Raw genomic sequence first — 110,418 nt, forward strand, 5'->3', positions numbered from 1 at the left:
GGTGGTGGGATCAGGTCGAGACATCGTCACTCCGTGTCGGAACGCCTCGACAGGTGGAAGGCGGGGTCAGCGTGGTCACGGTCTGCCAGCCATTGCTGATCGATTTTAGGGCCGCTTCGCGCCCCATCGTGGCACGGGGCCGCTCTACACCCGCCGCAGTGGTACAGGCAATCGCAGTCCCATGTGGGCGGCCCCGTGCCGCGATGGGGCGCGAAGCGGCCCATGGAGTCCGTCGACACGCCAGCGCCCACCATGAGCCCGACGGTGCGCCTCAGAAATTCGCCGGTGTGTTGGCGCTGATGATCTCGGCTTCATCAGGCCCGATGTTCTTGAAGCTGTGGGGCAAGGTGGTCGGGATGTAGTAACCATCGCCCGACCCCAGCACGCTGACCTGGCCATCGACCCACAGCTCCACCGTGCCGCGTGTGACCAGCCCGCATTCCTCACCCTGGGTGTGCACGATCGGTTCGCCCGAATCGGCCCCGGGCGCATACAGCTCGCGCAGCAGGCGCATCTGCCGGTTCTCGACGCTGGCGCCGACCAGCAGCATGCGCAGCCCGTTGCGGCCCAGGTCCGGCTGTTCGCCTGCCCTGAACACGTAGCGCTCTTCGCGCGCGGGCTCGTCGAAGCTGAAGAACTCGGCCAATGACATGGGGATGCCTTCGAGCAGTTTCTTCAGCGAGCTGACCGACGGGCTGACCCGATTCTGCTCGATCTGCGAGATCGTCGAGTTGGTCAGGCCACTGCGACGCGCCAACTCGCGTTGCGACAGGTTGCTGCGTTCGCGTACCAGCTTGAGTCGTGTCCCCGTGTCCATAGCCGCCTTAGATGAGAGGTGTCGAAAATGATGGGCGGAGCATTAAAGCACACTCCGCCGCACGACGCGCTGTGCGCAGGCCAGGCACGTTACGTGCGAAGCCTAGGCCAGCTCCAGCCAGATCGGGGCATGATCCGACGGTTTGTCCATGCCACGCAGTTCAAGGTCCACGCCAGCGGCCTTGAGTCGTGGCAACAGGCCGCTGGAGGTCAGGATCAGGTCGATGCGCAGGCCGCGCTTGGGCGTGTCCTCGAAGCCGCGGCTGCGGTAGTCGAACCAGCTGAAGCAGTCGTTCACCTCGGGGTGCAGGTGACGGAAGCTGTCGGTCAGCCCCCAGTCCTTGAGCCGTTGCATCCAGTCGCGCTCTTCCGGCAGGAAGCTGCACTTGCCAGTCCTGAGCCAGCGGCGGGCGTTGTCCGGACCGATGCCGATGTCGCAATCTTCTGGCGAGATGTTCACATCGCCCATCACCACCAGCGGCTGGTGAGGGGCGAACTGGCCTTCCAGCAGTTGCTGCAGGTCGTGGTAGAAGCGCTGCTTGGCCGGAAACTTGGTCGGGTGGTCACGGCTTTCGCCCTGGGGAAAGTAGCCGTTCATGACCGTGATCGGCAGGCCATCGGCGTCTGCGAAGGTGCCCCAGATGAAGCGTCGCTGGGCGTCCTCCTCATCGGTGGCGAACCCTTTGTGCAGGCTCAGGGGGGCCTGGCGCGAGAGCAGGGCGACGCCGTAATGACCTTTCTGTCCATGGAAATGCACGTGATAGCCCAGGGCTTCGATGTCGGCGAGGGGGAACTGCTCGTCGCTGACCTTGGTTTCTTGCAGGCCGATGACGTCGGGCTGGTGTTTCTCGATCAGCGCGGCCAGCTGGTGCGGGCGCGCGCGCAGGCCATTGATGTTGAACGAGATGATCTTCATGGGCAGCGCCATCCTGGGAAAAAGGTGCCGATCCTAACGGACATTGGCGTGGCTCACCAGCGTGGCACCGGGTCACGGGTGCTCTCGGGGTCGACAGGGCAAGGTCACGCCGCGGTCGAGCCAGCGGTGAACGATTGGCCCTGCGCGCGCCTCCAAGGCTCTCACGATGCCGCTGCCAGGAGGCCAGCCCGCCATGCCCGAAACCACTGCCCCACCCGCGCGCCTCTGCCTGCTCGACCGAGGCTACCGCCGTGAAACCCGTGCCTTGCTGTTCGAGGCCTACCGCCGCGAACCGGTCGTCGGCCATCTGCTCGATGCCGACCGGCCCGGTTTCGAGCGCCGTCTGCGCACGGTGATCCGTGCCTGGGTGCGTCAGCACTACTACCTGCAACTGCCTGCACTAGGGCTGATGGTCGGCGATGACCTGATTGGCGTCGCCTTGATTACACCACCCCTGCGTCGCCTGGGCGTCACCGACAGCTGGATCTGGCGCTTGTGGATGTGGTCAGGGGTGGGGCTGCGGCGCACCCGGCGTTACCTGGACTATCAGTGGGCCATCAACGGTTGCCTGGCCAGCCCTCAGGTGCACCTGCTGCCGTGGCTGGGCATCGACCCGCGCTTTCAAGGCCGGCACTACGGCGAGCAATTGCTGCAGGCGGTCCATGCCTGGTGTGCCGAAGATACCGATTCGCACGGTGTCGTGCTGGCGACCGGCAATGCCCATTACCTCGACTTCTGCCTGCAGCAGGGGTACGAGGAAGTCGGCGAAGTCGCCCTGGGTCCGGTGCGCGAGCGGGTCTTTCACCACCCGTTGCCTTTATCGGCCGAGGTGCCCCAGGCCTGACCTGGCAGGCATGTCAGGCTTTCCCTCGCACTCAGCTCTGGTAGCATGCCCCGCATGACGCATACAGGAAGAATCATCTGGGGCTTGGCGCTGCTGGCCTCCAGTCTGGCCGCAAGCGCTCAGAGCGAGTTGCGTGTCCAGGTCAAACCCGCCAACAAGGCGCTCAGGTCCAACGTCGAAGGCTACATCGGTAGCCTGGGCGATCGGGACGAAGAGGCCTTGACGCGCTTCAGCCGTGGTGCCGAGGAACAGGCGCGCAAGGCGGCCCAGGCCTTGGGCTATTACCAGGCGCAGATCGACAGCGAAGTGGTCCCTGCGGCCGGTCCGGACACGCCGGCGCGGCTGGTGATCAGGATCGTGCCAGGCGAGCCGGTGCGGCTGCGCCACGTCACGATCAAGGTCGAAGGCCCGGCCAGCACGCTCGACCGCTTTCGCGTGCCGGACAGTCCGGGGCTGCGCTCGGGTGCGGTGCTCAACCACGGCAACTACGAGAACGCCAAGCACCAGCTGGAGAACCAGGCCTCGCGCTATGGGTTCTTCAGCGGTCGCTTCACCGAGCAGCGGCTGGCGGTCGACCCGCGCGCCGGCATCGCCGACATCGACCTGGTCTACCAGAGCGGCCCCCGCTATCGCCTGGGCGCGGTGAGCTTCGGCGGCGACACGCCCCTGGACCAGGATCTGCTGCAACGCATGGTCTCGTTCACGCCGGGTACCCCCTATGACTCCCAACTGATCGCCGAGCTGAACAACGACTTGCAGTCCAGTGGCTACTTCGAGGGGGTTCGGGTCGATGCCTCACCAGCGGCGGCCGTCAACGACGAAGTGCCCGTGCAGGTCCAGCTGGAAACCCGCAAGCCGCGTACCTTGGGCCTGGGCCTGGGGTATTCGACGGACGTGGGACCACGGGGCAGGGCCAACTGGACGCGCCACTGGGTCAACCCGCAGGGCCACAGCTATGGTTGGGAGGCCGAACTGTCCGCGCCCCGGCAGAACGTCGGGTTGTGGTACGACATGCCGCTCGATCCGCCGCTGACCGACAAGCTGCGCTTTGCCGGTGGCTACCAGAACGAAGAGATCGCCGGCACCGATACGCTCAGCAAGCTGCTCACGGTCGGCCCTGAATGGCACAGCAAGCTGCCCAGCGGCTGGAACCGCGTCATCTCGCTCAAGTACCAGCGTGAAGAGTACCGCCTGGGCGACGATTCCGGGCTGAGCAACCTGCTGATGCCGGGGGTGACCTACGCCTTCCTGCGCAGCGACAACAAGATCGACCCGCACAACGGCTACCGCCTGCAGTTCGACGTCCGGGCCGCCAAGGAAGGGCTGGTGTCGGACACCGACCTGCTCTACGGCAACGTGCTGCTCAAGGGCCTGACCACCGTGGGCGAACGGCACCGCCTGCTGGGGCGACTGGCCTTCGGCGGCAACTTCACCAATGACTACACCCACAGCGTGCCGCCCTCGCTGCGCTTCTTCGCCGGTGGCGACCAGAGCGTGCGTGGCTACGACTACCAGACCCTGTCGCCCGAAAACAGCGATGGCGACCGCATCGGCGGACGCTACATGATCGCGGCCAGCGCCGAGTACCAGTACGAAGTCGCCGACAAATGGCGGATCGCGACCTTCATCGACCAGGGCAACGCCTTCAACAGCCTCGACCTGCCCAGCCTCAAGACCGGCGTCGGCGTCGGCGTGCGCTGGGTGTCGCCAGTCGGGCCGCTGCGCCTGGACCTGGCCCATGCGCTGGACGACGACGGCGGGATCCGTTTGCACTTTTCCATGGGGCCTGAACTGTGAGGCGTTTCCTCAAACCGGTGTTGTTGAGCGTGCTGGCCCTGCTGGTGCTGATCCTTCTGGCCCTTGGCCTGATACTGGGCACCGCGGCCGGCAGTCGCTGGGCGCTGGGCCTGATGCCGGGCCTGACGGTGGACGACTTTCAAGGCCGTCTGGGCGGGCGCTGGCAGGCCCGGCACGTGCAGTGGGCCCAGGGCGAGACGCGTATCGATTTGCAGGCGCCGCTGCTCGAATGGTCGCCTGCCTGCCTGCTGCGGGCCACGCTGTGCATCGACGAACTGCGGGCCGAGCGCATCGACATGGCCTTCGCGCCGAGCCAGGCCGATCCGGACAGCGGCCCGTTGCAGTTGCCCGACCTCGACCTGCCTCTGGATATCGAAGTGGGCGCGCTGAGCGTCGGCCAGTTGCGACTCGACGGCAGTGAGCTGCTGGGGGATCTGCAACTGGCGGCGCATTGGGAGCCGGCCGGGTTGCGCATCGACACGCTCAAGCTGCAGCGCGACGACCTGCTCGTCGACCTGAAAGGCCTGGTCAAGCCTGTGGGCGACTGGCCACTGCAGGTGGCAGGGCAGGTCCGGTTGCCCGCGGTCGATGGCCGCGATTGGCAGTTGCAGGTCGACGTGAACGGGCCCTTGAAGCAGACCCTCAATGTGGCTGCCGACAGCAGCGGCTACTTCGACGGTCGGCTCGAAGGGCAGGTTCAGGCATTGGCCGAACACTTGCCGGCCTCGTTGCATCTCAAGTCCGAGGCCTTCAAGCCCAGCGCGGCCTTGCCCGATACTCTGGCCCTTAATCAGCTGAGCCTCAATGCCGAGGGCGACCTGCTCAAGGGCTTCGCGTTGACGGGGGCGGCCTCCCTGCCTGCCGAGCACGGGGTGATCCCGTTGCTGCTCAGGGGACGTGTGGATGCCCAGGGCGCGCACTTGTCCGGGCTCGATCTGGTGGCCGGTGACCAGCAGCACTTGAAACTCCAGGCCAATGCCGACTGGTCCTCCGGGATGAGCGCCGAGGCCCGTATCGACTGGCTGGATTTCCCCTGGCTGCGGCTCTACCCGATGGAGCAGGCACCTGCCGTCAGCGTGCATCGCTTCAATGGGCAGGTGACGTACCGCGATGGCGCCTACGAAGGTGAGTTCACCAGCGACTTGAAGGGCCCGGCCGGCGATTTCAGCCTGGCCAGTCCGTTCAAGGGGGATCTCACCCAGGTCAGTCTCCCGGCACTGGCGCTGGTGGCCGGGCAGGGGCGTGCCGCCGGCAAGGTGGCCTTGCGGTTCGCCGACACCTTGGCCTGGGACGTCGACCTGCAGGTCTCCAAGCTCGACCCAGCCTACTGGGTCGCCGAACTGCCTGGCACCTTGGGCGGCCCTCTGCGTAGCCAAGGCCAGAAGCAGGGCGACCGACTCGACCTGACCGCCCAGCTCGACCTCAAGGGCCGTTTGCGGGGTCAGCCGGCGGTGCTCAAGGTGCAGGCCGGCGGCGCTGGCGAACGCTGGACCCTGGCCGACCTGGCGATCCAGCTGGGCGACAACCGCATCCAGGGCAGCGGCAGCCTCGAGCAGCGCCTGGCCGGGCGTATCGACATCGACCTGCCACGGCTGGGCCAGCTGTGGCCGCGGCTGCAAGGTCAGGTCAAGGGCCAGCTCGATGTGGCCGGCACGCTCCAAGCCCCTGAAGGGCGCCTGGAACTGCGCGGCCTGCAACTGGCCCAGGAACAGAACCGCCTGCAGCGGCTCGACCTGCAGGCGCGGCTGGACGGCAAGCAGCGGGCGACCGTGGACCTCAAGGCCACGGGCATCCAGGCGGGCGAGACGGCGTTGGGCAACCTGCAGGTGACCGGCCGTGGCGACAGCGTGCAGCAGGCCGTGCAAGTGGGATTGGAGGGCCCGCAGCTCAAGCTGGCGCTCGGCGCCGATGGCAAGCTCGACCAGGGCAACTGGCGAGGTCGGTTGGGCAGCGGACGTGTCCAGGCGGGCGGTCAGGATTGGCAACTGCAATCACCGGCACGGGTGCAGTACCTGGCCAACGGGCAGATCGACGTCGGCGCCCATTGCTGGCGCTCGGGGTCGGCCAGCCTGTGCGGCGACGAGCAGCGCCTGGCGCCCGAGCCACGCCTGCGCATGCACCTCAAGCAGTTCCCGCTGGACAGTCTGGCGCAGTGGATGCCGAACGATTTCCGCTGGCAGGGCCTGTTGAACGCCGACCTTAACATCGACCTGCCAGCCAGCGGCCCCAAGGGCACGGTCCAGGTGGACGCCAGCGGCGGTACCTTGCGTGTGCGCGAGCAGCAGCGCGGACAGTGGGTCGACTTCCCGTATCGCACCTTGCGTCTGTCCAGCACCCTGGCGCCACGTCGCGTCGACACGCGCCTGACGTTCCAAGGCAACCGCCTGGGCGAGCTCACCCTCGACACCCGGATCGATCCGCTGGGCAAGGACAAGCCGCTGTCCGGCAGCTTCGACCTGGCAGGGGTCGACTTGTCCATCGCAAGGCCCTTCCTGCCGATGGTCGAGCAACTGGCCGGGCAGCTCAACGGCGCCGGTCAACTGAGCGGTACGCTGCTGGCGCCTCAGGTCAATGGCAACGTCGCCCTGACCGGCGGACAGGTCGCAGGTGGCGAGCTGCCGATCAGCGTCGAAGGCCTGACCCTGCGGGCAGCCATCGCCGGCGAACAGGTCCAGATCAACGGTGACTGGCGCAGCGGCAGCGCCGGGCGTGGCCAGCTGACCGGCAACCTGACCTGGGGCCAGGCCCTGGCGATGGACCTGCGGTTGACCGGCCAGCAATTGCCGGTCACCGTCGACCCCTATGCAACCCTCGACGTGGCGCCCGACCTGAACATCCGCCTGGTCGACGACAAGCTGGCGGTCACCGGCAAGGTGCAGGTGCCCAAGGGGCAGATCACCATCCGTCAGTTGCCGCCATCGACGGTCAAGGTGTCCGACGACACGGTGATCGTCGGGCAGCAGACCGAGGAGGGCAAGCCGCCGATGGCCATCGCCATGGACGTGGACGTGGAGGTGGGGCGCGACACGCTGGCCTTCAGCGGCTTCGGCCTGACCGCCAACCTGCTGGGGCACGTGCATATCGGTGACAACCTCGATACCCGTGGCGAACTGCGCCTGGCCGACGGACGCTACCGCGCCTATGGCCAGCGGTTGACCATTCGGCGTGCCCGCCTGCTGTTCGCCGGTCCGCTCGACCAGCCATACCTGGACATCGAGGCCATTCGCCAGGTGGACGACGTGACGGCGGGCATTCGCTTGACCGGCAACGCCGAGCAGCCGACCACCGAAGTCTTCTCGGAGCCGGCCATGAGCCAGGAGCAGGCGCTGTCGTACCTGGTGCTGGGTCGCCCGCTGGGCAATACCGGCGAGGACAACAACATGCTCGCCCAGGCCGCCCTGGGGCTGGGGCTGGCGGGCAGCGCCGGCATCACCAGCAAGCTGGCGACCGGACTGGGCATCGAGGATTTCCAGCTCGACACCGAAGGCAGTGGCGATGCGACCAGCGTGGTCGCCAGCGGCAACCTGACGGACAAGCTCAGCCTGCGCTACGGTGTCGGCGTCTTCGAACCGGCCAACACCATCGCCTTGCGTTACAAGTTGAGCCAGAAGGTGTATGTGGAGGCGGCCAGTGGGGTGGCCAGTTCGTTGGACATCTTCTACAAGCGGGATTTTTGAGCGGTAAGCTGCGAGCTTGGAGCTAAAGCAAAAGCGGGATCAAGACTGAGCTCGATCCCGCTTTTGCTTGCAGCTTATAGCTCTCCACACCCCACCCACCTCAAGTCGCAGGACGATGACCGTTGTCGAGGCGGCGGATGTTGCCGATCTGCCGCAGGCTCAGGCCGTAGCGATCGGCCAGCAGGCTGCGCGACAGGCCGTCGGCGCTTGCGCGCTGGATCTGCAGATTGCGCACCTGGCGCTCGAAATGGTCGGCCTTGGGGATTTCCAAGGCCATGCCGGCATAGCGCTTGATCAGGGCATCCAGGGCCTCAGGCGGCAGGATGTCGATCAGCTTCGTGCGCTCGCGGTATTTGGGAATGTACTTCGGGCGTCCGCCATAGGCGCAGGTCAGGCGGTAGGCATTTTCGATCCCGATGCACTCGATCAGCGACTGCAGCGACAGGGGCAATTGTTCGACGTCGATCAGTTTAAGGTCATGCAGTTCCATGGGCAGGCTTCCTTTGACAGGTTGAGGCCAGGGCGTGATCAGGTCGCTACACGCCTTGAGCGTGCCGATTCCCAATGCGGGCGGCGTGATGATTCTCGGTGAGCGGTCGATGAGTCGCTAGGCGCTATCTGGCCCCAGGTTTGTAGTTAGGGCAGTCTAGGTGTGCAGGCAGTGAGAGCTTCCGACGTAGGAAGTTGACCTACTAAAATCGTGCAGCGGATGGTTTTCCTGGAGGGGTCGCAGTACCTGCTAGGGAAGCTTGGCCTACCCTCGGGGACGACGTCGAGGAGCTCGAAATGCCTGCGAAAACGGCCTGGGTTAGGGGCGAGCCATCGTCATGCACCAGGTCGATAGGCTATGCTGCCGCGCAAAACGGCCAGCCGGCTTCAACGCAATGGGATTTCTTCAATGACACACGTGCAGCGCCTGAAATATTCGCTTCTGATCATCCTGGTGGTACTGGGCATCATGCTGGGGCTCTCGCACCTGCAAAAACAGGGCGCGATCAGCGAGCAGACCTTCCAGTACCTGGCCATCGCCGTGGCAGTGGTGGTCGTGGTGATCAACGGGATCCTGCGGCGCAAGGTCAAGCCTTGACCTCAGCCGACCCAGGACGGGTCGGCCGTGACGTCAGCGCGAGGGCCGCTCGAGCAGGGCGCTGGCCTGGACATGCAAGGCATAGCACTTGTCCTCGCCCAGGTGAATCACGCCTTCGCTGCACAAGCGCTTGAGCACCTCGCGCACGCTCAGGAAGGACAAGGGGAGGCCCAGCTGTTCGAGCTGCGCATGCACCCCGCGCACGCCAATGCGTCGTCCCTCGCGCTCGGCGCGATGCAAGGCATCGATCACCTTCAGCCGGATCAGGCTGGTGCGCAGCCCATAGACGCGCAACAGTTCGCGAATCCGTTCGTTGCACACGCGGTCCTGGGCATCGTGGGTCGCTCCAATGGCAGGCTTCACGGGGGATGGCCGCACGGGCGGCGACGGCTGCGGGGTGTGCATGCGAATACTCCTTTTCATGGGCGGTCCCGAAACATCATGGCCTTAAGAAGTAAGACGAACGAGCCGCGCGAATCTGCAATGCTCGATCGAATGGAGGTCAACGAACGTCCCCTCGAGGTCTGCCAACGACGGATGCGTTAAACAATGCCTTGGCTGATTCGTCAGGTCGGGATGACCTCGCAATCCCAGGAGAGCCTCGTGATCAGCCATTCCCGCCCCGTGCCCCGTTTCGCTTTCATCGCTGCCTTGACCTTTGCCTCGTTCACCGCCCAGGCCCGGGACGGGGCCGACGAGGTGTCGGCACAGATCCGCCGGACCGGGTTCGGCACGCCGCACATCCTGGCCCGGGACGAGCGTGGCCTGGGCTACGGCATCGGCTATGCCTACGGCCAGGACAACCTGTGCCTGCTGGCCAACGAGGTGCTGACCGTGAATGGGGAGCGCTCCCGCTACCTGGGCGCCGACGGCCAGACGCTCGAGCAACGCAGCAACCTCGACAGCGATCTGTTCTTCACTTGGCTCAACACGCCCGAGGCGGTGAAGGCCTTCTGGAACGCCCAGCCGGCATCGGTTCGTGCCTTGCTCGACGGCTATGCCCGGGGCTACAACCGGGCCCTGGCCGAGCGCCGGGTCCAGGGGCTGCCGGAGGCGTGCGGCGCGGGCGACTGGGTTCGTGCGATCACGCCGGACGATGTGGTCAAGCTCACTCGACGCGTGCTGACCGAAGGCGGCCTGGGCCAGTTCGCCGAGGCGCTGGTGGGCGCCTCGCCGCCGACGCCCGCTGCCCAAAGGGCGGGTACCGACTTCAGTCATCTGGCGCTGCGTCAGGCGCGGTTCGCCCTGGAGCGCGGCAGCAATGCCGTGGCGGTAGGGGGGCAGCGTTCCGCCAATGGCAAGGGGCTGCTGCTGGCCAACCCTCACTTTCCCTGGATGGGCGGGCTGCGCTTCTATCAGATGCAGCTGACCATTCCCGGCCAACTGAACGTGATGGGGGCAGCCTTGCCAGGCTTTCCGCTGATCAATATCGGGTTCAACGACCACGTGGCCTGGACCCACACCGTCGACACGGCTCGTCATTTCACGCTCTATCGCCTGGACCTGGACCCCAAGGACCCGACGCGCTACCTCTGGGAGGGCCAGTCACTGCCGCTGGCGCAGCAGCGTGTGGTGGTGAGCGTCAAGGGCGAGGACGGACACGTGCGCCAGGTCGAGCGGCAGGTCTACGCTTCTCGTCAGGGGCCGATCGTGCAATGGCCGGGTCGCCTGGACTGGGATGCCGGGCATGCCTACGCGCTGCGTGACGCCAACCTGGACAATACCCGCGTGATACAGCAATGGTATGCGATCAACCATGCCGACAGCCTGGCCAGTCTGAAAACGTCGGCCGAGGCGATCCAGGGCATGCCCTGGGTCAACACGTTGGCCGTCGACGGCGGTGGCCAGGCGCTGTACATGACCCAGTCGGTCATCCCCTATGTGGACCGTGCGCTGCTCGAGCAGTGCGAAGACCCCCGTGGCAAGGCCATGGCCTTGATCGTACTCGACGGTTCGCGCAGCGCCTGCCAGTGGAAGACCGACCCTCAGGCCGCCCAGCCGGGCATCTTTCCGGCGCGTCTGTTGCCAAGCCTGGAGCGGAGTGACTTCGTGCAGAACTCCAACGAATCGGCCTGGATGACCAATCCTGCGCAGCCGCTCACGGGCTTTTCGCCGCTCGTCAGCCGCGATGGCGAGCCCCTGGGGCTGCGCGGTCGCTATGCGCTGCATCGCCTGCAGGGGGCCGAGAAGCTCACCGCCCAGCGTTTGCGTGAGCTGGTGACCGACAACGACGTCTACCTGGCCGACCTGGTTCTGCCGGACGTGCTGCGCTGGTGTGGGCAGGCCGATGCCGACGTGAAGGGCGTGTGCGCACGTCTGCAGGCCTGGGATGGCAAGGCCGGGCTCGACAGCGGGGTAGGGCTGCTGCATTTGCAGGCCCTGGCCGAGGCGATGGCTGCCCAGCCTGCCAGCTGGCGCGTGCCTTTCGACCCTGCCGACCCCGTGAACACGCCACGGGGGCTGGCGATCGAACAGGCCGATACACGCGCCGCGCTGCATGAGGCTGCCCTGGCTTCGCAGGCCAACCTGGCACAACTGGGCATCGACGAGCAGGCTACCTGGGGCCAGGTTCAACGCTCGGCGCTGGGCACGTCCATCCCGGGTGGGCCGCAGGAACTGGGCATCTACAACGCCATGCAGAGCGTGCCGCATGGCCCCGGCAAGCGCCTGGTGGTCAGCGGCTCGAGCTACCTGCAGGCGGTCAGCTTCACCGACCAGGGGCCGAAGGCACAAGGCGTGCTGGCGTTCTCGCTGTCCAGCGAAGCGGCCTCACCCCATGCCGACGATCAGACCCAGGCGTTCGCCCAGGGGCAGTGGCATGACCTGCCGTTCACCGAAGCACAGATTGCCGCCGACCCGCAGCTTCAGCGTCAGTCGATCAGCGAGCACGATGGGCGTGAGGAGTCTGGCGGCATGCGCTGACGTGGGAGACCGGCCCTGTTCTGATGGGGCGGTTGACCTGGCGTACGGATCGGCCTATACAGGCCGGCCCGATCCAGAGCGCTGCCCCATGCACGAAGACGACGAAGACCTGCACGAGCCCGAACACGATCACTTGCTCGACCATGATTTTCTCGATGACCCGGACAGCGAGGACGCTACCGATGCGCTCGACGACCTCGGCGAGCCAGATGCGCACGAAGAAGCGGACGATCTACTGGACCTCGACGACGAAGAACGGGAGCATCCGGCCTGGTTCGACGACTGTGATGACTGAGGTGCCTTTTTTGGTCCGATTTCAGACGTTTCAAAAATTTTCACGTTGTCACGGAACGTTTTGATGGCACTATGCTTCTGATGGACTACGTTCAAACAACACCATTCAGAGCCACCGTGAAATGAAAAAAACTATCGTCGCCGCACTGCTGTCCCTTTCGGCCTTTTCGGTTTCGGCCGCTGAGATTTCGGGTGCTGTAGGTGCCACCAGCCAGGGCGGTCTGACCGCTCGTGTCGGAATGGGCTTCGGTTGGGACAAATCCTGGTTCCAGACCGACACCGGCCGTCTGACCGGCTACTGGGATGCGGGCTACACCTACTGGGAGGCGGGCGATGCCTCAGGCGGCGCGCACTCGCTGTCGTTCGCGCCAGTGTTCGTCTACGAGTTCGGTAGCGGTCACGTCAAGCCGTTCGTCGAAGCCGGTATCGGGGTGGCGGTGTTCTCCGGCACGTCGGCTGGCGATCAGGAGTTAGGCTCGGCCTTCAACTTCGAGGACCGCATCGGCGCGGGCCTGAAGATTGGCGAGACTCAGCGTGTCGGTCTGCGTGCCATTCACTACTCCAACGCTGGCATCAAGCAGCCCAACGACGGTATCGAGTCGTTCTCGCTGTTCTACAGCCACGCGATCTGAGTCGCGTCGCTCAGGGCTGGGGGCACCCAGGCTTCCAGCCCGTTTGTCTGTTCTGGCGCTCGCCAGCAGACCCAAGGCCTTGGGCCTGTCCCGATCAGGTCGGCACAGGCCGTTGATGGATCGAAACAACCTCCTTCTCTCGTCCCCGCGTGGGTGATGGCTTTCAGGGCCCGGATGGGCGTTGGTATGAGATCGTCAATATCGCCAGTGACACGGTGCTGGCAATTTCGCCTGTGTACCAGGGCAGCACCGTTGCGCGCGGACAGTATGCAGTGGTGCCGGTGCAAGGGTATGTGAAGGCGTCAGCTGATCGCTTGCGTCCGGTGATCGACCAGTTCGGCAGGACGCTGGTGCTGTTTGGCGGTGCGACGAACGCAGAGAGTTTGCGTTCGAGTGTCGATGCAGCAAAGAGCGGGGCGAACAGGGACATCACTTCACTTGGTGGTCTGACAACGGCATTGTCGATTGCTCAGGGGGGTACGGGTGCCAAAACTCCGGCCGCTGCCTGTCAGGCGCTTGGTGCGCTGCAATCAGGGAAGAGGAATGGCTCTCTCGGCACTGAGCTGGCCAGCGGTGCGCCTCCGAATATTGCCAGTATCGCCAGCTCAGGCAACGAGCGCAGGACAGCGCTTCTGATCAGCAATGATGGAAACAGGGGCGCTTCGGCGGTCATTTCTTTAGTGCGTGAGAACCAGTTTGGCTTGTGCCTAGGTTTGGATACCGACAACCAATTGAAGGTGGGTGGATGGTCGATGGGCGCTCTTGCTTACCGCATCTACCACAAGGGCAATACCACTCGTGCCGCGGACGGCGATCTGATCATGACACGAGCTGCAATCAACATTCTTGGTGATGGAACGATCATCGACATCAAATCGCTGGGCCGGGCGGATCTGAGGGTGACGCATCCGGCAGTTGGACAGTATGTCGTGCACGGTACCCAGGGCATGGCACCACCGCCTGAAGGGTGGGGGTATGTCCTGAACCTGGTGGACCGCGATGCCTGTGTGGAGATCGGGTTCGAGCAGGACGAGCTCAGGGTAAACGTCATGGTCGACGGAGAGCCTGCCGATCTGCAGCACAGCATCACGTTGCATGTCGCCGTGGAGGCGCTGCCTTTCGAGCAGATGCCCGATTCTCGCCTTGCCGTTATCGATCCGCTCGCTGCTGCTCAGGAAACTTTGGCAGATCTCCGGGCAGCTGACGATTACGCCATTACGCCCCTGCAGGATGCGCTCGAGATTGGCGAAGCCACCGAGCAGGAGAATGCAGTATTGATGGCGTGGAAGCGCTATCGAGTGCTGCTGAGTCGTGTCCCGAGCCAGCCTGGGTTTCCCGAGGCTATAGAATGGCCGGCGTTGCCTGCGTGATTGGCTGGGCAAGGGCTGAACGTCATAGACCGGCTCCCTGCATGTATCAACCGTATTTCTCGCAGTATCGACGAACCTCGATCCAAGATAAATATTGCAGCGCTGAGTGCTGCTGCATCCCAGGCCCGCCCAGTGCGGGCTTTTTCATGCCTGGAGAAACACCCATGACTACGCCTCGCGGCATCCGGAACCGAAATCCGGGCAATATTGATTTCAACCCACTCAACGACTGGGTCGGCCAGCTCGGCCTGGAGGAGGGGGTGGCCAACCCGCGCTTCGCCCGCTTCGACTCACCCGAGAACGGCATCCGCGCCCTGGGCAAGCTGCTGATCAACTACCGGGGCAAGGACGGCATGCCCGGTGTCGGCGGCAGGGGCATCGACACTGTGCTCGAGACCATCAACCGCTGGGCGCCGAGCACCGAGAACGATACCCAGGCCTATGCGCGCGGTGGCCACCCGGATCGGCGTGCACCCCACGGCGCCGATCGACATCAAGAACCCGGCCACGCTGCGCGGGATGGTGGTTGGCATCATCGTTCATGAGAACGGCGGCAATCCGTACTCGGCGGCAGTGATCGATGAAGGCGTGCGGCGGGCGCTGGCATGACCTGGCCGCATCGGCGCAGCGCGACAGCGGCGACCGGCGGGCCGAGGCCCTGGGCCAGCGCGATGCCCGCGAGGAAGAACAACGACGCGCCCAGGCGCAGGAGGAGGCGAGAACCCATGCACACGAACAACACCAGGTGGCTGACGCTGGCGCTGCTGGCGCCGATGCTGCTGGCCAGCGGCTGCAGCACGACGCCGCCCAGCTCGCCGCCACCGTCAGTTGCGCCGGCGCGGATCCCGCCGCTGTCGTCCGAGGCCAGGCAGCCACCCGCGCCGCCATGGTGCTCTCCGACCTGCTCGCACGGGCTGATGCTCGAGCGGGAGAGCTGGCGAAAGCGTATGACCAGGCCCGAATAGCAGGGCTGCAATGCGCTCAGGAATACGACGGGCTGCGCGATGGTGTGCTGGGGCCGTCCGCCAGCCGGTGATTGCCCTGCATCAGCGCCAGCCAGTACGATACTGGTTTTCCATACAGTGCCCGCCATGAAACTGCTCCTGAAGCTGCCGTATCCACAGGCCTGGATTGCCGAGCTGGGCGACCGCCTCGAGCTGATCAGCGATCCAGGCGCGCGCCGCCGTGCTTCGGGATCTGGCTTACAGCTGCTACAGGAACCACCAGGTGACCTACGAGTAGATGACCGACATGCTCGAGCTGATCGACGCGGCTCGGTGGTGGCGTTCAATGAGCAGGAAGATGCCTAGGTGTCAGGTGTCTTCCAAGAATGCGAGGCTGGTAAAGCGCAGTGCTTGAAGTTTAGGTGATATGTCGGCAGAACGTCGTAGCCGGGGCTAGCCTAGGCCAATGAGTCTCGAAGTTCCGATCCCTGTGCCATGTCAGGCGCAAAGATAGCCAACCCACCCTGGGCTGTTGCCGACCTGCATAAAACTGATATCTAAAGGTGAAGAGTAGGGCGCTGCTGGCTGAACGTCATTAACTAATAGTTAAGAAAAACAGCTTGTTAGCGCACTTGGCGTTTGTCAATTTCCTCCCGCCCGTTTGGCAGAAATTTAGTGCGCTAGAATTTTATCATTTCAGATTTTAGAGCCTTTCGTCGGGCTGTTATCATGCGAGCTGAGCAAAGTGGATGTTCCTGCCTTCCTACAGAAACACAGAATGTCCTGTGTGAGCTTGAAGAGAGGTACAGATCATGGCTAACAATCAAGATCAAACCAACAATCAAGGCGGTAATGCGCAGAACAATCCGGGCAACTTTGCCAATGACCGAGAAAAAGCGTCCATGGCAGGCCAGAAAGGTGGTCAGGCTTCGGGTGGCAATTTCGCCAACGATTCACAACGCGCCTCCGAGGCCGGACACAAAGGCGGACAAATGTCCGGTGGCAATTTCAAGAATGACCCTGAGCGTGCGTCCGAAGCCGGGCACAAGGGAGGACAGGCATCTGGAGGCAACTTCAAGAACGATCCTGAGCGTGCCTCGGAGGCTGGCCACAAAGGCGGGCAGGCCTCGGGCGGAAACTTCGCCAACGACCGTGAGAAAGCGTCCGAAGCTGGCCGTGTAGGCGGCCAGCATAGTCATGGCGGGGGTCGCAAAGCCGGCGACAATAGCTAAAGCTAAACGCTAGCGATGAAAGGCCAATGTGGGTTTCCCTGCATTGGCCTTAATGAAGGAAAGAGCTATCAATTCTGAAAATCGTCCTATCCTTTGTCCTGCTTGAGCTGCTCGGTAGAGCGACAGCCTTTTCCGAGTTCACGATACTCCTGCCGAAGCTCATGAAGCTCCTTACTTCCGAGGCCTTCTAGATCCAGCATTGAGTTCTTCGCCAACTCCGTTGTTCTGATCAGCTCATCGAGCTTGATATGCAAAATGTCATTGTCTCGGTTCTGGGTGTTCTGGATAAGAAAAACCATCAGGAATGTGATGATTGTCGTCGAGGTATTGATGACGAGCTGCCAGGTCTCGTTGTAGTGAAACCAAGGCCCTGTACTAGCCCAACTGATGATCAAGGCCAGCGCGAGAAGGAACGTCCTAGGGCTGCCAGCCCGGTCTGAAAGCCACTTGCAAAATTTTGAAAAACCCATTGCTGTAGCTCCTTGGTATCCAGCTATTCATAAGACCGCATGAAGCGTGCGAAATTCTTTTCGTTCTGTTTGGATAAATGCTTGCGCATCGTAGTAACAGCGGAGACGAAAAAATGATCTTGGTGCTTCTGAGTATGTGCTTCACCCCGACCGGCCAACGTATGACCGGGTCCAGTTAGCGGGCCTAGCATGTAAAGACGAGTGCTCGTTAGAGGGGCGGCTGGACCCCAGTATGGATTTTCGTCAAAATAGCGTTCTAAATCTATCATTGAATGGAATCATCGAGGTAGAAAATGCAGAGGTCCCTTTCTGACGTAGAGCAAGAGCGCGATGTAGATGAATGGGAAAAGCTAGACGCATTGCTGGGGAAAGCAATGGAAGCCCTGACGCTGTACCGCCATGCATTGGATCTTTCCGCCCCGGCAGACACACTCGACTTACTGCGTGAGAATGTTGATCACTACGTCGAAAAAGTTGAAGCCATGAGACGCAAACTGGGTGAGCAGGATTGGTAGTTGATCAACCGAGCTCGGATTGTCTCGGCAAGCCCAGACTTGAGCGGCAATGCTGGTTGTGGCGCAGACGCCCAAGGCCCAGCCCCCCAACTATCGCCAAAGGCCTGGCAGCCCCCTTCTGCTCGCATGGGCTAATGAGCGAACGGGAGAGCAGTGCGAGCGCGAGTACGACGGGCTTGACGGTGTGACAGCTCGCTTGAAGCAGTAACTTTGCTAGTCTAGGTTCTATCTGCGAAGCCTGGGGCCTGTGGTTCTCTCATCATGAAAAAGACGTTCAATGATCTGGTGCTGACTGGTGAAAGCCTGATCTGCTGTGCGCTCACCGCTACCCGAGAGGTCAGAGCAGCCGAAGCCCTGAAGAAGTCGCCCGCCTGCAGCTGTTGGCAGACTCAGCCTATGAGGCAGCGGCCGGTTACCAATGCCATGCGGCCGGGTTGAGTGAAACGACAATCCACTGACGGAGCAGGATCATGGGGGATAATCAGGTTATGCCAGATCACCCGCTGTATCTCCAGGCCAGGAACGCCCATCGGGACTACCTAGAGACGAAGGAGCGCGGAGAGAACCAGCGGCCACGGTCGAAAGGCTGCGCCTGATCTATGAGGCGCAGATGAAGGCCGCGACCCACTACCATATGCACGGCGGTACGGAAACACTACGTGTACAATGACTCGCCATCATGCTCATGGATGAAGCCTCATCCAGGCGCAGCGCCAACGAAATAGTACACCGGTTAGTACATTGCCTAAGCCTAAACGAAGAAAAGCCCAGTAAACACTGGGTTTTTCTGCCTTGATCTGGTGCCCCGAGCCGGACTCGAACCGGCACACCTTGCGGCGGCGCATTTTAAGTGCGATGTGTCTACCAATTTCACCATCGGGGCACGATGTGAAGCGGCCAATTAGACACCGAAAGGCCGCGCAAATCAATAGCTTAAGCCGAGCCGGTGGTCTGCCCGCCGTCTGTCTGGGGCTCGGGGGCCATGGCATCGGCGATGCCGCGCAGTTCGCTCACCGAGGCCTGCAGGTCATGAATCTGCCGATGCACCAATGCGACATCGGCCTGCTGCGAGCTGCGACTCAGGTAGGCAGCATGGCCCTGCAATGCCTTGGAGATGGCGTCGAGCTCGCCAGCGGTGCGTCTGAGGTCTTCCTGCAGGCTTTGCATACGGTGGGGTGCGGACATGGACGCTCCTGGTTGGCACGTGGACACTACGTCGAATGTGGCGACTATAGGGCACTCCTGGCAGGGTCGCCATGCTTGTCTGTGTGCCGACGCCCTGCGGGACCGATACGGTCGGTCAATGCTCGCACCCGGCGCACGGCTGATGTACTCTGCCTGTCGAATTCTCATGCGGTAGGAAGCTTCCATGGTGTCTGGCGACCGCCTCGATTCTGGTCACGATCAGACCAATGCCTATGAGCAGCTCGTCCAGGCGGTGATCGACTATGCCATCTACCGGCTCGACCCCAGCGGCCGCGTGGTGTCCTGGAACAAGGGCGCGCAACGTATCAAGGGGTACGCGGCCGACGAAGTGGTCGGCCAGCATTTCTCGCTGTTCTTCACCGAGCAGGACTGCGCCCAGGGTCGCCCCGACACGCTGTTGCAGCGCGCCTTGCGCGAAGGCGTGTCGCAGGACGAAGGCTGGCGGGTGCGCAAGGACGGCACACGTTTCTGGGCACTCGTCGCGCTGGACGTGATACGTGACGAGCACGGTGCGATTGTCGGCCTGGCCAAGGTGACGCGCGACATCACCGATCGCCAGGAGGCCGCCGCGCAACTCGACGCCATGCGCGCGCAACTGTTCCAGGCGCAGAAGCTCGAAGCGCTCGGACAGCTCACCGGCGGCCTGGCCCACGACTTCAACAACCTGCTGACGATCATCCTCGGTTCGGCACGCTTGGCCTTGACCCATCAGGATCCGGCGCGTATCGGCATGTTGCTCGAGCACATCGTCGCAGCGGGCGAACGAGGCACCCAGCTGACCCAGCAATTGCTGAGCTTCGCCCGCCATCGGCAGCTGGAGGTGACGGCGATCGCACCGGCGGCCGTGATCGAGTCCACCCATGGGTTGATCGGTCAGGCGCTGCCCGAGGGCATCACGTTGGCGCAGGCGGTGCAGCCGGGGTTGCCGTTGATCGAAGTGGATGTCGGGCAGTTGCAGATGGCGTTGCTGAACCTGGTGTTCAACGCCCGGGATGCCATCGATGGCCAAGGCACGATCAGCCTGCGTGCCGACCGGGTCGCGCTGCACGGCGAGCCGGACGGTCTGCAGGGCGACTATGTCAAATTCGATGTCTGCGACACCGGCCACGGGATTGAACCTGCAGTGATGACGCGGGTCTTTGAACCGTTCTTCACCACGAAGGCGTTCGGTAAAGGCACCGGGCTTGGCTTGAGTCAAGTATATGGATTCAGCAAACAGAGTCAGGGCACCGTCCATGTGCGAAGCACGTTGGGCGAGGGCACCTGCATGAGTCTTTTTCTACCGGTCTGGACCGGTCAGTTCGATGCGACAGGACACAGGTCACGCACATGATTGAAACACTCAAGCGCCTCACCACAGGCATCGCAGGACTGGACGCGTTGCTCAAGGGCGGTCTGCTGACGGGCGGTGCCTACATCGTTCAAGGCAATCCCGGGTCTGGCAAGACGATCATGGCGAACCAGATGGCCTGTCATCATGTACGCCAGGGTGGGCGTGTCCTGGTCGGGACCTTGTTGGCCGAGTCCCACGATCGCCTGTTCCAGTACTTGTCCGGTCTGTCGTTCTTCGACCCGGCTCTGGTGGGGCGAGAAATCCAGTATCTGAGCGCCTTCGGCACGCTGGAGCAGGAAGGCCTGCCAGCCGTGGTCAAGCTGCTGCGGCGGGAAATCGGTCGCCAGCAGGCGAGCCTGCTGATCATCGACGGCCTGCTCAACGCGCGTTCGCGTGCCGACAGCAGCCTGGACACCAAGAAATTCATCTCCGAACTGCAGGGGCATGCGGCCTTCGCCGGCTGCACGGTGTTGTTGCTCACCAGCTCGCGTCTGGAAGAGGGCAGCCCCGAGCACACCATGGTCGACGGTGTGATCGAACTGAGCGAAATGCCCCTGGGCAGCCGCGCGGTCCGTCAGGTGCAGTTGCGCAAGACCCGTGGCAGCAGTGCACTGTCGGGTGTGCACGAATGCGAAATCACCCAGGACGGCCTGCAGGTCTATCCCCGGCTGGAAGCGCGCTACAGCCGTCCCACGCACTTGGACGAGGCAACCTTGCAACGGATCTCGAGCGGCACCGAGGCCCTGGATCGCATGATCGGTGGGGGGCTGCCGGAAGGGGGCGTGACCCTGGTCCTGGGGCCGTCGGGCATCGGCAAGACGTCGCTCGGCCTGAGTTTCCTGGCGGCCGCCACGCCCAGCGCGCCGGGCTTGCATTTCGGGTTCTACGAAACGCCACCGCGGCTCTTGCTCAAGGCCGCTGCGCTGGGGTTCGACTTCGCCACGTTGGCTGAAGAGGGCGCCCTGCACTGGTGCTGGCAACCCACCACCGAAGGGTTGCTCGATCAGGTCGGCGAACGCTTGTTGCACCATGTGGATACCCATGGCATCAAGCGTGTGCTGCTCGATGGCCTGGGCGCCTTCGGCCGTCTGGCCAATGATCCGACACGCCTGAACGAGTTCTACCGTGCGCTGACCAGCGAGTTGCGCGCGCGCAACGTCAGCAGCATGGCCACCTGGGAAATGCGCGATCTGCTCGGGACGTCGTTCACTGCACCGGCCCCTGATCTGTCAGGCATCATCGACAATCTGGTGCTGATGCGCTTCGTGGAGCAGGATGCCAGGCTCAAGCGCGTGCTTTCGGTGGTGAAGGTGCGCGACAGCGATTTCGATCCTGCCTTCTATGAAGTACTGATGCAGGCCAAAGGGCTCGACCTGCGCAGGTTCTTCGGCGGTGGTACCGCGATCGATGCGGGCTTGCCGGTGCACAGTGCGAACCTCTGACCCCATGACCGGCCTGGGCATGCCTACCATCCTGGTGGTCGATGACGAGTACCTGATCGCCGACATCCTCGGGTTCGCACTCGAGGACGAAGGCTTTCAGGTGCATACGGCAAGCAATGGGCGCGCCGCGCTGGAAGTGCTCGCTGTCCAGCCGATCGATTTGGTGATCACCGACTACATGATGCCCGTGCTCAACGGTCAGGAATTGGTGGCCGCCATTCGTGCCGAGCCCGCCTTGTCGACGCTCCCAGTCATTCTCATGAGCGGTGCCCAAGCCAGTCAGGCACAGATCGGCCCCACGGCGTTCTGCGCGGTGTTCGAAAAACCCTTCGACGTCTGGCGGATGATCGCCACGGTGCGGGAGCTGCTAGAGGGAAGACGGTGAAAATCATGCGCTGCCCGGCGGGACGGACAGGCAAGCGCATCAAAAGGTAATGAAGCAGGTCGACTCAGCGCGGTTCGTCCGCTCGCTCTGGCGCTGGGCTGCCAGCCTGGATACGTTTGAAGATCTCTTCGCGGTGCACCTGGACATCTTTGGGCGCGTCGATGCCAATTCTCACTTGCATCCCTTTGACACCTAGAATGGTGACCTTGATGTCGTCATTGATGACGATGCTTTCGCCAACCTTGCGGGTGAGTATCAGCATGTACTTCTCCTTGGTAATGAACTGCGCCGTACAGAGGGTCCTGTCACGGTCGGGAGCGGGGCCCCATGGCCTTGTCCCTCTTCCTAATCATTAAAGACGTTCGCGACGCGGAGTAATTCCCTTCGAGGTGAAATCTCCTGCCGGTCTTCGTTGCAGGAATCGGCGATTTCCGTGCTGGAAACCGCTTGGCGAGGTGCTCTGGTGCCAAGGATAGGGGGCTTCGCCGCAGATGGGAAATTTCTCTGAATCATGGTCGAGATAGACGGACTCAATCGACGACCACATCCAGGGTTTCCAGAAACTTGAGCAACACTACTTCCTCCGGTTCCAGGCCTTTGCGAGCACGGCTGTGACGCAGCTCGGCCAACTTGCCCAGGCTGAAATGTTCGAGCACGGCCGGGTGGATGTAGCACTTGCGGCATACGGCGGGCGTGTTACCCAGCTTTTGGGCGACGTGTTTGACGATGGTCGCGACATGCTGCTTGGCATGGGTGGGGGGTTCCCAGGGCAATGGTCTGAGCAGGTCCAGCGCCAGTACACTGCCGGCCCAGGTCCGATAGTCCTTGGCGGTGAAGTCGGCACCGGTCAATTGTTGCAGGAACTGGTTGATGTCGCTCGAACCGACGCTGTGACGCTCGCCGTGTTCGTCCAGGTACTGGAACAAGGACTGGCCCGGCAGCTCCAGGCAGCGCTTGAGCACGGCCGCCAGGCGTCGGTCGCGCAAGGTGACGTCGTGGTCGACGCCGCTCTTGCCACGGAAGTGGAAGCGGATGGTATGCCCCTTGACGTCCACGTGGCGGTTGCGCAGGGTCGTCAGCCCGTAGGACTTGTTGTCGCGCACGTAGCGGTGGTTGCCGATGCGGATCAGCGTGCTGTCGAGCAGGCTGACCACCAGTGCCATGACCTTCTCGCGATCGAGACCGGGCCGCGCGAGGTGCTGGTCGATCTGCTGGCGCAGTTTCGGCAGGGCCTGGGCGAAGGCCAGCATGCGGCCATACTTGTGTCCGTCGCGCAGGCTGCGCCACTCCACATGGTAGCGGTATTGCTTGCGTCCGCGGGCGTCGCGACCGGTCGCCTGCAGATGGCCCTGCGGGTCCCTGCAGATCCACACCTCGGTATAGGCTGGCGGGATGGCCAAGGCCGCGATGCGTGCGAGCACCTCGGCATCGCGCACACGCTGACCATCGGTGTCGAGGTAGATGAAGCGATCACGCCAGCGCTTGCGGCTGTAGCCGGGGTGCGTGTCGTCGACGTAATGCAGGGAAGGAGGCAGCAGACACTCGGGCATGGCAGGGTCCGTTTCGAAGGGGTCATTCGATGGACAGCAGTGGCCGGTCAGCGTGCCGCGTTTTCAGCCGAGCAGTGCCACCGACTTGATCTGCGCCCACAAGGTCTGGCCCACGTGCACGCCCAGGTGATCGGCCGAGTAGCGGGTGATGCGCGCCAGCAAGGGTTGCCCGGCGGCCCCCAGTGCCACCAGCAGGTGCGCCGGATTCTCCGCCGCCTGGCAGGCGCGCACGGTCACCGGCAGGCGGTTGAGGATGCTCGAGGCTGGGTCGTCGGCCAGGCTCAGGCTCACATCGCGCGCCTGCACCTGCACACGCAGTCGGCTGCCAGGGGGGCGCGGGCCGTGGGCGATCCGCAGGCAGGTGTCATGGCCGGGCAGGCGCATGTCCAGCAGCTGGTAATGGGCGTCATGGCCCATGACCTCGACCTCGAGGGTCACGCCAGCGTCCTCGGCCTGCACCAGCGCCAGGTCCAGGCGCGCCAGGGTCTCGGCGATCGGCCCGCTGGCCAGCGCCCGACCCTGCTCGAGCACTATCAGATGATCGGCTAACCGTGCCACCTCGTCCTGGGCATGGCTGACGTACACCACCGGGATGTCCAGTTCGTCGTGCAAGCGCTCCAGGTACGGCAGGATCTCGCGCTTGCGCGGCCCGTCCAGCGCGGCCAGCGGTTCATCCATCAGCAGCAGGCTGGGGCTGGTCAACAGCGCGCGGGCGATCCCCACGCGCTGCGCCTCACCGCCCGACAAGGTGGCGGGGCGGCGGTCGAGCAGGTGCGCGATGCCCAGCAAGGCGCAGGCCTGCTCCAGCTCCACCTTGCGCTGCGCCTGAGCGATGCGTCGCCAGCCGAACATGAGGTTGGCGCGCACGTCCAGGTGCGCGAACAGGCTGGCTTCCTGGAAGACGTAGCCGATCGAGCGTCGATGAGGCGCCAGGAAGTGCCCTCGGGCGCTGTCCTGCCAGACCTCGCCATTGACCTCGATGAAGGCCTCGTCGGCTTGCTCCAGGCCCGCCAGGCAGCGCAGGATCGTCGTCTTCCCCGAGCCGGATTGACCGAACAGCGCACTGACGCCGCGGCCCGGCAGGCTCAGCTCGACGTCCAGCGCGAAATCCTTGCGTGTCAGATGCAGAGTGACCTGTAGCGTCCCGTGCATGTCAGCTCCAACTGCCGTGACGGCGTCGACCGGCGTACAGCACCAGCAACACCAGGAAGGAAAACGCCAGCATGACGCCAGCCAGCCAGTGGGCCTGGGCATATGCCATCGACTCCACATGGTCGAAGATCTGCACCGACACCACCCGCGTTGCATCGGGGATGTTGCCACCGATCATCAGCACCACGCCGAACTCACCCACCGTGTGGGCGAACCCCAGGATGCCCGCGGTGACGAAACCGGGACGTGCCAAGGGCAGAACCACATGCACGAACCGATCCCAGGGCCCCGCGCGCAACGTGGCCGCCACTTCCAGCGGGCGTTGGCCGATAGCACTGAACGCGTTCTGCAAGGGCTGGACCACGAATGGCAGCGAGTACACCACCGAGCCGATCACCAGCCCCGTGAAACTGAACACTACGGTACCCAGGCCCAAGGCCTGGGTCGCCTGGCCGATCCAGCCATGCGGGCCCAAGGCTATCAGCAGGTAGAAACCGATCACCGTGGGCGGCAGCACCAGCGGCAGGGCCACGAGGGCGCCGACGGGGCCGCGCCACCAGGAGCGGGTACGCGCCAGCCACCAGGCGATCGGCGTGCCGATCACCAGCAGGATCAGCGTGGTCAGGCTGGCGAGCTTGGCCGTCAGCCAGATCGCACCCAGGTCACTGGCGTCGAGCGGCATCAGATGTCATAGCCGTAGGACTTGATCACTTGGGCGGCCTTCGGGCCTTTGAGGTAGTCCATGAACGCGCGGGCCGCCGGGTTGTCCTGGCCTTTCCTGAGGATGACTGCATCCTGGCGAATCGGCGTATGCAAGGCAGCAGGCACGATCCAGGCGGAGCCGCTCTGCAGCGTGCCATCCTTGTAGATCTGCGACAGCGCGACGAAGCCCAGTTCGGCGTTGCCGGTCGAGACGAATTGGTAGGCCTGGGTGATGTTCTGGCCTTCGACCCGCTTGTCGAGCGTGGCCTGGGTCAAGCCGAGCGTGTCCAGCACTTGCGTGGCGGCCAGGCCGTAGGGGGCGGTCTTGGGATTGGCGATGGCCAGGTGCTTGAAATCGCCGCGCTTGAGGACTGCGCCCTGGTCGTCGACATAGCCGGGCGTGGGCGACCAGAGCGCCAGGGTGCCGATGGCGTAGGTGAAGCGCGAGCCTGGCACGGTGGCATTTTCCTGCTCGAGCTTGGCGGGCGTGGTGTCATCGGCGGCCAAGAACACATCGAATGGAGCGCCATTGTTGATCTGCGCGTAGAACTGACCGGTGGCGCCATATGCGGCGACCAGGGTGTGGCCGGTGTCGTGTTCGAACGCCTGGGCGAGGGCCTTGACCGGCGCCGTGAAATTGGCCGCAACGGCGACGTTCACTTCGTCGGCTGAGGCCGTCTGGGCACAGGCGAGGGCCAGCAGCAGAGGAGCCGCAAGATGGGAGAGCAGAGGGCGCATGAAGGAGGGTCCTGGATTTTCGTTATAGACAGGACTATATAGCGATACAGGCGCCCACGGGAAGAGGGTGCCTTTGACGGTGAAGGGAAGTGATGGGAGCAGAGAAGCGAGGTTCAGGCGTCACGGCTTTGCAAGGCCACGGAGTGGGTCCGGCTGGTGCCTCGATTGCTCACCAGCTGAACAGTGACATGTGCAGCAGTCGGTCACTTTTTCTTGGGGACGATTTCCATGATCACGCCATTGGTAATCTGTACCAGGACGTAATGATCATCGATATTCACCCAATGGCTGACCTCGTCTTCCGGTGCCTTCAGTCCTTTGGCTTTCCAGTCCTTGATGGCCGCTTCATCGCGCTTGTACTGATCGGGGGCCTTGTCGCCCACCTCCAGCTCACGATTGCGGGTCTGGTCGCTCTGGATGGTTTCATCCGACTTGCCAGCATCGGCGGCCTGGGCGGCCATAGGCAGACACGCGAAGGTGCCAGTCAGCAACAGTGCGGACAACAGATGGCGAGTATTCATGCGATTTTCCTTTCTGACATGGCATGTACCCTATCCGACAGCGGCAGGACGGGAACAATTCACTCGATGTGCAGGTGGGTGCTAGAGTCGGCTCTTTTTCAAGGAGTGCGACAGATGCGACTGATCCTGACGATGGGCGCGGCGATGCTGCTGGCAGGGTGTGCGTCCTCGGTGATGCAGGACGCACGCCTGCGTGCGCCGGATGCGCGAATGGAGTCGGCCAAGACGCCGGTGCAGGTCGCCCAGTGCATTCAATACAGCTGGCAGGACGAGCGTATCTTTGGGGTGGATGCCAGTGGTTACCTGGAGGCGCGTGAAGGGGGGGTGTACACCGTGCATGTGCGTGATGCGGAGGTGTTCGTGGATGTGCAACCGCATGCGGGGGGCAGCCAGGTCGATTTCTATGCCCAGCATCAGGGCGGCGCTGCACTACAGCGTCGTGCAACGGCCGCCACGTGCCTGTGAGGCACGCGCTCGCGATCGGGCCCGGGCAGGCAGGGGCAACGAATCCGCCGCCCACCATGGGCGCAGGCGTCAGTGATTGCTCAGCAGCCGCCGTTGCGCCGCCGCGCAGCCGTTGATCTCCACCGCCTTGAGCAACAGGTCCTGGCGTTGCGAGGTATCCAGGTCCCCCAGCAAGCGATAGACCTCGGCCTGATAATCCCGTTGTCGACCCCACTGCATGGCCAGCCCCTGGGGGCGGTCGCGGCTGCACTCCAGGCGCACCGCAGGCTGCGGATAATAAGCTGCATACAGTGTGGCCATGCCCGCAATCGCCTGCAGGGCATCGCGATAGCTGGCGCTGGCATTGAAGGGCGGGCACCAGGTGGCGATGGCCGGGGCGGGCGGTGCGAAGCCCTGCTTCAGGCTGGCCTCGAGCAACGGGCAGGCGGCATCGGAAATCTCGTCGGCTGGCAGATAGTTCATGTAGTACAGCGCCAGCCGGTACTGCGCCACGGGGTGGCCGAGGCTCACGGACTTCTTCAGCAACGCCACTGCGGTCGGCAGTGTCCGTGCCATGGCCTGGCCTTGGCGGCTCAACTCGGGATCGTTGTCCGCCGTCTGCAAGGGGCTGGCGTCTTCCTGCACGTCCGCCTGCTCCAGCAAGGGCAATGCCTGCCGGTAGAGCAGGTCGGCATGTGCGTCGATGTGCACCTCGACAGCCGACGCGGCGATCGGCATGAGGGTGGCCAGCAGGGCGGAAACGGCCCGTGCCCTCGTCATGGGCACGTCCGCAGGACAGGGGGCATGTCGGCAGGACGCCGGGGCGAACGGGCGATATCGGTATTCATGCGGGTGTCGTGGCGCCTCGGCCTATCTGGGCTACAGGGGGCTATTCTAGCCACGCTCGGCTGTTCGCCGAAAGCCATGGCGCTCGCCATTCGACCTGACTGGACAGGCGGAGGCGTTCGGCACCGACTGGGCGTGGCGTGCAAATGCCCATCCGACCGCTTTAGCGCCGGCCCCGTCGACAGCGGTGTCCACTCATCGGCCCGCCGGTCAAGACGCCTGCCCCCACCCTGCGTGCAGGTTGTGCAGCAGCCCGAGCAAGGCGATCAGCAGCAAGGCGCTGCCCGATATCAGGCTCACGCAGCGGACATGCCGTACCGACGCCAAGCGGCGAGCAAGCGCGATGTACAGGCCCAGCACCGATAGGTCGATCAGCACCCACAACCCCGTCAGCACGGCCAGGCTGGTTCCGAAGGCATCGGTCACCTGGAGAAACTGGGCGAAGAAGGCCACGAAGAACAGGATGTCCTTGGGGTTGCAGAGGCCGACCAGAAAGCCTTGCTGCAGCCCACTGGATCGAGCCGGCGCCTGCCTGTCCAGCGACGCCGCTGGGGCATCGGGCGCAGGCGCAGGGGCCAGGCCGCCGCGTACGGTCTCGATACCCAGGTAGCCCACGTACAGGCAGCCTGCCAGGCTCAACCCCATGAGCCAGGCCGGATCGAGCGCTGCTCCCGCGACGATGGCCCAGGCGGCCACGGCGATCAGGATCAACGAGGCCGCATTGCTGCCCAGGGCAGTCATCCATGCCTGTCTCGCGCCATGACGGGTGGCCGCTGCGAGTACCAGCGCGACGACTGGCCCAGGCGTGGCGATCAGTAGCAGGACAGTCGAGGCATAGGTGACGAGCAGGGCAGTGTTCAAGGAAGGACGCTCCAGAAGGGTCAGGGGCGCGTCACGAGGACGCGTCGAGGGCAAGTCACGGAGAGAGGCGACATGGTCCAGCATTCTCGAGCGCTGCAAGCCGGTTGTAAAAGACCTGGAACTGGGCCTGACGATAAGTGCAGCTAATGATAGAGTCGCGCCATGTCAGAACGTATTCCTGCCCTGCAAGCCCTGCGCGCCTTCGAAGTGGCGGCTCGCCATGGCTCGTTCACCCGTGCCGCCGAACAGCTGTGCATCAGCCAGGGTGCGGTCAGCCAGCACGTCAAGACCGTGGAAGCCCTGTTCGACTGTGCCTTGTTCGAGCGGCGCGGGCCGAAACTGGCGCTCACTGAGCATGGCCGCTCGTTGGCCATGCAACTGGGTGCCGGCTTCGCCCTGATCGAGGAAGCCTGCGCGGTGCTCAAGCGCGAGCGACATGGTATCCGGCTCAAGGCGCCGTCCACCTTGAGCGTGCGTTGGCTGTTACAGGCCTTGAATGCCTTTCAGGCACAAGCCGACGGAGACGATGTGCACTTGTCGAGCGTGTGGATGGACATCGACCAGGTGGACTTCCAGAGCGAGCCGTACGACGGTGCCATTCTGCTGGGCAGTGCCCAGGGCCGCGAGGGCGCCGACAGCACCTTGCTGTTCGACGAGTGGCTGGTCCCGGTGTGCAGCCCGCAGTATCCGATCGATGCCCACCTGGGGCTGGCGACTCTGAACCGGTGTCAACTGCTGCACCCCTCGCTGGACCGACGTGACTGGCGACGCTGGCTGGCCGCCGTAGGCGGCACGGGTGTGCAGATCACGCGGGGTCAGGTCTTCGACACGCTCGACCAGGGCATCAGCGCTGCCGTGCAGGGGTTGGGCGTCTCGGTGGTGGACCTGACGCTGGCCAGTGACGAGCTGGCCTGTGGCCGTCTGGTCATGCCGTTTCGGCAGGCCGTGGCCACCGGCGATGGTTACCGCTTTCACTGGCCGCGCAACAGCCCCAAGCGCGCGGCGCTCCAGCGGTTGTGCGATTTCCTGCAGCAATGTCCGCCGGCACGGTTCACCGACGGGGTCGTCTGGTGCGACGGCCAGGGCGCGCAGCGTTAACGCAGCTCGCCAACCAGCTGCCCGAGGGTCTCGAGCACGGCGCCGGCTAGGGTCTTCGAGCGCTCGCCCGACCAGCCGGTCAGTGCGTTGGGGGCATCGTCATGGTCCTTGAACGGCATTTCCAAGGTCAGCGACAGGCAGTCATAGGTCTGCCCCACGGCATTGCAGGCCAAGGTCATGTTGGCCTGCCCGGGCTCATCGCGCAGGTAGCCGTGCGTGGTCTGAAAGTCCTTGGTGACCGCGCAGAGCGTCTCGCGAAAGCGTGTCTCCAGATGGGCGATACGCGGCGTATAGCCCGGATTGCCCTCGCAGGCGGCCACGAAGACGTGTGGAATCTCTTCGTCACCGTGCACGTCGATGAACGCATCCACGCCGTGCTGCTGCATCTGCGCCTTGGCGAAGAACACTTCGGGGCTGTCTTCGAGGCTGGCCTGCTGCCAGGCGCGATTGAGGTCCACCCCCTTGAGGTTGGTGCGCAGGTGGCCGTGCCAGGCGCCATCGGGGTTCATGTTGGGAATCAAGTACAGGTCGGCCGCGTCGAGCAGGCGTTGGATGTCAGGGGTCGGGGTGACCAGGGCCTCGATCAGGCCTTCCATGAACCATTCGGCCATGTGCTCACCGGGATGCTGCTGGGCGATCAGCCAGAGCTTGCGCTTGTGCGCGGCGCCGTTACCCACGCGCAGCAGAGGAATGTCCCGGCCTTCGACGCTGCGCCCGCTCGCCAGCAGCGTGATGTCAGGACGGGCCAAGGCCTGGTCGATCAGTTGATGGTGACGCGCGCGCGGGTATGGCTCGAAGTAGGCGAACCAGGCGGTGCTGTCTTGCGCGCCGAGCGTGAAGGACAACGCCTGCCCATCGAAATCGCTGGGGACACGGAACCATGTCTGCTGATCGTGCGAAGCGACGGCGCGGTAGCCCTGCCAGGCGGTCGGGTACGACGAGTGCCCGGCGTTTTCCAGCACGAAGCGGTAGACCTGACCAGGCACCAGCCCTTCGACCTTGAAATGAAACCACTGAAAGTGCGCGCTGACCGTATCGGGACGGATCTTCAGGCGAATGTCAGCGGGATCGTGGGCGTCGATCACCTCGATGTTGCCAGCGTCGAAGTCGCAGTCGATGTGCAGCGGAAGCAGCGTCACGGTCATGGCCAGGCTCCTGTGGCGTTTCTTGTGCCGCTACTGTACTACCGCTGCCGCTCAGGCCCAATAACCGAGCGCCAGCGTTGCGGCCAGGCTCAGGGCAAGGGCCAGCAGGCCGCCGCTGAGCGAGAAGGCCGCGCGACCGTGCCGGTACCAGCCCTCCGGGCCGAGCGGCCGAGTGCAGGCGATCAGGCTGCGCCAGTGCAATTCAGTGGCGCGAAAGGCGCGCAGGTGGTCGGGATGGGCGTCCAGCCAGCGGCGAAAGTCGATGCGCTCGCAAGCGGTCACCTGCGGGCTTTGCAGCCGCACGTACCACTGGCCAGCGCAGCGTGTGGCGGGATCGCGTACCGGGTTCGTGCCGCGCAGGGCCTGATGCATCAGGTGCTCGACGTCCTGCACCGACAGGCCGAGCCGCTCGCCGATCTGGCGAAAATCCAGGCCATCCAGGCCGTTGAGCAACCAGACCTGCTGCACCCGCCGTGGCAATTGCCTGAAGGTGTGAACGCATGCCGCTTCCTCGAGCGAGGCGCAGGCGTCAAGTTCATGGCGAAGGGGCAGTAGAAGACGGGTCATGGACAGCTCCTTGCTGAAAAGGACATGCGACAACGTCCAGATCCGGGCACCGAAAAGACGATCGATTCTCAAGTGCTGAGGTAGGAAACGTTGCAACATCCGTTCACGAAATGATCGAGGCTTGCTATCATCGCCCGCAACACGGTCACCTGCCTTCATTAGCCTGAAGAGCCAAAAAAAAGACCCAGCGAAAAGCCGGGTCAAGAACCGTGATTAGCCTGATGAGGAGATAATCTGAGCGTCCGACCTGAGGGCGTTCAGGTTACCCAGCAGATCTCGCGATCTGCTAGGTGCAATAATAATCGTTATCATTTGCCCGTCAAATGTTTTTTTGCCGCCCGGTTAAAATCATGTCTGACGCTGGACGCCGAGCACCGTGTTCGCTCGTCTACTCCCGCACCTGCGCATGGGCCTGGACATGATCCAGCAAGGCACGCGCCATGTTCATCATGTGCATCAACGCGAACAGCAATTCTCGGGAAGAACCCTGCTGAGCGCTGGCGGATTCTCCGGCTGTGGTCGCAGCGCAACGCAGCAAGTTCATGGCCTGTTCCTGTGCCTGTTCACACGTGATGTCGGGATGTAGCGTCCAGAGGGGGGCGTCGAGGTCGATCTTGGCAGTGGGTGGGTTAAGATAGAAATCCAGCGCCCGGCGGGCGGCCTCACTGTCCAAATCCTTTTCCAGATATGTTGATGGTTTCATCCTGTTACCTTTGATTGCCTGGCAGGAAAATACGAGCCCCACATACTAATACCCTTCGTATTCGTAGTGACGGTAAAAATAATACATTATGTGTATTGAGCGTCGATGGGCAGTCCGTATCGTGCCTGCCATGGAAAAATGGATCGCCTTGGTCAAGGCCAAGATGCGTGAGCTCGACATCACGCAAGAAAAACTCGCCGAGCGTGTGGGTGTCACCCAGGGCGCGGTAGGGCACTGGCTGCGCCGCGAGCGGCAGCCCAAGCTGGACATGATGAATGCGGTGCTCGATGCGTTGGGCATGCCGCATTTGCAGGTTCGCCTGCACATCGTCCCTCAGGGTGAGCAGGTCGCCGAGCAGGTGACGTCCTATGCAGCCTCCACCGACGAGACCTTGGGCGCGCTGGCCGATTCGATGGGCTTTCATTATCCGGTGTTCGCCTGGCTCGAACTGCAGGGCGAGCGGCCGGCCGACAGTCTCGTTCACCAGCTGTCCGACTACAACGCCCGCGGCAAGGCGTTCTGGCTGCGGGTCGAGAGCGATGCGATGAACGCCCCGAGTGGACTCAGCGTACCGGAAGGCATGCTGATTCTGGTCGATCCAGGCGTGCCGGCTGCCCCAGGTCGCCTGATCGTTGCCCGCCAACCTGGCATCGGTGCGGTGTTCCGGCAATGGGTCGAGGAAGGCGAAGCCCGTTACCTGCGCCCGCTCAACCCCATGTACCCCACGGTAGCCTGCGACCCGGCACTGGAGATTCTCGGCGTGGTCATGCGCGCCCACGCCCGCTTCTGAAAACGTCGCGGCCCGCCTCAGCCCGGTGACGACGCGCCTGGAGCGTCTGCCGGCGTGTGCGGCTCCAGCGCCACCAGCACCGCGCCTTCGCTGACCATGTCGCCTTCGCGGCACGCCAGGACGGTCACCGTACCGGCGAAGGGCGCACGCATGCTGTGCTCCATTTTCATCGCCTCCACGACTACCAGGGACGCGCCGGCCTCGACGGCCTCGCCGACCTGCGTCATCACCCGCACGATGCTGCCATTCATGGGCGCGACCAGGCTGCCCTGATGCACCTGTCGAGGCGCCTGCGCAGTGTCGGCCCGATGACGCCGGACCGTGCGGTATTCCCCTTGCCAGTGCACGTAAAGTGTCTCCCCCTGGCGGAAGACCGCATGCCGCGTGCCGACGCCCTCGTGTTCGACCCTCAGGCTGCCCTCGGCGTAAGACATGCCAGGCGAACGGCGGGGGTCAAGGGTGACGGTCTGGGTCTGCTCCTCGCAGGTGAGCGTCAGGCAGGCGACGCTCGGTAGGCCCAGTCGCACCCCATCCAGGCGCGCCCAGGGGCTCCAAGGGTCGCGTTCGTCGATGCGCGCAGGACAGGTTTCCAGCCAGGCCCGTGCGGCGACGGCCCAGAACCTCGCACACAGCGGGGGCGCCTCACGCAGCAGTGTTGCGTGAAAGCGCGGGATGAAGCCCGTGTCCAGTTCGCCTGCCGCGAACGCCGGATGTGCCAGGATGCGCTGGAGGAAACGCGCATTGGTCCGCACGCCGGCGATCACCAGCTCGTCGAGCATCGCCAGCAGGCGCAGCCGGGCCTGTTCGCGGTCCTCGCCCCAGGCGATGAGCTTGCCGAGCATGGGGTCGTAGTAGGGCGACACCGTGTCGCCTTCCTCGACGCCACTGTCGATCCGACGCCCGATACCAGGCGCTGGCTCGCGGTAGAGCACCAGGGTGCCCGTGGCGGGCAGGAAGTCATGGGCGGGGTCTTCGGCATACAGCCGGACTTCGATGGCATGTCCGTTCAGGGGGACGTGGGACTGCTCGAGCGGCAGCGTTTCGCCGCGCGCCACGCGGATCTGCCACGCCACCAGGTCCAGGCCAGTGATCGCCTCGGTCACGGGATGCTCCACTTGCAGGCGGGTGTTCATCTCCATGAAGTAGAACGCACCTCGGTCGTCGAGCAGGAACTCGACCGTGCCCGCGCCGACATAGCCGATCGCTTGCGCTGCGCGTACTGCAGCCTCGCCCATGGCCCGGCGCAGGCGGGCGTCCAGGCCTGGGGCCGGTGCTTCCTCGACGACTTTCTGATGGCGCCGTTGAATCGAGCAGTCGCGCTCGTTCAGGTACAGGCAGTGCCCGTGCTGATCGGCGAACACCTGGATCTCCACATGGCGCGGGTCGAGCACGTAGCGTTCGAGCAGCACGCGCGCATCGCCGAACGACGCCTGTGCCTCGCGCTGTGCCGATGCCAGCGCCTCGGCCAGGTCCGCTTCGCGCTCGACCACTTTCATGCCCTTGCCACCTCCACCGGCGCTGGCCTTGAGCAGCACCGGGTAGCCGATCTCGTGCGCGGCCTGGCGGAACCGCTCCAGGCCCTGATCGTCACCGTGATACCCCGGCACCAGCGGCACGCCCGCCGTGTGCATCAAGGCCTTGGCCGCCGACTTGCTGCCCATCGCCTCGATGGCGCTCGACGGCGGGCCGATCCAGATCAGCCCGGCCTGCTCGACCGCCCGGGCGAAGGCAGCGTTCTCCGACAGGAACCCGTAGCCGGGGTGGATCGCCTCGGCGCCACTGGTACGCGCGGCCTGTAGCAGACGATCGATGTCCAGGTAGTTCTCGGTGGCCTTGGTGCCTCCCAGGTCGACGCACTGGTCGGCCTCACGGGCATGACGCGCCGTGCGATCAATGGCGCTGTGCACGGCGATGGTGGTCAGGCCCATGACCTTGGCGGTACGCAGGATACGGCAGGCGATCTCGCCACGGTTGGCGATCAGCAGGCGAGTCAGGGCAGGGCGGGTCATGGGCGCGCCTCCAGAGTGGTCTGCCAGTCGGGACGACGTTTTTCCAGGAAGGCGCGCAGCCCTTCCTGACCCTGCGGGCTGACTCGCACGCGGGCGATGGCGTTCTCGCAGTGCCGGCGCAAGGCCGGTGTCAGGTCGGCTGACTCCACCTCGCGCAGCAGGTCCTTGCAGACGCGCATGGCCTGGGGGCTGTTGAGCAGCAGGGTGTCGATCCACGTGTCCAGACGCTGCTCCAGCGCCGCTCGCGGGCAGGTGTCGGCGAACAGACCCAGCGCCCGCGCCTCGTGTGCGTCGAAGCGCTCGGCGGTCAAGGCATAGCGACGGGTTGCCCGCTCGCCGATGGCCTTGACCACGAACGGGCTGATGACCGCCGGGACCAGGCCGATGCGCACCTCCGACAGGCACAACTGCGCATCCTCGGTGCCCAGGGCCATGTCGCAGGCGCTGATCAACCCCAGCGCACCCCCGAATGCCGCGCCATGCACCACGGCCAGGGTCGGCAGCTTGAGGCGGGCCAGGCCGTACATCAGTTCGGCCAGCTCGCGGGCATCGTCCAGGTTGGTGTTGAAGTCCAGGTCCGCCGACGCCTGCATCCAGGCCAGGTCGGCGCCGGCGCTGAAATGCTTGCCGCGCCCGCGCAGGATCAGAAAGCGCAGGGCCGGGTCCTCGCCGACCTGGGCGATGGCCATGATCAGCTCGCGAATCATCTGGGCGTTGAAGGCGTTGTGCTTGTCTTCGCGGCTCAGCCACACGGTGGCGAAGCCACGCGGGTCTCTGACCAGTTCCACGGTATCGAAGTCGTTCATGGGTCACATCCGGAAGATGCCGAAGCGGCTGGCTTCGATCGGGGCGTTGAGGGCGGCCGACAGGGCCAGGCCAAGCACGTCGCGGGTCTGCGCCGGGTCGATGACGCCGTCGTCCCAGAGGCGCGCGCTGGAGTACCAGGCGTGGGCCTGGCGCGCGTACTGGTCGACGATCGGCTGGCGGATGCGCGCTTCGTCGTCGGCATCCAGCGGCTGGCCCTGACGCGCCTGTTGCTCGCGCTTGACCTGCACCAGCACCCCGGCGGCCTGCTCGGCGCCCATGACGCCGATGCGCGCGTTCGGCCACATCCACAGGAAGCGAGGATCATAGGCGCGACCGCACATGCCGTAGTTGCCGGCGCCGAAGCTACCACCGATGATCACCGTGAACTTCGGCACCTGTGCGCAGGACACGGCGGCGACCAGCTTGGCGCCATGCTTGGCGATGCCGCCGTGCTCGTACTTCTGGCCGACCATGAAGCCGGTGATGTTCTGCAGGAACACCAGCGGGATCCCGCGCTGGCAGGCCAGTTCGATGAAGTGCGCGCCTTTCTGCGCCGCCTCGGCGAACAGCACACCGTTGTTGGCCAGGATCGCCACCGGATAGCCGTGCAGATGAGCGAAGCCGCACACCAGGGTGGTGCCGAACAGCGCCTTGAACTCATCGAACACCGAGCCATCGACCAGCCGTGCGATCACGTCGCGCACCTCGAACGGTTGCTTGGCCTCCGCGGGCACGATGCCATACAGCTCCTCGGCGGGATACAGCGGCGCGACCGGCGCCTGGCGCTGCACCTGGCCGAGTTTGCGCCAGTTGAGGTTGGCCACGCTGCGCCGGGCCAGCGCCAGGGCATGGGCGTCGTCTTCGGCATAGTGATCGGCCACGCCGCTGATCCGGCAGTGCACGTCGGCACCGCCCAGGTCTTCGGCGCTCACCACCTCGCCGGTGGCGGCCTTCACCAGGGGCGGCCCGGCCAGGAAAATGGTCGCCTGCTGGCGCACCATGATCGCTTCGTCGGCCATGGCCGGCACGTAGGCGCCGCCGGCGGTGCACGAGCCCATCACCACGGCGATCTGGGGAATGCCCAGCGCGCTCATGGTGGCCTGGTTGAAGAAGATCCGCCCGAAATGTTCGCGGTCGGGGAACACCTCGTCCTGACGCGGCAGGTTGGCACCGCCGGAGTCCACCAGATAGAGGCACGGTAGCCGATTCTGCTGGGCGATGGCCTGCGCACGCAGGTGCTTCTTCACCGTCAAGGGGTAGTAGGTGCCGCCTTTGACCGTAGCGTCGTTGGCCACGATCATGCATTCCACGCCTTCGATACGGCCGATGCCGGCGATCACGCCCGCAGCGGGCACGTCGTCGTCGTACACCTCGTAGGCAGCCAACTGGCCAATCTCGAGAAACGGCGAGCCGGGGTCCAGCAGGCGGTCGATGCGCTCGCGCGGCAGCAACTTGCCGCGGGCGGTGTGTCGTTCCTGGGCCTTGGGCCCGCCGCCCTGTGCCACCTGGGCGAGCAGGCCCTGCAAGGCCTGGAGCTGTTCGAGCATGGCCGCGCGGTTGCCGGCGAATTCGGCCGAGCGCGGATCGATCTGGGTGTGCAAGGTCGCCATGTGCGCTGCTCCTTGTGCTCAGCGGGTTTCGTTGAACAGTTCACGGCCGATCAGCATCCGGCGGATTTCGCTGGTGCCTGCGCCGATCTCGTACAGCTTGGCGTCGCGCAGCAGGCGGCCCGCCGGAAATTCGTTGATGTAGCCGTTGCCGCCGAGGATCTGGATCGCCTCCAGGGCCATCTGCGTAGCGCGCTCGGCGGTGTACAGGATCACCCCGGCGGCGTCCTTGCGGGTGGTCTCGCCGCGGTCGCAGGCCTGGGCGACGGCGTACAGGTAGGCGCGGCTGGCATTGAGCTGGGTATACAGGTCGGCAATCTTGGCCTGGATCAGCTGGAATTCGCCGATGCTCTGGCCGAACTGCTTGCGGTCGTGGATGTAAGGTACCACCAGGTCCAGGCAGCTCTGCATGATGCCGGTAGGCCCGCCGGCCAGCACCACGCGTTCGTAGTCCAGGCCGCTCATCAGCACGCGCACGCCGCCGTCGAGCTGGCCGAGGATATTCTCTTCCGGCACTTCCACGCCGTCGAAGAACAGCTCGCAGGTGTTGGAGCCGCGCATGCCCAGCTTGTCGAATTTGTTGCCGCGGCTGAAGCCCTTCCAGTCACGTTCGACGATGAACGCCGTGATGCCGTGGGCGCCCTTGTCCAGGTCGGTCTTGGCGTAGATCACGTAGGTGTGAGCGTCGGGGCCATTGGTGATCCAGGTCTTGCTGCCGTTGAGCACGTAGCGGTCGCCGCGCTTTTCGGCGCGCAGCTTCATCGACACCACGTCGGAGCCTGCATTGGGCTCGCTCATGGCCAGGGCGCCGATGTGCTCGCCGCTGAGCAAACCAGGCAAGTATTTCTGTTTTTGCGCGGGTGTGCCGTTGCGGTTGATCTGATTGACGCAGAGGTTGGAGTGGGCGCCGTAGGACAGCGCCACCGAGGCCGAGCCACGGCTGATTTCCTCCATGGCGATCACGTGGGCCAGGTAACCCAGGCCTGCGCCGCCATGCGCCTCGGACACGGTGATGCCGAGCAGGCCCATGTCGCCGAACTTGCGCCACAGGTCGACAGGGAACAGGTTGTCGCGATCGATCTGCGCGGCACGCGGCGCCACTTCGGCGGCAACGAAGGTGCGCACCTGATCGCGCAGCATGTCGAGGGTTTCGCCCAGGGCGAAATTCAGAGAAGGGTAATGCATGCGAGGGCACCTTGTTGTTCTTGGATGGGAGGACGACACCCTGGCTCACGTACCTGACGCTCAATGCCCTGTGGGAGCGGGCTTGCCCGCGAAAGCGTCAGCAGGCCCATCACCCTGGCCTGGACGATCGTCATCGCGGGCAAGCCCGCTCCCACACGGTCCGTATTCCATGCCAGGGCGTGAAGTGTCGCTCATTGCCTTTACGTAAACGTAAGCCTGCAAGCGGGTGCTGTCAATCGATCCATGTCCTTTACGTAAACGTCATTGTGGTCCAGAGTTACCGTCGCTGGCTTCAACCGTGCCCAGAACAACCACAACAAGGGACGCCCATGAATCAACCCAGCCACACCCGCGGTCACCAGGACGTGCCGCTGCTGACCACGACCATCGGTCAGGCCTTCGATGCCACCGTCGCCCGGCATGCCGATGACGAAGCGCTGGTCGTACGCCACCAAGGCCTGCGCTACACCTGGCGACAGCTGGCCGAGCAGGTCGACCTGCAGGCCCGTGCCCTGATGGCACTGGGGGTCGATCTAGGAGACCGGGTCGGCATCTGGTCGCCCAACTGCGCCGAGTGGTGCATCCTGCAGATCGCCAGCGCCAAGGTCGGTGCGATCCTGGTCACCGTCAACCCGGCCTACCGGGTTGCCGAACTGGAGTACGTGCTGCGCCAGTCCGGGTGCCGCTGGCTGGTGTGCGCAGGCACCTTCAAGACGTCGGATTACCACGCCATGGTGCAGGCGCTGGTGCCACACATGGCCCGTATGACGTCGGGCGAGTGGGCCAGCGAACGGCTGCCCGACCTGCGCGGGGCGATCAGTCTGGTGGACGAGCCGCCAAGCGGCTTCCTGCCCTGGCGGGCCCTGGCCGAGCAGGCAGCGCAGACCTCGGTCGAAGCCTATGAGGCGCGTCAACGGCAGCTTCGGTGCGAACAGCCGGTGAACATCCAGTACACCTCCGGCACCACCGGTGCGCCCAAGGGCGCCACCCTGAGTCACCACAACATCCTCAACAACGGACGCATGGTCGGCCGCAGCCTGGGCCTGACCGCACGTGACCGCCTGATGATCCCCGTGCCGCTGTACCACTGCTTCGGCATGGTCATGGCCAACCTCGCCTGCCTCACCCATGGCAGCACGATGATCTATCCCAACGACGCCTTCGATGCCGAGCTGACCTTGCGCACCGTGGCCGAGGAGCGTGCCAGCGTGCTCTATGGCGTGCCCACCATGTTCATCGCACTGCTCGACCACCCCGTGCGGACGCAGCTGGACCTGTCGAGCCTGCGCAGCGGCATCATGGCCGGCGCCACCTGCCCGATCGAGGTCATGCGCCGGGTCATCGACCAATTGCACATGGCCGAGGTGCAGATCGCCTACGGCATGACCGAGACCAGCCCGGTCTCGTTGCAGACCGGCCCGAACGATGCGCTGGCGCTGCGCGTGGCTACCGTCGGGCGCACGCAGCCGCACCTGGAGACCAAGCTGGTGGATGCCGGCGGCGTGACCGTCGCTCGGGGCGAGATCGGCGAGCTGTGTACCCGTGGCTACAGCGTGATGCTCGGCTATTGGCGTGACCCCGAGGCCACCCGTCAGGCTATCGATGCGGCAGGCTGGATGCACACTGGGGACCTGGCCGTGATGGACGAGGCGGGGTACGTGCGTATCGTCGGACGCAACAAGGACATGATCATTCGCGGTGGCGAGAACATCTATCCGCGCGAGCTGGAAGAATTCTTCCACACGCACCCGGCGGTGGCCGAGGCGCAGGTGGTCGGTATCCCGTGCAGCCGGTACGGGGAGGCACTCGTCGCCTGGATCAGGCTGCGACCTGGCCAGGCCGTCACGGCCACGCAATTGCAGGCTTGGTGCAGGGCGCATGTCGCACACTTCAAGGTGCCCCAGCACATTCGCTTCGTGGAGGCGTTTCCGATGACGGTCACGGGAAAAGTGCAGAAGTTTCGGATGCGGGAGATCAGTGCTGCGGAATATGGAGTTGTGAAAGGGTAAGCGAACGGCTGTTGCAGAACGTCGGGATGACGTTGGAACTGGAGGTCCTGTAGGCACAGGGCCATCAAACAGTCATTTCTCGGCGGCGCTGGTGCGCCTGCGATGCATGTGACAAGCAGCCTCGTTTGTTCATGGCTAGCCCTCAGGGCGTCTGACTTCAGCCTAGCGCGTTTAGCGCGTTAGTCGGTTCTTTTTCTCTTTTGGACTTACCTTTCTTCTTACGGCCTTTATGGAATTGCCTACGAAACGTCCTGCGAAATCTTCAGACACGAGCTGACATCGCCCCTTCTCGTTCCTGGTTAGTCTTGCTTTGACTTTGTTGAGCAGGGCCGAATCATGGACAGGTGCACCTCCAGCCTTCGGGCATGCCTACAGGCGATTGGTCATTTTCACCGCTGCTTTGTAACCATTGCTGACAGTGCTGACCTGCGATGGGATACCGTCCTCGACGAAGCCAAGCAGTACAGCCTGACAGGTCATTACCAACCCTGCACGCCTGCGCAGTTGGCGCGTCAACCTCTGCCTGCCATCGCTTCAGGTGCAAACGGGTCAGCTTTCATCGTGGCCGCCGTGCGACAGGACACGGTACTCGTACATGACCCGCTCAGCGGCCAATCGGAAACCCTCTCCTTGCAGAATCTGGCGCAGCGGTGGACCGGGCAACTGCTGGTCTTGCAGCCTGCGCGTGCGGCCCTCGGCAACCTGGCCCGGTTCGATTTCAGCTGGTTCATCCCCGCGCTCGTGGAGCACCGCAGGTGGTTGTGGCAGGTGCTGGTCGCCGCGTTTGCCTTGCAGCTCTTTGCGCTGATGTCGCCGCTGTTCTTCCAGGCAGTCATGGACAAGGTCCTGTTGCACCGCAACCTGCACACGCTGGACGTGCTGGTCATCGCCTGCCTGACCGTCGCGCTGCTCGAAAGCGCGCTCAACGCCATCCGCACCTACACCCTCGAGCACACGGCAGCGCGTATCGACGCCAAGCTGGGTAGTCAGCTGTACCGTCACCTCCTGGCTCTGCCGCTGTCTTACTTTCAGGCGCGGCAGTGCGGGCATCTGGTCGCCCGTCTGGGGGAAGTCGAGACGCTGCGGCAGTTTCTCAGCGCACATACCCTCAGCGCACTGATCGACACGCTGTTCTTCGCGGTCTTCGCCGCTGCCCTGTTCCTGTTGAGTCCGGTGCTGGCCTGGGTCGTGCTGGGTTCGCTTCCCCTGTACCTGGCGCTGGCGCTGGGGCTCACGCCTCATCTACGCCGACGGCTGGAGGCGCAAGCGGTTCACGGTGCCGCCCAGCACGCCTTCCTGCTGGAAACCCTGCGTGGCATGGACACGGTGAAAACGCTGGCTGCCGAGCCGCAGTTCAAGCGGCGCTGGGCCATGCTGCAGGCCAGCACGGTATTCGCCGGGCTTCGGGCCGGCAACACGTCCGTCTTGATGCAGGAGGCCGTTGGCCTGATCGGCAAGCTGACGACCGCCACCGTGCTGGGCCTGGGGGCGTGGCTGGTGATCCAGTCCGGCCTGACCCTGGGACAACTGGTCGCCTTCAATCTGCTCGCCACGCGCATCGCCCAACCCGTGCAGCGGCTCGCGCACCTGTGGGTGCATCTGCAGCAAGCCGGAATCGCCATGCATCGGTTGGCCGATGTGCTCGATGCGCCTCGGGAAGACACCGATCCCGCCTGCCAGCCGATGCCCGACATCCTCGGGCGAATCGAGTTTCGCAACGTCAGTTTTCGTTATGCGCCCGGTCAGCCTCTCGTTCTGGACCGATTCAACCTCGTCATCCAGCCAGGTGAGGTGGTGGGCATCCGCGGGCCCTCGGGGTGCGGCAAGAGCACCCTGGCGCTTCTGCTGCAAAAGCTCCACGTCCCAGAGCAGGGCCAGGTACTGATCGATGGCATCGACCTGGCGACCGTGCAACCGCTTTCCCTGAGGCAGCAGGTGGGTGTCGTCACGCAGGACGCGGTACTGCTCCACGGCACGGTGCGAGAGAACATCGCCCTCACCGATCCCGGTGCCCCGTTCGACGACATCGTGGCAGCCGCACGCCTGGCGGGTGCCCACGACTTCATCCTCAAGCTGCCCCAAGGGTACGACACCGTGCTGTGCGAGGGCGGGAGCTCGTTGTCCGGCGGCCAGCGCCAACGGGTTGCCCTGGCCCGCACGCTGTTCGCCAATCCCAAGGTGCTGATCATGGATGAGGCCACCAGCGCATTGGACGCCGAGGCGGAGCGGCACATTCTCGAACACATGCCCGAGATCTGCCGGGGAAGAACCGTGCTGATCATCGCTCATCGCGCGCAAGCCTTGAAAAAAGCCGGGCGAATCGTCGAGTTCACCGAGCGGTGAGTGCGCTGTGCGGACGCTCATGGAATGCAGCGTCTCGTCCTTGAGCATCAAGATTGACTTTCAGGAGTGGCAATTCAATGAAAAAGAAATGGGCTGTTGTGTTTCTCGTGGTGGTGTGTGGTGTGTCGGGTCTGATCTATGAGCACCACGATCAAGGGTCGCCATCGGCGCCCCTGGAGACAGCGTCGACGATGACCGCCGACGAGCCGGTCGAGGGCCAAAGCCTACTGTGCGTGATGATGAACACCCTGCTGTTTTCGTCTCCCAGGCCGCTGTTCGAATCTGAGAATGAAGCGATCACTACGACGTGGGAGGTGCTATCGGCCCGCAAGCGCGCCCTCGTTGCAGCGTTTCGCAATGACGTGGCTCGAGCGTGCGTCCCTGACTTTCGCCTGATCGGGTTCTATTCACGCGGTAAAACGTGCGAGGTCACCGGCATGTTGCCCGTTCTGAGGCCGATCACGAACACTGGGCCTCCGCAAAACCCTAGTTATTTATTGCCTATCTCGAAAGAGAAGATCCTTCACGACCAGGCGCTGGCGCTTGACTATATCGATGTGCGTGAGGGCCAAGAGCGCTTGTATATGAACATGGCGTTGCCTGCCGGTTATGTCGTGGGGGCCTGCCGACAGGACATGGCTTCTCCGCAGTGCATTTTTGATATGTACAGCCGGCAGGGGAATAAATTCATGCAAGTAAATTTTGCAGCGCGCGACCTGGCGAACTGGAAGCGTCATTTTGAGGCCGTGGAGCGACAGGTAACGTGCGTTGACATTAAAGAAAATTAAACGTCATCAGCCCTGCTGGTAACTGACGGTCACTTACGTCTGCGGAGGCATGCGTCATGGGTAAGTGTACGCTGACGAGAGTTATTGTAATCGGGTTGTTTTTAAGTTGGGTGGGCTTGCAATTCACTCCAGTAGCAGTCAGGTCGATCGAAGCGTTACGTGGGAATGACGCAAGCGCCCAGCCAGAGGAGCAATACACATGCGGGGTGTTCGGTGAGTGGATATACCGCTTTCCTTATTCAGTGTTTGGGGGGCTTGCTCAATATGTCGGCGATGATCCGTGGGGAGAGGGATTGTCCAGTCGTGACCACACATGCACGGATAGGCTTGTGAGCAGATTGTTTCGCTGGTGTTGGCCTGAGTTCAAGTTGGCCGAATATCACACGGCTAACGCTGAAAAGTGTTTTGGTGTCGGTATGATGTTGGCGCCTGGGAAAGAAGAATATCTAGAAAACATTTTGGTGATCAAGAATTATTATCGGTTCGGAACTGGAAAAGAGGATGATTACGAAAAGCTCTTGGGTCTGAATTATTTTTATTCAAAGCCGATCGATTTGGAGCGGGTATTTTGGGTGCGAGATGTTGGTGGATTCTCTCTCGTAGTAGGGGTGTGCAATATTGAAAGTAGAGTGCCATATTGCACGTTCTATGCTTATAGCAAAATGTTGGGAAGCCGGATAGAAATTAGATTTCCGATGAGATACTTGGATTACTGGAAAAGTTTTCTGCTCTCGAATGAGGAGAGCTTGAAAGTTTATAAATATAAAAAGGTTGAGGGGTGAGAAGTATGAGTATCACAAGGCAAGACTTTGAGGCGGCTAAAGCATTGCTTGATGCTCAAGGGCCGGCAGATTTTTATAAGTTCCTTGAGTCCAAGGGGTCTCGATATGCGACTTTAGCGAAAGGCGTTGTCAGTTATGAGGGCGTGGCGGGCAGGGCTGCAGTAACCTTTATGATGGAGCGCTATGCTGAGCGGCATGCAGAAGAAATGCCGCCTGTAATCCTCGAACGAGTGAAGCGATCAATGGCAAAGGCCACGCTTGATCTTTTTGAGAAAAGCATTGGTCAGGATCAATTTGAAATTGATGCAGATCAGGCTATTAACTTTCATAACCAAGTATTCTTAGGAGCGGGGCTTGATATAAGCTACTGGACGCTTGATACTGCTTTTAAAGTAACACCCATTGCTGAACGGGAAACTCTCTGGCGTAGTGCTCTTCAGCTCGCTGGTGATTTTACTGGAGAAATGCTGCTGTCTGGCTACATACTCAGCAAATTGGCCGCCCACGGTCCATCCAGCCCAGATGCTGACGTCTCTGGCTGGATTCGCCGAGTCACCAGTCCCCGCATGATCCAAGCACTGTCTGGTCCCATTCTGGACCAAGCGACCACATTGGCCCAAGACTCGGTCCAAGAACTGCTCAATACCGCCACGTACGTCGTTCCCGATCCAGAACTGGCCCTTTTCATCAAAAACAACCCACTCCCCAAAAACCGCACCCAAGGAGAAACCGAGGCCGCAGACTCGGTGCGCAACGGCTATGCCGTCTCCGAAGCCACTCACCAGATCCGCTTCGAGCGCGGCGCCCTCGACAAGACCGATTTCATGTCCACGCAAATCGCCAGTCTGGCCACAGGCGGCGTTCGCCCTGGAGAAATCCAACTGGACCCCAACGCCAAACCCAACGAATACCTGCAACAGGCCTACATCGACAAAGGCACTGCCTGCACACCGTCCGAGCGCCTTCAGAACAGCCTGCTCTTCAACAACCTGGGCGCCAACACCACCCACAACGTCTACGTGGATCCGCTGCTGCTCGATTTGACCGGGCAGGGTGTGACGATGACGTCCATCGTGGACGGCACGGTCTTCGACATCGACAACAGCGGCACCGTGAAACGCACGGGCTGGGTCGGTGTGGGCACGGGCCTGCTGGCGTTGGACGACGGCAGTGGCGCCATTCGGCATGGCGGGCAGTTGATCTCCGAGTATTTTGGCGGCAAGACAGGGGAGGCGGGCCAGCCTGGCGAGGCGAGGTTCCCGGATGCGTTCGCCGCGCTCGCGTCTCTCGACAGCGATGCCGACGGGCGCATCACCGCGTCCGATGCGCAGTGGCCGCAATTGCGTGTGTGGACCGACGATAATCGCAACGGCAGCAGCGAAGCCGACGAACTCAAGACGCTCGATGCCTGGTCGATCTCGGAGATTGCGCTCGCGGCCACGCCCCAGAACACCACCCATGCCAGCGGCAATACCCTGCGTGCTACCGGCACGTTCGTCATCGATGGTCAGCAGCGCGAAGCCCAGGCCGTCAATTTCTTGAGCGATGCCGTCAGTCACCGCGTGCAGGCCGACGCTCAAGGGCAGCGTATCGAAAGCCGCGCGGGCGAGGTCACCCGGACCAGTTACACGATCCACGATGACAAGGGCGTCACTTTGGACGCCCAGGCCCTGGGCGTGCAGACCGTGCAAGGTGGGTGGGGCGACGACACGCTCAAAGCGGCCCCGGAGGGAAGCTGGCTGGTCGGCGGAGGCGGCCGCAATCGCTACGAGGGCGGTGTCGGGGATGATGTCTTCCTGATCAGCACCAGCGACGATACGTCCCAGATCAGCGGCGGCGGTGGGCGTGACGCTGTCATCGTCGTGGGCGGCCGGGGCCTGTCGCTCAACCTGGCCAAGGCGGGCGTGTTGATGGCGCAAGGCGGGCGTGGGCACGATGTGTTCATCGCCGGGGCCAATCACGGCGTGTTCATGAAGGGCGGCGCGGCGGGCAGCACCCTCATCGGTGGGGGCGGCGAGGATGTGCTGGTCGGCGGGCAGGGCCGCAACATCATCGTCGGTGGCACGGGCAAGTCGGTCATTTATGCCGGGCCCGGCAATGACCTCATCTTCGCCTCGGCCCAGGGCAGCATCATCTACGCCGGGGCCGGGCAAGCGCTGATCAAGGGCCGTGACGGTGACGACGTCATCGAGGCAGGCAAGGGCGATGCCGTGATCGATGGTGGAGGTGGCGTCAACCTGGTGAGCCTGCATGGCGCGCATGGCGACTACGTCATCACGCCGACCGACACGGGCTACCGCCTGCAGGACACCGTTGCCGGACGCGATGGCACCCTGACCCTCACGCGTATCCAGAAACTCAATTTCGCCGACATTTCCGCGGTCAACCTGGGCGGCCCCCATGCCATGCCGGTGACCGACAGCGTGCGTACCGACGCCAGCGGCGCAGTACTGACCCGACGAGACGGTGCGCGGGTGATCGCGGCGACAACCTTGCTGGGTAACGATCAACCGATGGGGAGCCAAGGCCCCCTGCGCCTCAGTGACGTCAGTGAAGCGATGGGCGGTACGGCCGTGCTCGATGAGCACGGCAACGTGGTCTTCACGCCAGACCCGCATGGCCAAGGCGCCATGGGGTTCAAATACGCGTTGCTCGATGCCGCGGGCAACCCGGCCATGAACGTGGTGAGCCTGAAGACCGGCGAAGCGGCGCCGATGCGGGGTGAGGTGCACCTGCTGACCGACGAGGTACCCAGCGATCCGCTGGCCGCTCGACAGTGGTACCTGGCGGACGTGGGCGTGTATCCGGTCTGGCAGCAGTACAGCGGCAAAGGGGTTCGGGTAGGCATCTTCGAGCCCGGCGGGGCGTTTTCGGTCGGGCCGGAAACCTTCGATATCCAGCACCCGGACCTGGCGCCGAACGTCGACTCGGGCTGGCTGGCCTCTCAGCGCAAGGAGGGGCTGTTGCCATCGCAGTTCTCGAACCACGCCACCCAGGTGGCCGGTGTGATCGCAGCGGCACGGGACGAGCTGGGCGCGGTCGGTGTCGCGCCTGAGGCCTCGTTGGCTGGGCATTACCTGGCCAACCAAGGCAACGACCTGCAGGGGCTGTCCAACACAGGCCACTACGATGTGGCCAACAACAGCTGGGGGTTCACCCACGATTTTGCACTGACGAACCTGACGGGTGGTCGTGTCACCACGGAAACCGCGCTGCTGCTCAACATCCAGTACGCTGCTCGCAATGGCCGCGGTGGTCTGGGTACCGTCATGGTTAATGCAGGTGGAAACGCACGGGCTGCCGGGGGAAGTGCGCAAGGTTCGCTGACCAGCAATCACCGCTACGGTATCCAGGTCGGAGCGATCAATGCCAAGGGCGACCTTTCCACGCTTCAGATCGAGGCGGCGCCGTTTTCCAATCCGGGCACCAGCTTGCTGGTATCGGCTCCAGGCAGCAACGTATTGGCCACCAGCCGCAAGCTGGACACTGCGCGTGGGGCCGTGTTCGGCAGCGATTATTCGGCGACCCAAGGCACCAGCTTCGCGACGCCCATCGTCTCTGGCGTGGCGGCCTTGATGCTCGAAGCCAATCCGTCGCTGGGCTATCGCGACGTGCAGCACATCCTGGCGCTATCGGCAGCCTATGTAGCGGATGCCGCTACCACATGGACATACAACACTGCGCGTCACTGGAATGGCGGCGGCTTGCGCAAAAGTGATGACTATGGGTTCGGCAAAGTGGATGCACGCGCCGCGGTGCGGCTGGCAGAAAGCTGGACCGCCACCCGTACCCTGGTCAACGAAACCGAGGTCGGCGCTGCGGCCACGTCGGTGGAGTTGGTCATCGCCGCAGGCCAGACTGCGCGAGCTGAACATACGCTGCCGGCAGGCGTGCGGATCGAGCATGTCGAAGTCGATGTGAATACCGAAGTCGGTCAATTGGGCGATCTGCAACTGCGCCTGATCTCACCGACCGGTACGCAAAGCCTGCTGCTCGACCGGGCTGGCAAAAAACGTTTCGGCGAAGGTGCAGGCGAGACCGATCGAGGCAGTGAGCGCAGCGGGGCCTTCAGCTACAGCTTCATGTCGACCCACCACTGGGGTGAGTACAGTCAGGGCTCGTGGACACTGGAGGCCAGCAGTGCCGAGGGCGGCAAGCCCATCACGCTGCACAGCTGGGGATTGCGCGTCTATGGCGAGGCGGCCTCGGCCGACGACCAGTATGTATACACCGATGCCTTCGCGAGCATCGCTCAAGAGCCGACACGTGCGGTGTTGGACGATGCCGTCAACGGCAGTGCGGGAGGCTTCAACACCCTCAATGCGGCGGCCATTTCCACCGATGTCAGGATCGATCTTCAAAGCGGTAGCGCTACGCTGGCAGGCCAGCCCTTGTCCATCGTTTCGCCTGGGGCATTCGGCCATCTGGTCAGCGGCGATGGCAATGATCACCTGATCGCGTCGGGGCAAGGCACCGTGCTCGAAGGAGGGCGAGGTGCGAATACGCTGACCGGCAGTGTAGGCCGAGATCTCTACGTGGTGCGTCAGCGTGCCGGTGGCCAGGACACCGTCCAGGGCTTCGAGGCAGCCAAGGGCGAGGTGATTGCCGTGACGGGCATGGGTATCGGCAGCTTCGCCGAGCTGACCCTGGCACAGGAAGGCACCACGACGCGCATTCAGTTGCCTGGCAACCAACGCATCGACCTGCTCGATACGCAGGCAGGCATGCTGTCGGCGGAACATTTTCGTTTCGACCGTCGCTTTACCCTGCCCGAAGGCTACTTCGACGGGGCTGCCACGACACCGCCGCAACCGACCGATTCACGGCCTGGCGAGGTCATCCTCAAAGGCGGTGCGAAAGGCGTGAGCATGGAGTTCGGTGCCGACGGGCGTACTCAGGCCCGCCTCAACGGGGTGGTCTATGAGCGCAACGGTGAAGGCCCAGCCATTTTCGTAGCGGCCAGACAGGAAGGGCAAACCGACCTGCACAATGCCATCCGCGGTTTCAATCCGACCATGGACAAACTCGATCTCGCACCCTTGGGCGTGACGCAATGGTCGCAGCTCAAGGTCGAAAAACAAGAGCGGATTGTCATCAATGGTCTGGCCTTGGCCAATGGCACTCGAATCACGACCGTGCCCAACGCAGAAGGAACCATCATTGATCTGATGTACATCGATGGCCTGGACCCGAACCTGCTTGGCCCGGAGCATTTCCTGTACGCACCGGCAGGGCGTGGGCTTTATCTACCTGATCCTCAGCCGGCAGCGGCGCAGCCCTTGCTCGGTGCACACACCCTGGCAGTGCCTGAGTTGGCCGAGATGGGTGCGACAACGTCCTCATCCGCGGTCGCGTCGCTGACGCATGCCATGGCGGGTTTCGCGCCGGATGGCGCAGGCAGCCTGTTGGCGCCGTATGTCCCTCGACACACGGGGCATGAGCCGCTGCTGGCGCACGCGGCCTGACACCTCTTCTACCCTTCAGCGCCGTCCCCACGAGGGCGGCGCGCTTCTCGGTCGTTTTCGATGGATATGTACACGTTTGCTCAGCGTCCAGCGGATCCTGCGCTCTGGGCATTGGCTCAGCTGGCTCGCCATTATCGCGTCGCGTGCTGTACGCAGGCGCTGGCCCATGAGTATGGGGAGAACGGTCAACCGTTGACCCTCGATCAGCTTCAGCATGCCGCACGTCGATTGGGATTCGATACTCAGGTACGGCACGACTGTCGTCACCCTCACCGATTGCCGCTACCGGCCATCGGCTATGAGCGTGATCAGCGCCCCTATGTGGTCTGGCGACAGGTGCAGGGGAAGCTGTGGATCCAGTACCTGGGCGATGACCAACCTTTCGCGGTCAGTCGCCTCGGCTTTTCCAGCAGAAGCAACGGCACCCTGTTGCTCTTGCGTCCCGTCACCTCGTCGCTCGTTACTTGTACTACGGGTTTCCGGTGGTGTTGGCCCATTGTGCGCAAGTACACAGGGACACTGACACGCGTATTGCTGGCGGGTGTGTGCCTGCTGGCCTTTTCGCTCATCACGCCTATGTTCTTTCAAGTGGTGATGGACCACGTGCTGGTGCACCGCAGCCTCTCTACCCTGGTCGTCATGATCTCGGGGTTGGTCGCGGTCATGCTGTTCGAGACGGTGTTCAGCGCGGTGCGGCATGTCGTGTTCGCCCACCCTTTGGCTCGGCTGGATGCTGAACTCAAGGCGGCATTGTTCGGGCACTTGCTGTCGGTGTCGCCGCATTTTTTCAGCGAGCGTCCTCTGGGTGAAATTGCCGCACGAATGCGCGAGCTCGACACGGTTCGCGACTTTCTCACGCACCACAGTCTGGCCGTGGTGTTGGACGGGTTGTTTTCCCTCGTTTTCCTGAGCGTCATGCTGATGTACAGCCCGGTCCTGACTGCAGTGGTCGCAGGTTCCTTGGTGATCTACGCGCTACTGGCACTGTGCTGGGGGCCAATCGTGCATCGTCACGCCGAGCGCGCACAGGTGCGTGCTGCAGCCAACGAAGCCTTTCTCGTGGAGTCGCTCAATGCGATACGCACGCTCAAAGGCATGGGAGCCGAGCGCTGGACTGCCGAGCAGTGGGATACACGGTTGACCGAGGCGACGCTGGCCCAGCGGCGTCTCGGTTTATCGGCGGCGTTTGCCCAGGAGTCGATCGGCCTGACGGGCAAGCTGGCTGCGGCTGTCATACTCGGGTTGGGCGCGCAAGCTGTCATGGCGGGCGATCTCAGTATCGGCAGCTTCATCGCATTCAACCTGTTTGCCAGTCGTGTGGCCCAACCCGCGCTACGCCTGGGCCAAGTGTGGGCCTGTTACCAGCAGGCACGGGTTGCCTTGCAGCGCTTGGGAATGATCCTTCAACAGCCAGTCCAGGGACGGCTTGCTGCGATGGCCTTGCCGCGCGTGTCTGGCCGGGTGGCAGTCGATTCCGTGTGCTTTCGCTATGCCGCTGATGGCCCGTTGATACTGGATCATGTCAGTTTCGAGGTCGAGCCTGGACAATGTATCGGCATCACCGGCACGTCTGGCTCGGTCAAAAGCACGCTGATCAAGCTACTGCTGGGCTTCGCGTCACCCAGCAAGGGCACGCTACGGCTGGATGGACATGACCTGGCCATGGCCGACACGGCCAGCCTGCGTCGGCACATGGGTGTCGTCATGCAGCAACCCTTTCTGTTCAAAGGCACCGTTCATGACAACATTGCGCTGGCGCGGCCAGGGGCGAGCCGGCATGACGTCATCGAGGCTGCTCGCTTGGCCGGCGCCCATACGTTCATCGAGCGCTTACCCGGTGGCTATGAGGCGCCGGTAGCCGAGTCAGGCAGCAATCTCTCCGGTGGACAGCGCCAGCGTATCGCGATCGCCCGTGCCTTGGTGGCTCAGCCCTCCATCCTGCTGTTCGATGAGGCTACCAGCGCATTGGATGAGGAGGCCCAGGCCGACTTCATGGCAGCTTTGCCCCATATTCGTCGTGGCCGAACGCTCATCATGATCGCCCATCGATTAGAGACTCTTCACACGTGTGACCGCATTTTGGTGTTCGACGAAGGTCGGCTGATCGAGCAGGGCAGTCCAGCCGAACTGGCTACCTTGCCCGACGGGCACTACGCTCGGCTCCTGCGACTTCAGCAGGAGGACAGGACATGAGTCGCGTGAGAACGATGGCTCGACGCTATGTAACGGCTGTATGCACAGCTTGGCGTCAGCGTCATGAGACGCCTCGACCCTGTCCAGACGCAGAATGGCAATTCTTTGCGCCGGTGCTTGCACTTCAACAGCGTCCGCCCCACGTGTTTCCACGTCTGCTGCAAGGCCTCATCGTCGGCATCCTGTCCTTGGCGCTCGTGTGGTCCGTCATTGGCAAGATCGATGTGGTGGCGACGGCGCAGGGCAAGGTCGTGCCGAGTGGGCGCAGCAAAGTGATACAGCCCCGGGAAAGCGCCGTGATCAGGGCCATTCACGTTCAAGACGGTCAGTTGGTCATGGCAGGCGAGGTATTGGTCGAACTCGAGGCGCGTGCAACCGCGGCCGATCTGGCACGGCTGGCGGCCGATCTGTTATCGGCGCGTATCGACATTGCCCGGGCCATGGCCATGATCGCCACTATAGAAAGCGACCGGCCGCCTGAGTTGCAGGCTGATCAGCTTGGCGCAGCTGACTTGACGAAGCGTCAGGCGGTCCAACGCTGGCTCGAAGGCCAATATCTTGAGCTGCGCAGCCAACTGGACCAAGCCGCTGCCGAAATCAATCGCGCCGAACACGAGTTAGGTTCCATCGATGTATCGATCCAGGCATTGCAGCACGCACTGCCCATCGCTCAGGAACTGGTGGACGACTATGCCCGGCTTCTGGCGGATCAAGCGGTGGCGAAGCACCACTACCTGCAGCGCAAGCAGGAACACCTGCAACAGCAGCGAGAGCTGGATCAGTTGCAGGCCAGACGGCGCGAAGTGAAAGCCTCGCTCGATGTCGCCACGCACCGGCGCGCGAGCATCCTGGCGCAACAGCGACGCAACATGCTCGACCTGCAGCATGAAGCCGAGTCCAGGGTGGCCACGCTCGAGCAGGAAATGGACAAGGCGCGGCTGCGGCATGGGCAGCGTACGCTCAGGGCACCTGTCGATGGCACTGTGCAGCAACTGGCTGTGCACACGGTAGGCGGCGTAGTCACCGAGGCACAGCCACTCATGGTGATCGTGCCCAAGGAACAACCCGTCGAGGTAGAGGCTTTTCTCGCGAACAAGGATGTCGGTTTCGTACGCCCGGGCCAGCCGGCTCACGTGAAGGTAGAAACGTTCAGCTACACCCGGTACGGCTTGGCGCAAGGCATAGTCAGCAGCGTCTCCCACGATGCCATCGAGGACACTCAACGGGGGCTGGTCTATGCCGTGCGTATTCGTCTGGACAGTCCTTGGCTCGACTATTCAGAGGCAACGCCGTTGTTACTGACGCCAGGCATGGCCGTCACCGCTGAAATCACCACCCGTCAACGTCGCCTGATCAGCTATTTCCTCACGCCACTGGAAGTCATGACACGTGAAAGCCTCCATGAGCGCTAGTACCATCAATCAGGAACGGTGCGAGGTTAAGCTCACGCCATGCCGTGAGCTCGATCATCGATAGGCATGCTCGATACGGACGCAGTGCCAGGGCGTCGGACGCGCTCAGGCTTTCACCGGCGGCTCTTCACTGGGCGGATCACCCACCGTCGGCGGCGTAGTCGGCTGGGTCGGCAACTCGTCCGGATCATCCCGTGGCACGGACGGCGGCAGGGACGGGTCGTCGATGTTCGGATCGGGCGTTTCCGGTGGGGTGGGAATGTTCATGATCGCGCCTCGCAAACGGTTGAACGAAGGGTGCATCTGCTCAGACACGCGCCGATGGTCAAACACTCCGTTTTTTATTGAACCCCACTCTTGGGCGCTGCTCTGAACCCTTACCGTCCAAGCTAAACGGAGCAAGGTTCGATGTCACGTAATGAGCCCTTTGAGAGCGTGCCCATGGCGAATGATCACCCGGACCAGGCCGTCAGCCTGTCCCAGGCGCTGCTGGCCCCGCGGATCGTGATCGAGAACGTGCAGCCGTCCCTCGACGGCGGCACCTTCGCCACCAAGGCCGTACGCGGCCAGCCGGTCGACGTATCGGCCAAGGTTTACTGCGACGGACACGATCAGTTGGCCGTGATGCTCAACTGGCGTCAGGCCAACAGCCGGGTCTGGCACTGCGTGCCCATGCAGTCGGCCGGCAATGACCTGTGGCTGGCGCAGTTCACGCCCAGCGAGTTGGGGCCGCACCTCTACAGCATCGAAACGTGGATCGACCCCTATGCCACGTTCTGCTACGACCTGGGCAAGAAGTTCAATGCCGGCGTCGAGGTCAAGCTGGAGCTCGAAGAAGGCCGCCTGCTGCTGGGCAAGGGCATCGAACGCACCGAAGGGGCGCTGCGCGAGCAGCTGGACGCCCTGCAGCAGGGGCTGGCCCGTCAATCGATCGACGATCAGGTCGCGACGCTGCTGGCGCCGGACACCGCGCGCCTCATGCACCAGGCCGAGCACCGCACCTACCTGACCCGCAGCATCGAGTTCGCCGTCGACGTGGACCGCGAGGCGGCGCTGTTCGCCAGCTGGTACGAGCTGTTCCCGCGCTCGATCACCGACGACAAGGCGCGCCATGGCACCTTCAACGACGTGCATTCGCGCCTGCCGATGATCCGTGACATGGGCTTCGATGTGCTGTATTTCCCGCCCATCCATCCCATCGGGCGCCAGCATCGCAAAGGTCCGAACAATTCGCTGCATGCAGGCCCGGACGATCCGGGCAGCCCGTACGCCATCGGTAGCGCCGACGGTGGTCATGATGCGATCCACCCGCAACTGGGCACGCGTGAGGACTTCCGCCGCCTGGTCGCCGCTGCGGCCGAGCACGGCCTGGAGATCGCCCTGGACTTCGCCATCCAGTGTTCCCAGGACCACCCCTGGCTGACTGAGCATCCCGGTTGGTTCAGCTGGCGCCCGGACGGCACCATTCGCTACGCCGAGAACCCGCCGAAGAAGTACCAGGACATCGTCAACGTCGATTTCTACGCGGCCGATGCCATCCCATCACTGTGGCTGGCCCTGCGCGATGTGGTGATCGGCTGGGTCGAGGAGGGAGTCAAGACCTTCCGCGTCGACAACCCGCACACCAAGCCGCTGCCATTCTGGCAATGGCTGATCGCCAATGTGCGCAGTCAGTACCCTGACGTGCTGTTCCTCGCCGAAGCCTTCACCAAGCCGGCGATGATGGCGCGCCTGGGCAAGGTCGGTTACGCCCAGAGCTACACCTACTTCACCTGGCGCAACACCAAGAAGGAACTGACCACCTACTTCGAAGAACTCAACGAGGCGCCGTGGCGCGACTGCTACCGTCCCAACTTCTTCGTCAACACGCCGGACATCAACCCGTTCTTCCTGCAGCACTCGGGGCGCGCGGGCTTCCTGATCCGGGCCGCACTGGCGACCATGGGATCGGGCCTGTGGGGCATGTATTCCGGGTTCGAGCTGTGCGAGGGCGCGGCACTGCCGGGCAAGGAAGAGTACCTGGATTCGGAGAAGTACGAGATCCGTCCCCGTGACTACACCCAGCCAGGCAACATCATCGCCGAGATCGCCCAGCTCAACCGGATTCGTCGTCAGAACCGCGCCCTGCAAACGCACCTGGGCGTGGCGTTCTTCAACTGCTGGAACGACAACATCCTGTACTTCGCCAAACGCACGCCGGCGCGGGACAACTTCATCCTGATCGCCATCAGCCTGGACCCGCACAACGTTCAGGAGGCGCATTTCGAGCTTCCCCTGTGGGAGCTAGGGCTGGATGACGATGCCCAGACCCATGGCGAGGACCTGATGAATGGCCACCGCTGGACCTGGTATGGCAAGACGCAGTGGATGCGGATCGACCCGGCCTACCAGCCGTTCGGGATCTGGCGGATCGAAAAGGTGTCGTAAGCGCTGACGCGTCCGGCTCATCGTTCTAGGTGAGGTCGGATCTTGCGTCGTTTGCTTCGCGGGCAAGCCCGCTCCCACGGGGCGGGTGAAGCGTTCGAGAGAAGGGGCCGCCAGGGTGGCCCGCCTGGAATTGAAAGGAGTCGCACATGGCCAAGCGTTCTCGCCCGGCAGCCTTCATCGATGACCCGTTGTGGTACAAGGACGCGGTGATCTACCAGCTTCATGTGAAGTCGTTCTTCGATGCCAACAACGATGGCGTCGGCGATTTCGCAGGTCTGATCAGCAAGCTCGACTACATCGCCAAGCTGGGTGTGAACACCTTGTGGTTGTTGCCGTTCTATCCTTCGCCCCGGCGCGATGACGGCTATGACATCTCCGAATACAAGGCCGTGCACCCCGACTACGGCACCCTGGCCGACGCCAAGCGCTTCATCGCCGAGGCGCACAAGCGGGGCTTGCGGGTGATCACCGAGCTGGTAATCAACCATACGTCCGACCAGCACCCCTGGTTCCAGCGGGCGCGGCATGCCAAGCCCGGTAGCAAGGCCCGTGACTTCTATGTCTGGTCGGACACTGACCAGAAGTACGACGGCACCCGGATCATCTTCCTCGATACCGAGCATTCCAACTGGACCTGGGACCCGGTCGCGAAGCAGTACTTCTGGCACCGTTTCTACGCCCACCAGCCGGACCTCAACTTCGACAACCCCCAGGTGCTCAAGGCCGTCCTGGGGGTGATGCGCTTCTGGCTTGACCTGGGCGTCGATGGGCTGCGCCTGGATGCCATCCCCTACCTGATCGAACGGGACGGCACCAACAATGAGAACCTGCCCGAGACCCATGCGGTGCTCAAGGCGATCCGTGCCGAAATCGATGCCAATTACCCTGACCGCATGCTGCTGGCCGAGGCCAACCAATGGCCGGAAGACACGCGTCCGTACTTCGGTGAAGGCGACGGTGACGAATGCCACATGGCGTTCCACTTCCCGTTGATGCCGCGCATGTACATGGCCCTGGCCATGGAGGACCGCTTCCCGATCACCGACATCCTGCGTCAGACGCCGGCGATTCCAGCCAACTGCCAGTGGTCGATCTTCCTGCGCAACCACGACGAGTTGACGCTGGAGATGGTGACCGACCGTGAGCGGGACTACCTGTGGAATCATTACGCCGAAGACCGTCGCGCCCGCATTAATCTGGGCATCCGTCGACGTCTGGCGCCGCTGCTGCAACGTGACCGCCGGCGCATCGAGCTGCTGACCAGCCTGCTGCTGTCCATGCCCGGCACGCCGACGCTGTACTACGGCGACGAGCTTGGCATGGGCGACAACATCTACCTGGGCGACCGGGATGGCGTGCGCACGCCCATGCAGTGGTCGTCCGACCGCAATGGTGGGTTCTCGCGTGCCGAGCCGCAGCGCCTGGTACTGCCGCCGGTCATGGATCCGTTGTATGGCTACCAGACCATCAACGTCGAAGCCCAGGCCCACGATGCGCACTCGCTGCTCAACTGGAACCGTCGGTTGCTGGCGGTCCGCGCGCAGCAGAAGGCCTTTGGCCGTGGCACGCTGACCCTGCTGTCGCCCAGCAATCGACGCATCCTGGCTTATCTGCGCGAGTACACCGATGCGCAGGGCAACAGCGAGACCATTCTCTGCGTCGCCAACGTCTCACGCGCAGCGCAAGCCGCCGAGCTGGACCTGTCGGCCTATGCCGAGCGGGTGCCGGTGGAGATGCTCGGCGGCAGCGCATTCCCACCGATCGGCCAACTGCCGTTCCTGCTGACCTTGGCGCCTTACGGGTTCTACTGGTTCCTGTTGGCGTCCCGCGAACGCATGCCGCATTGGCATGTCGAACCTGCCGAGGGGTTACCCGAATTGACCACATTGGTATTGAAAGCCCGCATGGAAGAATTGCTCGACAGCCCCTCCCGAGACGCCCTGCAGGACAGCATCCTGCCCCAGTACCTGCCCAAGCGCCGCTGGTTCGCCGGCAAGGAAGGACCGCTCGACCAGGTTCGCCTGCGTTATGGCGTGCGCCTGGACACCGCCACCACGCCCGTGCTGCTCAGCGAGCTCGAAGTCACCAGCAAGGGCACCGTCAGCCATTATCAGCTGCCATTCGGCCTGCTGGCCGAGGACCAGGTGCAAGCCGCACTGCCGCAGCAGCTGGCATTGTCACGGGTCCGCCGCAAAGGCCAGGTCGGTCTGATCACCGATGCCTTCGTGCTCGAGCCATTCGTGCGCGCTGTCTTGCAGGCCTGCCAGCACCACACGCGTCTGCCCAGCAGTGCGGGCGAATTGCGCTTCGAGTCCACCGAGCAGCTGGCAAGCCTTGGGCTGAACGCCGACAGTTCGGTGCGCTACCTGGGCGCCGAGCAATCCAACAGTTCGGTGGTGGTCGGCGACAAGCTGGTGCTCAAGCTCATTCGCCGTGTCAACGGCGGCATCCATCCCGAACTGGAAATGAGCGCCTACCTGACCACGGCGGGCTTCGCCAACATCTCGCCACTGCTGGCCTGGGTCGAGCGGGTGGACGATCAGCAGCCGCACCTGTTGATGATCGCCCAGGGTTACCTGAGCAATCAGGGCGATGCCTGGGCATGGACCCAGGACACCCTGGAGCGGGCGATCCGCGACGAGCTCGAGCCTGGCGTCACTGACCAGGAAGGCCGCGCCAATGCGCTGGCCGAGCTGAAGGACTTCGCGGCGCTGTTCGGTCAAAGGCTGGGCGAGATGCATGCGCACCTAGCGGCGTCTACCGATGACGAAGCCTTCGCGCCGCGCGTCAGCGACCAGCAGGACAGCGAGCAGTGGGGCTGCCAGATCGCAGCCGAACTCGAACATGCGCTCGACCTGCTTGCCCAGCACCGCGGGGCACTGGACAGTGACGCGCAGGCCTTGGTCGATGACCTGCAACAGCAGCGCCAAGGGCTGCTGCAGAACGTCCAGGCCCTGGCCGACCAGGCGCAGGGTGGCCTGCTGATCCGGGTGCATGGCGACTTGCACCTGGGGCAGGTGCTGGTACGCCAGGGCGATGCCTACCTTATCGATTTCGAGGGCGAGCCGTCCCGGCCACTGAACGAGCGCCGGGCCAAGCTCAGCCCGTTCAAAGATGTCGGCGGTGTTCTGCGCTCGTTCGACTATGCTGCTGCCATGTTGCTGCGCGGCAGCTCTGGCGTGGACCTTTCCGAGGCGGCCCAGCAAGCGCGGCAACGGGTCGCCCGGCAGTACCTGCACCATTCACGGCATGCGTTTCTCGAGGCCTACAGCCAAGCCACCGCCGCGCTGCCCCATGCCTGGACACAGGGCAGTGGCGAGCGCGCGGCGCTGGACCTGTTCACCTTGGAGAAGGCGGCCTACGAAATCACTTACGAAGCCGAAAACCGGCCAAGCTGGCTGGCTGTGCCCTTGCACGGCTTGCATGGACTGATCAGTACCTGGGGAGAGTCATAAATGAATGCAAGCACGCGTGACAACGGCGGCCTCGAGCGACGGGACCTCGACGCCCTGGCTCGCGCCGAGCACGCCGACCCGTTCGCGGTATTGGGGCCACACGGCGATGGCGCAGGCGGCACCTGGGTGCGCGCCTATCTGCCCAACGCACTCAGGGCACAGGTCATCGCACGCGAGGACGGTCGCGTCCTGGCAGACATGCACCAGGCTTCGCTGCCGGGCCTGTTCTTCGCCCACCTGGCGCACGCGATGGCGTATCAATTGCGCATCGTCTGGGCCAGTGGCGAGCAGGTGACCGAAGACCCTTACAGCTTCGGTCCGCAGCTGGGCGAAATGGACATGCACCTGTTCGCCGAGGGTAACCATCGCGACCTGGCCAGCCGCTTCGGTGCGCAGCCCATCCAGGTCGACGGCGTGGACGGCGTCTGCTTCTCGGTCTGGGCGCCCAATGCCCGGCGTGTGTCGGTGGTCGGCGACTTCAACAGCTGGGACGGTCGCCGCCACCCTATGCGCATTCGTCACGAGGCCGGCGTCTGGGAGCTGTTCATCCCACGGCTGGGTGTGGGCGAAGCCTACAAGTTCGAAGTGCTCGGCAAGGACGGTGTCCTGCCGCTGAAGGCCGACCCCTTGGCGCGTGCCACCGAGTTGCCACCCAGTACGTCGTCCAAGGTCGCCGGACCGCTGGGCCACGCGTGGCAGGACCAAGCGTGGATGGAGCAGCGTGCTCAGCGGCACGGGCTCGATCAGCCGCTGTCGATCTACGAGCTGCATGCCGGCTCCTGGCGCTGCAAGCTGGACGAGGCGGGCGAGGTGGCCGGCTTCTACAACTGGCGTGAACTGGCGGACAGCCTGGTGCCTTACGTCAAGGAGCTGGGCTTCACCCACATCGAACTGTTGCCGATCATGGAGCACCCCTTCGGCGGCTCCTGGGGCTACCAGCCGCTGTCGATGTTCGCCCCGACCTCGCGTTACGGCTCGCCCGAAGACTTCGCAGCCTTCATCGACGCCTGCCACCAGGCCGAGATCGGCGTACTGCTCGACTGGGTGCCAGCGCATTTCCCCACCGATGAGCACGGGCTGGCCCGCTTCGATGGCACCGCTCTGTACGAGTACCAGAACCCGTTCGAAGGGTATCACCAGGACTGGAACACGCTCATCTACAACCTGGGGCGCAATGAGGTCCGTGGGTTCATGGTGGCCTCGGCGCTGCACTGGCTCAAGCACTTCCACATCGACGGTCTGCGGGTCGATGCCGTGGCCTCGATGCTATACCGCGACTACTCGCGCAAGCATGGCGAATGGATACCGAACCGTTACGGTGGTCGCGAGAACCTCGAGGCGATCGACTTCCTGCGTCACCTCAACGGGATCGCCGCCTACGAGGCGCCAGGCGCGCTGATCATTGCCGAAGAGTCCACCGCTTGGCCGGGTGTCAGCGCCCCGACCCAGGAGGGCGGCCTGGGCTTCTCGTACAAGTGGAACATGGGCTGGATGCACGATTCGCTGCATTACATCCAGAACGATTCGATCTACCGCCCTTACCACCACAACGAACTGAGTTTCAGCCTGCACTATGCATTCTCCGAACACTTCGTGTTGCCGATTTCCCACGATGAGGTGGTGCACGGCAAGCACTCGTTGATCGACAAGATGCCGGGGGATCGCTGGCAGAAGTTCGCCAACCTGCGGGCCTATCTCGCCTACATGTGGACCCATCCTGGCAAGAAGCTGCTGTTCATGGGGTGCGAGTTCGGGCAGTGGCGCGAATGGAACCACGATAACCAGCTGGACTGGTACCTGCTGCAGCAGTCCGACCATCAGGGGGTGAAAAGCCTGGTGAGCGACCTGAACCGTCTGTATCGCGAGTTGCCAGCGCTGCACGAGCAGGACGGCAGACCTCAAGGCTTCCAGTGGCTGGTGGGGGACGATGCGCGCAACAGCGTATTCGCCTGGCTGCGCTGGAGCCGCGAAGGCGAGCCGGTGCTGGTGGTGGCCAACTTCACGCCGGTGCCGCGCGAGGGGTATCGCATCGGAGTGCCGTTTGGCGAGCAGTGGCAGGAAGTGCTCAACAGCGACGCCGAAGGGTATGCCGGCTCCAATATCGGTAACTTCGGTACGGTAGGCAGCGAGCCTGTGCCTGCCCATGGCCAGCCGTTGTCGCTGACTTTGCAGCTACCACCCTTGGGCGTGCTGATCATGAAGCCTGCCTGACGCAGGCAGGGAAGGGGGCCTGATGAAGGCTGGCCTTCCAGGCGTTCGGTACAGCGGCTGGGTCACTCGCCCAGCCGTTGCTCCCGCGACGGGGGATAACCGAAGTACGCCGCATAGCACTTGCTGAAGTGCGATACCGACACGAACCCGCAGGCCACCGCCACCTCCATTACCGACAGGTCCGAATACTGCAGCAGCCTGCGGCTCTTGGTGATGCGCAGCTCCATGTAGTAGCGCCGTGGCGAAGTGCCCAGTTGCGCCTGGAACAAGCGGTCGATCTGCCGCCGCGAGCGCCCGCTGTAGGCCGCCAGCTGGTCGAGGCTGAGCGTCTCTTCGAGGTTGTTTTCCATCAGCTCGACAATGGTGCGCAGGTGCAGGCTCATGGACTTTTTCGCCCCTGGCCCGACCTGGCGATACCGCGCACCGGAAAACGACAGAATTTCTTCCACGCCCTCGGCCAGTCCATCGCCGTGCAGACGGCGCACCAGGCTGAGCATCATTTCCATGGCGCCATTGGGGCTGGCGGCGGTCAACCGGTCGCGGTCCAGCGTGAAGCTGGCCGGGGTGATGCGTGTCTGCGGGCTGCGCTCGGCGAGGCTGGCCCGCTGCTCGGGGTGCACGCTGCAACCGTAGTCGGCCAGTACACCGGCCCGGCCGAGGAACCAGGCCCCGTTCCACAGCCCGCCCAGGTGCAGGCCATGGGCGTCACAGTCCACCAGCAGACGGTCCAGCTCGGGGTACTTCAAGGGAGTGCGCAGACCGCCGCAGACGATCAGCAAATCCAGGTCCCGCAGGGCGCGCGGCTCCAGCTCGGCAGCGATCAGTTCCAGGCCCAGGTCGCTCAAGACACGCTCGCCGTCCAATGACAGCGGCGAGAAGCGAAAGCTGTCGGTGCGCAACAGGTTGGCCGTGACCAGGACGTCCATGGCCACCGTGAAGCTGGCCATGGAAAAATGTTCCAGCAGGACGAAGCCCACGCCATAGGACGGCGTGACATCGGCAGCGGTCGGCTTGAGCCTGACCATGTTGGTGGTGCTGGCTTTCTTGCTGAACTGGCGAATGGTGGGCACTGCGGGCTCCCGGGTCAGGCTGGCGCCGATGAGTGTGCTCGCCGGTCTTGGGAAAGACAACCGGGCGCTGCGTCAGGCACGTGTCTGGGGGCGACCGTGGCAGACGTCATGTCGCACGCGCCGACAGCGCGGTTCGGTTATCCTGTTGGCCTTCGTGACGTGCTGGAGTCTCTTTCTTGAAACGGTTGCCACTGCTGTTGATGTGCCTGTTGCCGGGCCTGGCCCATGCCCTGGAGCCCGGAGACCGTCTGGCCCCCTGGACGCTGCTCGATCAGCACGAGCAGCCCTACAGCCTGACGCCGGAGACGCGCCTGCTGCTGGTGGCCCGCGACATGGAAGGCGCCAAGCTGGTCAAGGCGGCGTTGGCCGGGCAGCCGGCGGGTTATCTGGAGGCCCGAAGCGCTGTCTTCGTGGCCGACATCGAACGGATGCCCGCCGTGATCAGTACGCTGTTCGCCATCCCTGCCATGCGGGACTACACCTACCGGGTCATGCTCGATCGCCAGGGCCGGGTGGTCGAGCGCTACGAAGTGCCTGATGCCAGCGTGCGACTCATGCGCCTGGAGCACGGCACGCTGGTGGCGCAAGACACCTACGTCGAGGCGCAAGCCTTGAAGCGGGCGCTGGACGCCAGCCCGGCATCTCCCTGAGCCGGGACGGGTCGAAGCCTGCATCTCAGCGCCTGGTTAGCAATAAAATGTTACTGATTCAAGGGCTGCGACAACAGGCCGCACGCCGTATTTCAAGGGCTTGAGACCAATGGCCCGTCGTCAGGTGGAAGCGCACCCCAGGCCATGCCAGAATGCGCCCGTCGTCGCCCGGCCCTGCCCGAGGGCCGGCACCTTCCCTGTAAAGGATGGTTCCATGAATGATCTGTTGACCCGGCGCACGCTCGTCGCCGGGATGGGCGTACTGGGCCTTGGCCTGCTCGCCGGGTGCAGCCCGGCCCGTGGCTTGGAGTTCAAGTACGGCAAGAACATGAGCAACGAAATCCTCGGTCGCTCGTTCCGCCTGAAGGACACCGAGGGCAACGTACGCACCCTGTCCAGCTTCTATGGCTCGATGCCGATGATCTTCTTCGGCTTCACCCAGTGCCCGGCGGTCTGCCCGACCACTCTGGCGCGCGCGGTGCAGATCAAGAAGCTGATGGGCCGTGACGCCGGTTTCCTCCAGGTGGTGTTCATCACCCTGGACCCGGAACGCGACACGCCCGAGGTGCTCGACGCCTATGTCAAGGCGTTCGACCCGTCCTTCACCGCATTGACCGGCACTCCGGAAGAAATCGCCGATGTGGCCCGGGAGTTCAAGGTGTTCTACGAGAAGAAGCCCGAAGGGGATTCCTACACCATCTCCCATTCGTCCACCAGCTATGTCTACGACTCTCGTGGCACCCTGCGCCTGAGCCTGTCGCATTCGCTCAACGCCAAGGAATGCGCCGAAGACCTGCTTACCCTGATGGAGATCTGCTAATGTCTGTTTCCCGTTCCGTTCTTGCGCGTGGCCTGGCCCTCATGGCCTTGGCCGGTCTGGCCTTGCCCGCCCTGGCCGACACTACGGTGAGCGATGCCTGGGTGCGCGCTACTGTGCCGCACCAGTCGTCCACTGGGGCGTTCATGACGCTGACCGCCAGCACCGACAGCACACTGGTGAGCGTCGCTTCGCCGGTGGCCAAAGACGTGCAGGTACACGAGATGACCATGAAGGGCGATGTCATGGGCATGCGCAAGGTCGACGCCTTGCCCCTGCCTGCCGGTAAGGCGGTAAGCCTGGACCCCAATGGCTATCACGTCATGCTGATGGGGCTGAATACCCAGGTGAAAGAGGGCACCGAAGTGCCGTTGACCTTGACGGTCGAGGATGACAAGGGCGAGCGCCAGGTCATCGAGATCAAAGCACCGGTGCGCCCGTTGACTGCGTCTGCCGACCACGGTCACGCCATGCATTGATGCAGCGATGGCGCCGGACCCAGGTCGGGCGCCATCGTCTGTCGGCAGGCCTCGTCGAGCGCAAGGCCCGGCGTAGGAGAGTGTCTAGCGCAGGGGCACGATCAGCTCGGGAACAGCTCGCCCAGCTTCATCGACAGCATCATGTCGCCTTCGACGCGCAGCTTGCCGCCCATGAAGGCCTGCATGCCATCGAGCTCGCCGCTGACGATCTCCTTGAGGGTCTGGCTGTCCATGACCAAGGTGCAGTTGGCATCCGGGTTCTCGCCTTCCTGCAGCTCGCAGGTGCCGTCCTTGACGATCAGGGCGTAATGCTTGTCTTCATCGGTGACATTGAAGCCGAACACCAGGTCCAGCCCTTGGGCGGCGGCTGGATTGAACTTCTCTTGCATCTTTTTCACGGCATCAGCTACGGAGGTCATGGCGGTTTCCTTGTCGTGGAGGTACGGATGTGCGTACGGCAAACGTTCGCCCTCAGAGGGGCTGAAACGCTCCGAGGGTAGGGTGCGGCTCGAACGCTGTCAACGGAAAAACATACGGGCGTTTGAAAAGGTCGTTTGAACCTGATGCAGGCCGCGCAGGCCGCTGGCGAGGCGTCAGGCGCAACGGTATGCTGGCAAGCCTGACGCGCCGTGAGGGCGTGGGTTCAATGAGGAGTCACCGTGGAGTTTCTTGCCGAATACGCAAGCTTTCTAGCCAAGACCGCGACCGTGGTCATCGCCCTGCTGATCGTGCTGTCGGCCATCGCCGGCCTGCGCAGCAAGGGCCGCCGCAAACCAGGTGGGCACCTGCAGGTCACGCGCATGAACCAGTTCTACGATGGCCTGCGCGACCGCCTCGAAGCCGGCCTGTTCGACAAGGCCGAACTCAAGGCCCTGCGCAAGCGCAAGGCCAAGGGCGAGAAGAAACAGAAGAAGCAGCAAGGGACCGAGGACCAGGGCCGCGTGTTCGTCCTGGACTTCGATGGCGACATCAAGGCTTCGGCCACCGACAGCCTGCGCCATGAAATCACCGCCTTGCTGAGCATGGCCACCGCGCGCGACGAAGTGGTGCTGCGCCTGGAGAGCGGCGGCGGCCTGGTCCACAGCTATGGCCTGGCCGCCTCCCAACTGGCGCGCGTGCGCCAGGCCGGCGTACCGCTGACCGTCTGCATCGACAAGGTCGCTGCCAGCGGCGGTTACATGATGGCCTGCATCGGTGACAAGATCATCAGCGCGCCCTTCGCCATTCTTGGCTCGATCGGCGTGGTGGCGCAGTTGCCCAACGTCAATCGACTGTTGAAGAAGCACGACATCGACGTCGAGGTGCTGACCGCCGGTGAGTACAAGCGCACCCTGACCGTGTTCGGCGAGAACACCGAGAAGGGTCGCGAGAAGTTTCAGGAAGACCTGGACGTCACGCACCGGCTGTTCAAGGACTTCGTCTCCCGCTACCGCCCGCAGCTGTCCATCGACGAGGTCGCCACCGGCGAAGTCTGGCTGGGCGTGGCCGCACTCAATCGTCAACTGGTCGATGAACTGCGCACCAGCGACGAGTACCTCAACGACCGTGCGCGCGAGGGTGGCGTGTTCCATCTGCAGTACGCCCAGCGCAAGAGCCTGCAGGAGCGCATCGGCATGGCGGCCAGCGGTTCGCTGGAGAATGCACTGGTCGGGCTGTGGAGCAAGTTGAGCCGTCTGCGCTAAGACCTTGAACCTCCTGGAAATTTTTTGAGGGGAGGGGGTTGCAAGGTGGATCGAATGCGGACATAATGGCGCCCATCGAAACGCAGCGGGCTCTTGAAGTCGAGCGGTTCGAGGTGAAGGAAGGCGAAGGCTGACCTGATCCGACTTTGAGGCCGAGTAGCAAAGTGGTTATGCTCCGGATTGCAAATCCGTCTACGCCGGTTCGATTCCGACCTCGGCCTCCATATTCGAAAGCCCCGCAGATCTTGGTCTGCGGGGTTTTTCTTTGGGCGTCAGAAAGCCAAGCGTTCCGAAACTTTTCGGCATGAGTTCCAAAACTCGGTCACTTTGTGGGGCTGGCGATGGCCCCCACGCGGCGGTACACCCGTTCGGTGATCCCCTCTTTGGAATGCCCCAGCAACAGGCTCGCTTCCGCCACATCGTTGATCTCCGAAGCGGCCTTGGGCCGAATGTCCCTGAATTGGAACTGGGCGATACGGTTGGCCAGGTCTGGCTTCTTCCCGTCAAGGGCTTTCAGCCTGGCAGCCTCCCGCGCATCGCTCCAGCGATTACGCAGCATCCCCCAACTCATGCGTTTGCCGTGCTCGTTCAAGATGAAGAATGGCGAGGCATGCTGCTGCGTGCGCAGTTTGATGCGCTCCAGCAGCGTCCCGAGGCTGTTATTCACGCTGTTTACCTCCAGGATGATCCTCAGCCGCTTGCCGGTCTTGCCCTGGCTGACCAGCAGGTAGCTCCCTTCCACATCATCCTTGCGCATGGATAGAACGTCCGACGGCCGCTGGCCAGTCAGGTACGCCAGGTCCATCGCGTCCCTCAGCTCCTCTGGAGCCTCTTCGTACACTGCGAGCCACACGGTCTCATTGGCATAGAAATCGCGCGGCTTCTCCTTGTTCTTCTTGATGCCCAGGCAGGGGTTCTCCTTCACAGTCAGCCCCCATTCCCGGGCCATGTTGAACACATGCGAGAGCAGTGCTATTTCCCGGTTCGCTCGGGTCTTGGCTGAGCGAGAGTCGCGGTAGTGGGCAATCATCGACGGAGTGATCGCATCGATGGGAGCCGGATCGAACACCGCCCGTAGCTGCTTGAGCTCGTAGATGTTGTCCTTCTGGGTTCTAGGGGCTTTCTTAGGGATGATGTGCTTCTCGTACTGGTCGAAAATTCCCTTCATTGTCGTCAGCTCGACCGGCGCCGATTTGGCTTCCAGTTCAGCCCACTTGAGCTTGGCTTTGGGAAGGTCGGTGCCGAGGGGAATCTCCTTGCCTACTGGGTCGCGGTAGTAGTACCCGACCCATACTTTGCCGCTTTTTCTGACTCGCTTGCGCCGGTACATGCCCGGCGGCAGATCGCGGTTCTCGTTACTTCTGGGGCGCATTTTACTTCACTCGTGAGAAGTCTGGTGTCCAAGCGGGTCTCGGTAGCGATGGCGGTGTGATCGGCATCAAGTCGACGACGGCGCCGCTTAGCTTGAGGCGCGCGTACTGACGACCGACCAAGGGGCGGCCGCCTCTGCTCTCGACAAAATGCCAACCGCGCGAACTCAGCCAGCGACGCTGGTAGGCCCTGGGTTTGTAGCCGGTGATCTCTATCAATTCTTCATCGGAAAGTACTTCGGTTTCCATGGATGATCTCCGTGCCGCCGACGGCGGCAGGTCAGTGGTATGTGTTGAATGGAGAGGCTGGGGCGCTACAGGTGGGCACCGGCTTCGAGTAGGCCATCGCGGTCTTCGCGCAGGTTGTTGCGTTCGGTGGCCAGGAACTGGATCTCGCGATGCAAGTACTGGGCGATGGATTCGCCACAGCGCATGTCACTGGGCATGGCGCGGCCCCTAAGCATTCCTTCCAGTTCGACCAGGGTGAATCGTTCGATCATGGCTGCACCTCAGCGGCTTCTGGCAGCTCTACGAACGAGTAGGTCTTGATGACCTGTTCCTGCACCCCAGCAACCTTGATGAACTTCGCTTCCTTGACCCACGGGTAGGAGCCTGGATCGCCATGCTTGCCGCCACCGCTCATTTCGCAGAAGGCGAGGGCGCGCCCATCGGGCAGGATGAAGGCCTTCACATCGACCTCGAAGTGCCGGCCCCAGCTGTAATGGCTCCACTCAGGGATGCCGATGGCGTCAACGGCGCCGTAGCGGACTTCGTTGATGGCGTCGTCGTGTTCGTTCTCTTCGAAGACGGCCTCGAGCAAGTCGCCTGGCGCCGCGGCCAGGAAGGCCAGGTCTACATCGGCCTCCTGCCCATCATCGTCGCTGAAGGTGTATTCGTAGCCGAACTCCAGACCCTTGCGCATGACGAGCAGCATGGCCAGCTGGCTGGCGCTGAGGGTGTCGAGGGCTTCGTGGATGTTTGCGTCGAGCACAGGAACTCCTTTGCCGCCACATCGCGGCAGTGAATAGAGGGGAGAGGGGTTACAGCGGGATTGGGGCTACTGCTTGCTGGCGAGAGTGCCGCGTGCGCACCAGGCGCTATATGCGTGACGCATCCATTCTTGGATGAACACCCCGGCATCGGTCTTGCGGTAGTCGGCTGCGGCGAAGTGTCGGTCGGCCCATTCGCGGAACTCGCCTTCCTCGCACTCCGTGCACTGGTTGCCCAGGTCACGACAGATGGCGCAGTCGTTCGGCACACTCGGCTCTGCGCTAGCGGATAGGACCTTTTCGATTTCTTCGAACCAGTACCTGGCCGGGCAGGGATCGCGCTTGCCGAGGATTCGAGCCAGCAGCGCCCGCGCCTCGGCCAGCTGGGCACGCAGGTCAATGGCATTCTGACCGTAGGCGTCGCGGTCAGCCTGCACGGATTCCAGGTCGGCACGCAGTCGCTCAACCTCGGCAGGGTCGGCATGCCTGAACACTGGGAATGGCCCCTCGTACAGATCAGGGTTCAGCCTGTTGTAAGGCCGGACAAACCCCAGCGTGCCAGCCAGGGCGCCCTTGAGTGCCTTGGCAAGCCACGCCACTGGCTCGCCCTGGCCCTGCTGGGCCTCCAGCGCCGCCTGGTATCCAGCACGAAAGAGGTAGTAGTCGTTGATCGTCTGCGGCTCGACGAAGCTGGCGCCATCGCGTGCCAGCTCGCTCTGGTCCAGGCCGTGCGGGTTTATGCTGACGAATAGGTCGCGCACGTCGATGTAGTCGTTTTCTGTGGGCATGGGGATACCTCCGCGCTATAGTCTCGCGGTCAAATTTGGGAGCAGGGATATGCTTCAAGCACTGTGGGACTTTCTCAAGGAAAACAATGGGCCGTTAGGCTTCGCTCTTGCTTTCCTCACTGCATGCTGGGCAGTTTGGAACTATTTTTTAATCAAGCGAGCGGAAGAGGAAACTAGGCAGTTTCAAGCTTTCCACTTGATGGTCAAGGGATTGGTTCGAGGGGATGATGAGTCGAGCAAACCATATGTAGATCAGCAGCTGGCGGTCATTTATGAACTCAGAAATTTTCCCCAGTACTACCCGATAACGGTCAGAATTCTCGAGCGCTCGAAAGAAAGCTGGGACACAGTTCATGGTGGCTGGTGGGCAGATGTGCTAATACGTGAAGCTGATCTCACCATCGAGTACATCAAGCGAAAGGGATTAACAGAATCTCACTACCTTAAACCTGCATGGTATCTCCCTAAGCGAGATAGTTAGTCCCCACACATGCAGTCGATGAGGTCTTCGTCTTCAGCGAAGTCCAGGTCCAGCGGCATCTGGCGCCCGAGCTGTTCAGCCATCCAGTTCAGGCAGAGGCGATGATGTCTGCCTCTGCCATCTCGCAGAAGAATGAGCAGGAGGGGAGCTTCTCGTTGCGGCGTGCCGGGCCGTCGCCTAGGTCGCGCAAGGAAAAGCGCACGTTGGTGTGGCGGTTGCGGAACAGGTAGGAGCCTGGCCCCAGGTCGTCCTGGATCACGCACAGCGCCTCGAACTGCACTGGGAAGTCCTCACGGATCGCCCGGAAATAACCTTCGCCACCCTTCACGCAGCCGATGCAGTTGGCGTTCTCGTAGCCCATGCGGTACATCAACGGCAGCTCAATGCCGGCACGCTGGATCATGGCCTTGCAGTCCTCCTTACCCAGACCGCGTTCGATCAGCGGGGCGATGACAGGGCGTTCCGGATTGCGCTCGCGGAAGTCGTCGAGCCGGTCGGCCTCCTCGGCCGTGTAGCCGAAGACCATCACGTCACCGGGCTGCTTCCAGTTGTCGAGCAGACGCCGCTTCAAGATCTTGGTGCATGGGGCACCGGTGCGGCCCTTCATGTACCGCTCGCGTCGAAACACCTCCAGCACGTTGGCGCCGTACTTTTCATCGCGCAGGACCGTGATTGGCTGGCCAAACCAGGCTTCGCAGTCTTGGGCAAACCGACGGTTGTCTTCGTGCTCATTGGCCAGGAAGGCATTCACGATCTGGACGTCATGCGTGCTGCTGTATTCGGCCAGAGCCAGCTTGGTGGCCACCGCCGAGGCGGCGCCGCAGCTGAACTGACACACGATGCGATTGGACATGGGCGTTCCTCGCCGGATGGCGTGACTGAATGGGGAAGGCTGGGGCGTCAAGCGGCTGGCGACTGGTCCAGCAGAATGTCCATCTGAGCCGCGCCCTCGACCCAGGCAGTATCAAGGCGTCGGTGGGCGAGGGCGGCGTACTCAGGGTTCAGCTCGCAGATGACCGAGCGCCTGCCTTCCTGCATGGCGACCAGGGCTGTGGTACCGGCGCCGCCGAACGGGTCGAGCACCAGCCCGCCGCGCGGGGCGCCTGCCAGCACGCATGGCCGGACCAGGTCAGGCGGAAAGGTGGCGAAGTGGGCGCCCTTGAAGCTGGCGGTGGCCACCGTCCAGACGCTGCGCTTGTTCCTGGTCTCGTCGTACAGGACGTCGGCGCGCGTTTCCCGGTGCTGGCCGGTCTGCCCGTGCTCGCCCTCGGTGTACTTGGTCTGGCGGGCGAAGCTGTTGCGCCTGCTGGCGCTCTCGGGCGCGGCCTGGGCACTGGCTGGCTCGCGGATGGCGGCCTGGTCGAAGTAGTAGCGCGGCCCCTTGCTGAGCAGGAACACGTACTCGTGGGCCTTGGTGCAGCGATCTTTGATCGACTCGGGCATGGGGTTGGGCTTGTGCCAGATGATGTCCTGGCGCAGGTACCAGCCATCGTCCTGCAGTGCGATCGCCAGGCGCCAGGGCAGGCCCAGTAGATCCTTGGGCTTGAAGCCATGGTGGTTCGGCTTCTTGAGCCTTCGCGCACTGGCCGCAACCTGACGTGCGCTGAGCGACTGCCCGCCCAGACCCATATCGTCGCGGCCGTGCGCGCCCCAGCTGCCCGCGTAGCTGTCTCCCATGTTCACCCAGGCCGTTCCGTCGTCACGCAGCACGCGCCGCACCTCGCGGAACACGGCCACCAGCCTGTCAATGAATTCTCGCGGGGAGGCCTCCAGGCCGATCTGGCCGTCGACCCCGTAGTCGCGCAGCCCGAAGTAGGGCGGGCTGGTGATGCAGGTGTGCACAGACTGGTCCGGCAGCGTTCGCATCATGTCGATGCAGTCGCCTATCAGGATGCGATACTGGTTCATATTTTGCTCCGGATAGGCATTATCGTTGAGTAGTGAAAATAGGATGGTAGGATCGCTAGATCTGAGTTCACGGCGGGAGTAAGTTAAAATGAGCAGACCACTTCAAACTTTCCAGATAGATACGCCCCTGCAGCTACTTATCAAGCTCATTTGGAACATTAAACAGCTTCGTATTCACCTCGATAATAAAGATCGGGCGGCTGCATTTTTTCCATCTGTGTACAGCGCTTTTGATGCATGTATTACTGCTTGGCAGCTTACAGATTGGGTGTGGAAGTTTTACTCGCCTAAAGTAGATTTACCGCGATCGGAAAATCCGAAGTATCAGGGGTGCAAGCCTTTTACTAAGTTTCAGGGTTGGGTCAGCGAACAATCTTCAGCTCTACGCATCTGTAAGCATATCGCTAACAGTAACAAACATTTCGGGGTGGATAGTCATTACGACGAAGATCTAAAGGTGTTCGTGGACTGGAAGATAGAGACAGCTTTCTCCGCAGGCATGGCTGCTGGTCGACCTTTAGTCGATCGTCCATGGCAGCTAATGGTCATTGATTCAGGAGAGGAACACGAAATACTTGTGGTGCTGAGGCGTGCCGTTGAGTTCTGGGCAACCGAGATAAGAGAGCCCTCCTTGATTGGCATGCTTGATGAGTAGCAGCAGTATCGCCTGATGAGTTGTGTGAGGGGATCAAGCGGCGGCAGCCTGCTCTTTGATTGCCATGATGGCTTTGGCGGCGTGGCGGACGTAGTACAGTCGGGCCATTACCTTCGGGCACGGCCCGCTGATAGTGGTCTCCCACAGATCGCTTCCGCCGATCAGCGATTCGTTGTTTTGGAGGAAGTCATAGGCCAGCACGATCTCTGCATCCCGGCCCTCGGCGAAGGTCTCGACCTCTTCAATAACGTCAGCCAATTCATCGAATGGCAAGCGCTCGTCGATTTCGGCTTGCTCGCGCAGCCATTCGCTCAACTGCTCAGCCTGCTCAAGGGTGGCACCCTGGTCAGGGATGCCCACCATCCACGCGGGTACCTGTTCGGTGTCGAACTCCTGCTCGATGCGGCCAGCGATGCAGCTGCAGACCGTGTCGCGGATGCTGTCGAAGTCGATCACCTGCCGCCTGCTGGATTCGTCCAGCTTTTCGTACAGGTAGCCGTCGCTTTGATGGCGCAAGAAGCTGATGCCGTAGCTTTCGCCGACATGGAATACCAGCGATCCAATGTCGCCCATCACGCTCATGCCGTAGCGAGTGACGCAAATGTCGAACGCATACCAGCATTCGCTTGGCTGCTGACAGCGCCAGACCTCGACACCGTTTTCGTTCACCAGTTGGGTGTATTGGTGCTGGGCCATATCCTCGGCCACCCGAGTGGCCAGGGTATCGCGCTCTTGATCGTTCATGGCTTTCTCCATGCATGCGCCGCTCTCCATGGTGGGGCGGGTGTATAGTGGTCATTCGGCCTGGAATGAGTTATTAAACCGCCACACAGACAATTCTGAGGATGTGAAGTGGAATTCGATCACGAGTTTGCCGGGATACATTACTTCCTATCCGCCTCATCGCAAGGGCAAGACCCTTGGCGTGGGGAGGCTAATGTCCGAGTGAAGGCAGGTCATGAGTATCGGTCTAAACCAATACCGACCGTAGAGTCTTTCGGATCTAGTGAAAAGGCAATGCGAGGGGCTGAAGAGCAACTGAAAGCTCTATGTCTTAGTGGAGCTTTGCGGTTGATCGTTCCTGAGGCATACGAAGCTATTGACCCCTTGCCAGGCGATAAACCTTAAGCTTCAAGTGACCTCTTCAGCTGGTCCACCAGCTGCGTTGGTACGCCTTTGATCATCAGCGTCTTTGCCTGCTGGTCGAACTCGATCTTGCTGCCCAGGAGGTGAGCTTCGAAACTGATCGAAAGGCCCTCGGCGCGGCCGGTGAAGCGTCGGAACTGATTGATCGTGCGCTTATCTGCGGGGATAGCGGCAGACAAGCCGTAATCGGCGCCGTGGACGAACTCAGCGAAGCTCTGTGGGCGCTCTTCATCGAGCAGTTCCGAGAGTTCCTGCACGGTCACCGGCTCCCCCAGCTTGGTCTGGGCTGTGGCGTACTCGACCAGGGCCTGGGTCTTTTCCAGAGCTGTTTCTTCCGGCAGATTCTCTCGCTCGACAAAGTCGCTGAACGCCTTGAGCAGCGTGCGGGTCTCGCCTGGCCCGTCGACGCCCTCCTGGCAGCCGATGAAGTCTTGGAAGTAGGCCGTGGCCTTACGCCCGCCCTTGGACTTGATGAACGAGATGTACTGGCGCGACGCTGGGTTGTTCTTCCACTCGCTCAGGTTGATGCGTGCGGCGAAGTGCAGAGCGTTCGTGTCCAGATGGCGCGATACCGAGGCCTGGAGGTCTTCGCCGACCGAGATCGTCTCGATCTGCTGGAGGACAGCGATCGTCAGGTAGTCGGTCATACCCTGTTGATACAGCGCGAATAGGACATGACCGCCCACGGTCAGGTTGGACTCTTCCATCAGCCGGGTGAGGTGGTCAACGGCGTTGCGGGTGAAGTCGATGAACTCCAGATCACCGCTCACGAACTTGGCCAGCCATCCGCTGAGTGGGTAGGCGCCGGATTCGGCATGGAAGAAGCCCCAGGCCTTGCCAGCCTTGGCGTTGTAGGCGCCGTTCAGCTCGAACAGCAGACCATCGATAGCGGCGCTGCTGGGCAGGCCGGCTTGAGCCATATGCAAGACAGCAGGGCTGCCGTCAGGCTTCTTGTCGACCAGGTGAATTACTGCATGGCGAATAGGCATGGATGTTCCTCCGTGGCCGGCTGGCGGCATGGTGGCAATTTGGTTTGGGATGGGGTATTACAGGGTGCCGGCATGGAGCCGGCTTAGGAGATTTACATGACAGCAACTGCGGAAATGCTTTTCAATATTCAGCGGTTTCAACTGCTTGCGTTGTTCGCTAACCCTGCGGCAAAAGCGAATATTTCGCCTGCGTACGCGTATGCCTGGGATCGCGGTATTTATCCCTACGGCAATGATGGAGCCTCTTGGCACACTCCCTACAAAGAGCAGTTCCGTGTGAATGAAGCTCAGGTGGGAGAGCTTGCTGAGTTTCTAGATACTTTGTGGACAAGCGGCAAAACCATCACGTTTTACGAACTTGAGAGCCACTATAAGGTAAATGGATCCGCCAGGCCTGGCCCTGTCTGGGACAGGGCTGGGCTGATTGGGGCGTGTCGCTACTTCTTCCTCCTTGAATGGTTCGACGAAGACTTCTGGAAAGGCCTGATTGGCCATTCTCAGTGCCCTACAGAATCGAAAAGCATTTCTCGCCCATTCACGCAAGACGACCTCTATTTCCTTTGAAGCCTGGGTTGATAATCTCGTCACCAGGTTCGCGCCTCAGTTCAGCCCTGCTGGCCGCTTCGAACTGGCGCGCTAGTTTCGATGAGATGTAAAAAGCTGGCGCGTCAGGCTTCTCGAGTCGACGCGCTCGCTCCTCCGGGTCCTGAGCAATCCACGACAGCACCAGGTCCTGCCAGAGCTCTTGCTCCTGGGTGTACCCGAGTCGCTTTAGCTCGCCCGCTATCGCAGGCTTGGCCCCGGCCGGCATGTTGAAGTACAGCTTCTCGATGCCCAGGCTTGCTGCTTCGGCTTTCTTCCTCTTGCGGTAGTCCGCCGAGTGCTTGGCTGCTCCCGTCCTCTTCTCGGCCATGGCCGGTACCTCTCAAGCCGCTGGGCGGCAGATTGATGTGCTGCTGGCGCCGGCCGAGGCGGGCGCGGTTGAGGACTCGTTTCATTTGGGCTGGCGCCACTTGGGGAAGTCGATGTCGTGCTCGTCGACGAGCCTGGTCAGGCGCTGCTGGCTGATGCCGATCAGCTTGGCGACCGCGTCGCGGCTGAGGCCGCTGTGGGCGTAGGCGCGGATCCTATCGACCAGCGCGTCTTGGGCCTGGGCCCTCTTCTTGCGCCTCAGCTCGCGCTCGATCCTCTGCTTGGCGTCTACCCGGAAGCAGAACGAGTGCTTCCGGGACAGCGTCAGCAACTGCGCCCGGCTGGCGCCCAGGTGCGCGCTGGCCTCGTCCACCGTCATGGTCTTGGCCGCTTGGATGGCCCGGCCCAGCAGCTGGGGGCTGCACTGCACCTGCACCGGCTGCTTGTCCTGCGGCTGCTGGTCCGGGTACCACCGGAAGCTGGGTCGGCGCGGTACCGACGCGGCGGCGCCACAGTCCTGGATCTTGCCGCCACCCGCCAGGAACTGAGCCACGCTGGCCTCGAGGTCTGCGCGAGCTTTCTCATGCTGTTCCGAGACGTTCTCGCCGATCATTGCCGCCCGACCAGCCTGCACCGAGCAGCTGCCTCCAGCCCATCGAGAACTCGAATCGCATTGGCGTGTTTCGAGCGAAACGCACAGGTCTTGCCGGTGTGGGTGTCGATGATGTGCCACATGTTGCCCTTCGATCGGGCTTGATAGCGAGGCTTGGACTTTGGTGCGGGCCGGCCAATGAGGCTGTAGAAATCGGCAGTCGCCAGGGTGGTTCGTTCGCGCAGGGCGGCCAAGCCGTCCACACGCTCTTGCATGGCTGGGTGCATGGTGTGTTCCTCGGTCAGACGTGAAGCTCGAAGGCCTCAGCCTTGCGAACGATTCGAACTTGGGCGGCGCGGCGCTCGGGCACGCGGCGGTCGCGGCGCATGGGGTCGCCCACGTCGATGGCGGCGTGCAGCGCGATGAGGCTGGCCAGCGCGATGCACATGGGGCTGATGATCTGGCGGCTCATGGCCTTGGTGACGGCCTCGACGCGCCGGCTGACCTGCATCTTGAACAGGGCCAGCTTCACGCGGTTGGCGGCGGTACCGGGGGTGGTGCCCATCTGGCGGGCGATCTCTTTCGTGGTGAGGCCCTGGGCGACCCACAGCAGAGCTTCAAGCTCACGGGGCGCCAGGGCATCGCCGAGCTGGCCAGTCCATGTACCGCAGGTGATCGTTTCCATAATCTGTCTCGGTGGACCGCATTGGTCAGGCGCCAGGGCGGGTGACCAAACCCACGCGCAGCCGGAGGCGCGTGCCTGGCGCCTGCCAATGCGGTCGAAAAGTTGAGGGGAGGGGGATACAGGGGGCCGCGTTGCGCGGTGCAGAATCGTCCGCATCGGGGTGTGATCTGCGCTTGTCATCGCAAGGACGCCCATTCGGTACCGCCTCGAGGGCTCAGCACGGTGACAGGCCGTGCCCGGTATGGAGTCGCCTTTCCAGATCACACTCCGATGCGGCCTGCGATGGCGTGCAGGACATCGGGCAGTTAACGGCAGGCTGCCGTGGCGCTGGTTTTTCAATGGCCAGCGGCCATCTCACCACTACGCAGGTGACGCGCTTCCCGGATATGCTGAGAGCTCCACCAATCAGCGAGGGAATACGTATGCAGATTTCGGCAGTATGCGCGGCTTGTGGATGCGAGAAGCTTGTCATCCCAGATGACGACGAGGCAGATCAGATGATCCGCTGCAGTGAGTGCAATGCAGACATTGGAGATAAAGCAGCGGTTACCGCAAAGCTAAGGGAGGCTGCTAAGAAGGAGGCTGATAAGCTTGTTCAGGACATGAAAAAGCGGCTAGACAAAGCTTTCAGGCGTCGTTGACGTCGGTTTGGCGCCTTCTGCGTCATGCTCAAGGCGCCTTTTGACGCGTTGATAAATTGCTTCAGCGAGCTCTTCGACCCACTGCTCAAATCCATCATCTCCTACTTTCGGCATTCGTACTTCTACCTGTAGCGTCGATGTGACCATGGCTTTCGATACTCTTGGTTGATTTCCCGTCTGGCCCTGTCGCCAAGGCCAGCCAGTGAAATCAGGCGGCGCGCACCTTGCTGGCCCGCGCCTTCTTCTCTACGCCGCCCACATCCACCACCAGGTACTCGCCGCCGCCTCGGCCGTGCCCCAGGTTCTTGGTGCCCACGTACTTACCAGCGCTTTCGGCGCCGCGTGGGTTGGTGAAGATGACGTCTTGGCCTTTCTTGAATCCGCTCATGCGAGCTCCTTGTTGCTGTGGTTGGTTTCCCGTCTGGCCCGCGTGAGCAGGCCAGCCAGTGAAGCCTTGCTCGCGCTCTGCCACCGATGGCTTTGCGCGGATCTTGTTTGGCCTTGAGCTTCCCTGGTCAGCGCGCGTCGATCGGCCTCGGCGTGATGGTCATGGGGTTAGGTGTTCGCTACACGACTGGCAGCTGCAGCTCTGTGGCCTACTGGGTAGGGCAGCTCGTCGTGGGGTGCCGGTCCGTGTGCCGACTGGTCTTGCTACTTCATTGGCTGGTTCCTCCTTTGGTGTTTGTTCCTCGCCATGCGCGTCGCCGCGGCTATTCCCACCTGGCCGGGTCACACATTTCGTGTTCGGTGTTCTTCCCGGCTGGCTTGCATGGTCTGGCGTCCTCCCAATGAGGGGAGTCCGGCAGCTATCCAGAGGCTGCGTGGTCGACGACTTAGCTTGTCCCGACCCAGGTGGTGTCCCGGGTGCGTCGAGGTGGTCACGTCTGGTTGTGTAAAGAGCGGTGGCGGCTAACGGCAGGGCCGTATGAGCCGGCGATGAGTTAATTATGAGTAGGCTCATATTGGCTGTCAATGAGTTGGCTCATATTTTATGAGGCGGGCATGAAAAAGCCCGCGCGCGGCGGGCTTGATTTGGGAGAGGCGGACCTACAGCTTGATCAGTGCCCTGACAACGACTCCGATCACTCGGCAGTCACCTGAGCATACTTCGGTCGGGTAGGCGGGATTCAGAGGCTTCAAGTAGCGACGGCCTCCGTCCTCGACAAGCTTCTTGAACGTGGCTTCATTGCTATCCGCGAGCTTGGCGATAACAAGCTTTCCATGCTGAGCATCTGCTTCCGTATCTACCAGAATCAGCGTGCCTTCGGTGATGCTCTGGCCAACCGACGAGGTCATCGAATCCCCTTTGACCTCGAGCCAGAAGGCGGGGCCTTTGGCCTCATATTCCGAGAGCTCATACCTATCAGAAAAGCCCGGCGGGAATGGCTCTACCGCCTCTGCCCAGGCGCCAGCAGCTACCCAGCTGATGACGGGATATCGGTAGGTCACCTCTCCCTGCGCGATAGGCGCAACGTTGGAAGGTGCGGACTTTTTCTTGTCCAGCATGTTGCCCGTGCCGTTGGCGAGCCATAGCGCGCTGACGCCGCAAACGCTGGCGATCTGGGCGATATAGCTTGTGCCTTGAGCTTTACCGCGCTCCAGGTTGGAAATTGATGCTTGGTCCATCCCAACCTTTTCAGCAAGCTGTACCTGGGTCAGCTTGGCGTTGGCTCTGGCGGCTTTGATTCGGTCTTTGAGTTCCATTTTCGGAGTATCACGGGGCCGCCCATATCCTTGCAAATGAGTATTCTCATAGGCTACCTTATGAGAATTCCCATAAGGAGAGGTGCCATGAGCACTATCTACAAAGAGTTGGTTGCCCATTTCGGTACCCAGGACATCACTGCCGAGAAGCTGGACGTCGACCAAAGCACTGTCTCCGGATGGGTGCGCGGTAAGCACGGCATGTCCCCTGTAGTCGCCAAGCGCGCCGAGCGGGTTACCGCTGGCGCCTTCAAGAAAGAGGCGCTGTGCCCCAGCTTCCCATGGGATGAGCTGGCCGCCTGACAGGTAGGAATTCTGCGCCCTCAAGACAGGCATCGAAAGATTCCTGATGTGACTGATGATCCATCCAGTACCTGAATTGCAGGCATAAAAAAACCGCCTGGCGGGGCGGTTTCTTCAACAACGAGATCGAGGTCGATTATGCACACAGCACTCGATGCATGCAACACCCCCACCGGCGACACGCTCCCAGCCCAGGCCCAACCCCAGCAGCTCATGTCGACCCGCGAGGTTGCCGAACTCACCGGCAAGAGCCACGACAACGTGCTGCGCGACGCCCGATCCCTGGCCAGGAGGGGTGTCCTCAAATCTGAGGAGACCCCCTACCTGCACCCGCAGAACGGTCAGAGCTACCCCGAATTCCTGCTCACCCAGCGTGATGCGCTGGTGCTGGTCTCCGGCTACAACGCCGAGCTGCGCGCCAAGATCATCGACCGCTGGCAAGAGCTGGAGGCCCGCGTAGTGGCCCAGGTCCAGATCCCGACCACCTTCGCCGAGGCCCTGCGCCTGGCGGCTGACAAGGCCGAGGAAAACCAGCGCCTGCAGGACGCCCTGGCCAAGCAGGCCCCCAAGATCGCGGCCATCAACCGGCTGGCTGGCGCTGGCGGTGCGATCTGCATCACCGACGCGGCCAAGCAGCTGCAGCTGGCGCCGGCGAAGCTGTTCGCCTGGATGGAGCAGAACCGCTGGATCTACCGCCGCGCTGGGTCGACACGCTGGGTCGCCTTCCAGCCTCGCATCACCGCCGGCCTGCTCAAGCACAAGGTGACGTCGCTCAAGCCGGACCGAGAGACGGGCGAAGAGCGGGCGGCCTACAGCGTGCTGGTGACCACCAAGGGCCTGACCTACCTGGCCGAGAAGGGCATCGGGGGTTCGGTGTGAGCGTACAAGCCATGACCTGGGCACTCCAGATCCCTTCCAGCGAGCTTCAAGGCTCCCCGGCGCGCCATGTGCTGCTGTGCCTGGCCAACTACGCCGGTACCGACGGGCGCGCTGCCTTTCCATCGGTTGCGACCCTGGCCGAGGACACTGGCCTGTCCGAGCGTACCGTGCGCTCCAAGCTGGACGAGCTCGAGGCCGCTGGCTGGATCAGCCGTGGCAATCAGGCAATCGCCGCCGCCTACATCGACCGTCGCGATCGCCGCCCTGTGGTGTACGACCTGCAAATGGTACGGGGTGCATCTGTTGCACCTCGCGCTGAACGGGGTGCAGCTGACGGCACGGGGCGCAGCTCACAGCAGAACGGGGTGCAGCTCACGACCGAACGGGGTGCAGGAGCTGCACCCAATCCGTCCTTAAACCAATCTACTCACTCACACCGCGCGACGTTCGAGTTGACGCTGGACTGGGAGCCAAACCCTGAGCGCTTGTATCCGTACGCCAAGCGGGCAGGGCTGACGCTCGAGCACTTCTCGTCGGAAGCGATCGCCGGGTTCGTGAGCTACCACGAAGCCAAGGGGCTGGTGCAGACCGAGAAACAGTGGCTGGCCGCCCTGGTCAGCTGGATCCGCCGTGACCTGGCCAGCGCAGCCAAAAGTGCCAAGGCTTCACCATCCGGTACCCGCCAGCCGGCCGGTCCCAACTTCGACGACGACACCTGGGCCATTGACCCGGAGGACGCATGAGCAAGCCAAGACCAACCCAGAGCGCCATGGCGCTGATCGGCAACGTGAACGACCGTGTCCAGCTCGTCGAGAAGATGGGGCACATACCGGCGCCGGCAGCCCCGGCCCAGCCCAAGCAGCTGGACCCCGGCACCATCAGCGTGGTGAACAAGCTGTTCCGCGAGCTGCAGGCCATCTTCCCTGCCTGGAAACAGGCCTGGCCGGATGACCTGGCCCTGGGCGCGGCCAAGCGCAGCTGGATGAAGGCGTTCATGGACGCGCAGATCCACGATATCAACCAGATCGGCTACGGAATCCAGCGTTGCCGGGCCCTCGGCAGCCCGTTCGCGCCCAGCGCTGGCGAGTTCATCGCCATGTGCCTACCTACAGCCGAGTCGCTGGACATCCCGAGCCACAACCTGGCATTCCGGGAAGCGCTGGTGAACCTGCACCCGAGCCGGGCTGGCGCTCGTACCTGGTCCCATGAGGCTGTGCGTCACGCCGCCCTGCAGTGCGAGATGTACAACCTGGCCGATCTGCTGCCTGAGAAGGCGCGCGCCGTGTTCGACCGGGCCTACGACATCACCATCCGAGCGCTGGTCGAGGGCCGGCCGCTCGAGGCGGTGCTGACCGGGATCGGCCACGACAGCCAGAAGACCGAGCTTCAGTTGGCCGAAGAGTACGGCGAGTGGCGTCTGGGCCAAGTCATGAGCCGCCAGGCGATCCCCGGCAATGCCCAGGCCTGCCGCGCGCAGCTGCTGGCCAAGTTGAACATCAAGCGCGGGCCTGTGGCCGGCCAGGAGTGCAAGTGATGGACGGTATTACAGGCTTCAAGCTGGCCGACGGCACCACCGTCATCAGGTCAGCGGTCCTCCCGAACAACACCATGTATGTGAGCGCAGACATTTACGACCTGCTCGCTAAGGGCCCGGAGGAGGCCGAGAGGCAGCATAAGGAGCTGATGGCAAAGGTTGATCAGTTCAATGCCGCGGTCGCCCGCGCAAAGGAGCAGCACTGATGGACACCAACAAGATGCGCGAAGTCGCACTCGCTGTGAAGAAAGCCGCCAAGCGCGAGCTGCGCGAGCTGTTCGTGATGGTGATCTTCGGGGCGGCCGCGGCGGTAATCGCGGCTCCATTGATCCTGGCTATCTCCTTCCTTCCCGAATGGGCGGTGTGGGCCCTGCTTACGGCTGGGGCTGTTTGGCTGGTATTCGGCGAGACCATTGCTGCCGGCGTCCGTGCCTATCGCGGGGTGAAGCCATGACCGTCGACAAGCAGGAAATCAAGGTCCTGGCCCTGGCCTGCACCCCAGCCAGGTGCGCAGACGAAGCCGAGGAGAGCCGGCGTCTGGCCGAGTTCTACAGCGAGCTTACGCCTGAGTTCGTGCTGGCGCTGATCGAGGAGATCGAGCTGATCGGCGCCGATCGCAAGGCCTGCTGGGAAGAGTTCAAGATCCAGGGCCGCCAGTTGGATCAGGCCAAGGCCGAGGGCGAGGCGTTGCGCAAGGATGCAGAGCGGTATCGCGGAGTACGCCGGGTCGCTAACCGCCAAGGCTTCACAGACGAGCAATTCGACCAGCAGACGGATTCGAAGATTGCCAGGTTCGACGCGGCCATGGCCAAGGAGGCGAGCCGTGGCTGATCTAATCGCGAAACCTCGACACTTCTGGTCGTCTGGGCCGGCGCGAGTGCGGGAGGTCTGCCGCCTGGCCTACCTCTTCGCTACCGAGCTGGCTGTTGCTGGCGCCATCGAGATCATCGTGCGCCCGGTCAAGTCTCGGCGCACGCTGGAGCAGAACGCCAAGCTCTGGGCCATGTTGGGCGATATAGCGCGCCAGGTGGACTGGCCGGTGAACGGGGTCATGCAGAAGCTGGATGCCGAGGACTGGAAAGCGCTTATGACCGCCGCCGCCCGCCAGGAGGTGCGCATGGCTGCGGGTATCAACGGAGGCGTGGTGATGCTGGGCGTCAGCACCAAGCGCATGACCGTAGCCGAGCTGGGCGAAGTGATCGAGTGCATGTATGTGTTCGGCACCGAGCGGGGCGTGCGCTGGACTGAACCGAAGGGGCGAATGCCCGAGCAATGGGAGGCCGCAGCGTGAGCCATCAATTCAAGCCAGGTGACCTGGCGCTGACCCTGGTCCCGGATGCAGTAGTCGCCCAAGGCAGCCAGGTTGAGATCGTGAAAGGAATCGCGAAGGGCGAGACGCTATCTATCAAGGGTCGTCCTTCCTTCGTTGCGCCGACTGCTGGATGGTTCGTCACGTGCCCCAGCCTGAGCCCGGAGATGACCGCATACGGTGACGGTGAGCTCATGCCGCTATTTGGGGACTTCGAGCCAGAGCAGACGAAAGCCAGGGAGGTCGAGCCATGCGTGTGACCAGCAAGAAGCTGCGAGACAGCGCGCGCGGCCAGGACTGCACGGTCCGCATCCCCGGCATCTGTAACTTCAACCCGGAGACGACCGTGCTGGCGCACCTGCCATGCGGCCAGAAGGGTATGGGCATGAAGGGCTTCGACACCGTGGCCGTCTACGCCTGCTCGGCCTGCCATGACGTGCTCGACGGGCGCGGCCGGGGCAAGGTGGACTGGTCGGACGTACCGCGCGCGATCGCCGAGACGCATGAGGCGCTGATCCGCGCGGGCATCCTGACTGTGAAGGGGGCGGCGTGATCACTCAGAAGCCACCGTTTCGCAACCCGGGCCCACGCAAGCGTCCGGCTGATCATGAAGGCCAGGAGCAGGCCGCGCTGATCAAAGAGATCGAGCTGCGTTACCCGGCCGTGGCCAAGCTGATCTACCACGTTCCCAACGGCGGACACCGGCACAAGCTGGTGGCGATCAAGCTCAAGGCCCAAGGCGTGCGTGCGGGCGTTCCCGACTTGGTGCTGCCGATGGCGCGGGGTGGGTACTTCGGCCTGTACATCGAGTTCAAGGCCACGCCGCCGAATGACGCAGATATCAGTCCCTCCCAGCACAGCTGCATCCAGGCGCTGAACGAGCAGGGGTACCTGGCCGTGGTGTGCCGTGGCCACTTCGACGCGATGCAGACGCTTAGGGCTTACCTGGCGCTGGCGCCGACGCCACGGGTGGCAGCATGAAGAAGAGCCACGGGCCATCTCTCGAAAAAGAAGTGATCGAGCTGGCGCCATGCCGGGGATGCCGAGGTGTGGGCTACTACAAAGACCTGTTCTTCCCGAAGCCGTGCATGAAGTGCAACGCCTCCGGCTGGGTGGCTGCTGCCACAGGCGAGGCGGTACCGCTCGAGGAGCTGGTGACCCAACTGAACATGAAGCTGCGTGCCATGAGCAGGCAACTTGAGCAAGCGACCAGGCGCCAGCCAGATGGTGCTGGCGCGGACTACCGAACGAATAACCGTCGCGGTGCCGGCGGAACGAACTACACCGGAGATTGAGGGGAAACCGAACATGAAAATCATCAGCGCACGTCAAGTCTGGCACGACGCCCTGCACGAACACCGACCTTCAGCCTTGGCGGTCGCCGCCGAGGCTGCGGCTCTGGGCAAGAAGAGCGGCGGAGGTAACGTCAAGATCATGGTCATGCTGGAGAACCACGACGGCCAAGAGGTGGCCAAGGTCTATGAGGTCCGCAAGGAGGGTGTCATGGAGACGCGCTCGGGTCGCCGCCTAACCGATTCGCGGTGCGCCCACATGCTGGCGGCCGGGTTGGTGCTGTGCGCCATCGACTCTCTGCCCAAGTCGCTGCGTCACCTGGGGAACTTCCTCTACTCGCCAACCGCTAACGGCATTGACCTGACGGTGGCCCATGGGCTGGCTTGGATCGGCAGCGGTCTCGATGCATCGCTGCCTGAGCGGAAGAAGCAGCGTGCCTACTGGATGGCAATGGCTGCGCTTCAGTCCCACAAGCAGTTGGTCGCTGGGGCCGAGGGCATGGCCCCAGGTGCAGCGTGCGTGTTCGTCGAGGAGCGCACCGGGGAAAAGATGGGCCCTCAGAACTGGGCGCGTGATTGGAGCGATGTCTGGGAGGTGCTGTGCAAGCACATCGACAAGCTGGACAAGCAGGCACTGAAGCCAGTCGCGGCAGTTGTGGAGAGACTTCGAGAGCAGGAAGAAATGGCCGCTTGACGGTTTGAGGAGCATTCTGGCACTATTTCGCCATCGTCATAATTTCGCCTTAGGCGAAAATAACTCAGAACCCGGCCCTAAGCCGGGTTTTTTGTTGTCTTAATCACTTGCGTCGGCTGAGGGCATCCATAACCTCGCTTGCTAAGAATCTAAGGTTCAAATAGATGATGAAGCAAAAATAAATCACTCCAATTATTTCCCATCTTTCAATGGGCTTCTCGCTTGACCCAAAGTCAATCACTACCCAAATGGGCCATGCGATGGCAAATATGCTAAGGCCAAAGCGCAAGAAAAATTTGGTGACGCGGGTTATCACCGTTCCAGTAACCTGGCCAAGCCTTTCGACTACTTGAGACTTGCTTATTTGGTTAGCAATAACGGTAGATATGATCGTCACGAACACAGTGATTATCACCGTTTGCCACGTTTCTTCTTGCATCATCGCTCCTCATTGCGCCTAAACGTCGCAAGGTTAGTCCATGGGCGGCCGGGCTGAGTAGCAAATCATCGCGACCCGCGTATCGCGAGGTTATTTCTTTCAATTAAAGGCTGGCTACTGGCTAGCTACGGAATTTATATGGACCCTACTGACCTCGGCCCAGGCACAGCTACCTGGCTGGGCGGCACGGGCGCCAGCACCGTACTTCTCGGGGCCTTCTTCTGGCTGCGGCGATGGCTCTCGAAAGATGCCGCCGACCGTGTCATGGACAACGCCGACATCGGTACCGTCCGCCGCCTCAACGAGCTGCTCGACTCTGAGCGCGAGGCCCGCAAGCAGGCCGAAGGCCGGGCTGATCAGTTCGCCAAGGAGCGAAATGACCTGGCAGCCCTGGTTGGCCGCATGGAAGGCAAGATCGAAGCCCTCACCAGCCAGGTGGGTCAGCTCACCGAACGCGTGACACTTCAAAGCGAGGAGATCGCCCGCCTTCGCACTAAGCTCGGGGGTATGTCGTGATGGACAGATGCGTATTGGAATTCATGGCCCGGCGCTGGTGGCGCCGCGTCGAGGTATGGGTGATCGCCATGCTGCTGGTGACCGGCGGTGGCGTTGGCGGCTATCAGCTGGCGCAGTGGGCGCTGGCCAAGACCTACCTGGAGCAGGTCGCCGAGGTGCGCAAGGCCTACGACGCCGCGACCGAGCAGCGTGATCGACGTCTGGATGAGCTGGCGCGTTTGACCGGCAGCGCTGCTGCCAAGGCCTCGAAAGCCGCAACCACCGCCACCCAGGCCGCCGACAAGGCTGACGAAGCACTCAACCGCGTACAGAACGAGGAGCGACCGTGAGCAAGCGTGAACCATTCACTGTAGAGCAGCGAGAAGCCATGCGGGTGGTGGAGGCCATGATCCATCAAGGCAAGGTCATGCTGGCGCCGGACTCAGCGCGCCAGGGGCAGCTGATGTTCATGCCACACGTTCACCTGCGTCGGCCAAGCAAGGTGGCCACACTGAGCGGTATCGAGAATATGATTCAGAGGCTGGTGAATATTGGCCGTATGCCTCCCAACGAAGCCAGGGCGTGGACGCGTCGGCTTTGTGAAGCGACAGCCACGACCGGTCCAAAGCGAGGAACGACTGTGAGCAAGACCATCGAAATCGTCGTCAGTGGGCCAGTTGGCTCGGGCAAGTCCCATGTGCTGGCGCTGATCGAGCGTGCGTTGTGTGCTGAGTATGGCCTCAACGTATGCATCGTATCGCCCGAACTGGACGCAGAGCGCCGGTTGGGCTGCCCAGGCGTTAAACCAGACGTCGGCCAGGTGATCTTCCACCTCGGTGAGGGTGGCCCATCGAATGTGCCTGCTCTCGCACAGGCCGAAGCGTTTGCAGGTCTTGACCCGCTCGAGCAAGCGATTGATCAATCTGTGCGGCTGGTGGGTGAGTCGGCTGGCGCCTTGGCTGAGCGGCTGAGTCGCCATCTGGACAGACTGCTGGACATGCAGATCGACCGCCTTGAGCCAAAGGCGACTGAGCATATTCGCCCCAAGTCCGCTGCCGTATAGCGCTGGAGGAGATCATGAGCAAAGTCAGCGCTGAGTATTACCAGATCAAAGGCATGGCCAGTGAGCTTTCGGCCGAGGAGCAGGCAGAAGTGAAGCGGGTTGAGGATCTCGTCACTGAGCTGGCTAAGTCGTCCCCGGCCGCTTCGCTTGGCGTACTCCTGGCCACGATCAAGCTGGCTCAAGAGAGCTGATGGCCAAGACCCCCTACACACCCTGCAAGCTGTACGTGGATGGCGCCGAGGGTATCGCGGTCGGCGACTACATCACCACCGCCGCTGGGTCTGCCTACCTGGTACAGACGCTTCGAGTCAGCCGTACAAGGCCGGAGCGCAAACACATGGACTGCCTACGCTGGCCCCTGGCTGATGTGCCCGCCGACGCCCGGCGCTTTCAACTGACCTGGTACCGGAGGTGATCATGCGTTGCTCTCAATGTCGCCTTCCGCTTGAGCAAGACGATCCACCACCTACCGTCGAGTGGCGCGGGCGCCCAGCAGGCTGGCAGCCACCACCTGCGCCGCCACCAATGCGCGGCGGCGCTATGCCGCATGCATCAGGTGTAGGCGTGACGCTGGTGGTGACGGTGTTCCTGATGGGCGTGGTGGTTGGAACGAAGATGGCAGGAGGATGGTGATGGCCAGGCTCAAGACGATCAGCCCGCGGCTCAAGGAAGGTACCGACAGCCGCATCAAGACCGTTACGCCAGGTAGCTGGCGCAGCGGCAAGACCAGCTCGCAGCGCGGCTACGACTATCGCTGGCAGAAGGCGCGGGAGCGGTACCTGGAGGAGCATCCGCTGTGTGCCTACTGCGAGAAGATCGGCCGAACGACTGCCGCTCGCATCGTCGACCACATTGTTCCGCACCGAGGAGACCGTGAACTCTTCTGGAATCAGGCGAATTGGCAGCCGCTCTGCAAGCCATGCCACGACTCGGTCAAGCAGGCCGAGGAAACCGCCGGACTGGCGTAGGGCGAGCGTCCCGATCAACCGAAAATGCACCGGATTGGTGCGTTTGAGGTGCGGAATCGGCCGGTTTTCCTCGAATCTCATCGAAAATGAGACGAATTCTCATTTATGGGGTAGGGGGGTCGAAACTTCACGATTTTTCGCTCACTAGACCGCTCCCGACCCCACGCACAGATTTTTTTCCGCCCAGGATTTTTTGTTAATGGCTTTAACACCCAAAAAGCGCGCGTTCATCGAAGCGCTTAGGGAAGGTGCGTCCAATCGAGACGCAGCCATTGCAGCCGGATGCCCCGAAAAGACGGCGTCTGCGGCCGGTTCGAGGCTCGCAAAAGACCCTGACGTGATAGCCGAGCTGCACAAGCTGGAAGCGCTCGGTCTGCTCCCGCCAGTTGTTAAAAGTGTTAAAGCAGATGTTAAAGCTCCGCCTGCCAAGGCGACCAAGCCTGCGAAGGAGTCGGCGCCGACTGACCCCGCTCCCACAGAGGACCAGGAGCCTGAGCCGGCCGGGTTCGACCTGTCACAGGTGCTCCTGCATCGCGACCCGAAGGACTTCCTTCTATCGGTGATGAACGACCTGGGTACCGAGCCGAAGCTGCGTGTCGATGCGGCCAAGGCGCTGATGCCGTTCCTGCACCAGCGCAAGGGTGAGGGCGGCAAGAAGGAGCAGGCCAAGGAAAAGGCTGCTGAGGTCGGCGCCGGCAAGTTCGGCACGCGGCGCGGTCCGCTCAAGGCGGTGAAGTGATGGAGTGGACAACTGCATGCCCCGACTGGGAGCAGCGCATCGTTGCGCGCCAGAGCCTGATCCCCTTCGAGCCATTGTTTCCCGCCGAGGCGGCTGAGTCGCTGGAGGTGTTCGGCGCGCTGCGCATGGTCGATGCCACCGGCAGTCCGCTGATGTGCGAGACGGTTCGGCCATGGGTCAATGAGTTCGTCGCTGCCATCTTCGGCGCCTACGACGCTGACGCTGGTCGCCGGATGATCACCGAATTCATGCTGCTCATCAGCAAGAAGAACGGCAAATCTACGATCGCGGCCGGCATCATGCTGACCGCGCTGATCCTCAACTGGCGGACCTCGGGCGAGTACATCATCCTGGCCCCGACCAAGGAAATCGCCGACAACTCCTATATCCCCATCCGGGATATGGTTCGGGCCGATGAGGAGCTGTCGGCGCTGCTGAAGGTGCAAGACCACATCCGCACCGTCACGCACCTGAACACCGGGGCCACGTTGAAGGTGGTCGCCGCCGACAGCGAGACGGTCTCTGGCAAGAAGGCCATTGGCGTTTTCATCGACGAGCTGTGGGTCTTCGGCAAGCGTGCCCACGCCGAGGCGATGTTGCAGGAAGCAACCGGGGGGCTGGCCTCACGGCCTGAAGGCTTCATTATCTGGGCGACTACCCAGTCTGATGCGCCGCCTGCAGGTGTTTTCAGGCAAAAACTTCAATACGCCCGGCAGGTTCGATCTGGAGAAATCCACGATCCAGCTTTCCTGCCAGTGCTCTACGAGTTCCCCAAGTCAATGATCGATGCCGGAGCGCATCGTGATTTTGCCAATGCCTACGTCACCAATCCCAACCTTGGGCTGTCGGTGGACATTCCGTTCATCGAGCGGAAATACACCGAAGCCCAGCTCAACGGGGAGGAGTCGTTCCGCGGCTTTCTGGCCAAACACCTCAACGTCGAGATCGGCCTTGCGATGCTCTCGGATCGCTGGGCAGGTGCTGACTTCTGGGAGCAGCAGGCCTCCGAGCTATGCCGCACGCTGGAAGACCTGATCGAGCGCTGCGAGGTGATCGACATCGGCGTCGACGGTGGCGGCCTGGACGACTTGCTGGGCCTGGCGGGGGTTGGGCGCGAGCGTGGCACGCGGCGCTGGCTGACCTGGACGCACGCCTGGGCTCACCCTTCGGTGCTCGAGCGGCGAAAGGCCGAGGCGCCGCGCATCCGCGACTTCGCCAAGGATGGACACCTGACCCTGGTCGAGCGCATTGGTGACGACATCGAGGAAGTGGCGCAACTGGTGGCGCAGGTCGAGCAGGCCGGCCTGCTGGACAAGGTCGGCCTGGACCCAGCCGGCGTCGGCGCGATCCTCGATGCGCTGGAGGCTGTGGGGATCCCACGCGAAAAGATCGACGGCATTTCACAGGGCTGGCGCCTGGGCGGGGCCATCAAGACCGCCGAGCGCAAGCTGGCCGAGGGCACGCTGCTGCACGGTGGCCAGCCGATGATGGCCTGGTGCTGCGGTAACGCCAAGGTCGAACCGCGCGGCAACTCGATCCTCATCACCAAGCAGGCCAGCGGCTCGGCCAAGATCGACCCGCTGATGGCGCTCTTCAACGCCGTGACGCTGATGGCCCTCAATCCAGAGGGGCAGGGCGGCATGGAAAACTTCATGGCCGGCATTCGGGATCCACTGATCGCATGAACGCATTTCACTATTTCATCATCTGCGCGCTGTGCGGATTCGGCCTGGCCTGCGCGGGCGTCTGGATGCTGGCGGGCACGGGCTGGTCCCTGCTCGCAGGCTCGATCAGCCTGTTCAGCATCGCAGCGTTCATTCGCCGAGGGCTGAGCAGTGATTAAAAACCTCTCTCAAGCGCTCGGCACTGCCGCCGCCAAGCCCTCGGCAAGCATGAGCAGCTGGCTGGGCAAGACCATCCGATTGTCAGACGGCGGGTTCTGGAGCGCTTTCTCTGGCGCCCAGTCCAGTAGCGGCAAGGCGGTCACGGTCGACAAGGCCATGCGCCTGTCTGCTGTCTGGGCCTGCGTGCGCATCATCTCCACCTCGGTCGCGGGCTTGCCACTCAGCATCTACCGGCGCCTCCCGGACGGCGGGCGCGAGACAGCGCGGGACTTCCCGCTCTACGACGTGGTGCACAACAGCCCGAACGAGGACATGGCGGCCTTCCACTTCTGGCAGGCGGTTGTCGCTTCGATGCTGCTGTGGGGCAATGCCTACTGTGAGATTCACCGGGCCGGCGGGCGGGTCATCGCGCTGGACTTCTTAATGCCTTCGCGGGTGACCCCGGAGGCGGACGACGATGGTCGGCTGCGCTACTTCTTCCAGCCGCGCAAGGGCGCCCGTCGGGAGATCGCCCGGGGCGACATGCTGCACATCCCGGCCTTCACCCTGGATGGCCGGATGGGCCTGTCGGCGATTCGCTACGGCGCCGACGTGTTTGGCTCGGCCATGTCGGCCGACGATGCGGCCAACACCACCTTCAAGAACGGAATGATGCCCACCGTTGCTTTCTCGGTGGACAAGACGCTCAACCCGACGCAGCGTGCCGAGTTCCGCGACTACGTCAAGACGATCTCCGGCGCGCTGAATGCGGGTAAAAGTCCCGTGCTCGAGCAGGGCGTGAAGCCCGAGATGATCGGCATCAACCCGGCTGACGCTCAGTTGCTCGAATCGCGTGGGCACAGCATCGAGGAGATCTGCCGATGGTTCGGCGTGCCGCCCTGGATGGTGATGAAGACCGACAAGGGTAGCAACTGGGGCACCGGCCTTGAGCAGCAGCAGATCGCGTTCCTGACCTACTGCATCATGACGTACACGGCGCCGATCGAGCAGTGCGTCAATAAGCGCTGCATGACGGCAGTTGACCGGATCAAGCACTACTCGGAATTCTCGCTGGAAGCCTTCCTACGCGCTGACAGCGCTGGCCGCGCCGCCTACCTCAGCACCATGGGCCAAAACGGCTACATGACCCGAAACGAAGGTCGGCACAAAGAGAACCTGCCCAGCATGCCCGGCGGCGACATTCTCACCGTGCAATCGAACCTGGTGCCGCTTGACCAGCTGGGTAAACAAAACGACAGCCAAGCCGCACGCGCGGCGCTGATGAACTGGCTCCAAAGCAACTCCGGGGAGTAACCCATGAAACACAAGATCCAGTCTCGCGGCCTGCGCAGCGAGATGAGCCCGCGTGCGCTCGACAAATGGAACCCCGCCATCCAGGCGGCCGTAGAGAACACCTCGGAAACCATCACCATCTACGGCGTGATCGGCGAGGACTGGTACGGGGAGGGCGTGACCGTCAAGCGCATCGATGCAGCGCTGCGCGCCATCGGCGACCGAGAGGTGACGGTGTACATCAACTCGCCCGGCGGCGACATGTTCGAAGGTATCGCCATCTACAACCGCCTGCGCGAGCACAGCCAGAAGGTCACCACCAAGGTGCTGGGCATGGCCGCCAGCGCGGCCTCGATCATCTACCTGGCCGGTACCGAGCGCCAGGTGGCCAGCAGCGCTTTCCTGATGATCCACAACTGCTGGACCTTCCTCTCCGGCAATCGCCACTACCTGCGCGATGTAGCTGACGACATGCAGGAATTCGACGCCGCCATGGCCGACCTCTACGCCGAGACCAGCGGCCAGCCCGTCGAGGACATGGCTGAGCTGATGGATGACGAGACGTTCATCCGCGGCAAGCGCGCGCTGGAACTGGGGCTGGCCACCGGCCTGCTGGCGGCGACCGAGGTCACCGAGCGCGAGACCGAGGAAACCGGCCAGGCCAATGCCCTCAAGGCCATGGACGCAGCTCTGGCCAAGGCCGGCATGCCGCGCTCCGAGCGCCGCGAACTCTTCGCCACTTTCAAGTCTGGCACGCCTCGCGCTGCCAGCGGGAGCACGCCGCGCGCTGTTCCGACCGGCACGCCAAGCGCTGCCGCGCCAGACCTCTCCGCCTCACTGAGCGCGGCAACCAATCTTCTCAATTCTCTGAAAGGAAAGTGACCATGGACTACGAAGCCCAAGTCAAGGAATTCAACGCCACCCTCAAGGGCATTGGCGATCAGATCAAGGCCCAGGCCGAATCCACCGAAAAGCAAATCAAGGCCTCCGGCGAAATGAACGCCGAGACCCGCGCCAAGGTCGACGAGCTGTTGACCAAGCAGGGCGAGGTATCGGCGCGCTTGCAGGAAGCCGAGCAGAAGCTGGTCAACGCCAGCCGCGCACCGGCTGATCGCGAAGAGCCGCAGAAGTCGGTCGGCGCTCTGGTCGTTGGCAGCGAAGAAATGCAGGGCATGAATTCCTCCTTCCGTGGCTCGCGCCGCGTATCGGTACCGCGCGCTGCTATCACCACGGCCACCAGTGGCGCTCTGACCACTGCGGATCGCCAGCCAGGCATCATCGCTCCACCTCAGCGTCGTCTGACCATCCGAGACCTGGTGGCGCCGGGATCCACTCAAACCCAATCCATCGAGTACGTGCGTGAAAGCGGCTTCACGAACAACGCGCGAACTGTCGCCGAGAACACGGCCAAGCCCTATTCGGACATCACGTTCGAGCTGGCCACGGCCAACGTGCGCACCATCGCGCATCTGTTCAAGGCCAGCCGCCAGATGCTCGACGATGCCCCAGCGTTGCAGAGCTACATCGATGCGCGCGCTCGTTACGGTCTGCTGATGGCCGAGGAGGCTCAGCTGCTGTACGGCAACGGTACCGGTGCCAACCTGCAGGGCCTCATGACGGTTGCCCAGCTGTACGCCGCTCCTGCTGGCGTGGCCGTGACGGGTGAGCAGCGTATCGACCGCCTGCGCTTGGCGCTGCTGCAGGCCGAGCTGGCCGAGTTCCCATCGGACGGCATCGTGCTCAACCCCATCGACTGGGCCGCGATCGAGCTGACCAAGGATGGCGAAGGTCGCTACATCATCGGCGAGCCGCAAGACGGTACCACCCCGCGCCTGTGGAACCGCCCGGTCGTCTCGACCCAGGCCATGACGCAGGATGACTTCCTGGTCGGCGCGTTCAAGCTGGGCGCACAGATCTTCGACCGCATGGAAATCGAAGTACTGATCTCCACCGAGAACGACAAGGACTTCGAGAACAACATGGCGACCATCCGCGCCGAGGAGCGCCTGGCCTTCGCTATCTACCGTGGCGAGGCGTTCGTTACCGGCCCGCTGACCGGCAGCGGTTCGTAAGCCTTCCACTTCAAAGGCGCCAGCGATGGCGCCGCACAGGAGCGATCTCATGGCCAACACCAAGAAGCAGGACAAACCCAGCCCGGTACCGGAGCAGGCTACACCGGTTCCCGGAGATCAGGTCGAGAACTCGCCGCCCAGCGGCAGCGACACCAGCGGTGCAGATGCGGCTGCGGGCGGTGTGGCAACCGCTGTGCCCGGCGTTGACCCGGGCGCCAGCGCTGCGCAAGAACCTGGCGGCCCGCCGACCGAGCTGCCGGTACAGCTGGCGCCGGTTGCCCCCTCGGCCGAGGATGCTGCAGGTGCCGCCGCGGATACGGCAGGGCTGGACGAACTCACCTCGAGCGCGCCGGCAGAGGTGAACCCGGCCCAGGTCAAGGTTTACCCGCTGCGCTCGTTCATGGACGAGGGCGAGCTGCGTCGGCGTGGTGGTCCGGGCTACCTGGTGCCGCGGCTCCACGCCGAAGACCTCGAGCGCCGGAGCTTGGTATCGCGCACTCCGCTGGAGGAGTGAGCCATGTCAGTGATCAGCATGGCGCAGGCCCGCGCCCACCTGCGTGATCCAGACGATGACGACGATTACCTGCAGCTGCTGATCGACTCCGCTGAGCAGTCGGCCATGGACTATCTCAACCGCCAGGTCTACGCCGATGCGCAGTCGCTGGCTGAGGCGATCGCAGCCGAAGTTGCCGGCGAGAAGCCCATGCTCAGCAACGCGCCATTCAAATCGGCGTGCCTGCTGATCCTGGGCCACCTGTACGCCAACCGCGAAGACGTGGTGATCGGCACCATCGCTGCCGAGCTGCCCAGAGGCTCGCAGGCACTGCTGACACCGTACCGGGTCGGGTGGGGCATATGAGGGCCGGGCCGCTTCGGCATCGTTGCCTGGTGACCTTCCCACATCGAGAACGGAACGCCTCTGGCGGTGCTGTGCAGGTATGGAAGCCTGCGACCCCGGATCACCTGTGGGCTGAAATCCGGTCTCCCAGTGGCCGTCTGATCGCAGTTGCCGAGAAGCTGGACGCTGTGGTGACAGCTGAAATCATCGTCCGGCCCCGCAGTGACATCGCCGCGGGCTGGCGCTTAACCCGACGCGGCACCACCTACCAGGTGGAGGCCGTGCTACCCGATAACGAGCAGACCTTGATGAGACTTCTGTGCTCGTCGGTCCCCAATCCATGAGGTGAATCATGAAAATTCGAGCACTCGGCCCGCTGACCGGCGCCAATGGCGAGCGCGAGCAAGGCGATGAGTTCGAGGTGACGAAGGAGGAGGCCGAGGGCCTCATCGCCCGAGGCTACGCCGAAGCCGTCCCCGACAAGGTCGACAAGCCCGCCAAGGCTGCCCAGACCAAGGAGTAGTCCCATGGCCCGCCGTTCCAGTCTGCGCGGCGACATCAAGCTGCGCCGCACGCTGCGCAACATCCACAAGAACATGGACAACGAGCTCAAGCCGGCCATGCAGAAGTCCGCCGACCGTGTGTTGGCGAGCATGCGACAGATGATCCCCAGGGACACGGGCGCCGCTGCCGAGGCGTTGAAAGTGTATGTGTCCCCAAGCGGACTGGACGCCCAGATCGGCATCCGGGGCAAACGCGACAACCGCAAGTTCTTCTACCTGCGCTTCATCGAGTACGGGACCAAGGGGTATGTGGGCGGCAAGCGTTCGGGCAACCGCAACCGCCGAGCGAAGAACAAGAGCGATGGCGTGCACTTCTTCGGCAAATATCCAGACATCCCGGCCCGGCCGGCGCATCCGTGGTTGCGCCCTGCGATGCAGGTCAACCGCGAGTACGTGCTGATCGACATCGAGACGGCTATCCGGCGCACGTTGCGCAAGGCAAGCCAGGGGGTGGGCAATGGCTGATCCAGCCGTCTCCCTCCAGGAAGCGCTGTTTGCTCGTCTCGATGCCGAGGTGAGCTGTCCGGTCTACGACGGGGCACCGATGGACGCGCCCATGCCCTACGTGTCGATCGACAGCGAGATCGCTGTGAACACCTCGCCCATTGCCGGGCGCAAGCGTGAGCAGCGGCTGATCTACCTCTCGGTCTGGTCGAATGCCATCGGCCAGGCTGAGGTCAAGCGCATCAACGGCGAGATCGTTGCCGCGTTGGACGAGCGACCACTGGCCTTGTCGGTCGGACGGGCCGTCTCCGTTCGGGTCGAGCAGGTCGGTGCGCAGCGAGACGCCGACGGGGTGACCTACCAGGGTTCGATCACCGTTCGCGTGATCACCACCCACTGATCCATTTACCTGCCGCCACGCGGCTCTATCCAGTGCATTTGGAGACTTTGCCATGCCTGACAATCTGAACACCGCCGCAGGCTGCCGCCTGAGCCTGGGCGGAAAAACCGGCGCCAACACCGAGGCTGATTACAAGAAAGACACCTACATCGGGATCGGCGAGATCGAAGACCTGGGTGAGTTCGGGGACACCTTCAGCTCGGTCACCTTCACCTCGCTGAGCGATGGCCGGGTGCGCAAGTACAAGGGTACGGCCGATGCCGGCGACTTGACCGTCACCGTAGGCCTGGACAACGGCGATGCCGGCCAGAAGGCCGTCAAGACCGCCCACAAGGATCGGAGCAAGGGGGACTACAACCTCAAGATCACGCTCAACGACGGCGACCCCACTGCCAACCCGGTCATCCTGCCGACCACGTTCTACATGCGCGGCAAGGTCATGAACAACACGGTCGCGCCTGGTGCAGCAGACAACGTCGTGCGCCGCAACCTCACCATCGCCATCAACTCGGACATCCTCGAGATCCTGCCGGGCGTGGCGACTGCCTAACCATGGGGCCTCGGCCCCTCACCTTGTGAGACAACCAGATGAGTGATGCCCTCTACGGCACCGTCACCGTGCAGCTTGGCGCACGGACCTACACCCTCAAGCCAACGCTGGACGCGGCACTGCGCATCGAGGCCCGTTTCGGCGGTCTGCGTGGGGCGCTCGAGGCCATGCGCCTGATGAGCATCGCCGCCTGCGCCGACATCGTCATCGCTGGCGCCACGCTCAAGCCAGAGGAACACACGGTGGTGGCCAACCAGGTGTTCGAAACCGGCGTCTCCAAGGTGTCGGCCCAGCTGACCAGCTTCATCACCGTGCTGCTCAACCCGGTACCGCCGAGCGTTGTCGCCCAGGGAAAGACCGAGGCGGACAGCACAGCGCAGTGAAGAACGGCAGCTACGTCGACTACCTGTTCGGCGTGGCCACCGGCTGGCTTGGCTGGCCGCCTGAAACCGCCTGGCACACCCCCATACCCCAGCTCATGATGACGCTCAATGCGCGGCTGGACTGGATGAACCTGAACCGTAGCACTCCTACCGGGCGACCAGCCCCTGCCCAGACCAAGAAGGCCAGCGTTGCTGATCGGCTCAAGGCCTTCATGCGCGGACGTGGAGAAGCGTAGAACCCATACAGCCGCGCTGGCTTGGAGAAATGAATGGCTGACCAACAAGTCCAGGGCATGCTGGTCCAGATCGAGGCGACCACAGCTCAGCTGCGCCGCGAGCTGGCCAACGCCGATTCGGTGGTGGAGCGCAACGCCAGGTCCATCGATCGCAGCCTGTCCCAGGTAGACTCGGCATTCGACCGTGCTGGCGGTGCAGCCCAGCAGGCCGGTGCGCTGATGCGCGGCGCGTTCGCGGCTGTGGCTGGTGCAGGCCTGATCGGTGGCATCATCAAGCAGGTGGACGCCTACGGGCAGATGTCCGACCGCATGCAGGCCGCCGCTGGCAGTGCTGGCGAATACCAGATGGTGCAGGAGCACCTGCTGCAGACTGCCCAGGAAACCTACCGGCCCCTGGCCGAAGCGCAGGAGCTGTACATCCGCACGGCAGACGTCATGCGCAGCCTGGGCTTCAACACCCAGCAGACACTCGACATCACCGACAGCTTCAGCTTCCTGCTGGTGACCAACGCTGCGGCCGCCGACAAGGCCGGGTCTGCACTCGACGCCTACTCGAAGGCGTTGCAGACCGGCAAGGTCGAGGCCGATGGCTGGGTCTCGATCCAGGACGCGATGCCGACGATCGTCAACGCGATCGCCTCGGCCACTGGCAAGAGCGCCGAGCAGATCCGCAAGCTGGGTGTCGAGGGCAAGCTCTCGCTGGATGACCTCAACACCGGCCTGCTGGGCACGGTAGAGGCCAACCGCAAGGCTGCGGCTGAAATGTCCACCAGCGTTCAGGACGCGCTGGTGAACATCAACAACGCAGTTGGCACCTTCCTGGCGAGCATGGAGGAGCGCACCGGCGCCGTGGCTGGGCTGTCCAGCCTGCTGATCGCCTTGGCCGACAACGTCAACGTGGTGGCAGCTGCGATGGCTGGCGCAGGCGTCGCGGCCCTGGTCAACTACGTGGCCAAGTCCGGGCTGGCGCTCAAGGCTGGGCTCATGCAGCGCGCCGCCGAGGTCCAGAATGCTCAAGCTGCCCTGCGCGCCGCAGACGCCCAGCGTCTCTACGCCCAGGCCCAGCTTCAGCAGGCGGAGGCGTCCGTCGCCGCGGCGACCGGGCTGCAACGCCTTTCCCTGGTGCAGAGCGAGCTGATTCCCAAGCAGGCAGCGCTAAAGGCCTCTACTGACGCCTTGGCCATCGCCCAGGCCAACCTCACGCGCGCCGCGACCGGTGGCCTGCTGGGTGCGCTGGGCGGCCCGCTTGGGCTGGCCCTGATGGCCGGTACCGCTGCAGCGAGCTTTCTGCTGCTGAGCGATAACACCGACAAGGCGGGCGTCAGCCTCGAGGAACTCAAGCGGCCTCTGTCCGAGGTGCGTGAGGAGTTCCAGAAGCTGAATCGTGACCAGCGCGAGGCGGCTCTGGTCAAGTGGCAGCAGGAACAGGTCACGGCGGTCGAAAGCGTCAAGGATGCCTACGGCGACCTGTCCCGCTCGATCCGCTCGGCCACAGTCACCGCCCCGGTGCGTGACTCAGGCGGCCAGTACACGAAGCAGCTTGCCGAGTATGAGCAGGTCATCGCCCGGCTCAAGGAAGCGCGCGCCGCTGGCGGAGACCTGGCGCCCATCCTGCAGGAGGTCGGCGCCCGGCTCCAGCTCCCCGCCAGCACGATCCAGAACTGGCTCACCCAGGCTGGCGCCGTCAGCGATGCGGATCAGCGTTCGAACCAGATCGCCCAGACACTGCGCACGCTCACCGGTGTAACGAACGAGAACACCGCGGCCACGCAACAGAACAACGCTGCCAAGACCGGCATGAGTACGGCTGGTCAGACCTATCTGGAAACGCTGCAGAAGCAGCTGGCCGGCCTGCAGGACAACGGCGATGCCACGAAGATCGCCAACCGGTACATCGCCGAGAATGCTGACCTCACCGAGACGGATCGCCTGGCCATCCTGTCGGCGGCGTCTGCGATCGAGGTGCAGAAGAAGGCGAATAAGGACGCCACCACCAGCAGCAAGACGCGCACCAAGGCGCTCAACGATGAGATCAAGGCGCTCGACGCCATCATCGACCGGGCACTACCCGAGAAGAAGCGGCTCGAAGACCTGGCCGAAGGCGTCCAGGGCCTGCGAAAGGCCCAGGCTGCTGGAAAGATCACGGCCGCCGAGCTGGAGCAGGGCATCCAGAACCTGAACCAGGCCTATGCTCAGCCCGCCCTGCAAAAGCAGGCGGCCGAGGAAAAGGCACTGGCCGAGGCCCGACGCAACAGCGCCGAGGCCTACCGCAAGGCAATGGAGGTGGTGCTGCAGACCCGCCAGGATGCCATCGATGCTGACGTGACCGGTGTGGGCATGGGTGACCAGGAGCGCGAGCAGGCCGACCGCCTGAATGGTGTCCGCCAGAAGTATGCCGAGGCCCGGCGCCAGCTGGAGGAGCAGCAGGAAGACAGCTCTCGCCGGCTCAGCGAGGAGACCTACCAACAGCGCCTAGCCGATCTTGCCGACTACCAGGTGCGCGAGCTGCAGATGGAGGTCGACGGATTCGAAGCGCGCCTGCAGGCACAGAGCGACTACCGCAACGGCGCCAAGCGTGCTTGGGCGAACATCCAGGCCGATGCCGCCAACGTCGCCGGCGCCACAGACGACATGCTGACCACTGGATTCAACTCGGCTCGGGATGCGGTCGCTGAGTTCGCGTTGACCGGGAAGGCCAACTTCAAGAGCTTCACCGTCAGCGTGCTCTCGGACATGGCCAGGATCGCCAGCCAGCAGGCGGCCAGCTCGTTGCTGAGTGGCGTGGTGAAAATGGGCATCTCCATGGCCGGTGCCTACTTCGGCGGTGGCGCAGGTAACGGCATGGAAGCAGGCTCGGCGGGTGCGATCTCGTCAAACCTGGGCGCCTCCCAGGCCGGCTACTCCAGTGCCTACTTCCAGGCACTGGGCGGCGCCTGGTCCGATGGCGTGCAGATGTTCGCCAAGGGCGGCGCGTTCACCAACAGCGTGCTCAACACGCCGACTGCCTTCGGCATGGCAGGCGGCGGCCTGGGCGTCATGGGTGAGGCTGGTCCCGAGGCGATCATGCCTCTGGCGCGCGGTCCAGACGGCTCCTTAGGCGTGCAGATGGTAGGCGGTGGGGGAGGCGGCGGGAGCACGGTCGTGCAGGTCAGCGCGCCAACCTACCTCACCGTCGAGGACCGCAGCAACGAAGGCATGCACCTGGATGAAACGGCGCTGCAACAGAGCATGCAGTCGCAGATGCAGAGCGTGGCCGAGCGTGCCGTCGCTGACTCCTGGCGCCCGGGCGGCACCAGTTACCGTAACAGCATCAGGAGGGGCTGATGGCAATCCAGACATTCAAGTGGGCGCCGGATGACTCGGCGACCTGTGACAGCACGATGCGCACCCGCAAGTCGCAGTTTGGCGACGGCTACACCCAGGTCAGTGGCGACGGCCTGAACATCGAGGAGGACAGCTGGGATCTGTCCTTCGGCGGCCTGGCCGAGGAGATCAAACCCATCCAAGACTTCATCCGTGCACACGGTGGCATCCGGGCTTTCCTCTGGACACCACCTGGTGGTGAGCTGGGCTTGTACCGCTGCGAGAAGCACCGCAAGCAGGCGCAGCCCGGCCAGGTCTTCCAGTTGACCGCGACTTTCGAAAGGGCCTATCACCCATGAGCTTGATCAGTCAGTTTCAAAAGCTTGAGCCTGGCGCCGAGATCATCCTGCTGGAGCTGGATGGCTCTGACTTCGGCGCCGATGTCCTTCGCTTCCACGGCCACGCCATACCACACACCGCCCAGGAGCTGGCCGCCGCCGGGGCGAACGCCGACAAGCTGCCGGCCAAGTCTCTCTGGTGGCAGGGCAAGGAGTACGGCGCCTGGCCGCTCGAGCTCAAGGGCATCGAGGCGAACTCCGATGGATCGGCTGTGCGGCCGACCCTGACCGTGGGCAACGTCAACGGGAGGGTGACGGCCCTGTGCCTGGCCTTCGATGACCTGCTCGAGTTCAAGCTGACCATGCACCACACGCTGGCGCAGTACCTGGATGCGACCAACTTTCCGGACGGCAACCCCACAGCCGACCCGAACGAGGAGGCGGTCGAGATCTGGTACATCGATCAGAAGGTGTCGGAGAACGGCACCGCGGTTGGCTGGGAGCTTGCCAGTCCTGGTGATATCGGGGGCGAAACGATCGGCCGGCAGATGACCCAGCTCTGCCACTGGGCCATGACCAACGGCTACCGGGGGCCGAACTGTGGGTATACCGGCCCCTACTACGACATGGACGGCAAGCCCACGACGGACCCTGCCAAGGACCAGTGCAACGGCTGTCTCGACTCCGGGTGCACGGTGCGGTTTGGCCGAGGAAATCCGGTCCCCTTCGGCGGCTTTCCAGCCGTCTCCCTGATCGCGCGGAGTTGACCATGCACAAGCACATCCTGGCTGCCGTGCAAGCGCATGCTGCAGCCGAATACCCGCGCGAGGCCTGCGGCCTGATCGTGGCGGCAGGGAAGGCCCACCGTTACATCGCCTGCGAGAACACCGCAGCTGAGCCAGGCGAGGAGTTTCGTATCTCGCCCGAGCAGTATGCCGACGCCGAAGACCAGGGCCAGGTGATCGGCATCGTGCACTCCCACCCCGACGCCACTAGCAGGCCATCCGCCCGCGACCTGGCGATGTGCGAAGCGACGGCGCTGCCCTGGCACATCCTGTCATGGCCCGAGGGCGACTTGCGCACCATCGTTCCCACGGGCAACACCCCGTTGCTGGCCCGGCCATTCGTGCACGGCGCCTGGGACTGCTGGCAGGCCTGCGCGGACTGGTACCAACGCGAGTGGGGCCTGGAGTTCCCAGCCTACGCCCGCGAGGAAGGGTGGTGGGAAAAGGCCGATGGGCCAAGCCTCTACGAGGAAGCCTACGAGGCGGCAGGCTTCTACCGGGTCGACCAGCCTGCGCGTGGCGACATGATCGTCATGGCCGTGGGCCGGACGGCGCATCCGAACCATGCCGGGATCTTCCTGGGCGATGATCCGCGGTTGCCTGGCGAGGAGTCTGCTGTCTTCGGTACCGGCCCCTTCATGTTGCATCACCTGCTGGGGCGGCTGTCGGAGGTGATCGTGTTCGGCGGCCCATGGCTCGAGCGCACACGACTGGTGCTGCGTCATCACGACGCCAAGTGATACATTCCGCCTTTTCAAGGAGTGATGCCATGCGCGTAATGGTCACGATACTGAGCCTCGCGCTCTTGGGCGGATGCGCCTCGATGAATGAGAAGCGTGCTGCTGGACCGGCCTTTACTGGCAACAGCACGAAACCCCTGGATCAAGTCGCAGAATGCGTCTTGTTCGCCTGGCAGAATCAATCTCTGATGGGGGGTCATTACTCTGCGACGTTACAACCATCGGCTGATGGCGGGAAAACTGTTATCAGCGCGGGGGAAGTTGAGTTTGCGGACTTTAGTGCTAAAAGCAGCGAAACCCAAGTACGTCTTTACTTCCAGACCGGCTTGATGGACTGGAGAAAAAACCGACGAACTGAGGCAGTTGAGAGCTGCCTTTAATCAAACCGCCTTCGGGCGGTTTTTTAATGCCCGGAGGTAAAGATGCCTGGTTCAGAGATTCATTACACGCCTATGACAATCATTAAGCTGTCCGGCTCATTGGCTCAGAAGTTTGGTCGTACTCACCAGCGACAACTCGATAGTGGTGGCACCTGGGAGGCTTTCCAAGCCTTGAAAGCCACGCTGGCAGGATTCGAAGACGAGATCCGTCGCCTCGACAGTTTGGGCCTACAGTTCGCGATATTTCGGAATCGACAAAATGTTGGAGCGGATGCATTTGACCGCAGTGGTGTTCGCGAGCTGCGTATTGTTCCAGTGGTCGGTGGGAGCAAGCGTGGCGGCTTATTGCAAACTGTTGTTGGAATAGCCCTCATTGCTGCCGCAACCATCGCGACTGGCGGACTGGGAGCCGCCTTCGCTGCTGGGGCTGGTGGTTGGGGAGTTGCAGCAGCGGTGGGCGCATCGATGGCCATCGGCGGCGTCATCCAGATGCTTAGTCCCCAGGCCCAGGGCTTATCACTGAGTGCTGCAGCTGAAAACAAGCCGTCCTATGCCTTTGGTAGTGCCAGGAACACCACTGCCAGCGGTAACCCAGTCCCGATCTGCATTGGCGATCGCCGTTGGGGAGGCGCCATTATTTCCGCCTCGATCGAAGCGCAAGACAAGGCCTGAGGCCGAACCAGCAAACCAGCCGCCTCCGGGCGGTTTTTTTCTGCCCGGAGGAAAGTATGGGCGAAGTACCTCACCTGGAAATTACCGGCGCCAAGGGCGGCGAGAGCAAACCCAAGTCGCCCGTCGAGGCGCCCGACAGTTTGCAGTCCACCAACATCGCGAAAATCCTACTGGCAGTGGGGGAGGGTGAATTCGAGGGCAAGCCAACGGACCGTGATATCTACTTGGACAACACGCCGATCATGGATGCCAGCGGCAACGTGAACTTTCCAGGGGTCAAGTGGGAATGGCGAAGCGGCTCGGTTGAGCAGAGTTACATCCAAGGCATCCCAGCCGTGGAGAACGAGAATTCTGTAGGCGTCGAACTGCGAAGCGACAGCCCATTCACGCGTGCCTTGAGCGACACGAAGTTGTCAGCTGTACGGGTGCGGCTATCTTGGCCACGCCTGCTCAGCCAAGACAGCAACGGCAACACCAACGGCTACCGCATCGAGTACGCCATCGACATCGCCACCGATGGTGGGGCTTATGTTGAGGCTCATCGAGGCGCGGTGGATGGCAAGAGCGCCAACGGCTATCAGCGCTCCATCCGGGTGAATTTGCCCGCGTCTACCTCGGGCTGGATGATGCGTGTTCGTCGCATCACACCCAATGCCAACAAGGGCGCGATCGCCGACACCATGACAGTGGCCGGCTATACCGAGATCATCGACGAAAAACTCTGCTACCCGAACACCGCGTTGCTCTACATCGAGTTCGATGCGCAGCAGTTCCAGAACATCCCTGCCGTGACGGTCAAGTGCAAGGCCAAGCGTTGGCCGGTACCCAGCAACTATGACCCCATCGCCCGAACGTACACTGGCATTTGGGACGGGACGTTCAAACAGGCCTGGACCAATAACCCAGCCTTCGTCACCTATGGCCTGTGCGTCGAGGACCGATTCGGTCTGGGCAAGCGCATCAAGCCGTGGATGGTCGACAAGTGGGAGATGTACCGGATCGCGCAGTATTGCGATCAGCGGGTACCCGATGGCGTGGGCGGCACGGAGCCGCGGTTCCTGTGCGATATGAACCTGCAGGGTCGTTCCGAGGCTTGGGTGCTGTTGCGCGACCTGTCGGCCATCTACCGGGGCATGGTGTACTGGGCGCACGGCGCGCTGTTCATGCAGGCGGACATGCCACGCTCCCAAGACATCGACTACGTCTTCACCCGATCCAACGTGGTAGGCGGAGACTTCGTGTACGGCGGCGCCGAGCGCAACTCGCACTACAGCCGTGCGCTGGTCAGCTATGACAACCCAGCCAACAACTACGAAACCGACGTCATCCCATCCACAGACGTCAGTCTGCAGCGTCGATTCCGCGACCGTCCGATCGAGATCTCCGCCATCGGCTGCACGCGTGCCAGCGAGGCGCAGCGTCGCGGCAAGTGGGCGCTGCTGAGCAACAGCCAGGATCGTACCGTCACGTTCAGGACCGGCATGGAGGGGCGTATCCCGCTGCCAGGCTACGTGATCCCTGTGGCCGATGAGCTTGTAGCAGGCCGCCCAAACGGCGGGCGGATCTCTGCTGTTGCCGGGTTGGTTATCACGCTGGACCGTGACACGCCGATCAAGGCCGGCGATCGGCTGATCGTGAACTTGCCCAACGGTACCGCCCAGGCGCGCACGGTGAGATCGGTCAGCGGCCGAGCCGTCACCGTGACCACGGCCTACTCGACCCAGCCCGAAGCTCAACTGCAATGGGCGATCGACTACCAGGACCTGGCCGTCCAGCTCTTCCGTGTGCTGAGGACCACGCGCACCGACAAGGGCCAGTACGAGATCACTGCCCTCGAGTTCAACCCGAGCAAGTTCGCTGCGATCGACACGGGCGCCAAGCTCGATGAGCGCCCGATCAGCGTCATCCCGGTAACCACCGTGCAGCCGCCGGCAAGCGTCACGCTGGCGTCGAGCTACATGATCGACCAGGGCATCGCCGTGAACACCATGACCATTTCGTGGGCGGCTGTTGCCGGCGCGGTGGCCTATGAGGTGGAGTGGCGCAAGGACAATGGCAACTGGGTCCGCCTACAGCGCGCCGGCGCCACTTCGATCGACGTGACTGGCATCTACGCCGGCGCCTACCTGGCCCAGGTGCGGGCAGTGAGCGCCTACGACATTTCGTCGACCTGGAAAAGCTCGGTGCTGACCCAGCTCAACGGCAAGAAAGGTCTGCCGCCTTCGATCACCAGCCTCACCGCCGAAAGCCTGCTGTTTGCCATCGGTCTGGCCTGGGCTTTCCCACCAGGTGCGGAAGACACCCAGCGCACCGAGCTGTGGTACAGCGAAGGCACGGACCTGGCCAAAGCCACCAAGCTGGCCGACCTGGCCTACCCGCAGGACAAGCACACGCTCCAGGGCCTGCGCGCTGGCCAGCGGTTCTACTTCTGGGCACGCCTGGTCGACAAGTCGGGCAACATCGGGCCGTGGTTCCCGAGCGGCACCACCCTGGTGGCCGGTATGGCCAGCGCGGATGCCGGGCCGATCCTCGAGCAGATCAAGGACCAGATCACTGCGAGCGAGCTAGGCAAGGCGCTGACCAGCGAGATCGAGAAAATCAAGCTGATCGATGGCAACGGCCCGGGCTCGGTCAACGAGCGAGTAGGCAGCGCCAAGACCGAGCTGGCCAGGCAGATCAGCGACGTCAACAACACGCTGGCCGGCGTCAAGAGCACGCTTGAGGGGCAGGTCTCCACACTCAGCAAGAACATGGCCGACGCCAAGTCCGAGCTGCAGCAGCAGATCACCGCCGTTTCGACGCTGGCCGGGTCGCTGCCGTACCGCAAGGACAAGACCTACAGCACCAACCAGAGCGCCTTGGGCAGTGACGGTAAGCTGTACCAGGCCCTCAAGGCGGTACCGCTGAACACGCCGCCGCCGAACGCCACCTACTGGACCGACGTAGGCCAGGCCGTCGTCACTGCTGCCGGTACCGCCGCGAGCGTCACCAAGCTGCAGACCGACGTCACCACCCTGGGCGACAAGGTCACGGCCACGTCGGGCAAGGTCGATGGCTTCCAGGCGAGCCTCAACACCACCAACGACAACGTGGCGAAGAAGGCCGATGCCAGCGCTGTCAACTCGCTGAAGCTGACGGTCGACCAGCAGGGCCGTGACCTGACTTCCCAGGGCTCCACCTTGAGCGGCATGCAGACCGCGATCGACGGCAAGGCCAGTTCACAGGCGCTGACCCAGGTGACCAGCCGGGTGACGGCGACCGAAGACAAGGACAAGGCGCAGGATCAGCTGATCAGTTCACAGAGCCAGACGCTGACCTCGCTCAAAGACACCGTAGACAAGAAGGCCGACTCGTCGACGGTTCAGTCCCTGAGCAACGAGGTGAAGCAGCAGGGGCAGACGCTCACGTCGCAGGGGCAATCCCTGGTCGCAATCAACTCCACAATCGGCCAGCTTGGCGGGGAAAACTGGATCTACAACCCCTCCTTCGAGAAGCCCGGTATCGGCGGCCTGGCCGATGGGTGGGCGCGGGCAGGCGGAAGTGGCGTCACCGTCAATCCGAGCATTGTGCCCTCAGCTCTCGCCTCTGGAGAGTCTGCTCAGCGCATCGATGTGACGGGGGTATCAACGTCGGCCTGGGCCAGGATCGGGAACCCTGGGAACAGGCGGATCAAAGTCAGCCCAGGCACTGCTGTAACCCTGTCGGCATATGCTCGCGGTACGGCCGGCTTGGGCGTGCGGTGCGAGATTCAATTTCTCACCTCCGACGGCAGTGGTATCAGCGGTACGCCTGTGGCCGCCAATACCTCGGTGACCGCGGACTATGCCCGTTTGTCGCACAGTGCTGTGGCGCCGCAGGGAACAGTTGAGTGCAACTTCTTTGTCACCTGCTACGGCACCGCAGCGATCAGCTCGGCGTTCCTTGAGGTAGACCGGTGCCAATTGGAGTTCAGCCCCTCTATGAGTGGCTGGCGAGATAACGGCGCGGTCAATGTCGACGCAGCGGCCGCCGTTTCCTCCGCCGTTCAAAGTCTGTCAGGGCGGGTGGACCAGACCGAGTCGTCACTGACCTCCCAGTCGGGATCCATTACCCAGTTGACCAACAGCCTGACCACAACCGATAGCAATGTGAGCAAAGCGCAGAAGGCTGCCGAGGCCGCGAACTCATTGGCAGGCGGGAAGGGGAAAGTCATTGTCCAAGCTGCCGCGCCGGCGACGGCGGACCAGGCCGCCCAGAACCTATGGATTGATACCACCGGCAACGGCAATACGCCGAAGCGCTGGACCGGGTCGGCCTGGGCTGCCGTCACCGACAAGGTGGCGACCGAGGCCGCAGCAGCTGCAGCGTCGGCCTTGAGCGAAGTGGCCAAGAAAGCCGATGCGTCTGCGGTCAGCGCCATGAAAAGCACGGTCGATCAACAGGGGCGTGACATCACCGCGCAAGGCTCCTCCCTCACACGGATCGATGCCAGCCTTGCCAACCTGGGTGCCAGCGGTGTCAATCTGCTGCCTGCCGAGTACAGCGTGTTCGGAAAGACACCGCCGACCCTGGCGGGTAGCAGCTATGCCGCAACTACGGTAGCCGATAGCGCCGCACTGCGCGGGTATGCCTTGAAGTTCGACTGGTCAACCACCTCCAGCGCGCTGACTGCCTTCTTCTCGAAGGCGACCAACCTGGGCGATGCCAACATGGGCGCCAAGCGGCAGAAGTACATCGTGTCGTATTACGCCAAGGCCAGCGTGGCCGGACACGTCATCGCGCTGTACCTGCGAGGGTTCCAGAACGACGGTAGTTCGTACGATAACCCTGGCGTTGTTCAGCAGGCACTGACTGCCGGATGGACCCGGTACTCCTACGTCGCCGACATGAGCGCGAGTGCATTCGCCGGCTCGCAGATGATCCTGGCTATCCAGCTCAACCGCTCGGGCGTGGCAAATCGGTCAGTCTGGGTTGACCGCATCATGGTCGAGCCGGTGGTGAACGGTGCGACCGAGCCATCGACCTATGTACCCGGCAACAGCTTCGATCAGAGCCTGGCCAATGCCGCCGCCACCGCCGCACTGGACGCCAAGGTAACGGTTAGCGAAGGCGCCATCACCAGTGCATCGGGGCAAATTACCGAGCTGCGCAACAGCATTGGCGACGTAGGCGGCGAGAATCTGATCTACAACCCATCGTTCGAGAAACCGGGCACGAATGGTTTGGCTGACGGCTGGGCGGTCGCCAGCGGCTCGGGCGCCACGGTATCGCCTTCTGTGGTGGCTTCTGCGCTGAACCCGAAGGAGTGGGCACAGCGCATAAACGTGACGGGCCTCAGCGCCAGTGTTTGGGCGCGCATCGGCAACCCAGGCAATCGGCGCGTCGCGCTGAAGCCCGGAACGCCGGTCACGTTCTCGGCCTACATGCGCGGCACGGCAGGTCTCAATGCCCGGCCTGAGATTCAGTTCTTGAACAGCGCGGGCAGCGGTATCTCCGGACCGGTAGGGAGTTTCACCGTCGCATCAGGCGAGTTTGCGCGCATCTCGTTGAGCGCTGTGGTGCCGGACGGCACTGTGGAATGCAACTTCTTCGTGACCTGCTATGGCACTGACTCGATCAGCACCGCGTTCATGGAGGTGGACAGGGCTCAGCTGGAGCAGTCATCGCGTGCTACAGGGTGGCGGGATAATGGACAGGTCATAGCAGGCGACCAGTCGGCGACCTCTCAGGCTGTGGATTCGCTTACCTCCACCACGACGAAGCAGGGGGAGAAGATCGAAAGCGTGTCCGACCGCGCCACCTTCCTGGAGAACACGATAAGCAGCCCGGCCAATGGCCTCGGCTCCAAGGCCAGTACCACGGCGCTGAACCAGCTCGGTGGGCGCGTCACCCAGACCGAAAGAGACATCTACGCAGCAGGCGGCACGCTCACGGACATCACCAGCAAGCTGAACGCGATTGGTGGTGCTGGCAGCAACCTGTTGCCCGCGCAGTACTCCACCTTTTCCGAGAGGCTGCCGGGCATCCACAGTGCGGCGCAGGTGACGACAACAGCGCAAAAGGACGACTCCGCCTATTCGGGCTACCTGCTCAAGGCTGACTCAAGTGCCGGCTCGGGGTGGCTGTACTTGGCCGACAGCGCCGCCAACTACACGCTGCGGCTGGTGCCGGGGAAGCGCTACATCTTCTCGGCCTGGATGAAGGGCAGTGCAGCGCACAACGTGGCGGTCCGTCTGCGGTACCAGAACACCTCCGGAGGGGCAACGGAGGTTGGGCTGGGTAGTGTGGACGTGAGCACCACGCTGGCCCGCGTGAGCTGCGTCATAACTGCACCAGGCGCGCTGACTGGGCCTGCCAGTCTGGTGTTCTACACCCAGAACGGCTCGGCCGCGGGAACGACATGGTTCGACGGGGTCATGCTCGAAGAAAAGGTCGGCGAAGCTTCGGCGCCATCTTCCTTCACGCCAGGCAATTCGGCCAACCAGATGATCGCCCAGGCCAATGCTGTCTTTGCTCTGGACACAGCTGTGTCCAAGCAGGGCGAAAAGCTGACGGTCACCGCTGACGGCGTGACCAAGCTGACGGGGGATCTGGGCAAGACGAGCGGCGCCTTGCAGGACGAACAGAAGCTGCGCATTGAGGCCGACTCAGCCT

At 63.1% G+C, this 110,418-nt stretch carries 114 protein-coding genes, 2 tRNA genes and 5 pseudogenes; 80 read left to right on the top strand and 41 right to left on the bottom strand.

From position 1 onward, the window contains the following. Positions 1–271: 271 nt before the first annotated feature. Positions 272–817 carry a cupin domain-containing protein gene (locus tag G7007_RS07715; protein WP_060394104.1) on the bottom strand — a complete coding sequence of 182 codons (546 nt, stop codon included), beginning with the start codon at positions 815–817 and terminating at the stop codon, positions 272–274. A gap of 102 nt (positions 818–919) precedes the next feature. Continuing rightward, entirely contained in the window at positions 920–1,732 is an 813-nt protein-coding gene (gene xthA, locus G7007_RS07720) for an exodeoxyribonuclease III (protein WP_181100471.1), read from the bottom strand. A 193-nt stretch (positions 1,733–1,925) separates the two neighbouring features. Between xthA and G7007_RS07725 the strand changes: the two genes are divergently transcribed. From G7007_RS07725 to G7007_RS07735, 3 genes are read left to right on the top strand one after another with little or no spacing between them, the layout of a single operon-like run. Next, positions 1,926–2,576 (top strand): GNAT family N-acetyltransferase, encoded by a 651-nt coding sequence (locus tag G7007_RS07725; protein ID WP_181100472.1) that lies wholly within the window; start codon positions 1,926–1,928, stop codon positions 2,574–2,576. A 54-nt stretch (positions 2,577–2,630) separates the two neighbouring features. Then, entirely contained in the window at positions 2,631–4,373 is a 1,743-nt protein-coding gene (locus G7007_RS07730) for an autotransporter assembly complex protein TamA (RefSeq protein ID WP_181100473.1), read from the top strand. Beyond that, the gene (locus tag G7007_RS07735) at positions 4,370–8,050 is read left to right on the top strand and encodes a translocation/assembly module TamB domain-containing protein (protein ID WP_181100474.1); all 3,681 of its coding nucleotides are present in this window, start codon (positions 4,370–4,372) and stop codon (positions 8,048–8,050) included. The genes G7007_RS07730 and G7007_RS07735 overlap by 4 nt, the downstream gene beginning before the upstream one ends. Before the next feature lie 100 nt (positions 8,051–8,150). On the opposite strand, the gene G7007_RS07740 is transcribed toward G7007_RS07735, so the two are convergent. Then, positions 8,151–8,540: a Mor transcription activator family protein gene (locus G7007_RS07740; RefSeq protein ID WP_181100475.1), complete on the bottom strand. Its 390-nt coding sequence runs from the start codon at positions 8,538–8,540 to the stop codon at positions 8,151–8,153. 408 nt (positions 8,541–8,948) lie between these two features. On the opposite strand from G7007_RS07740, the gene G7007_RS07745 reads away from it, so the two are divergent. Next, positions 8,949–9,137, top strand: coding sequence for a hypothetical protein (locus tag G7007_RS07745; protein ID WP_181100476.1), 189 nt, complete (start codon positions 8,949–8,951; stop codon positions 9,135–9,137). Between the two features lie 33 nt (positions 9,138–9,170). On the opposite strand, the gene G7007_RS07750 is transcribed toward G7007_RS07745, so the two are convergent. After that, positions 9,171–9,542: a fe2+ zn2+ uptake regulation protein gene (locus G7007_RS07750; RefSeq protein ID WP_181100477.1), complete on the bottom strand. Its 372-nt coding sequence runs from the start codon at positions 9,540–9,542 to the stop codon at positions 9,171–9,173. A 198-nt stretch (positions 9,543–9,740) separates the two neighbouring features. Here G7007_RS07750 and pvdQ point away from each other — a divergent pair, with 198 nt between their 5' ends. From pvdQ to G7007_RS22175, 10 genes and pseudogenes are all read left to right on the top strand, one after another. Then, positions 9,741–12,059, top strand: coding sequence for a bifunctional acylase PvdQ (gene pvdQ, locus G7007_RS07755; protein WP_375139484.1), 2,319 nt, complete (start codon positions 9,741–9,743; stop codon positions 12,057–12,059). Positions 12,060–12,147: 88 nt separating this feature from the next. Beyond that, positions 12,148–12,354, top strand: coding sequence for a hypothetical protein (locus G7007_RS07760; protein ID WP_181100478.1), 207 nt, complete (start codon positions 12,148–12,150; stop codon positions 12,352–12,354). A gap of 121 nt (positions 12,355–12,475) precedes the next feature. Further along, complete coding sequence (locus G7007_RS07765; protein ID WP_181100479.1) at positions 12,476–12,985, top strand: acyloxyacyl hydrolase; 510 nt, start codon at positions 12,476–12,478, stop codon at positions 12,983–12,985. A 149-nt stretch (positions 12,986–13,134) separates the two neighbouring features. After that, positions 13,135–14,355, top strand: coding sequence for a tail fiber assembly protein (locus tag G7007_RS22370; RefSeq protein WP_308852286.1), 1,221 nt, complete (start codon positions 13,135–13,137; stop codon positions 14,353–14,355). A 164-nt stretch (positions 14,356–14,519) separates the two neighbouring features. Further along, positions 14,520–14,964 (top strand): annotated as a pseudogene (locus G7007_RS07775) (structural protein P5). Between the two features lie 10 nt (positions 14,965–14,974). Then, positions 14,975–15,391: pseudogene (locus tag G7007_RS07780) on the top strand (DUF2514 domain-containing protein); the annotation flags it as partial. A 55-nt stretch (positions 15,392–15,446) separates the two neighbouring features. Further along, complete coding sequence (locus G7007_RS07785; RefSeq protein WP_181100481.1) at positions 15,447–15,665, top strand: hypothetical protein; 219 nt, start codon at positions 15,447–15,449, stop codon at positions 15,663–15,665. A gap of 446 nt (positions 15,666–16,111) precedes the next feature. Next, positions 16,112–16,231, top strand: a pseudogene (locus G7007_RS22165) (KGG domain-containing protein); the annotation flags it as partial. Between the two features lie 9 nt (positions 16,232–16,240). Beyond that, a pseudogene (locus tag G7007_RS22170) lies at positions 16,241–16,438 on the top strand (general stress protein); the annotation flags it as partial. Then, positions 16,439–16,531 (top strand): annotated as a pseudogene (locus G7007_RS22175) (general stress protein); the annotation flags it as partial. It lies immediately after the preceding pseudogene. A gap of 86 nt (positions 16,532–16,617) precedes the next feature. Here the strand turns inward: G7007_RS22175 and G7007_RS07795 are convergent. Continuing rightward, the gene (locus G7007_RS07795; RefSeq protein ID WP_181100482.1) at positions 16,618–17,001 is read right to left on the bottom strand and encodes a low affinity iron permease family protein; all 384 of its coding nucleotides are present in this window, start codon (positions 16,999–17,001) and stop codon (positions 16,618–16,620) included. A gap of 293 nt (positions 17,002–17,294) precedes the next feature. On the opposite strand from G7007_RS07795, the gene G7007_RS07800 reads away from it, so the two are divergent. Next, positions 17,295–17,516, top strand: a complete 222-nt coding sequence (locus G7007_RS07800; RefSeq protein ID WP_181100483.1) for a hypothetical protein — start codon at positions 17,295–17,297, stop codon at positions 17,514–17,516. Between the two features lie 798 nt (positions 17,517–18,314). Here G7007_RS07800 and G7007_RS07805 read toward each other — a convergent pair. Beyond that, positions 18,315–18,399, bottom strand: a tRNA-Leu gene (locus G7007_RS07805). Positions 18,400–18,449: 50 nt separating this feature from the next. After that, the gene (locus G7007_RS07810; protein WP_181100484.1) at positions 18,450–18,701 is read right to left on the bottom strand and encodes a hypothetical protein; all 252 of its coding nucleotides are present in this window, start codon (positions 18,699–18,701) and stop codon (positions 18,450–18,452) included. Between the two features lie 184 nt (positions 18,702–18,885). Here G7007_RS07810 and G7007_RS07815 point away from each other — a divergent pair, with 184 nt between their 5' ends. From G7007_RS07815 to G7007_RS07825, 3 genes are read left to right on the top strand one after another with little or no spacing between them, the layout of a single operon-like run. After that, a complete protein-coding gene (locus tag G7007_RS07815; protein ID WP_181100485.1) occupies positions 18,886–20,055 on the top strand; it encodes a two-component system sensor histidine kinase NtrB in 1,170 nt (389 codons plus the stop codon). After that, positions 20,052–21,497, top strand: a complete 1,446-nt coding sequence (locus G7007_RS07820; RefSeq protein WP_181100486.1) for an ATPase domain-containing protein — start codon at positions 20,052–20,054, stop codon at positions 21,495–21,497. Before G7007_RS07815 ends, G7007_RS07820 begins: the two co-directional genes overlap by 4 nt. Before the next feature lie 19 nt (positions 21,498–21,516). After that, positions 21,517–21,882 (top strand): response regulator, encoded by a 366-nt coding sequence (locus G7007_RS07825; protein ID WP_181100643.1) that lies wholly within the window; start codon positions 21,517–21,519, stop codon positions 21,880–21,882. A gap of 64 nt (positions 21,883–21,946) precedes the next feature. On the opposite strand, the gene csrA is transcribed toward G7007_RS07825, so the two are convergent. The 6 genes from csrA to G7007_RS07855 form a co-directional block, all read right to left on the bottom strand. Next, on the bottom strand, positions 21,947–22,144 hold the full coding sequence (gene csrA / locus G7007_RS07830) for a carbon storage regulator CsrA (RefSeq protein WP_181100487.1): 198 nt from the start codon (positions 22,142–22,144) through the stop codon (positions 21,947–21,949). A 268-nt stretch (positions 22,145–22,412) separates the two neighbouring features. Further along, positions 22,413–23,432, bottom strand: coding sequence for a DNA topoisomerase IB (locus tag G7007_RS07835; RefSeq protein WP_181100488.1), 1,020 nt, complete (start codon positions 23,430–23,432; stop codon positions 22,413–22,415). A gap of 63 nt (positions 23,433–23,495) precedes the next feature. Continuing rightward, positions 23,496–24,584 carry a molybdenum ABC transporter ATP-binding protein gene (modC, locus tag G7007_RS07840; protein WP_181100489.1) on the bottom strand — a complete coding sequence of 363 codons (1,089 nt, stop codon included), beginning with the start codon at positions 24,582–24,584 and terminating at the stop codon, positions 23,496–23,498. Position 24,585: 1 nt separating this feature from the next. Continuing rightward, positions 24,586–25,266, bottom strand: a complete 681-nt coding sequence (gene modB / locus G7007_RS07845) for a molybdate ABC transporter permease subunit (protein ID WP_181100494.1) — start codon at positions 25,264–25,266, stop codon at positions 24,586–24,588. Next, entirely contained in the window at positions 25,266–26,024 is a 759-nt protein-coding gene (gene modA, locus G7007_RS07850) for a molybdate ABC transporter substrate-binding protein (protein ID WP_181100495.1), read from the bottom strand. The genes modB and modA overlap by 1 nt, the downstream gene beginning before the upstream one ends. 203 nt (positions 26,025–26,227) lie before the next feature. Beyond that, the gene (locus tag G7007_RS07855) at positions 26,228–26,545 is read right to left on the bottom strand and encodes an RcnB family protein (protein WP_181100497.1); all 318 of its coding nucleotides are present in this window, start codon (positions 26,543–26,545) and stop codon (positions 26,228–26,230) included. A gap of 114 nt (positions 26,546–26,659) precedes the next feature. Between G7007_RS07855 and G7007_RS07860 the strand changes: the two genes are divergently transcribed. Next, on the top strand, positions 26,660–27,010 hold the full coding sequence (locus G7007_RS07860) for a hypothetical protein (protein ID WP_181100498.1): 351 nt from the start codon (positions 26,660–26,662) through the stop codon (positions 27,008–27,010). Positions 27,011–27,079: 69 nt separating this feature from the next. Here G7007_RS07860 and G7007_RS07865 read toward each other — a convergent pair whose 3' ends face one another. Further along, complete coding sequence (locus tag G7007_RS07865; protein ID WP_181100500.1) at positions 27,080–27,769, bottom strand: sel1 repeat family protein; 690 nt, start codon at positions 27,767–27,769, stop codon at positions 27,080–27,082. Between the two features lie 276 nt (positions 27,770–28,045). Further along, a complete protein-coding gene (locus G7007_RS07870) occupies positions 28,046–28,696 on the bottom strand; it encodes a LysE family translocator (protein WP_181100501.1) in 651 nt (216 codons plus the stop codon). 162 nt (positions 28,697–28,858) lie between these two features. Here G7007_RS07870 and G7007_RS07875 point away from each other — a divergent pair, with 162 nt between their 5' ends. Then, entirely contained in the window at positions 28,859–29,794 is a 936-nt protein-coding gene (locus G7007_RS07875) for a LysR substrate-binding domain-containing protein (RefSeq protein ID WP_181100506.1), read from the top strand. Here G7007_RS07875 and G7007_RS07880 read toward each other — a convergent pair. The 3 genes from G7007_RS07880 to G7007_RS07890 form a co-directional block, all read right to left on the bottom strand. Continuing rightward, positions 29,791–30,939, bottom strand: coding sequence for a M14 family metallopeptidase (locus G7007_RS07880; protein ID WP_181100508.1), 1,149 nt, complete (start codon positions 30,937–30,939; stop codon positions 29,791–29,793). The two genes, G7007_RS07875 and G7007_RS07880, sit on opposite strands and share 4 nt — an antisense overlap. A 51-nt stretch (positions 30,940–30,990) precedes the next feature. Then, entirely contained in the window at positions 30,991–31,506 is a 516-nt protein-coding gene (locus G7007_RS07885; protein ID WP_181100509.1) for a DUF4880 domain-containing protein, read from the bottom strand. Between the two features lie 388 nt (positions 31,507–31,894). After that, entirely contained in the window at positions 31,895–32,209 is a 315-nt protein-coding gene (locus G7007_RS07890; protein WP_181100511.1) for a DUF6124 family protein, read from the bottom strand. An 88-nt stretch (positions 32,210–32,297) separates the two neighbouring features. On the opposite strand from G7007_RS07890, the gene G7007_RS07895 reads away from it, so the two are divergent. Then, complete coding sequence (locus tag G7007_RS07895; RefSeq protein WP_181100513.1) at positions 32,298–32,999, top strand: LexA family transcriptional regulator; 702 nt, start codon at positions 32,298–32,300, stop codon at positions 32,997–32,999. A gap of 17 nt (positions 33,000–33,016) precedes the next feature. Here G7007_RS07895 and G7007_RS07900 read toward each other — a convergent pair whose 3' ends face one another. The 4 genes from G7007_RS07900 to G7007_RS07915 are packed head-to-tail and all read right to left on the bottom strand — an operon-like array spanning position 33,017 to position 38,607. Beyond that, on the bottom strand, positions 33,017–35,008 hold the full coding sequence (locus tag G7007_RS07900) for an acetyl/propionyl/methylcrotonyl-CoA carboxylase subunit alpha (RefSeq protein WP_181100515.1): 1,992 nt from the start codon (positions 35,006–35,008) through the stop codon (positions 33,017–33,019). Continuing rightward, positions 35,005–35,814, bottom strand: coding sequence for a gamma-carboxygeranoyl-CoA hydratase (locus G7007_RS07905; RefSeq protein ID WP_181100517.1), 810 nt, complete (start codon positions 35,812–35,814; stop codon positions 35,005–35,007). The genes G7007_RS07900 and G7007_RS07905 overlap by 4 nt, the downstream gene beginning before the upstream one ends. A gap of 3 nt (positions 35,815–35,817) precedes the next feature. Then, positions 35,818–37,425, bottom strand: a complete 1,608-nt coding sequence (locus tag G7007_RS07910; protein WP_181100518.1) for a carboxyl transferase domain-containing protein — start codon at positions 37,423–37,425, stop codon at positions 35,818–35,820. An 18-nt stretch (positions 37,426–37,443) separates the two neighbouring features. After that, entirely contained in the window at positions 37,444–38,607 is a 1,164-nt protein-coding gene (locus G7007_RS07915) for an isovaleryl-CoA dehydrogenase (protein ID WP_181100520.1), read from the bottom strand. Between the two features lie 329 nt (positions 38,608–38,936). Here G7007_RS07915 and G7007_RS07920 point away from each other — a divergent pair, with 329 nt between their 5' ends. The 7 genes from G7007_RS07920 (at position 38,937) to G7007_RS07950 (ending at position 53,599) form a co-directional block, all read left to right on the top strand. After that, positions 38,937–40,616, top strand: a complete 1,680-nt coding sequence (locus G7007_RS07920) for an AMP-binding protein (protein WP_181100521.1) — start codon at positions 38,937–38,939, stop codon at positions 40,614–40,616. Between the two features lie 336 nt (positions 40,617–40,952). Continuing rightward, on the top strand, positions 40,953–42,959 hold the full coding sequence (locus G7007_RS07925) for a peptidase domain-containing ABC transporter (protein WP_181100522.1): 2,007 nt from the start codon (positions 40,953–40,955) through the stop codon (positions 42,957–42,959). 77 nt (positions 42,960–43,036) lie between these two features. Next, positions 43,037–43,747: a hypothetical protein gene (locus G7007_RS07930; protein ID WP_181100524.1), complete on the top strand. Its 711-nt coding sequence runs from the start codon at positions 43,037–43,039 to the stop codon at positions 43,745–43,747. Positions 43,748–43,803: 56 nt separating this feature from the next. Further along, positions 43,804–44,529, top strand: coding sequence for a hypothetical protein (locus tag G7007_RS07935; protein WP_181100525.1), 726 nt, complete (start codon positions 43,804–43,806; stop codon positions 44,527–44,529). A 5-nt stretch (positions 44,530–44,534) separates the two neighbouring features. After that, entirely contained in the window at positions 44,535–49,994 is a 5,460-nt protein-coding gene (locus G7007_RS07940; RefSeq protein ID WP_258198514.1) for a S8 family serine peptidase, read from the top strand. A gap of 60 nt (positions 49,995–50,054) precedes the next feature. Next, positions 50,055–52,187, top strand: a complete 2,133-nt coding sequence (locus G7007_RS07945) for a peptidase domain-containing ABC transporter (RefSeq protein WP_181100527.1) — start codon at positions 50,055–50,057, stop codon at positions 52,185–52,187. A 143-nt stretch (positions 52,188–52,330) separates the two neighbouring features. Continuing rightward, positions 52,331–53,599: an HlyD family type I secretion periplasmic adaptor subunit gene (locus tag G7007_RS07950; protein WP_308852287.1), complete on the top strand. Its 1,269-nt coding sequence runs from the start codon at positions 52,331–52,333 to the stop codon at positions 53,597–53,599. A gap of 105 nt (positions 53,600–53,704) precedes the next feature. Here the strand turns inward: G7007_RS07950 and G7007_RS07955 are convergent, their stop codons facing one another. After that, positions 53,705–53,866 carry a hypothetical protein gene (locus G7007_RS07955; protein WP_181100531.1) on the bottom strand — a complete coding sequence of 54 codons (162 nt, stop codon included), beginning with the start codon at positions 53,864–53,866 and terminating at the stop codon, positions 53,705–53,707. 141 nt (positions 53,867–54,007) lie between these two features. Between G7007_RS07955 and G7007_RS07960 the strand changes: the two genes are divergently transcribed. From G7007_RS07960 to glgB, 3 genes are all read left to right on the top strand, one after another. After that, positions 54,008–56,026 carry an alpha-1,4-glucan--maltose-1-phosphate maltosyltransferase gene (locus tag G7007_RS07960; protein ID WP_181100532.1) on the top strand — a complete coding sequence of 673 codons (2,019 nt, stop codon included), beginning with the start codon at positions 54,008–54,010 and terminating at the stop codon, positions 56,024–56,026. 146 nt (positions 56,027–56,172) lie between these two features. Beyond that, a complete protein-coding gene (gene treS / locus G7007_RS07965; protein ID WP_181100534.1) occupies positions 56,173–59,481 on the top strand; it encodes a maltose alpha-D-glucosyltransferase in 3,309 nt (1,102 codons plus the stop codon). Then, positions 59,482–61,692 carry a 1,4-alpha-glucan branching protein GlgB gene (gene glgB, locus G7007_RS07970; RefSeq protein ID WP_181100536.1) on the top strand — a complete coding sequence of 737 codons (2,211 nt, stop codon included), beginning with the start codon at positions 59,482–59,484 and terminating at the stop codon, positions 61,690–61,692. 62 nt (positions 61,693–61,754) lie between these two features. Here the strand turns inward: glgB and G7007_RS07975 are convergent, their stop codons facing one another. Further along, a complete protein-coding gene (locus G7007_RS07975) occupies positions 61,755–62,762 on the bottom strand; it encodes a GlxA family transcriptional regulator (protein ID WP_181100538.1) in 1,008 nt (335 codons plus the stop codon). Positions 62,763–62,938: 176 nt separating this feature from the next. Between G7007_RS07975 and G7007_RS07980 the strand changes: the two genes are divergently transcribed. From G7007_RS07980 to G7007_RS07990, 3 genes are all read left to right on the top strand, one after another. After that, positions 62,939–63,412, top strand: coding sequence for an FAD/FMN-containing dehydrogenase (locus G7007_RS07980; protein ID WP_181100540.1), 474 nt, complete (start codon positions 62,939–62,941; stop codon positions 63,410–63,412). Between the two features lie 214 nt (positions 63,413–63,626). Then, entirely contained in the window at positions 63,627–64,232 is a 606-nt protein-coding gene (locus G7007_RS07985) for an SCO family protein (protein WP_181100542.1), read from the top strand. After that, positions 64,232–64,708, top strand: a complete 477-nt coding sequence (locus tag G7007_RS07990) for a copper chaperone PCu(A)C (RefSeq protein WP_181100544.1) — start codon at positions 64,232–64,234, stop codon at positions 64,706–64,708. The genes G7007_RS07985 and G7007_RS07990 overlap by 1 nt, the downstream gene beginning before the upstream one ends. Positions 64,709–64,809: 101 nt before the next feature. On the opposite strand, the gene G7007_RS07995 is transcribed toward G7007_RS07990, so the two are convergent. Beyond that, positions 64,810–65,127, bottom strand: coding sequence for an SCP2 sterol-binding domain-containing protein (locus tag G7007_RS07995; RefSeq protein ID WP_181100546.1), 318 nt, complete (start codon positions 65,125–65,127; stop codon positions 64,810–64,812). Positions 65,128–65,367: 240 nt separating this feature from the next. Between G7007_RS07995 and sohB the strand changes: the two genes are divergently transcribed. Beyond that, positions 65,368–66,390, top strand: coding sequence for a protease SohB (sohB, locus tag G7007_RS08000; RefSeq protein WP_181100547.1), 1,023 nt, complete (start codon positions 65,368–65,370; stop codon positions 66,388–66,390). Between the two features lie 150 nt (positions 66,391–66,540). After that, positions 66,541–66,614 (top strand) — tRNA-Cys (locus G7007_RS08005). Positions 66,615–66,712: 98 nt separating this feature from the next. Here G7007_RS08005 and G7007_RS08010 read toward each other — a convergent pair. The 5 genes from G7007_RS08010 to G7007_RS08030 form a co-directional block, all read right to left on the bottom strand. Next, positions 66,713–67,762: a tyrosine-type recombinase/integrase gene (locus G7007_RS08010; RefSeq protein ID WP_181100549.1), complete on the bottom strand. Its 1,050-nt coding sequence runs from the start codon at positions 67,760–67,762 to the stop codon at positions 66,713–66,715. A 1-nt stretch (position 67,763) separates the two neighbouring features. Next, positions 67,764–68,009 (bottom strand): DUF4224 domain-containing protein, encoded by a 246-nt coding sequence (locus G7007_RS08015; RefSeq protein WP_181100551.1) that lies wholly within the window; start codon positions 68,007–68,009, stop codon positions 67,764–67,766. Positions 68,010–68,074: 65 nt separating this feature from the next. Beyond that, positions 68,075–68,260, bottom strand: coding sequence for a hypothetical protein (locus G7007_RS08020; protein WP_181100552.1), 186 nt, complete (start codon positions 68,258–68,260; stop codon positions 68,075–68,077). Next, positions 68,257–68,751 (bottom strand): hypothetical protein, encoded by a 495-nt coding sequence (locus G7007_RS08025; protein ID WP_181100553.1) that lies wholly within the window; start codon positions 68,749–68,751, stop codon positions 68,257–68,259. Before G7007_RS08025 ends, G7007_RS08020 begins: the two co-directional genes overlap by 4 nt. A gap of 66 nt (positions 68,752–68,817) precedes the next feature. Continuing rightward, positions 68,818–69,537, bottom strand: coding sequence for a hypothetical protein (locus G7007_RS08030; protein WP_181100554.1), 720 nt, complete (start codon positions 69,535–69,537; stop codon positions 68,818–68,820). 49 nt (positions 69,538–69,586) lie between these two features. On the opposite strand from G7007_RS08030, the gene G7007_RS08035 reads away from it, so the two are divergent. Then, on the top strand, positions 69,587–70,018 hold the full coding sequence (locus G7007_RS08035) for a hypothetical protein (protein ID WP_181100556.1): 432 nt from the start codon (positions 69,587–69,589) through the stop codon (positions 70,016–70,018). 88 nt (positions 70,019–70,106) lie between these two features. Here G7007_RS08035 and G7007_RS08040 read toward each other — a convergent pair whose 3' ends face one another. Together G7007_RS08040 and G7007_RS08045 are read right to left on the bottom strand one after the other, a co-directional pair. Further along, positions 70,107–70,871 carry a hypothetical protein gene (locus G7007_RS08040; RefSeq protein WP_181100557.1) on the bottom strand — a complete coding sequence of 255 codons (765 nt, stop codon included), beginning with the start codon at positions 70,869–70,871 and terminating at the stop codon, positions 70,107–70,109. Positions 70,872–70,918: 47 nt separating this feature from the next. Next, positions 70,919–71,926 carry a DNA-methyltransferase gene (locus G7007_RS08045; protein WP_181100559.1) on the bottom strand — a complete coding sequence of 336 codons (1,008 nt, stop codon included), beginning with the start codon at positions 71,924–71,926 and terminating at the stop codon, positions 70,919–70,921. A gap of 88 nt (positions 71,927–72,014) precedes the next feature. Between G7007_RS08045 and G7007_RS08050 the strand changes: the two genes are divergently transcribed. After that, the gene (locus G7007_RS08050; RefSeq protein ID WP_181100561.1) at positions 72,015–72,581 is read left to right on the top strand and encodes a hypothetical protein; all 567 of its coding nucleotides are present in this window, start codon (positions 72,015–72,017) and stop codon (positions 72,579–72,581) included. Between the two features lie 33 nt (positions 72,582–72,614). Here G7007_RS08050 and G7007_RS08055 read toward each other — a convergent pair whose 3' ends face one another. Continuing rightward, entirely contained in the window at positions 72,615–73,325 is a 711-nt protein-coding gene (locus tag G7007_RS08055) for a hypothetical protein (RefSeq protein WP_181100563.1), read from the bottom strand. 380 nt (positions 73,326–73,705) lie between these two features. After that, positions 73,706–74,716, bottom strand: a complete 1,011-nt coding sequence (gene yejK / locus G7007_RS08060) for a nucleoid-associated protein YejK (protein ID WP_181100564.1) — start codon at positions 74,714–74,716, stop codon at positions 73,706–73,708. Between the two features lie 96 nt (positions 74,717–74,812). Here yejK and G7007_RS08065 point away from each other — a divergent pair, with 96 nt between their 5' ends. Then, complete coding sequence (locus G7007_RS08065) at positions 74,813–75,280, top strand: hypothetical protein (RefSeq protein WP_181100566.1); 468 nt, start codon at positions 74,813–74,815, stop codon at positions 75,278–75,280. On the opposite strand, the gene G7007_RS08070 is transcribed toward G7007_RS08065, so the two are convergent. The 6 genes from G7007_RS08070 to G7007_RS08095 all read right to left on the bottom strand — a co-directional run bounded on the left by G7007_RS08070 (position 75,252) and on the right by G7007_RS08095 (position 79,250). Further along, complete coding sequence (locus G7007_RS08070) at positions 75,252–75,629, bottom strand: hypothetical protein (RefSeq protein WP_181100568.1); 378 nt, start codon at positions 75,627–75,629, stop codon at positions 75,252–75,254. The two genes, G7007_RS08065 and G7007_RS08070, sit on opposite strands and share 29 nt — an antisense overlap. An 81-nt stretch (positions 75,630–75,710) precedes the next feature. After that, positions 75,711–76,241 (bottom strand): hypothetical protein, encoded by a 531-nt coding sequence (locus tag G7007_RS08075; protein WP_181100569.1) that lies wholly within the window; start codon positions 76,239–76,241, stop codon positions 75,711–75,713. Continuing rightward, positions 76,238–76,507, bottom strand: coding sequence for a hypothetical protein (locus G7007_RS08080; protein ID WP_181100571.1), 270 nt, complete (start codon positions 76,505–76,507; stop codon positions 76,238–76,240). Before G7007_RS08080 ends, G7007_RS08075 begins: the two co-directional genes overlap by 4 nt. Positions 76,508–76,521: 14 nt before the next feature. Then, on the bottom strand, positions 76,522–76,905 hold the full coding sequence (locus G7007_RS08085) for a response regulator transcription factor (RefSeq protein WP_181100572.1): 384 nt from the start codon (positions 76,903–76,905) through the stop codon (positions 76,522–76,524). An 849-nt stretch (positions 76,906–77,754) separates the two neighbouring features. Continuing rightward, positions 77,755–77,934: a hypothetical protein gene (locus tag G7007_RS08090; RefSeq protein ID WP_181100574.1), complete on the bottom strand. Its 180-nt coding sequence runs from the start codon at positions 77,932–77,934 to the stop codon at positions 77,755–77,757. Between the two features lie 659 nt (positions 77,935–78,593). After that, positions 78,594–79,250: a LexA family protein gene (locus G7007_RS08095; protein ID WP_181100576.1), complete on the bottom strand. Its 657-nt coding sequence runs from the start codon at positions 79,248–79,250 to the stop codon at positions 78,594–78,596. 87 nt (positions 79,251–79,337) lie between these two features. On the opposite strand from G7007_RS08095, the gene G7007_RS08100 reads away from it, so the two are divergent. The 13 genes from G7007_RS08100 (at position 79,338) to G7007_RS08160 (ending at position 85,261) form a co-directional block, all read left to right on the top strand. Next, positions 79,338–79,553 (top strand): YdaS family helix-turn-helix protein, encoded by a 216-nt coding sequence (locus G7007_RS08100; protein WP_181100577.1) that lies wholly within the window; start codon positions 79,338–79,340, stop codon positions 79,551–79,553. A gap of 138 nt (positions 79,554–79,691) precedes the next feature. Next, positions 79,692–80,432, top strand: a complete 741-nt coding sequence (locus tag G7007_RS08105) for a Rha family transcriptional regulator (RefSeq protein ID WP_375139485.1) — start codon at positions 79,692–79,694, stop codon at positions 80,430–80,432. An 11-nt stretch (positions 80,433–80,443) separates the two neighbouring features. Beyond that, positions 80,444–81,175 (top strand): helix-turn-helix domain-containing protein, encoded by a 732-nt coding sequence (locus tag G7007_RS08110; RefSeq protein ID WP_181100578.1) that lies wholly within the window; start codon positions 80,444–80,446, stop codon positions 81,173–81,175. Between the two features lie 26 nt (positions 81,176–81,201). Beyond that, positions 81,202–81,966 (top strand): replication protein P, encoded by a 765-nt coding sequence (locus tag G7007_RS08115; RefSeq protein ID WP_181100648.1) that lies wholly within the window; start codon positions 81,202–81,204, stop codon positions 81,964–81,966. Beyond that, complete coding sequence (locus tag G7007_RS08120) at positions 81,966–82,172, top strand: hypothetical protein (RefSeq protein WP_181100580.1); 207 nt, start codon at positions 81,966–81,968, stop codon at positions 82,170–82,172. The genes G7007_RS08115 and G7007_RS08120 overlap by 1 nt, the downstream gene beginning before the upstream one ends. Continuing rightward, positions 82,172–82,420, top strand: coding sequence for a hypothetical protein (locus G7007_RS08125; RefSeq protein ID WP_181100581.1), 249 nt, complete (start codon positions 82,172–82,174; stop codon positions 82,418–82,420). Before G7007_RS08120 ends, G7007_RS08125 begins: the two co-directional genes overlap by 1 nt. Then, positions 82,417–82,797, top strand: a complete 381-nt coding sequence (locus G7007_RS08130) for a hypothetical protein (RefSeq protein WP_181100582.1) — start codon at positions 82,417–82,419, stop codon at positions 82,795–82,797. The genes G7007_RS08125 and G7007_RS08130 overlap by 4 nt, the downstream gene beginning before the upstream one ends. Next, a complete protein-coding gene (locus tag G7007_RS08135) occupies positions 82,790–83,257 on the top strand; it encodes a recombination protein NinB (protein WP_181100584.1) in 468 nt (155 codons plus the stop codon). Before G7007_RS08130 ends, G7007_RS08135 begins: the two co-directional genes overlap by 8 nt. After that, positions 83,254–83,535 (top strand): hypothetical protein, encoded by a 282-nt coding sequence (locus tag G7007_RS08140; protein ID WP_181100585.1) that lies wholly within the window; start codon positions 83,254–83,256, stop codon positions 83,533–83,535. The genes G7007_RS08135 and G7007_RS08140 overlap by 4 nt, the downstream gene beginning before the upstream one ends. Then, positions 83,526–83,828, top strand: a complete 303-nt coding sequence (locus G7007_RS08145) for a nuclease domain-containing protein (RefSeq protein WP_181100586.1) — start codon at positions 83,526–83,528, stop codon at positions 83,826–83,828. Before G7007_RS08140 ends, G7007_RS08145 begins: the two co-directional genes overlap by 10 nt. Then, on the top strand, positions 83,825–84,256 hold the full coding sequence (locus G7007_RS08150) for a VRR-NUC domain-containing protein (protein ID WP_181100588.1): 432 nt from the start codon (positions 83,825–83,827) through the stop codon (positions 84,254–84,256). The genes G7007_RS08145 and G7007_RS08150 overlap by 4 nt, the downstream gene beginning before the upstream one ends. Next, positions 84,253–84,570 carry a hypothetical protein gene (locus tag G7007_RS08155; RefSeq protein ID WP_181100589.1) on the top strand — a complete coding sequence of 106 codons (318 nt, stop codon included), beginning with the start codon at positions 84,253–84,255 and terminating at the stop codon, positions 84,568–84,570. Before G7007_RS08150 ends, G7007_RS08155 begins: the two co-directional genes overlap by 4 nt. Before the next feature lie 13 nt (positions 84,571–84,583). Continuing rightward, a complete protein-coding gene (locus G7007_RS08160; RefSeq protein WP_181100591.1) occupies positions 84,584–85,261 on the top strand; it encodes a hypothetical protein in 678 nt (225 codons plus the stop codon). Positions 85,262–85,364: 103 nt separating this feature from the next. Here the strand turns inward: G7007_RS08160 and G7007_RS08165 are convergent, their stop codons facing one another. Then, positions 85,365–85,700, bottom strand: coding sequence for a hypothetical protein (locus G7007_RS08165; protein ID WP_181100592.1), 336 nt, complete (start codon positions 85,698–85,700; stop codon positions 85,365–85,367). Positions 85,701–85,838: 138 nt separating this feature from the next. On the opposite strand from G7007_RS08165, the gene G7007_RS08170 reads away from it, so the two are divergent. From G7007_RS08170 to gpJ, 28 genes are all read left to right on the top strand, one after another. After that, the gene (locus G7007_RS08170; RefSeq protein WP_181100593.1) at positions 85,839–86,216 is read left to right on the top strand and encodes a chemotaxis protein; all 378 of its coding nucleotides are present in this window, start codon (positions 85,839–85,841) and stop codon (positions 86,214–86,216) included. Continuing rightward, on the top strand, positions 86,216–86,545 hold the full coding sequence (locus tag G7007_RS08175; RefSeq protein WP_181100595.1) for a hypothetical protein: 330 nt from the start codon (positions 86,216–86,218) through the stop codon (positions 86,543–86,545). Before G7007_RS08170 ends, G7007_RS08175 begins: the two co-directional genes overlap by 1 nt. Further along, positions 86,542–87,258 carry an ATP-binding protein gene (locus G7007_RS08180; protein WP_181100597.1) on the top strand — a complete coding sequence of 239 codons (717 nt, stop codon included), beginning with the start codon at positions 86,542–86,544 and terminating at the stop codon, positions 87,256–87,258. The genes G7007_RS08175 and G7007_RS08180 overlap by 4 nt, the downstream gene beginning before the upstream one ends. A gap of 14 nt (positions 87,259–87,272) precedes the next feature. Beyond that, a complete protein-coding gene (locus tag G7007_RS08185) occupies positions 87,273–87,449 on the top strand; it encodes a hypothetical protein (RefSeq protein ID WP_181100598.1) in 177 nt (58 codons plus the stop codon). Continuing rightward, positions 87,449–87,673 carry a hypothetical protein gene (locus G7007_RS08190; protein WP_181100600.1) on the top strand — a complete coding sequence of 75 codons (225 nt, stop codon included), beginning with the start codon at positions 87,449–87,451 and terminating at the stop codon, positions 87,671–87,673. The genes G7007_RS08185 and G7007_RS08190 overlap by 1 nt, the downstream gene beginning before the upstream one ends. Positions 87,674–87,890: 217 nt before the next feature. Next, complete coding sequence (locus G7007_RS08195) at positions 87,891–88,226, top strand: HNH endonuclease (RefSeq protein WP_060394059.1); 336 nt, start codon at positions 87,891–87,893, stop codon at positions 88,224–88,226. 199 nt (positions 88,227–88,425) lie between these two features. Then, on the top strand, positions 88,426–88,965 hold the full coding sequence (locus G7007_RS08200; protein ID WP_181100602.1) for a terminase small subunit: 540 nt from the start codon (positions 88,426–88,428) through the stop codon (positions 88,963–88,965). Beyond that, on the top strand, positions 88,965–90,650 hold the full coding sequence (locus G7007_RS08205; RefSeq protein WP_181100604.1) for a terminase large subunit: 1,686 nt from the start codon (positions 88,965–88,967) through the stop codon (positions 90,648–90,650). The genes G7007_RS08200 and G7007_RS08205 overlap by 1 nt, the downstream gene beginning before the upstream one ends. Next, positions 90,647–90,808, top strand: a complete 162-nt coding sequence (locus G7007_RS08210; RefSeq protein ID WP_172798459.1) for a hypothetical protein — start codon at positions 90,647–90,649, stop codon at positions 90,806–90,808. The genes G7007_RS08205 and G7007_RS08210 overlap by 4 nt, the downstream gene beginning before the upstream one ends. After that, on the top strand, positions 90,801–92,102 hold the full coding sequence (locus G7007_RS08215; protein WP_181100605.1) for a phage portal protein: 1,302 nt from the start codon (positions 90,801–90,803) through the stop codon (positions 92,100–92,102). Before G7007_RS08210 ends, G7007_RS08215 begins: the two co-directional genes overlap by 8 nt. A gap of 3 nt (positions 92,103–92,105) precedes the next feature. Beyond that, positions 92,106–92,963: a head maturation protease, ClpP-related gene (locus G7007_RS08220; RefSeq protein ID WP_181100607.1), complete on the top strand. Its 858-nt coding sequence runs from the start codon at positions 92,106–92,108 to the stop codon at positions 92,961–92,963. Between the two features lie 2 nt (positions 92,964–92,965). After that, positions 92,966–94,153, top strand: a complete 1,188-nt coding sequence (locus G7007_RS08225; protein WP_181100609.1) for a phage major capsid protein — start codon at positions 92,966–92,968, stop codon at positions 94,151–94,153. A 49-nt stretch (positions 94,154–94,202) separates the two neighbouring features. Beyond that, positions 94,203–94,667: a hypothetical protein gene (locus G7007_RS08230; RefSeq protein WP_181100610.1), complete on the top strand. Its 465-nt coding sequence runs from the start codon at positions 94,203–94,205 to the stop codon at positions 94,665–94,667. A 3-nt stretch (positions 94,668–94,670) separates the two neighbouring features. Beyond that, on the top strand, positions 94,671–95,012 hold the full coding sequence (locus G7007_RS08235) for a head-tail connector protein (protein WP_181100612.1): 342 nt from the start codon (positions 94,671–94,673) through the stop codon (positions 95,010–95,012). After that, positions 95,009–95,335, top strand: a complete 327-nt coding sequence (locus G7007_RS08240) for a phage head closure protein (RefSeq protein ID WP_181100613.1) — start codon at positions 95,009–95,011, stop codon at positions 95,333–95,335. The genes G7007_RS08235 and G7007_RS08240 overlap by 4 nt, the downstream gene beginning before the upstream one ends. An 8-nt stretch (positions 95,336–95,343) precedes the next feature. After that, the gene (locus G7007_RS08245; protein ID WP_181100615.1) at positions 95,344–95,514 is read left to right on the top strand and encodes a DUF7210 family protein; all 171 of its coding nucleotides are present in this window, start codon (positions 95,344–95,346) and stop codon (positions 95,512–95,514) included. Between the two features lie 4 nt (positions 95,515–95,518). Continuing rightward, positions 95,519–96,019 (top strand): HK97-gp10 family putative phage morphogenesis protein, encoded by a 501-nt coding sequence (locus G7007_RS08250; protein ID WP_181100616.1) that lies wholly within the window; start codon positions 95,519–95,521, stop codon positions 96,017–96,019. Then, complete coding sequence (locus tag G7007_RS08255; RefSeq protein WP_181100617.1) at positions 96,012–96,398, top strand: DUF3168 domain-containing protein; 387 nt, start codon at positions 96,012–96,014, stop codon at positions 96,396–96,398. The genes G7007_RS08250 and G7007_RS08255 overlap by 8 nt, the downstream gene beginning before the upstream one ends. A 52-nt stretch (positions 96,399–96,450) precedes the next feature. After that, a complete protein-coding gene (locus G7007_RS08260; RefSeq protein ID WP_181100619.1) occupies positions 96,451–96,948 on the top strand; it encodes a hypothetical protein in 498 nt (165 codons plus the stop codon). 38 nt (positions 96,949–96,986) lie between these two features. Then, positions 96,987–97,331: a hypothetical protein gene (locus G7007_RS08265; protein ID WP_181100621.1), complete on the top strand. Its 345-nt coding sequence runs from the start codon at positions 96,987–96,989 to the stop codon at positions 97,329–97,331. After that, a complete protein-coding gene (locus G7007_RS08270; protein WP_181100623.1) occupies positions 97,328–97,567 on the top strand; it encodes a hypothetical protein in 240 nt (79 codons plus the stop codon). Before G7007_RS08265 ends, G7007_RS08270 begins: the two co-directional genes overlap by 4 nt. Before the next feature lie 33 nt (positions 97,568–97,600). Continuing rightward, positions 97,601–100,891 carry a phage tail tape measure protein gene (locus tag G7007_RS08275; protein WP_181100624.1) on the top strand — a complete coding sequence of 1,097 codons (3,291 nt, stop codon included), beginning with the start codon at positions 97,601–97,603 and terminating at the stop codon, positions 100,889–100,891. Beyond that, positions 100,891–101,229, top strand: a complete 339-nt coding sequence (locus tag G7007_RS08280; protein WP_181100626.1) for a phage tail protein — start codon at positions 100,891–100,893, stop codon at positions 101,227–101,229. The genes G7007_RS08275 and G7007_RS08280 overlap by 1 nt, the downstream gene beginning before the upstream one ends. Continuing rightward, a complete protein-coding gene (locus G7007_RS08285; RefSeq protein WP_181100628.1) occupies positions 101,226–101,975 on the top strand; it encodes a phage minor tail protein L in 750 nt (249 codons plus the stop codon). Before G7007_RS08280 ends, G7007_RS08285 begins: the two co-directional genes overlap by 4 nt. 2 nt (positions 101,976–101,977) lie before the next feature. After that, positions 101,978–102,733: a C40 family peptidase gene (locus tag G7007_RS08290; protein ID WP_181100629.1), complete on the top strand. Its 756-nt coding sequence runs from the start codon at positions 101,978–101,980 to the stop codon at positions 102,731–102,733. Positions 102,734–102,762: 29 nt separating this feature from the next. Next, on the top strand, positions 102,763–103,113 hold the full coding sequence (locus G7007_RS08295; RefSeq protein WP_181100631.1) for a hypothetical protein: 351 nt from the start codon (positions 102,763–102,765) through the stop codon (positions 103,111–103,113). 42 nt (positions 103,114–103,155) lie between these two features. Next, a complete protein-coding gene (locus G7007_RS08300; protein ID WP_181100633.1) occupies positions 103,156–103,785 on the top strand; it encodes a tail assembly protein in 630 nt (209 codons plus the stop codon). Positions 103,786–103,841: 56 nt separating this feature from the next. Next, positions 103,842–110,418: TipJ family phage tail tip protein (gene gpJ, locus G7007_RS22655; RefSeq protein ID WP_181100635.1), on the top strand; the 6,577-nt coding region annotated here is incomplete at its 3' end.

The organism is Pseudomonas entomophila (assembly GCF_013523125.1).
In the GTDB taxonomy this organism is placed as follows: Bacteria; Pseudomonadota; Gammaproteobacteria; order Pseudomonadales; family Pseudomonadaceae; genus Aquipseudomonas; species Aquipseudomonas entomophila_B.

Coding starts and splice junctions, on each gene's coding strand:
- G7007_RS08300 (WP_181100633.1), top strand. CDS start 103,156: ATGCCTGGTTCAGAGATTCATTACACGCCTATGACAATCATTAAGCTG.
- G7007_RS07945 (WP_181100527.1), top strand. CDS start 50,055: ATGGATATGTACACGTTTGCTCAGCGTCCAGCGGATCCTGCGCTCTGG.
- G7007_RS08290 (WP_181100629.1), top strand. CDS start 101,978: ATGCACAAGCACATCCTGGCTGCCGTGCAAGCGCATGCTGCAGCCGAA.
- G7007_RS08280 (WP_181100626.1), top strand. CDS start 100,891: ATGGCAATCCAGACATTCAAGTGGGCGCCGGATGACTCGGCGACCTGT.
- G7007_RS08250 (WP_181100616.1), top strand. CDS start 95,519: ATGGCCCGCCGTTCCAGTCTGCGCGGCGACATCAAGCTGCGCCGCACG.
- modC (WP_181100489.1), bottom strand. CDS start 24,584: ATGCACGGGACGCTACAGGTCACTCTGCATCTGACACGCAAGGATTTC.
- G7007_RS07835 (WP_181100488.1), bottom strand. CDS start 23,432: ATGCCCGAGTGTCTGCTGCCTCCTTCCCTGCATTACGTCGACGACACG.
- yejK (WP_181100564.1), bottom strand. CDS start 74,716: ATGCCTATTCGCCATGCAGTAATTCACCTGGTCGACAAGAAGCCTGAC.
- G7007_RS08100 (WP_181100577.1), top strand. CDS start 79,338: ATGAGCACTATCTACAAAGAGTTGGTTGCCCATTTCGGTACCCAGGAC.
- G7007_RS07895 (WP_181100513.1), top strand. CDS start 32,298: ATGTGTATTGAGCGTCGATGGGCAGTCCGTATCGTGCCTGCCATGGAA.
- G7007_RS08210 (WP_172798459.1), top strand. CDS start 90,647: ATGAACGCATTTCACTATTTCATCATCTGCGCGCTGTGCGGATTCGGC.
- G7007_RS07955 (WP_181100531.1), bottom strand. CDS start 53,866: ATGAACATTCCCACCCCACCGGAAACGCCCGATCCGAACATCGACGAC.
- G7007_RS08130 (WP_181100582.1), top strand. CDS start 82,417: ATGACCGTCGACAAGCAGGAAATCAAGGTCCTGGCCCTGGCCTGCACC.
- G7007_RS07930 (WP_181100524.1), top strand. CDS start 43,037: ATGAAAAAGAAATGGGCTGTTGTGTTTCTCGTGGTGGTGTGTGGTGTG.
- G7007_RS08235 (WP_181100612.1), top strand. CDS start 94,671: ATGTCAGTGATCAGCATGGCGCAGGCCCGCGCCCACCTGCGTGATCCA.
- G7007_RS08275 (WP_181100624.1), top strand. CDS start 97,601: ATGGCTGACCAACAAGTCCAGGGCATGCTGGTCCAGATCGAGGCGACC.
- G7007_RS08115 (WP_181100648.1), top strand. CDS start 81,202: ATGGCGCTGATCGGCAACGTGAACGACCGTGTCCAGCTCGTCGAGAAG.
- G7007_RS07795 (WP_181100482.1), bottom strand. CDS start 17,001: ATGGGTTTTTCAAAATTTTGCAAGTGGCTTTCAGACCGGGCTGGCAGC.
- G7007_RS08145 (WP_181100586.1), top strand. CDS start 83,526: ATGCGTGTGACCAGCAAGAAGCTGCGAGACAGCGCGCGCGGCCAGGAC.
- G7007_RS07800 (WP_181100483.1), top strand. CDS start 17,295: ATGCAGAGGTCCCTTTCTGACGTAGAGCAAGAGCGCGATGTAGATGAA.
- G7007_RS08030 (WP_181100554.1), bottom strand. CDS start 69,537: ATGCCCACAGAAAACGACTACATCGACGTGCGCGACCTATTCGTCAGC.
- G7007_RS08185 (WP_181100598.1), top strand. CDS start 87,273: ATGAGCAAAGTCAGCGCTGAGTATTACCAGATCAAAGGCATGGCCAGT.
- G7007_RS08190 (WP_181100600.1), top strand. CDS start 87,449: ATGGCCAAGACCCCCTACACACCCTGCAAGCTGTACGTGGATGGCGCC.
- G7007_RS07765 (WP_181100479.1), top strand. CDS start 12,476: ATGAAAAAAACTATCGTCGCCGCACTGCTGTCCCTTTCGGCCTTTTCG.
- G7007_RS08240 (WP_181100613.1), top strand. CDS start 95,009: ATGAGGGCCGGGCCGCTTCGGCATCGTTGCCTGGTGACCTTCCCACAT.
- G7007_RS08230 (WP_181100610.1), top strand. CDS start 94,203: ATGGCCAACACCAAGAAGCAGGACAAACCCAGCCCGGTACCGGAGCAG.
- G7007_RS08080 (WP_181100571.1), bottom strand. CDS start 76,507: ATGCACCCAGCCATGCAAGAGCGTGTGGACGGCTTGGCCGCCCTGCGC.
- G7007_RS08295 (WP_181100631.1), top strand. CDS start 102,763: ATGCGCGTAATGGTCACGATACTGAGCCTCGCGCTCTTGGGCGGATGC.
- G7007_RS08065 (WP_181100566.1), top strand. CDS start 74,813: ATGACAGCAACTGCGGAAATGCTTTTCAATATTCAGCGGTTTCAACTG.
- G7007_RS07715 (WP_060394104.1), bottom strand. CDS start 817: ATGGACACGGGGACACGACTCAAGCTGGTACGCGAACGCAGCAACCTG.
- G7007_RS08040 (WP_181100557.1), bottom strand. CDS start 70,871: ATGTCCAATCGCATCGTGTGTCAGTTCAGCTGCGGCGCCGCCTCGGCG.
- G7007_RS08285 (WP_181100628.1), top strand. CDS start 101,226: ATGAGCTTGATCAGTCAGTTTCAAAAGCTTGAGCCTGGCGCCGAGATC.
- G7007_RS08095 (WP_181100576.1), bottom strand. CDS start 79,250: ATGGAACTCAAAGACCGAATCAAAGCCGCCAGAGCCAACGCCAAGCTG.
- G7007_RS08120 (WP_181100580.1), top strand. CDS start 81,966: ATGGACGGTATTACAGGCTTCAAGCTGGCCGACGGCACCACCGTCATC.
- G7007_RS08125 (WP_181100581.1), top strand. CDS start 82,172: ATGGACACCAACAAGATGCGCGAAGTCGCACTCGCTGTGAAGAAAGCC.
- G7007_RS08195 (WP_060394059.1), top strand. CDS start 87,891: ATGGCCAGGCTCAAGACGATCAGCCCGCGGCTCAAGGAAGGTACCGAC.
- G7007_RS08225 (WP_181100609.1), top strand. CDS start 92,966: ATGGACTACGAAGCCCAAGTCAAGGAATTCAACGCCACCCTCAAGGGC.
- xthA (WP_181100471.1), bottom strand. CDS start 1,732: ATGAAGATCATCTCGTTCAACATCAATGGCCTGCGCGCGCGCCCGCAC.
- G7007_RS08075 (WP_181100569.1), bottom strand. CDS start 76,241: ATGATCGGCGAGAACGTCTCGGAACAGCATGAGAAAGCTCGCGCAGAC.
- G7007_RS08010 (WP_181100549.1), bottom strand. CDS start 67,762: ATGCGCCCCAGAAGTAACGAGAACCGCGATCTGCCGCCGGGCATGTAC.
- G7007_RS07990 (WP_181100544.1), top strand. CDS start 64,232: ATGTCTGTTTCCCGTTCCGTTCTTGCGCGTGGCCTGGCCCTCATGGCC.
- G7007_RS08155 (WP_181100589.1), top strand. CDS start 84,253: ATGAAGAAGAGCCACGGGCCATCTCTCGAAAAAGAAGTGATCGAGCTG.
- G7007_RS07880 (WP_181100508.1), bottom strand. CDS start 30,939: ATGACCGTGACGCTGCTTCCGCTGCACATCGACTGCGACTTCGACGCT.
- G7007_RS08055 (WP_181100563.1), bottom strand. CDS start 73,325: ATGAACGATCAAGAGCGCGATACCCTGGCCACTCGGGTGGCCGAGGAT.
- G7007_RS07935 (WP_181100525.1), top strand. CDS start 43,804: ATGGGTAAGTGTACGCTGACGAGAGTTATTGTAATCGGGTTGTTTTTA.
- G7007_RS07725 (WP_181100472.1), top strand. CDS start 1,926: ATGCCCGAAACCACTGCCCCACCCGCGCGCCTCTGCCTGCTCGACCGA.
- G7007_RS08245 (WP_181100615.1), top strand. CDS start 95,344: ATGAAAATTCGAGCACTCGGCCCGCTGACCGGCGCCAATGGCGAGCGC.
- G7007_RS07900 (WP_181100515.1), bottom strand. CDS start 35,008: ATGACCCGCCCTGCCCTGACTCGCCTGCTGATCGCCAACCGTGGCGAG.
- G7007_RS08090 (WP_181100574.1), bottom strand. CDS start 77,934: ATGAGCGGATTCAAGAAAGGCCAAGACGTCATCTTCACCAACCCACGC.
- G7007_RS07920 (WP_181100521.1), top strand. CDS start 38,937: ATGAATCAACCCAGCCACACCCGCGGTCACCAGGACGTGCCGCTGCTG.
- G7007_RS08165 (WP_181100592.1), bottom strand. CDS start 85,700: ATGCAAGAAGAAACGTGGCAAACGGTGATAATCACTGTGTTCGTGACG.
- G7007_RS07730 (WP_181100473.1), top strand. CDS start 2,631: ATGACGCATACAGGAAGAATCATCTGGGGCTTGGCGCTGCTGGCCTCC.
- glgB (WP_181100536.1), top strand. CDS start 59,482: ATGAATGCAAGCACGCGTGACAACGGCGGCCTCGAGCGACGGGACCTC.
- modB (WP_181100494.1), bottom strand. CDS start 25,266: ATGCCGCTCGACGCCAGTGACCTGGGTGCGATCTGGCTGACGGCCAAG.
- G7007_RS07760 (WP_181100478.1), top strand. CDS start 12,148: ATGCACGAAGACGACGAAGACCTGCACGAGCCCGAACACGATCACTTG.
- G7007_RS08015 (WP_181100551.1), bottom strand. CDS start 68,009: ATGGAAACCGAAGTACTTTCCGATGAAGAATTGATAGAGATCACCGGC.
- G7007_RS08175 (WP_181100595.1), top strand. CDS start 86,216: ATGGACAGATGCGTATTGGAATTCATGGCCCGGCGCTGGTGGCGCCGC.
- G7007_RS07855 (WP_181100497.1), bottom strand. CDS start 26,545: ATGAATACTCGCCATCTGTTGTCCGCACTGTTGCTGACTGGCACCTTC.
- G7007_RS08260 (WP_181100619.1), top strand. CDS start 96,451: ATGCCTGACAATCTGAACACCGCCGCAGGCTGCCGCCTGAGCCTGGGC.
- G7007_RS08110 (WP_181100578.1), top strand. CDS start 80,444: ATGACCTGGGCACTCCAGATCCCTTCCAGCGAGCTTCAAGGCTCCCCG.
- G7007_RS07745 (WP_181100476.1), top strand. CDS start 8,949: ATGACACACGTGCAGCGCCTGAAATATTCGCTTCTGATCATCCTGGTG.
- G7007_RS07820 (WP_181100486.1), top strand. CDS start 20,052: ATGATTGAAACACTCAAGCGCCTCACCACAGGCATCGCAGGACTGGAC.
- G7007_RS07940 (WP_258198514.1), top strand. CDS start 44,535: ATGAGTATCACAAGGCAAGACTTTGAGGCGGCTAAAGCATTGCTTGAT.
- G7007_RS07875 (WP_181100506.1), top strand. CDS start 28,859: ATGTCAGAACGTATTCCTGCCCTGCAAGCCCTGCGCGCCTTCGAAGTG.
- G7007_RS07890 (WP_181100511.1), bottom strand. CDS start 32,209: ATGAAACCATCAACATATCTGGAAAAGGATTTGGACAGTGAGGCCGCC.
- G7007_RS08170 (WP_181100593.1), top strand. CDS start 85,839: ATGGACCCTACTGACCTCGGCCCAGGCACAGCTACCTGGCTGGGCGGC.
- G7007_RS07985 (WP_181100542.1), top strand. CDS start 63,627: ATGAATGATCTGTTGACCCGGCGCACGCTCGTCGCCGGGATGGGCGTA.
- treS (WP_181100534.1), top strand. CDS start 56,173: ATGGCCAAGCGTTCTCGCCCGGCAGCCTTCATCGATGACCCGTTGTGG.
- G7007_RS07905 (WP_181100517.1), bottom strand. CDS start 35,814: ATGAACGACTTCGATACCGTGGAACTGGTCAGAGACCCGCGTGGCTTC.
- G7007_RS08045 (WP_181100559.1), bottom strand. CDS start 71,926: ATGAACCAGTATCGCATCCTGATAGGCGACTGCATCGACATGATGCGA.
- G7007_RS08160 (WP_181100591.1), top strand. CDS start 84,584: ATGAAAATCATCAGCGCACGTCAAGTCTGGCACGACGCCCTGCACGAA.
- modA (WP_181100495.1), bottom strand. CDS start 26,024: ATGCGCCCTCTGCTCTCCCATCTTGCGGCTCCTCTGCTGCTGGCCCTC.
- G7007_RS08200 (WP_181100602.1), top strand. CDS start 88,426: ATGGCTTTAACACCCAAAAAGCGCGCGTTCATCGAAGCGCTTAGGGAA.
- G7007_RS08265 (WP_181100621.1), top strand. CDS start 96,987: ATGAGTGATGCCCTCTACGGCACCGTCACCGTGCAGCTTGGCGCACGG.
- G7007_RS08255 (WP_181100617.1), top strand. CDS start 96,012: ATGGCTGATCCAGCCGTCTCCCTCCAGGAAGCGCTGTTTGCTCGTCTC.
- G7007_RS07865 (WP_181100500.1), bottom strand. CDS start 27,769: ATGACGAGGGCACGGGCCGTTTCCGCCCTGCTGGCCACCCTCATGCCG.
- G7007_RS08105 (WP_375139485.1), top strand. CDS start 79,692: ATGCACACAGCACTCGATGCATGCAACACCCCCACCGGCGACACGCTC.
- G7007_RS07750 (WP_181100477.1), bottom strand. CDS start 9,542: ATGCACACCCCGCAGCCGTCGCCGCCCGTGCGGCCATCCCCCGTGAAG.
- G7007_RS08020 (WP_181100552.1), bottom strand. CDS start 68,260: ATGATCGAACGATTCACCCTGGTCGAACTGGAAGGAATGCTTAGGGGC.
- G7007_RS07810 (WP_181100484.1), bottom strand. CDS start 18,701: ATGTCCGCACCCCACCGTATGCAAAGCCTGCAGGAAGACCTCAGACGC.
- G7007_RS07885 (WP_181100509.1), bottom strand. CDS start 31,506: ATGACCCGTCTTCTACTGCCCCTTCGCCATGAACTTGACGCCTGCGCC.
- G7007_RS07960 (WP_181100532.1), top strand. CDS start 54,008: ATGTCACGTAATGAGCCCTTTGAGAGCGTGCCCATGGCGAATGATCAC.
- G7007_RS07910 (WP_181100518.1), bottom strand. CDS start 37,425: ATGGCGACCTTGCACACCCAGATCGATCCGCGCTCGGCCGAATTCGCC.
- G7007_RS08050 (WP_181100561.1), top strand. CDS start 72,015: ATGAGCAGACCACTTCAAACTTTCCAGATAGATACGCCCCTGCAGCTA.
- G7007_RS07995 (WP_181100546.1), bottom strand. CDS start 65,127: ATGACCTCCGTAGCTGATGCCGTGAAAAAGATGCAAGAGAAGTTCAAT.
- G7007_RS07925 (WP_181100522.1), top strand. CDS start 40,953: ATGGACAGGTGCACCTCCAGCCTTCGGGCATGCCTACAGGCGATTGGT.
- G7007_RS07785 (WP_181100481.1), top strand. CDS start 15,447: ATGAAACTGCTCCTGAAGCTGCCGTATCCACAGGCCTGGATTGCCGAG.
- csrA (WP_181100487.1), bottom strand. CDS start 22,144: ATGCTGATACTCACCCGCAAGGTTGGCGAAAGCATCGTCATCAATGAC.
- G7007_RS07915 (WP_181100520.1), bottom strand. CDS start 38,607: ATGCATTACCCTTCTCTGAATTTCGCCCTGGGCGAAACCCTCGACATG.
- G7007_RS08035 (WP_181100556.1), top strand. CDS start 69,587: ATGCTTCAAGCACTGTGGGACTTTCTCAAGGAAAACAATGGGCCGTTA.
- G7007_RS07825 (WP_181100643.1), top strand. CDS start 21,517: ATGCCTACCATCCTGGTGGTCGATGACGAGTACCTGATCGCCGACATC.
- G7007_RS08085 (WP_181100572.1), bottom strand. CDS start 76,905: ATGGAAACGATCACCTGCGGTACATGGACTGGCCAGCTCGGCGATGCC.
- G7007_RS08070 (WP_181100568.1), bottom strand. CDS start 75,629: ATGGCCGAGAAGAGGACGGGAGCAGCCAAGCACTCGGCGGACTACCGC.
- G7007_RS08205 (WP_181100604.1), top strand. CDS start 88,965: ATGGAGTGGACAACTGCATGCCCCGACTGGGAGCAGCGCATCGTTGCG.
- G7007_RS08220 (WP_181100607.1), top strand. CDS start 92,106: ATGAAACACAAGATCCAGTCTCGCGGCCTGCGCAGCGAGATGAGCCCG.
- G7007_RS07860 (WP_181100498.1), top strand. CDS start 26,660: ATGCGACTGATCCTGACGATGGGCGCGGCGATGCTGCTGGCAGGGTGT.
- G7007_RS07740 (WP_181100475.1), bottom strand. CDS start 8,540: ATGGAACTGCATGACCTTAAACTGATCGACGTCGAACAATTGCCCCTG.
- G7007_RS07815 (WP_181100485.1), top strand. CDS start 18,886: ATGGTGTCTGGCGACCGCCTCGATTCTGGTCACGATCAGACCAATGCC.